A 108066-nucleotide genomic window follows, 5' to 3' on the forward strand; every position below is an offset into this window, starting at 1 on the left:
TTTATATTATATTTAAATTTTCTCCCCCCCACCCCATCATTCACACCCCCCCCCCCCCCCGCGGGGCGGGGGGGCGCCCCCCCCCCCCCCCCCCCCCCCCGCCGTCGCACGCAGTCCGTTCATCGAGAATTCGGGGTGGAATGAAGATACGCGCGCATGCGGAAAGCCATGTCGTCGAGCTCGACGACGGCTCGCAATGGCAGATCTTTCCCGGCGATCTCGCGACCACGCTGAGCTGGAAGCCCGAAACCGATCTGCACCTGGAGCGAAGCGGCGACCAGGTGAGCTCGCATGAGCTGGTGAACGACGCCGATCAAAGCCGCGTGCGGGTGATCGCAGCGGGCGAGACTTGGCCTGATGGCGACGTTAAGAAAGTGTTGAAGGGCGGGTAGGGCGCGCCCGCAACGGGTCGGATATCCCCAATTTTGAGCCTGTCACTTTACGGTCGGTTTGCTTCCGTCTGCGCACAATGCGTGGATGCAGGAATTGTTCGACATCATCCGCGCCAATCCCTGGCCCTTCGGCGCCGGGTTGTTCGTCGTCATCCTGATGATCCTCGCGGAGAACTTTGGGCGCGGTATTCAAGGCGACGGCGCCGTCAGTGACTTCTCGGATTCGGACGGTGGCCAGGGTGGCGGCGGCGGCGACTAGATCCCGCCAGCGGCAAGCGCGATTCGCCTAGTCCTGTAAATCGGCCGCGATGCCTGCGAGCCAGCGGCGAATGCTTGCTTCGGTCCTGGCATCGAGCCCGGCAGCAAGGCGCTTCTCCAACGCAATCACCCGTTCCCGGCACGCTTTCAAAAGCGTCGCGCCGCGCGGCGTCAGCGTCCATTGCTGGATGCGGCCGTGGACCGGATGGGGCGTCATCAGAATCGCACCGTCACGTTCGAGGTTGCGGATGATGACGCCGACGGTCTGGGGCGTCAGGAAGGTAAGGCGGGCAACGTCGGCGCCCGAGAGGCCCGGATAGGCATTGAGCATGGTCAGCACCGCGAATTGCGGTGAGGTGACGCCGAGATCGGCCAGCAACCGCTCCATCGTCAGGCGGACTGCGGCATGGGCCTGGCGCAGCAGATAGCCGAGATAGCCTTGCTCGCCGCGCTTGCCTTCCCCTGGGGCTGGCACGCGCACCGCTGAGGCAGCCGTGGGGGCCTTCCGCCGGAGTTGCGATCTCGTGATGTCGGCCGGCTTGCGCATGATGTAAGGGCTCTTATAATAGCTCAGTGCTCTTACAATACCACGAGGTGAACGGCAATGTCACACGCCCGCAGCGAATACGAGGATTTCAAGAGGATCGCGCCCGACGCGTATGAGCTGGTGCTGGCGCTCGGCCAGGTCGCGGCCAAGGCCGGCCTCGACAAGCAGCTTCTCGAACTGGTCAAGCTGCGGGCATCGCAGATCAACGGTTGCGCCTTCTGCCTGCAGCATCACATCCTGCTTTCGGAGCGGATCGGCGTTCCCGTCGACAAGCTCAATTTGGTCGTGGTCTGGCGCGAGGCGCCGATCTTTTCTGCGCGCGAACGTGCCGCGCTGGCCTGGACCGAGGCGCTGACCTGCCTGCCCGACGGAGTCGGCGAAGACGTGTACGCCGAGGTGAGCCGTGAATTCTCCGAGACGGAGCTGACGTACCTGATCTCGGCGATCGCCTCGATCAACGTCTGGAACCGTTTTGGTGCGGCGTTTCGCTGGACGCCGGCGAAGCGGCCGGTCGCAGCGAATGCGGCGGCATCCTGATTGCAACGAAGGGGAGATCACGAATGACAGCAATGAGTTTTCCCACCGTACCGCGCCCGGCGCCATCGCGCTCGATGGCGATCGCCGTCGTTGGCGGGCTCGCCTGCGCGCTTGTGATCGGCAAAGCGCTGCCGGTGACGATGGACGCCATATCCGGCACACTCTCGCCGCTCTGCGCCACCGCCGCCGAAAGCTCGCCGCTCGACAAGGTCGAGCCGATCGGCTCCTACGCGCTGCCGAACGTGCCGGGCAAGCGCGTCACCATCGTGCGCGTGTTCTACGGCCCCGGCGGGTTCTCGCGGCCGCATCGTCACGCGGGATCCGTCACCGCCTACATCACCAAGGGCGAGATCCGCTCCCAGCTCGGCGGCGGTCCGGTTGAGACGTTCGGCGTCGGCCAGTCCTTCTTCGAGCCGCCCGGCTCGATGCATCTGGTCTCGGCCAATGCCAGCACCACGGAGCCGGCTGAATTGATCGCCGTGTTCGTGGCGGACGAGGGCGCGCAGCTGACGACGCTGCTGGAGTAGCTCGCGCTCGCAATCCGAAGTCGCCGTTGTTCACGTAGGCTGCGATCGCTTCACACGTTTCCATAGCGGTGAAAGACCGTATGCGACGGCGGGTATCGCAACCGCGCCGACAAGGAGCCCAACGACGCCTGAGATGGCTGCCTCGACCGACCATTCGACGATGCCGGCGATGGAGGGCAGGAGGCGCGCGGCAGCCTCGGTCGCGGCATGGACCGTATGGCCGACCATCGGTGGGCCATATTGTTCGATGCCGTGCAGGATGATGCCGCCGCCGACCCAGATCATGGCGGCGGTGCCGATGGTGCTCAGCACCGCCAGGAAGGCAGGCATGCCGCGGACGAGCGCACGTCCAAGCAAGCGGATCGCGCCGCCAATGACCGAGGCGCCGTCATATCGCGCAAGGGCCAGGCCGACATCGTCCGCCTTCACGATCAGGGCGACCACGCCGTAGACACCAACCGTGATGAAAATGGCGACGAGCGCCAGCACGAGTGCCTGGGTCCAGATGCTGCCTGCCGGGACGGCTGCCAGCGTGATCGCCATGATCTCCGCCGATAGGATGAAATCCGTCTTGATGGCGCTTGCGACCTTCTCGTCCTCAAGTGACCGCGCATTCGACGCCGCTGGCTGGCGCTGAGTTTCGTGGTCGTGCGCATGATGCGGCATCACGGCTTCGAGCACCTTCTCGGTGCCCTCATAGCACAGGAAGGCTCCGCCCAGCATGAGCAGCGGCGTAACCGCGGCGGGAAGGAAATAACCAAGCAACAGGGCGATGGGCAGCAGGATCAGCAATTTGTTGCGGAGTGACCCAACCGCAATCTTACCCACGATCGGCAGTTCGCGTTTCGAGGCAAAGCCGATCACGTAGTTCGGCGTGACGGCTGCATCATCGATGACCACGCCAGCCGCCTTTACTCCCGCCTTGGCCGTCTGGCCCGCGACATCGTCGAGCGAGGCTGCCGCCACCTTTGCAATCGCCGCGATATCATCGAGAAGACCAATCAGTCCGGCACTCATCAACACTGTTCCTTCGACCGCCCGGCATGAGGACGAGCAGCGTCAATTCTCCTCGCCGCCCGATCCCTCGCGAAAGTCCGGCTTGAGCACGTCCTCCGGCAGCGCATGCGCCACGGGCTGCGGCGTGCCGGCGATCTCCGGGCCGACCTCGCGGCCGCGGGCGCGGATGAGGCGCTCGTACGCCGAGACCAGCGTGACGTAAGGACTGACCCAGATCCAGCCGTCGCGGGTAAACACTTGCACGTCGAAATGCAGGTGCATCGAGGTGCCGGCGGGATGGTCGAGATAATTCGAGACCATGCCGATCTTCTCGCCCTCCGATACGATGCGGCCATTGAGCAGGCCATCGGCGTTTAGCGCCTGCGGGTTCATATGCATGTAGCGGAAACGGATGTGCTCGGTCCGGCTGTTGATTTGCAGCGTCACGGCCTGGTCCTTGGAAGCGCGTATGACCCTGGCATCGCGCACGGCGACAACGGCGCGCTGCTTGGGATCGCAAGCTTGGCGGCCTTCACCGGGCGGTGGGCACTCGGCCGCGCGGATGTCCTCACCCTGATGGCCATAACCGCCGCTGCATTGCCAGACCTCGAAACTGCGAGATTCGCAGAAATTGTCGCGCCATGGGTAAGCGGTCGTGCTCTCCATCTTGTCGCGCTTGGCATAGGATTGCGAGTGTATGAACGCGGGCGCCTTCTCGAGAGGAAACCGGATCTGTGCGTAGGCCATCACGTCGGGATGGCCGCCCTGCTTGCGATAGCCGGTGTTCGGGATGATGTCGCCGCTCGGCCGGTAGCTGAAGTCCGGGGAACGTACCGCGGGACGATCGAGAATGTTGGAAGCAACGTCTGTCAGCGGCCGCATGCGCTGGCCGCCGGCCACGCGCAGCGCCTTCACGAAGCGTTCGGCGACCGGATAGGCCTCCTTGCAGGCAAGCCGCCGCGGCTTGGCGACGCTGTCGAGGCATTGGATCGACACCACATAGGCGACGCCGAAACGGGTGAAAGCGTAGCGCACATAGCCTTCCCGGATGAACTTGCGCAGGTCCGGGTAGAGCGCCGCGAGCGGTTTGACCGGCTCGCCCTTGCCGCCCGAGGGATCGGCAATGTCATAGACGAGCGCCGAACCCGTGATCTGCACCTCGACCGGCCTTGCGAACACGCGGCCCGGCATGCCGTCGCCGGCGCCAGGCTCGAACGAAAAGGTCGCGCTGTAGCCGGCCGGACCGGCGTCGAACATATCGACGGAATTGAAGTCGGCCTGGTAGCGCGACAGCGCGAGTGTCGCCGGCGCGCCATTGCGCCGTGCTTCGAAATAAGCGGCCGCGTCGAACGGCAGCAGCACGGGTACGGAGCTGCGGGCGATGCCGGTGAAGAATTGCGAGGAGATCGCGTTGAGCTGCACCAGCGCCGGCATCGCGCGCGGATCGTAGCGCGGCACCGAACGACGGGGCGCGAAGATGAAATCGTCCGCGGCCCGGGGATGGGCGTTGATTTCGCTGCGGAGCTGGTCGAGCGCCGCGCGCCAATCGGCGCGCAGGGCCGTGAGCGAGGGGCTGCGGAATTCATCCGCAGCCAGCGGAGAGGCAATGAGGAGCGAAAGCGACGCCAGAAGTTGCGAGACGAAGCGGAAACCTTTCCCAACCACTGTCTCGCCCCCCGGCGGCACCTGTTGCGCTCGCTTTGGCCCCGTCAGTCCTTGGCGCGCTCGGAGTAGGAGCCGTCTTCGGTCATCACGACGATTCGGGTGCCGACGGCGATGTGCGGCGGCACCGTGGTGCGCACGCCGTTCGAGAGCACGGCGGGCTTGTAGGACGAGGAGGCGGTCTGGCCCTTGGTCACGGGCTCGGTCTCGACCACTTCCAGCGTCACGCGCTGCGGCAGGGCGATCGATACCGGATTGGAGCCGTGCAGCGACAGCTTGACCGTCATGCTCTCCTGGAGATAGGCCGCCGCATCGCCGATCACGTCCTTGGACACCTGGACCTGGTCATAGGTCTCCGGGTTCATGAAGTGATAGCCGTCACCATCTTCATACAGGAAGGTGTAGTTGCGCTCTTCGATCGTGGCTTTCTCGACCTGGTCGGTGGTCTTGTAGCGCTCGGAGATCTTTACCCCGTCCGAGATTCGGCGCATTTCGATCTGGCTGACCGGGGTGCCCTTGCCGGGATGGATGTTCTCGGCGGTCACGACGACATATAGCTTGCCGTCTTGCTCGATCACGTTGCCCTTGCGAATAGAACTGGCGATGACTCTCAAAGCTTTATTTCCTGCTTGCTTGGCCCGGCTCGGGCCAGGACGTGGTCAAATTGATGGGGGACCTGGGGCCCCAAATCAGACCGCGGCACCCGTTTCGGGCCGCAACATACTGGTTTTGCCGTTGGATGCCAGCATTTTGCTGGCCTGCGGGACGGCCGGTTAATGGCTGGGGACAAGCCGATGTCGCCGTTCTGGTCCCCCTCGCGGCATGTCGACCGCCGGCCCTTCCTGCAGGCCAGGGGAGCCATCACCGGGGCTCTACGGGGATTTTTCGCCGAGCAGGGCTTCGTCGAGGTCGAAACCTCCGTTCTCGAGGTCTCCCCCGGCAATGAGACCCACCTGCACGCCCCCCGGACGGAGATCATGCGACCCGACGGCAGCCGTGTGAGCCGATATTTGCGGACGTCGCCGGAATTCGCCTGCAAGAAGCTGCTGGCGGCCGGGGAGACCCGGATTTTCGAGTTCGCCCGGGTGTTCCGTGACCGTGAGCGCGGCGACCTCCATTTGCCCGAATTCACCATGCTGGAATGGTACCGGGCAGACGCCCCCTATGACGCCATCATGGCTGACTGCGTCGTCCTCATCGCCCGCGCGGCCCAGGCGACCGGTATCGGCGCCTTCGCCTTCCGCGGCCGGACCGCCGATCCCTTCGCCGAGCCGGAGCTAGTGACGGTGGCCGGCGCCTTCGAGCAGTTTGCGAGGATCGACCTGCTTGCGACCATTTCCGGCGGGGAGGGCGACCGCGCCGGGCTCGCCCGGGCGGCTGCCGGCAAGGTCCGCGTGGCCGAGGACGACACATGGTCCGACATCTTCAGCAAGGTTCTGGTCGAGCATGTCGAGCCGCATCTGGGGCTGGGGCGTTTGACCATTCTGTTCGAATACCCATCTCCAGAGGCGGCACTGGCGCGCGTGAAGGCGGGCGATCCCCGCGTTGCCGAGCGGTTCGAGGTCTATGCCTGCGGTGTCGAACTCGCCAACGGCTTTGGCGAACTGACCGACGCCGAGGAGCAGCGCAAGCGCTTCACGCAATCCATGGCGGAGAAGCAGCGCCGCTACGGCGAAGCCTATCCGCTGGACGAGGACTTTCTGGCCGCGGTCGCGGCGATGCCGGAGGCAAGCGGCGTCGCGCTCGGCTTCGACCGGCTGGTGATGCTGGCGAGCGGCGCGTCGCGAATTGATCAGGTGGTCTGGACGCCGCCTGCAAATGAAACGTTTAGCGAGACATGACGAAGAGCAATCTTGCACGCACATTGCGCGATCCGGCCGAACTTGTGGCCGAGCAGCTGGCGCCCGCCACAGCGCTGCCGGTGCTGGATCGCGTTGCCGCACGCTATGCGGTTGCGATCACGCCTGCGCTGGTCGATCTGATCGACAGGTCCGATCCCGACGATCCCATCGCGCGGCAATTCGTTCCGACTGCCGCGGAGCTGGAGATGCAGCCGGGCGAGAACGCAGATCCGATCGGCGATCATCCACACTCGCCGGTTCCCGGGATCGTGCATCGCTATCCCGACCGCGTGCTGTTCAAGCTCGTCCACGTCTGCGCGGTCTATTGCCGCTTCTGCTTCCGCCGCGAGATGGTTGGCCCCGGCAAGGAGAACGCGCTCTCGGATGGCGCCTATCGCGCGGCGATTGACTACATCCGCTCGCACGGTGATATCTGGGAGGTGATCCTGACCGGGGGCGATCCCCTGATGCTGTCGCCGCGGCGGATGAGCGAGATCATAGCCGATCTGGCCGGCATCGATCACGTGAAGATCATCCGCCTTCACACTCGCGTGCCGGTGGCCGAGCCCGCGCGCATCAGCGACGAGATGGTCGCTGCCCTGAAGGCCGAAGGCGCCACCACCTGGGTAGCGCTGCATGCCAACCATGCGCGCGAACTGACGGGGCCGGCGCGTGCCGCCTGCGCGCGGCTGGTCGATGCCGGGATTCCCATGGTGAGCCAGTCCGTGCTTTTGCGCGGCGTCAATGACAACGCGACCGCCCTGTCGGATTTGATGAGAGCTTTCGTCGAATGCCGGATCAAGCCCTATTATCTGCATCACGGCGATCTCGCGCCCGGCACGGCGCATCTGCGAACGACACTCGCCGAGGGGCAGAATTTGATGCGGCAGCTGCGCGGACGGGTGTCGGGACTGTGTCAGCCCGACTACGTCATCGACATTCCCGGCGGCGCCGGCAAGTCGCCGGTGGGGCCGAATTACGTGTTGCCGATGCAAAATACCGCACCCGATGCGCGTGATGCAGATCAAGAAACGCGCTATCGTATCGTCGATTATTGTGGCGACGTTCACCTCTATCCGCCCGAGACCTGAATGGTCGTGATGGAGATGCTGGCTCGAGGAATGGAGAGGTAAAATGAGAAGCATCATTTTGGCACTGTCGCTTCTGACGGTGTTCGGCAGCGCCGGCTTCGCGCAGACGGGAAGCAAGGGATCGACGTCCTCGGGGCAATCGGCGGGTTCTTTGCCGCCTGCACCCGTGGGCCATCGCCAGCCGCGCGTCGGCGACGTGCCGAACGAGAAGAACCTGAGCGACCCGAACGATCCCCTCAGCAAGGAAAATCAGGCGCTCGACAAGAAGATCAAGAGCATCTGCCGCGGCTGCTAGGCGCCGGAGCAGCGGGCAGGGTGCGACAGCCTCACCCCGCCCGCAATCGTTCGGTCAGGCGGAGCGCTCGTGCAGCCCTGCGCGCTTGGTGTTGCGCCGGATCTCGACCGCGTCAGCGAGCTGCTTGAGCACGGTTGCCGTGGTCGCCCAGTCGATGCATCCGTCCGTGATGCTCTGGCCATAGATGAGCGGCTTTCCCGTCACCACGTCCTGGCGTCCGGCGACGAGATTGCTCTCGACCATCACCCCCATGATGCGGTTCTCGCCACCGGAAATCTGCCCGGCGATGTCGGCCGTCACGAGCGGCTGGTTTTCCGGCTTCTTGCACGAATTGGCGTGGCTCGCATCGACCATCACGAGCGGTGCGACGCTCGCTTTTGCCAGATCGTTGCAGGCCGCTGCGACGCTTGCCGCATCGTAATTCGGAGTGCTGCCGCCGCGCAGGATGATGTGACAATCCTCGTTGCCCGCGGTCGAGGCGATTGCGGAGCGGCCGAGCTTGGTCACCGCCATGAAATGATGCGGATTCGAGGCCGACTTCACCGCGTCCGCCGCGATGCGCACGTTGCCGTCGGTACCGTTCTTGAACCCGACCGGGCAGGACAGCCCCGAGGCCAGCTCGCGATGAATCTGGCTTTCGGTCGTGCGCGCGCCGATCGCGGCCCAGGACACGAGGTCCGCAATGTATTGCGGCGTCGTCATGTCGAGAAATTCGGTGCCGGCGGGCAGGCCGAGATTATTCACCGCCGAGAGCACGTTGCGCGCCAGCCGCAGGCCCTTGTTGATGTCGAAGCTGCCGTCCAGATCGGGATCGTTGATCAGGCCCTTCCAGCCGACCGTGGTGCGCGGCTTCTCGAAATAGACCCGCATCACGATTTCGAGTTGGTCGGCAAGCTCTTCGCGCAAGCTCGCGAGGCGCTCGGCGTATTCGAGCGCAGCCCTGGGATCATGCACCGAGCAGGGGCCGACGACGACCAGAAGCCGGTCGTCCTGGCCATTGAGGATCGCATGGATGGCGTTGCGTGCGGCCATCACCACGCGCGTCGCGGTGAGCGTGCGCGGGACTTCCCGCATCACCTCTTCGGGCGTGCTCAGCTCTTTCAGTTCGCGGATACGAAGATCGTCGGTCGTGCTCAGCACGGCGGGCTCCTGTCATGTTGAGACCCTGCCGGCCAATAAAAAAGCCGCCAGGTCTGGCGGCTTGTTCGGACGTTTGCTGCAATGTTTCAGATTGAGCGCGATCCTCCTGCCGCCAGCGAGCTGTCGTAGCTAAAGTACCAAAAATAGCTGGTGACCAGGGTGATCATGGCCAGTCATATAGCGCGCGATCGGCGGCTTGTCACCCCCCAATGGAGGGTGACGGCCAAGCGGCGCCTCAACTGTTGCTTTTGCGTGCCGCCAGCGCCATGCCGATCAGCGTGGCGCCGCCGAACAGCAGGTTGATGCCGACGAGGATGCCGATCGCCCATTCCGCCGAGCTCGGCAATCCCGTGATCACCATGAACGAGATCGCGATGTCGACGAGGCCCGAGATCAGGAGCCACGACCAGCGGCCGCCCGGCTCGCGGCGATGCTCCAGCGCGTACATGATGGTGGCGACGCCCTCGGCGAGGAAATAGGCGCCGAGCACGATGGTCAGCGTCAGCACGGCCTGCATCGGCCGCGCCAGCAGCAGCATGCCTGCGAGCACGGCAAGCGCGGCCGAGATCAGCGACCACCAGAAGCCCGGCGTGCTGCGCGCCCAATAGGTCGCGATCAATCCGCCGATGCCACTGATCAGGAACATCCAGCCGAGGAAGATCGCAATCGCAAGGCTTGCGAGCGGCGGCAGGATCAGCGCGGCAACGCCGAGCACCGCAAGCAGGATCCCTTCGAACAGGAAGGCCTTCCAATGTGCCTTGACCGTCCGGCTCATGGCGGATTGCAGCCGGGAAAGATCCTCAGGCGATGTCATGGGCAGGCTCCGGATCGAGAGGTGTGTGCTCGATCTAGTCTAGTACGTGCGCACCGCGCTTGCCATCCCGCGGTTCAGCCGCCGCCGTGCGCCGACGAAAAACCTTCGCCGCTGGTGCGGATGCGGTTGCGGCCGAGAACATAGATCGCGGTCGTGACGATCAGAAGTGCGAGGCCGAGCAGGATCGAGACCAGGCCGATCGGGATCAGGGCCAGCGTCAGATTGCGCTCGGGATTGATGAGCCAGTGATGGATCGAGGTCAACACGAAGGCAAGACCGAGAAAGCCGACGCCGCCACCGGCAAGCAGCAGCGCCCACATCCGGCGGAGCTGGCTGAGGCGCTCCCGCGCGACGTCGGTCCGGGGGGCGTGATGGCGCGCGACGCGCCGTACCAGTCGGATGGCGAAGGCGATCGAGCTGAAGCCGATCAGCAGGCTCGCGCCGCCCAACCACATCCGCAGCGTCGGATCGAGATCCGGCATGCGCTGGAGTGTGAGCAGGGGGAAGTCGAAGGCCGAATGCAAGGCGAGCGGGCCTGCGAAGATCAGCAGGCGGCTGGAGAGACGGGCCCAGTCGCGATGATGGCGGTTCGCACCCAGCGCCGTGCCAGCGCGCGCGATGGTTAGATAGGCGCCGGCGATGATGCCGAGCGCGCCGTGGAACGGCACCGTCAGCACGCTGCGCAAGGCGGCCAGCGAACGCCACATCTCGGCATGCTGGACGAGATAGGCGAGGTTCTCGTAGGCGGCGAAGCCGAGGCCGACCGCGGCGCCATAGACCACGCTGTCCATCGGATTGGCGAAGGTCCGCCGCTTGGTCGAGGCGACCAGCACGATGGCGATCACCTTGACCGCTTCCTCCGGCAGCGCGACGCCGAAGATCGAATGCATGGCCAGCGCCGCCCACGGGTTATCCGGGGCCGCGACCATCTTGGCGAAAGGGGCGCGGGCCAAGCCCAGCAGCGAAATGCTGGCCGCGCCGAGCAGGAACGCGGTCCAGACCTGGGCCGGCGGTCCCGGGCGTTCCTCGGCGGCAATGACAAGCCACAGCATCAGCAGCGCCGGGGCGATGGCGGCCGTTCCGATGACGGTGGGTAACGCTTCGATCAGGTACATCGGCGCCGAAAATAGGTTCCCTTGATCCGCTTATCTACATTCCCTGATGCGACCTTGTGTCATGCGCTCGCTGTCGGGTCTCTTAACAAGCGTGACAGCCTGCGTTCATCAAGATGGTCGCCGGGGTGTCGAATATGGAGCGCAATCAATCGCATGACAGAACCACCTCGTCTCCCATGACAACGGTCGCGGGCCCGTCATCGGATCGCGATTGGCAAGTCAGATCAAGGCAATGCGCAGGTTTCTTCGATTCACGATGCACGTGTCGCCGCGGCAAGTCCAGAGCCGGGATTGCCCCGTCCGGGCAACGCATGGCCTGGCGGACCGGCCTAGTCACGCCCGGTCGCGCGGGAGGGCGACGCGGTCCGGCGGGCCCGGACTTGCTCCACCTCCCAGAAGGCGCGGATAAGGCACGTGCCGAGGCAGAGCACGATGAGCAACAGCAGGAAGGCCTGGTCGGCGGCAGGGATGTGAGTCATGGCAATGATAAAGCAACGCCCATGCCATGCGTTCCCGCACGCGTCTGCCGCGGCTTGCGCCATCTGCAACGGCTGCCGATCCCAAACCCGCTTTTGACTGTCTCAATGCGTGGTGAACGGCGGCGGCGCGTCGGGCGCGACGTCGAAGGCGCCGAGATGGAATTCGTCGCCGATGGACGCGTCCGGCTCGGAATGCTGCGCCATCAGCGTGAACGCGGCCTGCGGGTATTGCTTCCAGATATCGAGATCGCCGGCGGTGATGGTGAGCCAGCCGAAGGTGTACATGTAGCGTCCGGGCTCGGTGACCCGGCCGACCCTGTCCCAGGTGATCTTGTCGACTCTGATCTTATCGACTGTGACCTTGTCGACTGCCATTCGGTCCCCCGATCGCAAGTCTGCAGATAATGCCCGGCACGAGGCGCGGACCTTCAAAAGCTTATCTCGAAATAGGGCTGCGATAGGGCGGCGCGGCCGGAGGATCAGGCCGATTGCAGCATGGGTGAGCGGACGATCAGCCGGACGACGTCGTCCCGCGACTGCTTTTCGGCGAATTTGACCGCAAAGCCGTTTTCGAATTTGCGGATCACGCGCCCGACGCAAGCGCCGACCGCAAGCGGAGTTCCCACTGGCGGATCGTATTCGCAGGATATCGCGACACCGGCCGTGGAGACGTCGATGATGAAGCAGGCATGGGTGCTGCCGTCGGCGAGCGTCAGGAAGGTGTGCGCGACCTGCGGAACGAAGCGGGCGTCACGCCGCAGCTCCTGAACGCTGGCGTCCTTCTGCTTCTTCTCGAGCCAGGTCAGCTTTTCCGACATCCAGGCGCGCCGGGCCCGCGTCATCTCGAGCTCCATCAGGAAGCCCAATTTCAGCGTCGCGCTGATGGTGCACTGGAATTCGCCGAAATCCTGGAAGTAGGAGGTCACGCGCTCGCCGACCTTTCCGACCACGGGAACGTCGACCATCATCCGGAACGGCGACACGCGGCTGGTGCGGCAGGCGAAGGTTCGGAGCTTACCCTCGCAATCGTACCAGCGCGGCAACGAGTAGCTGCCGCTCACGGTGACTTGCACGGCACGCTGTCTGAGGAACTCTGCGACGGACATGGGCGCCAATCGTGTTTCGGAGTGTTTCCGTAGTTCCACGGTAGCAAGCAAATTCTAAGCAAATGATACCGGCACTCACGAGCAGGGGTAAATTCTTGGTAAATGCGCGGACCGGGACGGGCGGCATAGCGCCGCAATTATGAGGCACGTGACCTCACGATCGCGTCATCCGAGCAGCGCCAGCAGGGCGAGCACGCCGATGGCCAGGACGAGCTTGATTGTCGCGCAGGCCAGGCTGTCCGGTCTGCTCTCAAGTCCGAACCACGGCAATGCATGCCGCATCGCGCGCGTCGCAAATGCTTCGACGATGGCGAGCAGAAGAGCGATTCCGGCGAGGAAGGACCATGATGCGTCCGGCAGCATCCATGCCGCGAGCCACGCGGGGACGGACGCTTTCATCGATGCCAGCAGCGCGAACCATCCGAACAGGGATACGAAGCCCTTGATGATTTCGGGCCCGACCGTGCCAGGCTCGAGACGGATGCCGATCTTTCCAAGAGCGAGTTCGATGCGCTCGCCATCGCTGAAGAAGAGGAAGGCGCCGAGATAGAGAGGGACGCGCGACTGAAACAGCAGCGCGATGATGCCGAACAGGACGGCGTAGCCGAAAGCGTCACTGACGACGGTCGTGCCGGCCGTATGCAACGGCTCCGACACAGCCGTGGCCCGAGGCCGCGATCTGGCGCGCGCCATGTGTTCCAGCATTCTGGCGCGCCGTTCCGGCGCGTAGGCTGCCGAGCGGTGGATCCATGGCGGCGGCGCCGGCGAGGCGATCCCGGCCTGGTCGTCCGAGGGAGATTTATACTGCGCCATGGGCCTGCATCCGGTTCCAACAGGACATTGGTCGGCGGCGAGGGGCGGGGAGGTTCATGCGGAGCGGCAGATTTCGCCGTGTCATCAACGGCTGGATGATGGCGCTCCCTAGCGCCGTCGCACGAAAATTGAGTGGCTGGAATCAAGTACTTACGTCGACCGAGCGCATATTGGGCCGGACGCAATGTAAGACGAATGGTTGGTCCTCGGCGGCTCCTGTTTTCGGCAGTTTCCACACACCCACGACCAGCAGTAACTCCAGCGCGTTCTGGCAAGCTCACCGGCGCTCTGGCAAGGGAGGGCCGTGGCATCCTGCAAGGAGTTCATCCCGCAGGATGCGGTACTGAGAGCCGGTGACCCCCGCAATCAGCGGCAGACGTAGCTGCCATTGACGAGAACGCGGACACATGCCGTGCCGACCGCGGCCGCACCGACTGCCGCGCCGCCTACGACCGCACGCCTGGTGGTGCGGCGTGCAACGCCGGCTACCGACACGGGTGTCAAGGGGCGTCCGACCCGTGCTTCTGCCCGGCCGAGCGAGAGTGAAAGCCCTTCGTCGGCCGACCAGCCGATTGAGCCGGACACTCCGAGGGCGATCACGGCACCTGCGAGTGATAATTTTGTGAGCAAGCCACGCTTCATGATGGTCTCCGTCCTGTGAGAGTGAATTTCGATCGCTCCACGGTTCGCTGCTCGGACCATTGATCAAGGTCAAGGAATCGCAAGAAAACGATGCAGCTGGTAAGCGCGAGCAACACGCGAAGACGCTTCCTGCAGAATGGGCGGAGCGAGAGCTTCTTCGACTCTTTACTTCTGCACGCAGAGCGGTCTCAGCGTCTCGTCGCTGCTGCGCGCTTTCGCGTATTCCATCAGCGCCGTCCGGGCCGCTTCGCAACGCTCTGCGCTTGAAAACTCTTGTGTCGATATGACGGCGCCATTCGCGACGCCGAGCCAGCTGATGACGACCAGAACATAGGTCATGGTATTCTCCCCCTCAGCCGTCGATCTCCTGAGCGCAGATTAGCGCGAGAGGCGGCTTAATGAGCGCCGCCCATCGCGCCATTATCAGTCTATTGGCACACATACATGATGCCATCACCGCCCTTCACCAGCGAGCCTGGGACGCACCCGATGCCGTTGCGCGCCGCATACTCGGTCCAGCCGCTATAGCCGTAGCTCCATGGCCCGCCGGAGTAATAGGCTCGCACGGCGTACCAGGGCAGGCTCTCGTCAGTGTAGTAGTGTCCACGATAATAGGGAGTGACGTACAACCTCGTCGCCGCCTGCGCCTTGTCGAGCCCCAGCGAAATTCCGTCTTGGTCGTTCCAGCCGATGGCCAACGTCGTTCCGCATACGAGGGCGGCGACGGCAATCTTCCTTGCGCTCGTTGATTTCATGGACCTTCTCCAAAAATGAACTCCAGCGTCACAACACCAACGCAGTACCAGGGCAGCTTTAGATCAAGGGCAAACAAATCGCATCCACTTCGTCTTCGACTTTGCCGGGTCAAGTTCGAATCAAGTTAAGTGAATCTGGATGACGACGTTCTGACGTCCGATCGTGCGAACGCTTCTCGCTGGAATGCGTCATGCAGTCGGCGACAAGCTCCGAGCCGGCATGACGCCTCTTGATCTGCTCTTCATCATCTCTGCCGTTTCGTTCGTGGGCTCGTGTTGCGCCTCGATCAATTTGGTGAACGCGAAGAACAAGCGGGCGGTGATGCCACCTTTCGATCGGTGTTCATCATGAAGCCTATCGGCCGCCAAGCGTGACCAGCTTCTTGCCTCGGCCATCCAGACCGTTTGGTTTGCCGGATCCTGCCTTGCAAGTTTCCGACAAAGTACTGCGCGCGAACTCAGCTCGAATTGACTCATCATCGGCCCTCCCTGCCAGAAGCTCGATGTACGCGGTGAGAATTCTGCGTTGCGTGCAACATCTCCGCAATTGCCCATCCGGTCATTGTACCAAGGGTCATGTCACAGCCACTGACCGAGCCGTGCGATATTGCGCGAGGCGGTGCTGCGAAAATTCAATTCGTTGATCTGGCTCAAGCGCCGCAGCATTTGAACGCGGTGAACATTAGCCTGCTGCAGCCGTGCGTGCGCTTACCAGTGAAGCGCCGCCCATGCATCAGCAAGTGGTCCACCAGGGGCGCGCCGCGGCGGAAGCAACGGCCGCTCGATTTAGGCAGCCATGCCCATGCAGGTTGCATTTCTTCGCCAATCTTGCCGCCGTGGCCCGTTGCTTGCCAGACGAAGATCTGCGGCGGCAATGGCGCCGACAATGCCCATCTCGCGGTATGTGTTCTATGTCGGCGGTACGTTGCTCGCGATGCTCTTCGTTGTGGACGCCCTGGTGCCGGATCGGCCTGCCATCCACGGTGGAGCTGCGCGCTCCGCCCCCATCCGCATCCATTCCGATCGAAAATTGCCCGAGCGGGTCATTCTCGACACTAGCCTGCCGACGATTGTCGCAACCGACATCGCCAAGGCCGAGCTTGGTGCCCTGCCGGGCGCCGACCTCCCACAGATTCGTGTTCGCGAGGCCTTTGCTCAGCTAGTAGCACCCGATGCCGAACGACCGCCAGCGCGTCCGCCGACAAAGGCTGATGTGAAGCCGCAGCGTCAAAACAAAAGTGCGAGGAGGCACATCGAAAAGAAGATCCGGCTCGTCGCGCGGCCGCCGCAGTACGGCTGGTTTGGCAACCAGGTTTGGTGAGCGTCTCCGATGGTCGCATCTTCGGAGTGGGGCGCTCGCCATTGATCCTATCAACGAGTGAACGTCGAGGCATTGCCCATCAAACGTCCTTCAAGATCGGGAGTAACTGACATGAGTGAAACGTCAAGGTTTAAACGAATCGATCGTCGCGGGGCTCTTTCATTGCTCGGATGGGCCGCTGTACTCGGATTGGCCGCATCCGGCACGGTGCTGTTAGCAACAGAAGTGCCGGCTCAGACGATCGGAATGGAGCGACGCCAGGAGAGGCGGGGAGCCCGCCACGAGCGGCGTCAGGAACGGCGCACGGGCCGGACTGAACGCCGCCAGGAAAGGCGTACCGGGCGCACGGAGCGCCGTGAAGAGCGGCGCAACTAGGACGCCGACATGATCTCACCCATCATCGTTCGCCGGCAGATGTCTGCTTGATCGCGATCCGGAAGCTGGCGGATGCCGCAGACCTGGTACATAACATTCGAGGTGCAGAAGCGTGGGACCTTGCCGAAGCGGCGAAGTCCACGGGAGACACGCACGTTCGAGAGCGAAGCCGAGGCGCGGGCTTTCGCGCGAGAGAAGTTCAATGAAGGATTGATCGTGTTTGCTGGCACGCTCAATCCCTTTTTGCCGCGACGGCTGATTCCCTCGAGCGACATTCCGTCCTGGATAGAGCAAGACCAACGCGACGAGATTGCCGGCCACGATGCCAAGCGCGACCCGGAGAAATAACCCGCATGTCTTGGTGCATCATGCCGATGTTGCGTTCGAAATGTCTTGAGTGTTGCCATTTTGGCACGTGGAGTTTGTGCCCTCGCCCGTAGAGTTTCAGCTGGAAGTTGGGGGACGATTGCAGTGCAACAAGCCGCCGTTCGAGCAATTAAAAAGCGGCCGGCAAGGAGAGAGCATGATGAAAAGACTTCTGCTGACAACAATTGGTTTGGTGGCGCTGGCCATGGGACCCGCCATGGCTGCCGATATGGCCGTGAAGGCGCCGCCACCGGCACCGATCATTCCGATCTACAATTGGACGGGGTTCTACATCGGCGGCAACGGTGGCTGGGCGCAGAACCACAACTGCGTCGATTTCCTTGACGCGGCTGGCGTCGCCGTCGCCTCCGGCTGCCGCGATCGATCCGGTGGCGTTATCGGTGGCCAGCTCGGTTATCGCTGGCAGGCCAGCCAGTGGGTGTTTGGTCTGGAGGCTCAGGGCGATTGGGCGGATCTCAGCAACCAGCGCGTCAGCCTGTTCGATCCGACGCTCTCCACGCGCGCCAAAACGAGCGCCATCGGCCTCTTCACCGGCCAGATCGGCTACGCCTGGAATGCGTCACTGTTCTACGTGAAGGGCGGCGCTGCGGTAACAGACAATCGTCTCAGCGTGCTTGATACTGCGACCGGCGCCGAGCTCGCGGCGCAAAGCGCAACCCGCTGGGGTGGTGTCATCGGTGTCGGATTCGAGTATGGCTTCACCCCGAACTGGTCGGTGGGTCTCGAATACGACCATCTGTTCATGGGGCACCGGAATAATTCGTTCACGGTCGCTGATCCGCGACTTGCTGCTTTCGTGAACGACCGGATCACCCAGGACGTGGATATGCTCACCGTGCGCTTCAATTACCGCTTCGGTGGGGCCAACCCGGTCGTCGCGAGGTACTGAGCTCTCCAGAGTCTGACGTCTTCAGGGGGCCGGCAGTCATGTCGGCCCTCATTTTTGTGGTCTTATCGCGCAAGCCAGTCAGCGTCTGCCGGCGCGATCGACCGGACCGCCGCGGTTGGCCGGAGTGCCGGGCCGCACCGCTTCTCGTGCGGCAGCGCGCGCGACGGGACGCACTCCCAGGACCACGCCCGGTCTTGCGACGCAATGCGTGGGGTAGTTCACGTTTTGGCAGTATACGCGACGGCGTTGGCGCTTTCAGGGCTCGCGAAGACGAGCCCGGGCACCAAGAGCGCGTGCTCAGGAGAATCCGACGCAGATCTACCAGCCGGAATAGTAGCTCCGCCTCGCGTAGTAGCCGCCATAACCGCCATAACCGCCATAGCTACCGTAGGCGCTGTAGGCACTGGGCGGACAATTTTCATAGCCGTATCCTCCCCCGTAAGAGGAGTATCCGCCGCCGTAGGAGGGATATGCACCATAGTAGCCGGAACTTGCGATCGCGCCGCCGACCACAGCGCCCGCGATCACTGCACCGGAGCCCCAGCCGCGGTAGCCTCTATATCCGTAACCTCTGTAGCCATATCCGACGCCGCGATATCCCAAACCACGATAGCCCAATCCCGCTCCGCGGTAGCCTCCGCCCCATCCGCCGCGATAACCCCAGCCTCCGTAGCGCACCTTCACCACGTCATTATCGAGCGTGGCTCTCATGGCGCCGACGTTGGTCGGCAAGGGCGCTGCTTCGCTTCCGGCCACAAAAATCATGGTGGTCGCGACACTAAGAATTGCTGCAAATGCTCCTTTGATGAAACTCATTATATCCTCCACTGGTTTAAATCTCGACTGACCGGCGAGAGAAGAATTCCGTCACGCCGGCGGCACGACCGTGCACATGAAATGTTTGCGGTCGTTACCGGCTTGGCCTTGATTTGAATCAACGAGCGAGCTTGGAGGCCGTGAGCGGCTCCGGCCGATCACGGGTCCGCTTGCCCGAGGTGCGGCACCCGATGGATCGTCCTTAGGTCGCAGAGCGCGGCGGGCTTGAAGAACCTGCGAATATCGCGAACATTAATCGCAACGGCTTGATCTGCATCGTCGACAATACCATAGCGGAGAGACCTGATGATCACAGTTCCGGAACTGGTGTCGCAAGCTCTGGGCGCGTTTCTGACGACGGAAACCAAGGACCGGTTCGGCGCCTCCCATGCCGGCCTGACCGAACTGCTTCCGTTTGCAGCCAAGCTCACGATGGAGTGCATCGGCAACAGCGATGCTCTCTATCATAACATCGAGCATACGTTGCTCGTGACCCTTGCCGGGCACGATATCCTAACGGGGCGCGCGCTGCTCCGGCCCACGACGGCAAACGACTATGCGAATTTCATTCTGGCGTGCCTTACCCACGACATCGGATACGTCCGCGGCGTCGTTCAGGGCGATGAGGATGATCTGTTCATCGCGGACGTCACCGGCAGAACGGTTCGTCTGCCGCGAGGATCGTCCGATGCAGCTCTCGCGCCATACCATGTCGATCGGTCGAAACTGTTCGTGCTGGAGCGGCTGGATTCCGTTGAGCTGCTGGATGCCGACCGGGTTTCCCGGGCGATCGAATATACCCGGTTTCCTTACGCGATGTCTTCGAATGACAGCCTCATCGAAGAGGAGGGATTGCTGTTGCGGGCCGCCGATCTCATCGGTCAGCTCGGCGATCCCAACTATCTGAAGAAGTCGAACGCGCTGTTCTACGAGTTCGAGGAGATCGGTCTCAACAAGACGTTGGGCTACGCGACGCCGGCGGATATCGTCTACAAATATCCTCAATTCTATTGGGGCAACGTCGCTCCTCAGATCCAGCAGGCGATACGTTATCTCAATGTGACCTCGCGCGGCCGGCAGTGGATCGCGAGTCTGTACGGCAACGTGTTTCGGGCCGAGCGTGAGCTGAACCTATCCGGACCGCAGCCCTAGAAGAGCGCGCGCTCGTTGATCTGGATCAAGCCAGCTGAGCGAGGGGACTGGCTAACTCGCTTCAGCATGCGCAGCATGAGCTGAAGGCGAGTCCGTGAAAACACTCCGCCAGATATTCTCCGGAGACGAGATCATCCAGCTTTTGATCCGGCTGGGATTGCTGGGGCTGTTGCTCATCTGGGCGCTCCTCCTGGTCCGCCCATTCGTGCCCATATTGGCCTGGAGTGTCGTGCTCGCCGCTGCGCTGAACCCGGTGTTTCGGCGCCTCAGTGACATTCTCGGAGGACGACCGAAGCTTGCAGCGACGATCCTCACGCTCGTCAATCTCGCGGTCGTGATCGGGCCCGCGACGTGGCTGGGCATCGGAGCGGTCGACGGCATCACCGATCTCGCAGCCCAAATGACGGCTGGTGAACTGCATGTTCCATCCCCGCCGCAGTCTCTCAAGCACTGGCCCATCGTCGGGCCTCAACTGTTCGATCTCTGGGACCAGGCGACGACCAATCTCCGGTCGCTCTTGCGCCCAGTGCTGCCCTATCTGAAGCCATTCGCGGCCACCCTGCTTGGCTTTGCCGGCAATGCCGGCGTGGGAACGGTCAAGTTTCTGCTGTCGGTAGCTGTGGCCGGGGTGCTGTTTCCCTATGGACCTCAGCTCGTGGCGGCGGGGCGCGGCTTTCTGTCACGCATCGTGCCGGACCAGAGCGAGCATTTTCTGGACTTGGCGGGCGCCACCATCCGCGCGGTGGCTCAAGGTGTAATCGGTGTCGCGGTCATTCAAGCCTTGCTGGCCGGCATCGGATTCAAGCTGGCCGGCATTGCCAGCGCGGGGCTTCTGGCGTTTGTGGTGCTGTTGCTGTCCATCGTGCAGATCGGCGGTACGATCGTGATCCTGCCAGTCATCATCTGGATATGGACCGACAAGGAATTCTCCATCGCACTGCTGCTGACGTTGTTCCTTGTGGCCGTCGCCGTACTCGACAACGTCCTGAAGCCGCTTGTCATGGGGCGCGGGCTGACCACGCCGGCGCTCGTCATTCTGATCGGAGTGATCGGGGGTACTCTCTTCCACGGCATACTCGGTCTCTTCATCGGACCAATCATTCTATCTGTTGTCTGGGAGCTCACAGTGGCCTGGATCCGGACGGAAGGTGCTGCGCCGGTGCAGCTGGCGGCCAAGCGTTGACCTATATCAACGCCGCCAAGTACAGCGGGCTTTGGATGGATCGACACGACGATAAGGCCGGAGAACGTGGATGGAAATGTCTGTATTGCCCGGTGGCCCGATGTCCGGGTTCGTCGCCTCGGCGGTCGAATACATGGTGGATGCAGGACAACGGAGCATTCTGTTCCTTGATGTGATGCGCCGGCGCGGTGATCAGTATCGAGAGCACGTCGCTCAGACCGCTCCTCACGTCTTGCAATACGCGGCCGAGTTGATCATCGATGGCCGCCAGCTGAACGAACCCGTCAACTACGCGCTTGTCCGCATCATCCCGCCAGCAGGCGTGGAGATTGATCCTGCGCGGCGGCCGTTCATCGTGATCGATCCGCGCGCCGGACACGGGCCGGGCATCGGCGGATTCAAGGCCGACAGCGAGATCGGCGTCGCCATGAAGGCGGGGCACCCCTGCTACTTCGTCGGTTTCCTGCCGGAGCCAATGCCGGGACAGACGATCGAGCGCATCGCTCGCGCCGAAGCCAGGTTCGTCGAGGAGGTCATCAGCCGCCATCCGGACGCCGACGGCAAGCCCTGCGTGATCGGTAATTGCCAGGCCGGCTGGGCAGTCATGATTCTGGCATCTCTGCGGCCTGAACTGTTCGGGCCGCTGATCATTGCCGGTGCACCGCTCGCGTACTGGGCGGGCGTGCATGGCAAGTATCCAATGCGCTATTCGGGCGGCTTGCTGGGCGGAAGCTGGCTGACGGCCCTTGTCAGCGACCTCGGCGCCGGCAAGTTCGACGGCGCCTGGCTGGTGCAGAACTTCGAGGGCCAGAATCCTTCGAACACGCTCTGGACAAAGCAGTATAACGTCTATTCGAAAATCGACACCGAAGCCGAGCGTTACCTCGACTTCGAACGCTGGTGGGGTGGACACGTCAACCTTAACGCCGAGGAGATCCAGTTCATCGTCGATGAGCTCTTTGTCGGCAACAACCTTGCCTCCGGCAACATCAAGATGTCTGACGGCGAGCAGGTCGACTTGCGCAACATCAGGTCGCCCATCGTGGTGTTCTGCTCGAAGGGCGATAACGTCACGCCGCCGCAGCAGGCGTTGGACTGGATCCTCGATTGCTACACCGACGTCGACGACATCAGGGCGTATGGGCAGACGATCGTTTACACAGTTCACGAAAGCGTCGGTCATCTCGGCATCTTCGTCTCCGGGGGCGTCGCCAAGAAGGAGCATGCCGAATTCTCCAGCAATATCGATCTGATCGATGTGCTGCCGCCCGGACTCTATGAGGCGACCTTCGAAGCCAAGGGCGCCGACACCACGCATGCTGATCTCGCAGCCGGACAATGGGTGATGCGCTGCGAGGCCCGGACGCTCGACGACATCCGCGCCATGGGCGGCAATTCGCCCGAGGACGAGCGGCGCTTCGCCGCGGCCAAGCGGGTCTCCGAGCTCAATCTTGCGGCTTATCGCAAATTCGTGCAGCCGTGGATTAGGGGCATGGTTGCGCCGCAGACGGCGGACTTGATGCGCAATCTTCATCCGTTGCGGACGCAGTATGAGGCGTTCAGCAGTCAAAATCCGTGGATGAGCGCGGTGAAGTCAGTCGCGGAAGGAGTGGAAGAGAACCGCAAGCCAGTTTCGAAGGATAATCCGTTCCTGGCGTTCCAGGAGCAGCTCTCCAAGCAGATCGTTCATGTGCTCGACAGCTGGCGCGATTCGCAGGAAGCAATGAGTGAGGCGATCTTCCTCAATATCTACGGCTCGCCTGCGCTCCAGACCGCGCTTGGTGTAGATCCGAAAGCCGAACCCTCGCGCCCGCGCGAGATGCCCGCCGAGCATCGTGCCGTGCTCGATAAGCGGGCCGCTGAACTCAGGTCCTCGATGGAAAAAGGAGGGCTGCGCGAATCGGCGCTTCGTGCCCTGCTGTATGTCGGTTCGGCGAGAGGAATGGTCGACGAGCGGAGCATCGAGGCGTTGCGTCTGGTTCGCCGCGACTACGCCGGAGCGCGATTGACTCTGCCCGAGTTCAAGACGCTGGTGCGCGAACAGTTCTTCATGCTGCTGATCGATCGCGAGGCCGCCTTGGCCGCGATCCCGAAGCTGTTGCCTGACCACGTCGATCAACGCCGCGAGGTCTTCGCCGCGATCAGCGAGGTGCTGTCCGCCAGCGAGGAAATCACGGGCGAGCGCGCAATTCGCCTGCAGCAGATCGCGGCATTGTTTGGCCTTGAGGCTGGTGAACAGCCGGGGAGAGCGTCGAATATCGCCCCTTTCGATGCCAAGGCGAAGGCGTCGTAATACTCGTTGGAAGGACGGCCACATGTCAGCCGATGCCACGCAGACACAGCCCGCGAGCAAGTACGACCGCCTGATCGCCGCGGCGAGGGCGGTGCCGCCGACCCCAACCGTCGTCGTGCATCCCTGCGACGAGACATCGCTGCGCGGCGCCGTCGAGAGCGCACAGGCCGGCATCATTCGGCCGATCCTGGTCGGGCCCGACAAGAAGATCCGGGATACGGCCGCCAGGCACGGTCTTGACGTTGGCGCGTTCGAGATCGTCGATACCGCGCATAGCGAAGCATCGGCCGCTCGGGGTGTCGAGCTGATCCACGCAGGCAAGGGGGAGCTGCTGATGAAGGGCAGCCTGCACACGGACGAGCTGATGCGCGCCGTCACCGCCAAGGCCGGCGGCCTGCGCACCGACCGGCGCATCAGCCATGTCTTCGTCATGGACGTGCCGGCCTATGCCGAAACCATCTTCGTCACGGATGCGGCCATCAACATCTTCCCGGATCTCGATGCCAAACGCGACATCATCCAGAATGCAATCGATCTGTACGTGCAAGCGGGCTTCGGGAAATCGCCGCGCGTCGCGATTCTGTCGGCGGTCGAAATCGTCACTTCCAAGATTCCGTCGACGATCGAGGCTGCGGCACTCTGCAAGATGGCGGACCGGGGCCAGATCACCGGCGGGATACTTGATGGGCCGCTGGCGTTCGACAATGCCATCGACGAAGAGGCGGCGCGGATCAAGGGGATTAAGTCCGAAGTCGCCGGCCGGGCGCAGATCCTGGTGGTTCCCGACCTCGAATCCGGCAATATGCTGGCGAAGAATCTCGCTTATTTCGCCAAGGCTGACGGCGCGGGCGTCGTGCTCGGAGCCCGGGTGCCGGTCGTTCTGACGTCGCGTGCGGATTCGCCGCGCGCACGGATGGCCTCCTGTGCGGTTGCAGCCCTGTATGCCCATGCACGGCGCCAGCATGCTCCCACGATCGCGGCGTGAGCGCCATGGATACCATCCTCGTGGTCAATGCCGGCTCCTCCAGTGTCAAGTTCCGGATCTATTCTATCGAGAACGAAGGAATGCTGCGGCAGCAGCTTAAGGGGCAGATCGACGGCATCGGCAGCCGTCCCCGTTTGCGGGCGAGCGGCACTGAGGGTGATCCGCTCGCCGATCGCGCCTATCCGATCGATGCCGTGCCGGACGTTCCGGCCGCAATGGACATCGCCGGCGCGTGGCTGCGGGACGAGCTTTGTATCCGTCCTATCGCGGTTGGTCACCGCGTCGTTCACGGCGGGCCGGACTACGACCGTCCGATCCAGATCGACCATGGTGTCGTGACCCGGCTGGAACGGTTTGTCGCGCTGGCGCCGCTGCATCAGCCACACAATCTGGCGCCGATCCGCTCGATTCTGGCCAATTTCCCGGAGCTGCTGCAAGTCGCCTGTTTCGACACCGCCTTTCACCGCACGCATAGCGCGGTCGCCGACCATTATGCGATCCCGTATGGGCTTCATGCCGAAGGCGTGCGTCGCTACGGGTTTCACGGCCTCTCGTACGAATACATCGCGAAGACCTTGCCGAAGATCGCGCCGAAGATTGCGAAGGGACGGGTCATCGTCGCTCATCTCGGGAGCGGCGCGTCGATGTGCGCGCTCAGCGGTGGGCGAAGCATCGACAGCACGATGGGCTTCACCGCTCTCGACGGGCTCCCGATGGGAACGCGCCCTGGTCAGATAGATCCGGGCGTCGTGCTCTACCTGATCTCGGAGAAAGGGATGTCGGCATCCAACGTTCAGAATTTTCTTTACCGCGACTGCGGCCTGAAGGGACTGTCCGGCATCAGCAACGACATGCGCGAGCTCGAGGCCAGCGACAATGTCAACGCCAAATTGGCGATCGACTATTTCGTCTACCGATCCGCGCTCAACGCCGGGATGCTCGCAGCAGCATTGCAAGGCCTTGATGCGTTCGTCTTCACGGCTGGCATTGGCGAGAACTCCGCCACCCTCCGTGCACGTATAGCCGAGCAACTGAGATGGCTTGGTGTTACCCTCGATCAGGCGGAAAATTCCCGTCATTCGCGACTGATATCGGGCTCAAACAGCCTGATTCCGGTGTATGTCGTCCCGACGGACGAGGAATTGATGATCGCGCAACATACGCTATCGCTGCTGATGAAACGGCCGACCACCAACGTCAGACAGGAGAGGGCGTCATGATTCCCGTGTTTCCTGATACCAAGATTGCCCTGAAGGGGAAAAAAGGCCTCGTCGTAGGAATCGCCAACGACCAGTCGATCGCATGGGGGTGCGCCAAGGCCTTTCGCGCTCTCGGCGCTGATGTCGCCGTCACCTACCTGAACGAGCGCGCGAAGAAGCACGTCGAGCCTCTTGCGCAGGCACTCGAGGCGTCTATTTTCATGCCCCTCGATGTCATGACGGAGGGGCAGACTGAAGACGTGTTTGCCCGGATCGAGAGGGACTGGGGCCAACTCGATTTCCTGCTGCATTCGATCGCCTTCTCACCGAAGGAAGCCTTGCACGGACGTGTGGTGGACGTCGGCCGCGACGGGTTCCTGAAGACGATGGAGGTCTCCTGCTGGTCGTTCATGCGCATGGCTCATCTGGCCGAGCCGCTGATGAAGAACGGCGGCACCATGTTCACCATGACCTATTATGGCAGCCAGATGGTGGTTGAGAACTACAACGTCATGGGCGTGGCCAAGGCTGCGCTTGAGGCTTCGGTGCGCTACATCGCCGCCGAGCTGGGCCCGAAGGGTATCCGCGTGCACGCCATTTCGCCCGGACCGCTGGCCACGCGCGCCGCCTCGGGCATACCCGAGTTCGACGAGCTGATGGACAAGGCGCAATCGAAGGCACCATCGCGCAGCCTCGTCAGCATCGACGATGTCGGGAACGCCACTGCGTTCCTGGCGCTCGACGGCGCCAAGCTCATCACGGGCAGCGTTCTCTACGTCGACGGCGGTTATCACATTATCGATTGAGGAGAGACCGGCGCGTTGCTCAGCGATAGTGCAGGGCGATCAGTTCGGCGACGCAGGCCGGTCGTTTGCCGCCCTCGATCTCGATAACGAGATGATAATTCACACGCAGGCCGTCGGGAGGCACGTCCTCCGTCTCGGCAACGCTGACGCGGCCGCGCAGCTTCGATCCCGCCTGGACCGGCGAAAGGTACCTGATCCTGTCCGCGCCGTAGTTCAGGGTGTTTACGCAGCCCCTTCAGCCCCATCACCGAGCGGATGAACATCGGCGCAAGCGCCAGCGACAGCAGCCCGTGGGCGATGGTGGTGCCGCCGGGCATTTCTTTCCTCGCGCGCTCCTGATCGACATGGATCCACTGTTCATCGCAGGTCGCTTCCGCAAATCTGTTGATCCGATCCTGCGTGACTTCGATCCAGTCGCTGGCACCGATCTCGGTGCCGACGGCGGATCTAATCTCATTGAAATCGCCGAATATCCGCATGCGCACCACCCGGTCAGATCATCATTTCCGGGACGTGGTCGGGAACGATGAGGTCGGCGTCCGTGACCGCCATGACTTCGCCGATCGTAATGCCGGGCGCGGTCTCGAGCAGCGTTGCCTTGCCCCCGGCAAAGCCGATCACTGCCATGTCGGTGACGACCAGGCTCACGGGCCGCACCGCGGTCAGCGGCAAAGTACATTTCGCGACGATCTTGGACTTGCCCTTTGCCGCGTGCTGCATGGCGACGATGACGCGCTTGGCGCCGCTGACGAGGTCCATTGCGCCGCCCATGCCTGGCACCATCTTGCCCGGAATCGTCCAGTTGGCGAGATGGCCGTGTGCATCGACCTGGAGACCTCCAAGCACGGTCACATCGACATGACCGCCGCGAATCAATCCGAATGACATTGCGCTGTCGAAGGTTGAAGCGCCGGGCAGTGCGCTGATCGGACGTCCGCCGGCGTCCGTCAGCGCCGGATGTGCCAAGCCTTGCTCGGGGATCGGCCCGGTGCCGATCAGGCCGTTTTCTGATTGGAAGAACACCTTCAGGTCGGCTGGAACGTAGTTTGCGACGAGCGTGGGGATGCCGATGCCGAGATTGACGAGGTCGCCGCTCCGGAGCTCCTTGGCCACGCGCCGAGCGATCAGGGTCTGCGGATCCATGACGTCACCCGTTCGTAATGAGGTAGTCGACCAGCGGTGCCGGCGTTATTACGTGATCCGGCGCGATCACGCCGACAGGCACGATGTTCTCGGCCGTGACGATCACCGTATCGGCGGCCATTGCCATGACGGGATTGAAGTTCCGCGAGGTGAGTGCGTAGGCGAGATTTCCGAGGTAGTCGGCCAGGAAGGCGTGCACCAGCGCGAACTGTGCGCGCAGCGCCGTCTCCAGCAGGAACGATTTACCGTCGATTTCGATCTCACGTTTGCCTTCCGCAACCAGCGTGCCGACGCCCGTCGGCGTCAGAACACCGCCCAGGCCGCAACCGCCGGCGCGGATGCGCTCGACCAAGGTTCCCTGAGGGACGAGATCGACGGCGATCGTATTCGTGAGCATCTGCTGCTGCACTTTTGGATTGAGCCCAATGTGGGTTGCGGTCAACCGCGAGACCTGCGCGCCGTCGAACAGCTTGCCGACGCCTCTCCCAGGCATGGCTGCGTCGTTGCAGATCAATGACAGGTCGGTCTTCTTCTGCCGCACAAGCTCGTCAAGCAGGCGCTCCGGTGTCCCCACGCCCATGAATCCGCCGACCATGACGCTGGCGCCCGAGGGGATCATGGAAATGGCTTCTTCGACGGAGAGGGTACGCAAGATGCAGCTCCGGTCAGCGGGTAGGCGACAAAGGCCCTAGCTGAGGATGCTGGGGCTAGGCTGCCGCACACTCTTGATCTGCATCAAGGCGCCGCATCGTTCTCACCGTTGCATGACAGCGCTGATCAACCCAACCAACAGCATAAGCGAGCGGACGGAGCGCGATGGCAGTTCAATTCCTGCTCGGTACCTTGATCAGCGTGATCAACATCATGATTCACGCGCTGGTGACCGTTGCGGCCATCGACATCGCTCGTACTGCCGGATTGAAGCACACGGCGCGGCCCCGGTCGCACCTGATGGCCGTGATGGTCACCACTGCTGTCATTTTGATGGTCGCGCACACTGTCGAGGTTCTCATTTGGGCGCTCGCCTATGCGATAGTCGGCGCGGCGCCTCTGGGCAGCGATCTGCTGTATTTCACCTTCGTGAACTACACCACGCTTGGCTATGGCGACATCACGCCCGCGCCGGGGTGGCGGTTGACGGGACCTATGACAGCGATGAACGGCATCCTGATGTTCGGATGGTCGACTGCGGTCCTGTTTGAGGTTTTGCGCAAGACGGTCGAGCATCTCGCCGCGATTGCGGCACCCAGGTCTAGTTCTGGAGATCGAGGCTAGCGAGTTTCAGCCTGTCCAGCAGCACGATCTGGCGCTGAGTGTTGCCGATGAAGCCGAGGATACCGAGCTCATGCAATCGCGATAGTGCGCGGGAGACGGTTTCCAGCGTTAATCCGAGATAGTCGGCGATATCACGCCGCGACATCGGCAGCGCCATGATTCCGGCGGCCGTCAGCCGCTTGTCCATCTCGATCAGGAAGGCTGCGACCCGCTCCAGCGACGTCTTGCGGCCGAGCAGCAGCATATGGTCTTCCGCATGCTGAAGGTTGCTGGTGGTCATGCTCAGCAGGTTTCGGGCGACCATGGGGTCGCTCTGCGCAACCAGCTCGAGACTTTGGCGCTTGACCAGGCGAACCGTGGTGTCGACGATCGCTTCGGTCGTGAATCTGTGCGCGCCGCCGTTCTCGAGCCCGAAAATATCGCCGGCCAGGTGAAATGCGCCGATTTGGCGCCGGCCGTCGGACAGCAGCTTGTAGCTTCGCACCGCGCCCCTCTTCACCTGATAAACGTATTCCGCAGCCTCCTTTTCGCCGTAGACTTCCGAGCCTTTCTTGTAGGTAAATTCGTTTAAACTGATGATTGGGTTTGAATCGGTGTTTAACCCTAGCTCGCGGAGCGAATGAAGTCGCGAGGAGGCGTCGGCAGCGGTGCGAACGAACATGGCCAACTCCCGAACTGATGGTGACGCGGTATTTCCATCGCTGGGAATAAGGAGCCGCCGAAAATCCGCTTCCCGCGAAGGTTGTTTAGGCCATAAGTGGGGTTTTCAACCATTGTCTGTAGGTGCATTGTACCAAGGTACAGGCATGGCGATGGTGCGCCGGATGAGAACCCGTCAGAGTGTCTGTCAGATGGTGCGGCAATAAGCCGAAAACGGACGCTGCGTTCACGGTTGCGGCATCCCAATTGCGCTGCTTTGCTCAGGTACTGAACGGCGCGTCCGGTCATTCTGCATTTGAAGTACCCTGCGAGGGATATAACTTGCCCGGCTTCGTTTATGTCGTGGACGACGACGCATCCTTTCGGGTGGCGATCCAGCGTCGGCTTAAACTGGCCGGGTATGAAGTTGTGACCTACGCGTCCGCCCAGCAGCTACTGGATGATCCGCCAGGGTCCGACGAACCGGGATGTATCTTGCTCGATGTACAGCTTCCGGGCCTGAGCGGGCCGGAGTTGCAAGCCTCGCTCATCCGATGCCATTCGCAGCTGCCCATCGTCTTTCTGACCGGACATGCGGATACCGCGACGACGGTCCGTGCGATCAAGGCCGGCGCGGAGGATTTTCTGACCAAGCCGGTGTCGTCGGAACAATTGATCGATGCGATTGAGCGGGCAATGGCTCAACAGGAGGCGGCGCGGAGTCAACACAGCAAGCTCGATTCGCTACGTTCTCGCTTGAGGTCTCTATCGCGGCGCGAACGACAGGTGTTCGACCTGATCGTACGCGGTAAAATCAACAAGCAGATCGCCTATGAGCTTGGAACGACCGAACGCACGGTGAAGGCGCACCGCCACCAGGTGATGACAAAGATGCAGGTACTATCGTTTGCCGAACTGGTGTCCGCTGCAGAGCGGCTCGGCCTTCTGGATTCGGCAAAGATGTGATGCAGGCCGGTTTTCGTGGCTTCGTCAGGTCGGTGATCAGACCTGTACGATGGGACAGTATGAAATGTTATTGACATAATTCGGCCTGGACCGCCTACATACCGGCGTCGTTAGCCGTCGGATTAGCGCAGGAACCTTTGCCCCGTAGCGTTGTTGCGACGCAAGTGACAGGTTTCCAATCAGAAAGACGGGCCATTGTTTGCACGTAAGCCGATTTACGTCGTGGATGATGATTTATCAATGCGCCGAAGCTTGGAGCGGCTGCTTCGAAAGCACGGCTTTGACGCGGTTGCTTTTGATTCCGCGGGTGCGTTGCTTCGTCATGGGTGCATCGAAGAGGCGTGCTGCATCGTTCTGGATATCAATCTGAACGGAGAGTCGGGTATCTCACTCCGCCGCAGGCTCGCCAGCGAGGGTGCCACGGTCCCCGTCATCTACATTACCGGCAACGACTGCCAGGCGAATCAGGTTGCCGCGATTCAGTCTGGGTGCGCCGCCTATCTGGCCAAGCCCTTCGCAGCAAGCGCACTCATCGACTCCATCGAACGCGCCTGCACAGAGCATGGCTGATTCTGTACCGCGTGCTCACTCCTCGATGTCCTGCTCCAGGGTTTGTGCGGGCGCGCCGTTGTGAATCGAGCCGAACTGCGCCAGCGGCAGCGAAGTCGTGAGAGACAGAAGGTTGGAGTCGGTGACCTCAAGCACCAGAGCCTTGCCGGCTTCCATGTCGTTGATGAACTTGGGATCCGCCGCGTCGGCTGCAATGCAGGCATTGGTCAGGCACCAAGTGTACGGCAATGACTGGACGTTTGCCCCATCGACCGTCAGCTTGGCAGGCCGCTGCAGATACATGCCGACGGGAACAAACACTTGGAGCCGGGCAGTGCGGTCGCCGTCACGCTCGATCAGGTCGACGCGGACTGCCCTCTGGCCGGTAGCAAACCGGCCCGCGACTGAGGTCCGGCATAGCCCGGGCCTCCCTTCAGGCTTGACGCAGAGCTTTTTCCATTCGCCATAGGTGATGTCTTTGGCTTCCCGGTGCCCGCGAGGTGCGATTTCGGCGGAGTTTGCCTCTGGGGCCGGCTTTGGCGCGGCTGTATTCTGCGCCGAAGCTGGTTCGGCGAGAGCCGCGGCGAACACCATCGACAAGCAGACGAGCGCGCGCCCCGGCGATGGCGTTGAAGTTGCGTCTGCCATGTTCTGCCTCCGGGCGCCGGCCTCCACGGCTATTTCTGCGCGTCGAGGAATTTTTCGAGGAGCGGTGACAACATCGGGATCGTGTCGGGAGAGTCGATGAAGAAATGCCCTTCGTTGCCAAAGGGCGGCATCAGATGATATTCGGCGTTGCCGCCGGCAGCGGTGAAGGCGTCGTGCATGCGCTTCGACAAGGCGGGCCAGAGATCGGCTTTCGCAACGGCACGGCCGGCGTCGTGGAAGTTCGGATTGGTGCTGTTACCGACCTTGGAGAAAAACGGCCCGTAGACACCGTGCTCGGGAATGTCGATGGCGGCTGCTCCATAGCCGGTGCCCACGGGCGCCACCACGAGGTAGCCGCGTTTGGCAAACCACTTGGCGGCGTCACGGAACTCCACCAGCGGGAAGAAGCTGCTACCGACGGGCTTGAACGAGACGCCATGGTTCATGATCGCCAGCGGGAAGGGGCCGTCGCCGACGGGCCGCACCACATAGGCGAGCATCGGCAGCGGTAGCGGCAGAGCCCAGACCTCTTCCTGAATCCGAACATCGTCGTCGGCGCGTCCAGGAGCAAGAAGGCCGGCCAGGATGCCCAAGGCTGCCGCCAGGTAGGTCGCTGTTGAAGCATGGCGGAGATTCACGCGCGCCTCCTTCAACCGGCGAAAGTGCTGGCCACGATGATCGGTCCAAGCACGGTGAGCACAACGTTTCCGACAGCGTAGGGCACCGCGACGCCGAGCACCGGCGTCTGGCTTTCTGCGACATCACAGGCGCCGGTCACGGCGGCGTCGACCGTCATGGCGCCGGCCAGCGCGCCGCAAATGATGACCGGGTTCATGCGGAGTACGCGATGGGCAAACAGGGTCGTCACGATCAACGGCACCAGTGAGACGACCAGGCCCATGCCGACCAGCAGCATGCCGTGTGACTGGATCGCGACCCAGGCCGCGTGGCCATTGCCGAGCCCGATCGCAGCGATGAAGCCGCCAAGGCCGAGGTCGCTCAGCGTCTGCTGCGCCGCAGGCGGCATTGCGCCCATCGTCGGTCGCCGCGACCGCAGCCAGCCGCAGAATAGCCCGGCGATCAGGGCGCCGCCGCCACCTCCCAAGGTCAGGGGCACAGACCCGATCTTGACGCTCGCGAGACCGGCGAGCAGACCTATGGCAATACCTGCGGCAAGGAATGCGATGTCGGTACGGTCTTCAGAGCTCAGGATCTGTCCAACCTGCGAGGCGGCGCGCTCGATGTTGCGGGTGCTGCCGACCAGCGTCATGACGTCACCGACATAGACGCGGGTATCGGCGCTCAGGGGGACCTCGCGTCCCATCCGCGTCAAGGTGCGCAGGAACACGCCGCGCGCAGCGTCGCCAACGCGTTCAGCCACCTCCTTGACTGAGCGGCCATGGAGTTTGCGATTGTCGACGAGGACCTCGACCACGTTGCCGGGAAGCGCCTTCAGGATCTCGTCGGCGTCGATTTCAGTGCCAACAATCGGCTTTGCAGCGACGATGGCGGCGGTGCGGCCTGCGATAACGATGTCGTCGTTCGCTTCAAGAACGGTGTCGCGATGCGGTTCGACGTCAGCGCCCTGGCGCACGATCCGCTCGATCACGCTGCGGCTGCCGATCTGGTCTTCGACGGCGCCGACGGTCCGTCCCGCCGCTGCCGACACCCGGTACGCGCGGGCCTGGAATTTTCGATAGTGAAGATTTTCAGTTTGTGGCGGGTTGCCACCCGAAAGCTCCGCCTCGAGCTTTGCAGCTTCCGCTTTCAGATCGATCCCCATCAATTTCGGCGCGACAAACGGCACGTACAGGAGCGTGAGGATGTAGCCGAGCACGTAGGTGACGGCGTAGCCGGCGGCAATATTGGCGTCTTGCTGCTGCAGCACCTCTTTCGCCAGTCCGAGCTGGGATAGAGCGCCAGATGCGGTGCCGATGACCGACGACTGCGTCAGGGCTCCCGCAGCAAGGCCCGAAGCGGTGCCGGGACCGAGCGCGAATACATGGGCAAATATGAGAACGATGACGAGGCCGGTACCACCAAGCACGAGCGCGAGCGCGACCTGAGCCAGGGTCCGGATGCTCAGCGAGGCAAAGAATTCGGGCCCGGACCGGTAGCCGATCGTGAACACGAACAGGCTGAACAGAACGACCCTGAGCAAGGACGGAAACGTGAAGGTGCCGAGCTGCCCGATGAGGACGGCAACGATGAGCGTGCACGCGGTGGTACCGATCGAAAAACCGTGAATCCGGACGCGGCCAAGAATGGTGCCGAGCGCGACCGACAGCAGCAGAAAGATTTCCGGAGCGGCGGAGATAGTCCATCTGATCGTGCTCATTGCGCGTGCCCTCCAGCGATTTGCGCTAAATCTGGTTCGTCAAACCCGGCGATGCTTGATTCAGATCAACCCCTGCCGGGGTTAAGCCGCTCCCTGTTGAGCCGCAGGATTTGACGTGGGGACATGAGCACGATGGATACCGCCGTTGCTTCGTCGATACGGCGCGACGAAACGGTGCCAGTCGCGCTGTTGCTGGCCTTCGCGGGCGGCTATCTCGACGCCTATACGTGGATCATCCACGGCGTGATGGCCAATGCCCAGACGGCAAATCTCGTGCTGCTTTGGGTCTATGGCTCGATCGGCGACTGGACGAAAGCGCTTCACTTCGTCCCACCGATCGTTGCATTCGCGGTCGGTATAGTCGTCGCGTCATGGCTGCGCCGGGCGGCGCGAGAGCGCGCCAATGCCATCAGCACGTTGATGGAAATCCTCCTGCTGGTCATTATCGCCGTCCTGCACAATCGCTTGCCGGATCTCGCTGGAACACTTGGCATTTCGTTTGTCGCCGCCGTACAGAGCGCCGCTTTCACGAGGGTTGAGGGCGTGCCCTACAGCTCGGTCATGATCACGGGTAACATGCGGCAGGCGATCGAAGGCATGTTCGCTGTGGCCTCCCGGAATGGCTCGCTGCGACCCCCGGGGATTTTCGCTATGTTGTGCATCACGTTCGGGCTCGGCGCCGCCGTTGGCGCCTTCGCGACCAAGCAGATCCCGAATCTGACGCTCGGCGTTCCCGTGATCGCGCTCCTGATCGTGCTGTTGCGTTGCGAAAGTCCAGGCGACGAGGCCAGCCCATGACCTCATCTGACCGCAGATCGCGCTGGACCTTCCTGTTTCCGCCCGCGACTTGGCTGGCGCAATATCACAGTGGCTGGCTGCGTTCGGACGCGATCGCCGGAATCACCCTCGCGGCTTATGCGATCCCCGTGTCACTTGCCTATGCGACGCTGGCGGGCCTGCCGCCCCAGATCGGCATCTACGGCTACATGCTCGGCGGCATCGGCTACGCGCTGCTGGGGTCGTCCCGCCAGCTTGCGGTCGGTCCGACCTCAGCGATCTCGTTGATGATTGCGGCGACGGTCGGCGCGCTGGCCGGCGGAGACGCGGCGAAATACGCCGAGATCGCGAGCCTGGCCGCATGCGCAGTGGCGCTGCTCTGCCTGATCGCATGGTTGTTCAAGCTCAGCGTTCTCGTCCGCCTGGTGAGCGACAGTATCCTAGTCGGCTTCAAGGCCGGCGCGGGACTTACCATCATGATGAGCCAGTTGCCGAGCCTGTTCGGCGTCGCTGGAGGCGGTCACAATTTCTTTGATCGCGCCATTAAGCTCGCAGGCCAGCTCGTCGGCATCAATTGGCTGGTTCTGGCGATCGGAGCCATCGCGCTCTTGTTCCTGCTGGTGGGAGAACGGCGGCTGCCGGGAAAGCCGGTCGGGCTCACGATCATGGTACTCTCGATCATCCTGGCGGCAGTGCTTGGGCTCCCATCCCTCGGGGTGCCGGTCACCGGCAAAATTCCGGAGGGATTGCCGGCGTTTGGATTACCCAGCTTTGGTCTGTTGGAGCCCGACGAGCTCTTCCCCTTGGCCGCAGGGTGCGTGCTGCTGGCCTACATAGAAGGCGTCTCCGCCGCGCGCAGCTTTGCTGCCAAGCATGGCTATGCCCTCGATGTCCGGCAGGAGTTTTTGGGGCTCGGCGCGGCCAACCTCGTCACCGCATTCGGCCACGGTTACCCCGTGGCCGGCGGGCTGTCGCAATCCGCGGTCAACGACAATGCCGGAGCGCGCACGCCGCTGGCGCTGGTGATCTGCTCGGTGACGCTTGCGCTGTGCCTGCTGTTCTTCACGGGGCTGTTGACGAACCTGCCCAAGGCAGTGCTTGCGGCGATCGTGTTTGCCGCTGTCTACAGGCTGGTGGACATCCGCGCGCTGTTGCGGATGTGGCAAGTCAGCCGCATCGACCTTTATGCCGCGGCTATTGCGCTGCTGGCCGTGTTGCTCCTCGGGATATTGCAGGGCGTCCTGCTGGCGGCCATTGCGTCGATCGTCCTGCTGCTGGCGCGGGCCTCACGTCCTAACGTCGCTTTCCTTGGCCGCCTGCAAGGTACCGGCCGTTACTCCGACAATGCGAGACATGAAGGCGTCGAGCCATTGGCCGGCATCATCGCGTTTCGACCCGAAGCCTCGCTGCTCTACATCAATGCTGAAACGATCCTGCAATCGGTGTTGGACGCGTTGCGCGCCTCAGTCGATATCAGGCTGGTGGTCTGCGATCTCTCGGCATCGCCCTACATCGATCTGGCTGGCGCGCGCATGTTGCACGATCTCTATGACGAACTTGCCGACCGGCACGTCGCATTCTGCATCGTCGGCGCGCACGCGCAATTGCGCGATCTGTTGCGGGCTGAAGGGCTGGCGGAAAAGACCGACAGCGCGGCGTGGCTTCGTTCGCTCGACAGCGTACTTGGGGAAAGCGTGATCGGCCAATCTTCTGATCCCAAACCGTAGGATCCGGTCGACTTATTGGCCGGTCGGCTCTGATGCGATCTCACCTTGTCCTCAATTGGTCACGCAGCAGCGCCTTGGACAGCGCCTTGGACGATGTCGTACCGCAAATTAGTCCGGGCCTCCTCAAGGTGCTCGACCCTTGACTTGGATCAATAGACCGAGGTGAGCGGGCATCACGATCCCGGCCACGACGTCACAAAGATCCGGAGAGAGACATGTCCAAGGACGCCAAGCCAGCAGAGAAGCGCATCGATCAGTTCATCTCCGGGCCCGGCGCACGGGCGGATGATTGGCGCGATCTGGTCGAGGCAGCGAAGGCATGGGTGCGCGGCGGTGACCGTGCGAAGTTTGACGCGGCGTTGGCCGATCTCTCCGTCATTGAAGAGTTTCACGGCTATCCCGGGCTGCAACTGATGGCAGCATTGCGGGAAGCGGCGTCGGCCGGGGATGCGGCGGGTTCACTGAGCCTTGCGACGCGCATCATGCAGGCCCTGATGACGAGATCCTTCCGCCAGCATGCCGGCGATTGGGATCCCAAGGACGACGGCAGTGGCGATGCACCCGAGCTTGCGTCCTCCACTTTCGGCTCACATGCAGCCCGCCGGCCCTATTTCGAAACGCTGATCGTCACCGGCCTCTCCTCCGACAAGTGGTCTGCGCTCGGCGCTGAATGGCGCAAGCTGCGACGGCCGGTGGATTCGTTCGTTTATGAGCCGGTGATCGTCGGCAGCCTAGAGGATGCCTTCTGCGCGACGATGCTCAATCCCGACATCGCGGCCGTCGTCATCAACGAAGGGTTCGGGCTGCGTTCGCGTCACGACGCGCCGATCCTGCGGACCATGACAGCCGGCGCGGGCCTCAATGACGAGGCCGATGCATCCGCGCTCCGGCTCGCGCACATCATCAAGCGGGTACGTCCCGAGCTTGATATCTATCTGATGTCGAACCGCGACGTCGAAAAAATGGCCGGAGACCCCGAAGCCAACGTGGTTCGGCGGATATTCTACTCCATCGAAGAGCTCCTCGAACTCCATCTCTCGATCCTCGAAGGCATCCAGGACCGCTTCGACACGCCGTTCTTCGACAATCTCAAGAAATACGCTCAACGCCCAATCGGAACGTTCCATGCGCTGCCGATCGCTCGGGGCAAGTCTGTGTTCAAGTCGGACTGGATCCGCGACATGGGCGAGTTCTACGGTTTGAACCTGTTCCTGGCCGAGAGCAGCGCGACCACCGGCGGCCTCGACAGCTTGTTGGAGCCGACCGGCACCATCAAGAAAGCACAGGACAAGGCGGCGCGAGCGCTCGGCGCGGATCGCGTGTTCTTCGTAACCAACGGCACCTCGACCTCGAACAAGATGGCAGTGCAGGCGCTGCTCGGGCCGGGCGACATCGCGATCGTCGATCGTAACTGTCACAAGTCGCACCACTACGGCATGGTGCTGGCCGGCGCCCAGCCAATCTATGTCGAAGCGTTCCCCATGACCGAGTATTCGATGTACGGCGCGGTGCCGCTGAACACCATTAAGCAGGCGCTGCTGAACGCAAGGGCCGATGGCCGGCTGGACCGCGTCAAGATGCTTGACCTGACGAACTGCACCTTCGACGGCCACATCTACAACACCCGGCGAGTGATGGAGGAATGTCTCGCGATCAAGCCGGATCTGATCTTCCTGTGGGACGAAGCCTGGTTCGGCTTCGCGCGCTTCTCGCCGTTCTTGCGGCGACGGACCGCAATGGGCGCCGCCAACGAGATCGAGGCCTGGATGCATGATCCAAAATCGGTCGCGGCTTACGAGAAGCAGCAGGCCGAGCTCGGCAAGACCCCCTCGGACGAGGTGCTGCTCAAGACTCGTCTGATCCCTGATCCGCGTCAGATCCGCTTGCGCGTTTACCAGACCAACTCGACCCACAAGTCGATGTCGGCGATCCGGCAGGGCTCTATGCTGTCCGTCAAGGACGTCGAGTTCCACACCGTCGAGCAGCAGTTCAAGGAGGCCGTGTTCACGCACGCGTCGACCAGCCCGAACCAGCAGCTCATCGCCAGCCTCGACGTGTCGCGGCGCCAGATGGAGCTCGAGGGCTATGGCCTGGTCGCCAATGCGATCGAAATCGCGTTCGCGATCCGCAAGGCGGTCAACAGCAATCCGCTGATCTCGAGATACTTCCGGATTCTCGGCGCGGACGCGATGGTGCCGGCGCAATATCGCCAGAGCGGCTTCACCGACTATCTCGCAACAGGCATGAACTGGGCGAGCGTCCTGAAGAGCCTAGACGACGACGAATTCTGCCTCGATCCGACCCGCATGACCTTGGTGTGCGGCACCGCCGGTTACGACGGCACACAGTTCAAGGGCATCCTTGCCAATGACTATAATATCCAGATCAACAAGACATCGCGTAACTCGGTGTTGTTCCAGTCGAATATCAACAACACCCGCAGCGACGTCGCCCACCTGGTGAGGGTGCTGGCCGAGATCGCGGGCGAGGTCGACCGCGGGCTGGTTCAGGGCGGCGCCAATGCGAAGAAGACCTTCGAGGCTCGGGTCAAGAGCCTGATGACCGATGTGCCCGATCTGCCGAACTTCTCCCATTTCCACGACAGTTTCCGTGGCGATGCCGGCACCAAGACCAACGAGGGCGACATCCGTAGCGGCTTCTACTCGGCCTATGACGCAGCGGGATGCGAATATATCCGCCTTGCCGATTCCGAGATTGACCGCCGCCTCAAGGCCGGTCCGGACCTCGTCTCGGCGAGTTTCGTGATCCCCTATCCGCCGGGCTTTCCGATCATGGTTCCGGGACAGGTTATCACCCAGGAGACCATCGACTTCATGCGAAAGCTCGATGTGAAGGAAATCCACGGCTACGACGCCAAGGAAGGGCTGAAGCTCGTACGCGCCGAAGCACTGGCGAAAATCGGCCGGCCCAAGCCCGGTGCGACGCCGAAGCTGAAGGCCGCATCATAAGGGGACTAACATGCAGGGATTTTTCTCGTTCCTCCAGCACAATCCGTATTTGTTGCTGTTCTTCGTCGTCGGGCTCGCCGTCTGGATCGGGCGAGCCAGCATCAAAGGATATGGTCTCGGCATGGTTGCCGGCGCCATCGTGGTCGGTGCGGGCTTGTCGGTCTGGGCGTCGGTCTACGGCGTGAAGCTTGAGCTGAACACGTTCGCCAAGAGCCTGTTCTACTATCTCTTCATGTATGGCGTCGGCCTGCGCGTGGGACCGTCCTTCATCAACAGCCTGAAGGGCGATGGCATTAAGTTTTGCATCCTGGCGCTGGTGTCGAGCGTGCTAGGCTTGGCGCTTGTCGTCATTCTTTCGAAGCTCTTCGCGCTGCCGATCGGCGCTGCCGGCGGCATGCTGGCGGGGTCGCAGACCATGTCGGCCGCGATCGGTTCAGCCGAGCAGGCCATCACCTCGGGTGTCGTCAAGCTTCCCGACGGCATGAAGCCTGAGGATGCTTCGGGCATGATCGCGCTATCCTACGGCATCACCTACATCTGGGGCACGGTTGGCATCATCCTGATCTGCAAGTATCTCCCGCGCTGGTGGGGTGTCGACGCCAAGGCGGCAGCCAGGCAGTACGAGCAGGAGTTCGGCGTCAAGGATCTCGAAGGCGGCGGCCTGACCGGCTATCGGCAGTTCGGCCTGCGGGCCTACCGTCTCGAAAATCCGGCCCAGGTCGGTATGAGCATTGCCAAGTTCCGCACCATCAACCCGGAATACCGCATCGTCAACGTGGTGCGAGGCGGCCAGGCGTTGGGAGCCGATCCCGACGTGGTGCTGCAAAAGGGAGACCTCGTCGCGCTCGGTGGCGCGACTGAGCATCTGACCGACAAGATGGGACTGATTGGGCCCGAGGTTGCCGACGCCAAGGCGCTCGGCATTCCCATGGATCAGGCGGACATCCTCGTCACCAACAAGGAGATGGTCGGACGCACCTTCGAATCCTTCCGAGAGACGGCGCTGGCTGGCCAGTTGCAGGTCACCAAGGTCGAGCGCGGCGGCGTGCAGATCCCGGCCGGTCTCAAGACCGAGCTGCAGCGGATGGATATCATCTCCGTTGTCGGCCTCAAATCGGCCGTCAACGAACTCGGCGACATGTGGGGACGCATTGCGCGTACCAACACTTCGACCGATCTGTTGACGCTCGCCGCCGGCATGATCATCGGCTTCCTGATCGGGATGATCGAATTTCCGGCTTTCGGCGCCAAGATCGGCCTCGGCAATGCCGGCGGATTGTTGCTGTCCGGCGTGATCGTCTCGTCGCTGGTTTCCCGGCTGCGCTTCTTCGGCAACACACCGAACGCGGCGCGCAATGTGCTGGAGGATCTCGGCCTCGTGGTCTTCGTGGCCATCGTCGGTATCAATGCGGGCGCCGGACTCTTGGCGCAACTGACGGGGGCGGTTGCCTTGAAGATCTTCGTCGCCGGCTTCATCGCCTGTACGATCCCGCCGTTCGTCGTCTGGGCAATCGGCTTCCACGTCTTCAAGATCAACCCGGCCGTGCTGATGGGCGGCGTTGCCGGTGCGCGGTCGCACTCCGGCCCGTGCCGCGAAGCCGCGGTGGAGATCCAGAGCTCCGTGCCCTGGATTGGGTTCCCGGTCGGCTACGCCGTATCGGGCATTCTGCTCACCGTGTTCGGCTACTTCGCAATGATCCTGGCTCAATAGCTCGGCGTCAAAACCAGAGGAAAGAAAAGTCATGAGAAAAGTCGCTATCTATGCCGCCCTGGTCGCCTCGCTGGCAGGCGTCGCCGGATTCAGCACGCCATCTCGGGCAGAGACCGGTCAGGTTGCCGTTGTCTTCACCAAGGGCGGATTTGTCATCGGCGTCGGTGGGGGCGAGGGCGTTCTGCTGTATCGCGGCCACAAATACCCCTTCACCGTCTCCGGTATGAGCGTCGGCTTCACGATCGGCGCCTCGACCACCAAGCTGGTCGGTCGCGCCCTCAACCTGAGGGGGCCGGAGTCGATCGAAGGCTCCTATGCTGTCGGCGGCGCGGGCGGTGCTATCGCTGCCGGCGCAGGTGCCGTTCAGCTACAAAACGGCAACGGCGTGATTCTGCAGCTTAGTGGGCCGAAGGTCGGTGCGGAGCTGTCAGCCGCTGTGGGGGGCGTGACGATAGCTTTGAAGCGGTAGAGCGGCAGTCGCGCCGCTTCGGCGGTCGCGGCCCTCGGGCTGAATGGCGGCTGCTTTTCTCATGCACGTAAGTCGGGGGAAGCGGCCGCAAATCAGCGCCAGGTCGGGTGCCAACCGGGTTTCGCGAGGCATCGTCCAAGCGGATCACGGCACCCATATCGAGGGAGGACATGCCATGCTTCGTTATCTCCTAGCTCTTGTTGCGGCCGTCGTTCTTCTCACGGCCACGCTCATTCCTGATGACGCCTATGCTCGCCGCGGCGGTGGTGGCGGCTATCGCGGGGGTGGAGGGGGCATGCGCGCCGGAGGTTTTCATGGCGGCGCTGTTCACGCCGGGCGGATCCATGGCGGAGGCGGACGCCATTACGCAGGAGGTCCGCGGCCAAGCCATCCGATCGCTGGTCGTCCGGGTCGCCCCGGTTACCCCGTTGCGGGCCGTCCCGGCCGTCCGGTCGCCGGCTATCCTGGAGGCTATCCGCGATACGGCTATCGAGGCGCGGCTTACGGTGCTGCTGCCGTCGGTGCGGCCGCCGCGGGCGCTTATGGATACTACAATAACAACTGCAACAATGGTTGCTATCAGGACACGTACGGAAACTGGGTCTGCCCCAACCAGTATCCATACTGAGAATGCGCCGCTGGAGGGCTCTATCATACACCGTCAACATTGGCCCCGGACTCAACGATCGGACCGCACCGGCAGTGCGGCCCGACCACTTCGTCAATATCGCTCCGCGACGAAGTTCATTCCGCGCAAGCTGGCCTGGTCATTGTAGCGTCCCTTGTCGGACCGCTTCGGCAGCTTCACCTTGTCTTTCCTGATCCGCTTGTGCGGGATAGCCTTCAGGATGTGCGCGATGCAGTTCAGCCGTGCGCGCCGCTTGTCGTCGGAGCGAATGATGTACCAGGGCGCATGCTTGGTGCTGGTCTTCTTGAGCATCTCGTCGCGCGCTCGCGAATAATCATACCAGCGCCGAAAGGATTCCACGTCCATCGGACTGAGCTTCCATTGCCGCACCGGATCGTCGATGCGAGCTTTGAAGCGTTGCTCCTGCTCATCCATCCCGACCTCGAGCCAGATCTTGATCAGGATGATGCCGCCGTCGATAGCGTACTTCTCCACTTGTGGACAGAGCGAAAGGAAGCGATCGTGCTCGGCTGGCGAGCAGAAGCCCATGACGTATTCGACGCCGGCGCGGTTGTACCAGCTGCGGTCGAAGATCACGATCTCGCCGCCGGCCGGAAACTGCTCCATGTACCGCTGAAAGAATAGCTGCGACTTCTCGCGATCCGACGGCGCCGGCAGCGCCACCACCCGGAACACGCGCGGACTGACCTTCTCTGTGATCGCCTTGATCGTGCCGCCCTTGCCGGCGGCGTCGCGGCCTTCGAAAAGCACGATGACGCGAAGCTTGTTTTCCCTCACATAGTCCTGGAGGTGGCAAAGCTCGACCTGAAGCTTTTCGAGCTCCTTCTCGTAATCCTTGCGCTTCATTCGCTCTGCAGCCTCGGCCTTTGCCATGCTTCGCGTTCCATTGCCTCGAGTCGGCCAAACCGTGATCAGTCGCCCCAGGAGATGGTGACGCCGATGTCGCCGGGCACGCCGTCCGGGAAGTCGATGACCTGATAGCCGATGCGATAGCCGCGCGGCTTGAGGTATTCGGTCCAGAGCTCGAAGATCTCCTTTGGAATTCCCGTCAGCGTTTTCTCCCAGCCAGCCTCCATCTGGTTGATCGCGCGGCCCTTGTCGGTGCACAGCGTATTCGGGAAGCGATAGACCTGCACTTCGGTCAGGCCGTTGCGAACCGCGCGCTGGATGATGGTCGAGGCGAGCTTGATCTTCTCCTCCTCGGATTTGCCGGACGGTTTGCTCAGCCGTTCGATCAGGGCGCGCTTCTCGGCTTCGGCCGCGGCGGCGAGGCGCACGTATTCTTCGGCCTTTTTGGCCTCCTCGAGCGCGGCTTCCTTGCGGATTTGCAGTGCGTTGGGAATGAGCTCATCGATGCCGGGCATGATTGTGCGTTCCTGGCTTGCTGTGGGATCGGAGTCAGGGCTAGGCTAGGTTTCGCGCCGTTCGGACCTTTGATTCATATCAAGCAATTTTCTCACCTGCGCGGCCAGGGTAACTGAGCGGCGCGCAGAGCGCCCTGATCCCTTCTGTGGAGGCGACCATTGAGCGAGCAACTTCATCCGATGGCCCCGCATCATCTGCCGTTCTATCTCGCGCCGGGAAGCGGGACGGATGTGCTGATGGTGGTGATGGGGATCTTCCTGGTCGGCAGCGTGCTCTGGGTTGGTACGCTATATTGGAAGCTGCACAGCCTGCCGGAACGAATGGCCCACAAGTCGCAGAAGCTTCAGTTCGAGATAGTGGCCGTGCTGGGCATCATCTCGCTCTTTACGCACATGCACATTTTCTGGGTGGCTGGCCTTCTGCTCGCGATGATCGACTTGCCAGATTTCGGCACGCCGCTGCGGAGTATCGCAGGCTCGGTTGAGAGGATCGCCGACGCCGCGCCCGGCGAGGGTCGCGAGCCCGAACTGCCCAGCTTGCCGTCGGTCGAGAAGCCGATCGTCAAGGGGAAGGAGCACAGCCATGTTTGAGCTCATGTTCTGCTCCATCTTGACCATCCTGCCGGACTATCTCTACCGCCGTTATGCCCAAGGCAAACGGTTCGGCAAGGAAATCACCTTCTTTTCCATTTGGTACGAGTTGCGATGGGGCATCACCGGTTGCTTGATGCTCACGGTGTCGCTGATCACCATGATCTTCTACTTTCACCCGTCCACTACTTCGGCGGCGCTCTATTTTCGGACGGTCCCGATCCTGCCTGAAGGCTCCGGCCGCGTCGCGGAAGTCAATGTCGGCTACAGCGAGGCGGTGAAGAAAGGCGATGTGCTGTTCAGGCTGGACAGTTCGAAGCAGAAGGCCGCTTTGGAGACGGCCACGCGCAAGATCGCCGAGGTCGACGCCGCGATGACAAGCGCCGAAAACGACGTGGTCAAGGCCGAAGCGCAGATCCAGGAAGCCAAGGCCAGCCTTCAGCAGGCCAAGGACGAGCTGGACGTCAAGACGGAGCTGCAGCGCCGCAATCCCGGTATCGTCCCGCAACGCGATATCGAGAAACTACAGGTCGTGGTCAACCAGCGGCAGGCTGGTGTGGACTCGGCCACCGCGTCCAAGACGTCGGCGATGTTGCGGCTTTCAACGCTGTTGCCGGCTGAAAAAGCGAGCGGCCAGGCGGCGTTGGCTGAAGCGCAGGTCGATCTCGACAAGACCTTCGTTCGCGCCGGCGTCGACGGTCGGGTCGAGCAGTTCCTCGTTCGGACGGGCGATCTCGTTGCCCAGATCATGCGACCAGCCGGCGTGTTGATACCGGCGGATGCCGGCAGGGGTAGGCTGCAGGCCGGGTTTGGACAGATTGAAGCGGGGGTAGTGAAGGTAGGGATGGTCGCAGAAGCGACCTGCATTTCCAAGCCATGGGTGATCATTCCGCTCCTTGTCACCGATGTGCAGGATTACATCGCCGCCGGCCAGGTCCAGGCTGGCCAGGAATTGATCGAAGCTCAGAATGCACGTAAGCCGGGTTCAATACTCGCCTTCCTGGAGCCGCTGTACAAGGGCGGCCTCGACGGCGTGACGCCGGGAAGCAGTTGCATCGTCAATGCCTATACCAGCAATCACGAAGAGATCTCCGCGAAGGAGACGGGCACAGGTCGGGCAATTGCCTTGCACGTCGTCGATGGTGTCGGCCTCGTGCACGCCATGCTCTTGCGAATTCAGGCGCTCTTGCTGCCGATCAAGACGCTGGTGCTCAGCGGGCACTGAACGGGTCCGCTCTTGGCCTGAATCGCACCGGTTGAGCAATACGCCGCAGCTGAGCCGGGCGGTGCGGCAATGAGCCCGTGCGGCCACCGGACGTTCGATCCATTGTGAGCGCCATATGGTCCCTGCGAAAATGCCGATCTGGCTTCGTTCCCTCATTGTCATCAGCGCTGTTGTGCTCGTGCTAGGGGCCGGCCTGGTCGGCTACCGCTGGTACTCTCGCCCGACGACGCTGACCATCGCGGTCGGATCGCTGGATGGCGAAGCCACACGGCTGGTATCGGCGTTGGCAAGCCGGCTTGCCGCCGTGAACGCCCCGGTCCGGCTCAAGCTGGTCGAAACCACCAACGCGGTTGATGCTGCCGAGCAGTTTGCGGCGGAAAAGGTCGAGCTTGCTGTCGTCCGCGGCGACGTCGGCGACCTATCGCAGGCGCAGGCCATCGTGGTTCTCGCCCATGCCGTTGTCCTCTTGGTTGCGCCGCCGGGCTCGGCAATTACCGATATCGCCGGGTTGAAACGCGCCAGTGTCGGCGTGATCGGCGGCGAGATAAATCGCAACATCGTCAACGTGCTCAACGACGAATACGGCTTGGCTCGGGCCAACGTGACATTTCGAAATCTCCAGCCGGCAGACGCGCGGCGGGCACTCGATGCCAAGGAGGTCCGGGCGATTCTGATCGTCATTCCCCTTGCCGAAAAATATCTGGCGCTGTTGCGTGGTCTCTTTCTACAGTCCCCGAAGACCGCGCCGGTCCTCCTTCCCGTCGAGGCGGCCGGTGCCATCGCGGAAAAGCAGCGCGCCTACGAAAGTTTCGATGTCCCAAAGGGAACGTTGCGTGGCTCGCCTCCCGTTCCGAGCGACGATCTGACCACATTGCGGGTCTCCTTCTATGTGGTCGCGCACAAGCAGCTTGGTGCTGAAGTAGCCGGCAGCTTGGCCGACGCACTGATGAAGGCACGCAGGGATCTGCTGGGGGAATTGCCGATACTTTCTCAAATGACCGCGCCGAGCACGGATACGGACGCGTTTCTCCCGGTCCATCCCGGCGCTGCGGCGTTCTACAACGGCACGCAGCAGAGTTTTCTGGACGAATGGGGAAACATCATCTTCCTCGCGCCCATGATTTTCGGCGGCCTTATCTCGGTGTTGGCGGCGGCCTGGAAATTCCTTCGGGTAGGTGATCCCTCGAAGGACGAGCGGGGGCTGGACCTGCTGTATGCGTTGGGTGTGCGGATACGCAGGACCGAGGCAGCAGCCGAACTGTCCGATATCGAGGCCGAAATCGACCGGGTTCTCCAGGCTCAGCGCGCCAAAGCCGCGGCAGGAGACGAGAATGCGCTCGATGTCACGACCCTGAATGTCGCCGCGCATCGCCTTCAGAGCCTGATTCACGACCGTCGGATCCTGCTGTCCGCGCACGGACATGAGCAAGCGCTCGGTCAGCCAGTTGACCGAACCTGACGGTGATCACTCCAGATCAAGTCGAATCACGGCCGAACCCAAGCTCAGCTACCTTGATCTTGATCAAACCCTCCGGCCGCCAACCCCGTTTCCTTCAGAAATCGCGTCATGCGAAGGGTGCGGGACATTCGGGGATAGCGGACGGGCAATGAAGCGCCGTGAGTTCATGGCCTTGGTCGGGACTGCAGCTGCTGTTCCGGTCTTCGCGCGCGCCCAGGACGGGGCACCGCGGCCGATGCCGTCGGTCGGCGTGCTGACTGGCAATTTGGTGGGCGATGGCGGCGCTCAGATGCGTGTCAATGCCTTTCAGCAGGGTCTCGCCGATCTCGGCTGGATCGCCAATCAGAACTACCGGCTCGATGTGCGCTGGCCGGGCTCCAATCCGACATGGCAGGAACATGCAGCTCGCGAACTTGTTGCCGCGAGACCCGACGTGCTGTTTGCCACCAGCACGGCGACGACACGGGCGCTGCGGGCTGCAACGCAGGTCATTCCGATCATCTTTGTCGGGCTCTCGGATCCGGTCGGGACAGGCCTCGTCGTCGATCTGGCAAGGCCGACCAGCAATCTTACCGGCTTCTCGCTTTACGAGCATGCCATGAGCGGGAAATGGCTGAGCCTGTTGAAGGACATGGTGCCCAGCATGAGCAGTGCGATGCTTCTGTACAATCCCGAGACCGCGCCATATGCGCCCCTTTATCTTCAGGCCGCACACCAGGTGGAAAGTCGCCTGCGCATGACGGTTACCGGCGCCTCCGTCCGCAGCGGCTCCGAGATCGCGGGGGTCATCGAGGCGGCGGCGCGGAATGGTAGCGGGCTCGTCGTGCTGCCGGATGGCGGTTTCTTCAGTACTCAGAGCGCCATGGCAATCCCGTTGCTGGCCCAGCGCCGCGTACCGGCGATCTTCGCCGTCCGCTTCTATGCTGTGAATGGCGGGCTGATGTCTTATGGCGCCGACCTGACGCAACAGTTTCGCGACGGCGCTGGCTATGTCGCTCGCATCCTTCGCGGCGCCGAGGTCCGCAGTCTTCCGGTGCAATTCGCCACAAGGTTTGATCTCGTTATCAACGTGAGAGCCGTCCACGCGCTTGGGCTGGCGATCCCGGAACGATTGCTGATGGAGGCTGAGCTGATTGACTAGCTTGCTCGGGCGTCGCGGGGGATGAGGCAGCGTTTCGTTGATCTCGATCAACAAACGCCAGCTCTCGGGTCTGATGATCGCCGGAACATGTGTATGGAGGATCTGATGTTTTGCTGCGGCAGGACCTTGATGGCGCTTGCGCTCGTGATCGCGATTCCGCTGGCGGCGGTGGCGCAGACCGCAGATAAGGCGCCGGCCTCCAGCCCGCAGCAGGAAAATCCCCCCGCTCAAGCCGCAGAGCTTCTGAAACCGGAGCAGCTCGAAGCTCTGGTCGCGCCGATTGCGCTCTATCCCGACGAACTGCTTGCCAACGTGCTGGCGGCTTCCACCTATCCTCTGGAAGTCGTTCAGGCCGATCGCTGGCTGAAAGAGCGCAAGACTCTGAAGGGTGATGCCCTGAAGACTGAAGTCGAGAAGCAGCCGTGGGATGACAGCATCAAGGCGCTGGCCTCGACTGCTGAGGTCCTGGCCATGATGAGCGACAAGCTCGACTGGACCAAGGCGCTGGGCGACGCCGTGCTCGCGCAGCAACCGGATGTGATGGATGCGGTCCAGCGTCTGCGGACCAAGGCCTTCGACAATAAGAAGCTGGTGACCACCAAGCAGCAGAAGGTGAGCGTCAAGACCGAGGAAAGCAGGCAGGTGGTCGTGATCGAGCCGGCGGTTCCCGATACGATGTACGTGCCGTACTACGAGCCTGCGACAGTCTACGGAGCGTGGCCCTACACCGAATATCCGCCGTATTACTTTGGCTATCCCTCCTACATCGGCGCAGGTGTCGTCGCGGCTGGTCTTGCATTCGGCACGGCCTGGGCCATCGGTCGCTGGGGCAATTATTGGGGCGGCGGCTGCAACTGGGGCAACCGCAACGTCTATATCAATCACCGGACCGCGAATATCGGAAATGGCTGGCAGCACAATCCCTCGCATCGCCAAGGGGTACGCTACAACAACGCCAACGTTCAGCAGCGCTTCGGCAATAGCAATCTGAAGGCCGGCGCCGCCGACCGGATGGATTTCCGCGGCCGCGACGGACAGCAGAAGCCGGGACAGGATCGGCCAGGTGCGGGAGATCGCGCAGGAGATCGTGCCGGCGACCGCGCAGGTGATCGAGGCGGTGACCGACAAGGCGCGGGGGATCGTGCCAAGGCGGGGGGCGATCGTGCGAAAGGTGGTGGCGATCGCGCGGCCAAGGGTGGTGGTGCCAAGAATGCCGGCGCAAAAAGTGCCAGCCCTAAAGCGGGCGGTACCAAGGGCGGCGGTGGCGCCAAGGCCGCGAACCGCGGTGGTGGCGGCGCCCTGAACGTGTCGTCGGGCCGCTCGGCGGCTGCAGCATCGGCCCGTGGCCAGGCGAGCATGGCGAGCATGGGACCGCGCGGTGGCGGCGGCGGAGGCGGAGGTGCGAGCTTCGCCGGCCGAGGCGGCGGCGGAGGCTTCCAGGGTGGAGGTGGCGGAGGCCGCGGTGGTGGTGGTGGCGGCGGCGGACGGCGTTCCGATATCGCGCTGAAGCATCATGTCGTTCTGCTCGGCCATCTCGCAAGCGGCCTTGGTTATTACCGCTTCAGCTATATCGGCAGCGACAAGGCCTATGTCGGCGTCATTGCGCAGGAAGTCGAGGACGTGAAGCCGGTAGCCGTCACCCGCGGAGCCGACGGCTATCTCAGGGTCTATTACGAAAAGCTCGGTCTGAAATTCCGTACCTATCGCGATTGGCTCGAGAGCGGCGCGCGGATTCCTGCGGGGGTGACGCCATGATGGGTTTGAAGTCGCTTCTTGGTGCGGCGTTGCCGGCCATCATGGCGCTGGCGCTCCTGAATTCGCCGTCCCTGGCGCAGCAGTCCTATCGGACACCGGAGGATGCGGCAGCGGCGCTCGCTGCCGCCGTCAAGAGCGGGCCGGACCGGGCCATCCTGAAGGTCCTCGGCAGCGCTGCCGAGGACATCGTCTCGTCCGGTGATGAGGTCGCCGACGTCGACATCCGGAAACGCTTCATCTCGATGTATGACGCCAAGCATTCGGTCAAGACAGAGGGTAACAAGAAGGCGATGCTGATGTTGGGTCCGGACGACTTCCCGTTCCCGATCCCGCTCGTCAACACCAAGACCGGCTGGGAATTCGATGCCGCCGAAGGCCGCATCGAAGTGCTGTATCGCCGCATCGGCCGCAATGAGCTCGACGCGATCCAGACCAGTCTTGCCTTTGTCGATGCCGAGAACGACTACGCTGACAAGGATCGCGGCGAGGGGGCCGGCGTGTACGCACAGCGCATCGCCAGCAGCGCGGGCAAGAAGGACGGGTTGTTCTGGCGCGACGACAGCGACCAGAGCCCACTCGGCGCACTGGTAGCGCAGGCTTCGGCTGAAGGGTACCAGGCCGGGGATGGCCCGGAGCCCTATCACGGCTACTATTTCCGCATCCTGAAAGGGCAGGGCTCGAACGCGCCAGGCGGCGCGCTCAACTACGTCGTCAAAGGCAAGATGATCGGAGGTTTTGCGCTGGTCGCCTGGCCCGCCGAGTACGGCAATTCCGGCGTCATGACCTTCCTGGTCAATCATGCGGGCGTTGTCTACCAGAAGGATCTCGGGCCTCGGACCAAGGTCCTCGCTGCCCGCATGACCGCATTCGATCCGGACCAGACCTGGAAGAAGGTCGATAGTGCAAAACCCTGAGCGACGCACGCAGATCTTGCGCCGGCTTCTTTGTCGTCTGGCATCCTGGTGTCGGTCGGCGGCGGGGCCGCCCTGATCGGCGGCATCAATGGTGCCCAGTTGCGTAACGATAAGGGCGTCACGATGGTGCTGCAGGGGCCAAAGGGCGGGTAGGAATTTGCCGCCAACCTCGGCACGATCATGATCTCGATGAAGCGAGCGAAAGGCGGAACGATGGTGACGGCCTCGTACCGCTATTGCGCAGAAGACTGAGCGGAGATTGGCATCTCCAACTCGAAAACGGAGCCCCTGACGTCCGACTTGACTAGCCTCAGCCTTCCTCCGCACTTTGCGACCAGGTTAGAGGAGATGGCCAGTCCCAACCCCATACCGCCTTGCTTCGTCGTGAAGAAAGGGTCGAAGATGCGCTCTTGATGACGCGGTGTGATGCCAGTGCCTGAGTCCTCGACCGACAAATGGACGGTTGTGCTACCATCGAGGGCGGTTTTCAGACGGAGCTGCCGTTGATCGGCGGGGACAGAACTCATTGCGTCAATCGCGTTCTTGCAGAGGTTCAGGACAATCTGCTGAAGCTCAGTGCCGTCCAGGGCGACTGGAGGTATGTTGCCCTGAAGCTCCGTCGCTACTGATACACCATTGGCCAGGAGATCGTGCTTCAAAAGTCTCAGCGTAAGCTCGGCGATATCCTCGACGTTTGCCGAAGCGCCGCCGTGTGCCGTTTTGATTGTCATCTCTCGAATGCTCGAAATGATATCAGCGGCCCGGCCGCCGTCAGCTTCGATGTCACAGAGGATGTTCTCGAGTTCCTCCAGTTCAGGGGAGACAGCCCGCAAGTGGCTCAGGCCCGTCGCAGCATTGAGCGAGATGGCCCCCAACGGCGATCTCAGCTCGTGGGCGATCGCGCCAGTGACCGCGTCGATGCTGAGAAGCCGGTTCGCTCGTTCGCGCCGCTGCAGGGCGATGACGCTGGCAAGGCGGGAATAGATAAACATCGTTTCGATGAGCAATACGGTCAGCAACATGCAACTGCCGACCAGAACGAAACCGCGTGCTGCGTACCAACCGATGGTGAACCGAACCGAGCTGCCGATGATTGCTACCAAAAAGTTCGGCAAGTAGGCGAGCAAAGTCACCATCAGCCAAAGGTCAAGAATGGTGCGCATGCGCGCAAACAAAACGGTTAGAGCAGTCACATTCCATATCAAAAGTATCAGGTTGACCTGATTGCCAAGCGGCGTCTGATGCCTGACGTCGTTCACATAGAAGCTGGGGAGAAGCTCGGCTTTCGCGGTCACTAGCCACGCCAGACCTGCTATCGCGATGGCGATACAGCTGATGGCAAATGCGATGCTCGCTCGTGCAGGTCTGCCTGGTCTGCCGACAGTCGAATGATCCTTCGTGAACCCGTAGACCAGGATCGCCGCGGGAAAGGCTGTGTGCCAAAACACGTACAGCCAAGCGGGGCTGTTCAGTCCATCCCCGATGACACCAGCGGGAGCGTAGCCGTTGGGAAAGGCGAGCGTTTGCAAAAATGCAAACGATCCGCTGAAAACATATCCACTTGCCAGTGCGAGAAGTGCCCGCTGAGGCTGGATCGCAAATTGCGCAAACAGCAGGGCTGCCGTGATGAACTCGGCCAGGCCCAGAGCGGTCTGTAACACCGGAACAAAGCCATTGATCTGGCCCAGCTGGATTGTCGCGAACGGCGCGATACTCGCTGCAGCGACAATGAGCAAGACGGCGACCCCCACCGCCCAGGCCTTTTGGCGAGGGCTTGCAGGCATGTTGGCGATGATCAATGGGAATTCTTGCTCATCGTCGTGAGCTGGCCCGGCGGCCGTGTTGGCGCGCCGCTGTACGGCTTGCGGAATACCCGGCCCTGATGCCGCCGCACCGCCCACAAGTCCCATGAACTTGCGCTGGCTCATGCCGTCTCCGAGTACCCACCGGAGGATAGTTTACGCGTCCTGACCTCGTTGGATAGTCCGGAAGAGCGGCAAATGCCTCGGCGATCTTTCCGGTTCGGCCGCTGTCGGATCGACATCGGACATGCCAGTCGGAAGACTGACGCACTGAAGGCCGAGGCTGCCGCTTGTTGCGAGCGCCGTGGACGCCGATCAGGAGGCAGAGCGCACATTCGAGCTTGAGGACAAGCTCAGGGTTGCCGAACGAACCATTGCCGATCTGCGTACCGAGCGCGACAGGGCCAACGAATTGGTGTCGAACATGGTGGAGCACGTCGGCGATGCCGACGCCACGATCGAGCGGTGGATTGAGGCATTATAGGTCGGCTTCGCCTCGGCTGTCTTCCGATCGGCAAGACCGCGCCAGTAAGCCTCCAGCGTCTCGTCATTCGGGCCGCGACCCTGCTGGCCTTGGTACCCGTGCGGTCGGTGGCGAATTGATCTTGATGCTCAGTTTGACGTTGCCGCGCGGTCCTGCGAGCGTCACGGGAGCTTCAATCATTTCAGATAAGTGGCTGAATTAGCGGGGGATTTAAGCGCCGATGATGGCGCTCCCTAGCGGAATCGAACCGCTCTCTCCACCGTGAAAGGGTGGCGTCCTAACCGATAGACGAAGGGAGCAAACCCAGGGCCCCGCCGCTTATCGCGGCACGGCCGCTGGCCGCCCGAGTCATGCCCGGCGGCTGCAGCGGGCGAACCTATAATGGCCTTTGGCGCCCTGGGCAAGCCGTTCGGGAACGGTCTTTTGACACCGGTGGATAGCATCCCACCCCAGGATCAGTCGGGGCGAATTCAACGGTTTCTTAGGTTCCCTGGGCTAGCGCTGGACTGGGAGAATTTGAGCAGATGCCACCGCCCAAGAAGCGCGCAGCCCGCAAGTCGCTGTCGCGGCATGCCTGGATCACGCTCGAGGGCGGATTCGCGGCACGGCAATGCCTGGTCCAGGACATCTCCGCCACGGGCGCCAAGATCACACTGGACGAGGATGCGAGCCAGCTCCCGGGCGTGATCCGGATGGCGTTCGCGCGCGATGCGCGGACCGGGCGGAGCTGCCAGGTGGTGTGGCGCCGTGGCAAATCGGCCGGCATCAAGTTCATCTGAACCGGGGCCAAGCGACCCCCGATGGCGCGCGGCGCCTGTCCGGGCTAGAACGGCCCGCATGCGTGCGCCGCTCCTTATCCTGATCTCGTTGCTGACCATGTCCGCGGCCGCGGCGGAAGCCTTGCGTCTGCCGCCTGCGGGGCGCCCACAGGCCGGCAAGGCCTTGCCGCTGAAGGGGGCCGGCGGAAGCGCGAAAGCGGGCTCCTGCGCCGCCTATGGCCGCGGCTTCGATATGGTCGAGAGCACCGGCACCTGCGTCAAGATCGGCGGTTCGATCAGCGTCGAGACCGCGGTCGGGCGCTGACGTCGATGCCGCCGGACATCATGCGGCCCGAGATCGTCGTCCCGTTCGTGATGTATTGCGCGCTGCTGTGGTGGGTCGGCCGCGGCCTGAGCTGGACCGCGCGGCTCGCCACCGCGGCCGTCACCCTTGTGCTCATCGTCTGCGTGCTTTTGTTCGAGCGCGGCTGGCCTTAACAAAAAACGCGAAAACAACCCCATGCACAGTAGCCGCCACCTCCCGGCGGCGCGCGCGAGAATGCCGATTCATCGTGCTCTCAACGGAGTTTAAGCCGCGTCACCGCTCACGACATCGGCGGCGCCACAAATTGCGCAAAACCGGGCCGTTTGCCGAGCTCGGCGAGCCAGCGCGTCAAATGCGGCTGCGCGGGCCGGGCGATGCCCTCGACGCCGAGCCAGCGCCGCGCATAGGCGCCGATCGCGATGTCGGCGAGGGTGAACGCATCGCCGTCCATGAACGGGCGCGTGGAGAGCAGGCGGTCGGCGATGGCCCAGACCTCGGCGGCGGCATCGGCATCCTTCTGCAGCTGGATCATGTCCCGCTCGGCGGGCGGCGTGCGCACGAGGCCCCAGAACACCGGGCGGTCGACCGGCTGCACCATCGACAGCGTCCAGTCGAGCCAGCGGTCGACGCTAGCGCGGAGCTTCGGCGCCTCGGGATAGATTTGCGTGCCGCGCCCGTGCGCGAGGCAGAGATAGCGCATGATTGAATTGGATTCCCACAGCGTGAAGTCGCCCTCGACCAGCGTCGGGATTCGCGCATTGGGGTTCATCGCGAGATAGTCGGCCTCGCGGGTCTTGCCAAACGCCATCCCGGCGTCGATGCGCTCGTAAGCCAGGCCAAGCTCGGCAAGGCACCACAGCACTTTCTGCACGTTGACCGAATTGGCGCGGCCCCAGATCGTCAGCTTTTGCTCCGGCACGTCATCCTCCCCAGGCGTTTTTTAACTTGTAGCCCGGATGGAGCGAAGCGCAATCCGGGGTGCTTCGGCAGCGTCAGTCTCGGATGACGCGTGCGCTCCATGCAGGCTGCAAGCCCGGGTGATAGCGGAATTCACTGCGGCAAGCGACGCGCGATTGCACCGATCCTCTCATGCAAAAAGGTCGGCATGCAAAAAGCCCCGCCCGAGGCGGAGCTTTCATTGCAAGGTCAAGCTGGTCAGGCGATCAGCGGCCGAAGAACAGCCACAGCAGAATGATCACCGGGATCGGCACACCCAACATCCACAACAAAATTCCGCGTCCCATCGCGTTCTCCTCCAATTGCATTGTCGAAGAAAGAACGCGTGGGACAGGAGCTGGTTCCCGCAAAAAGGCTCTACCAATGGCCGATGTTGGGCATCGACGACCACGGCTCCTGCGGCGGCTTCGGCTCGCCCTTCTGCAAGATCTCGATCGAGTGCAGATCCGGCGAACGGACGAAGGCCATGTTGCCGTCGCGCGGGGGACGGTTGATGGTGACGCCGGCCTTCATCAGCTTCTCGCAAGTGGCGTAGATGTCGTCGACCTCATAGGCGAGGTGGCCGAAGAAGCGGTCCTCGCCATATTTTTCCTCGTCCCAATTCCAGGTGAGCTCGACCAGCGGCGCGCCGCGCGACTGCGGCTGCTTCTTGAGCGCCTCGAGATCGTCCGACGAGCACAGGAACACCAGCGTGAAGCGCCCCTTGTCGTTCTCGATCCGCCGCACCTCCTTCAGTCCCAGCGCATCCTGGTAAAACTTCAGCGCGACGTCGAGATTGCGCACGCGCAGCATGGTGTGGAGGTATCGCATGGTTGTTGCTCCCTTGAACGAATGGGGGGTTTTTGGTTTGGGCCGGGACGGCGGGGTAGGAGATAGCAGGAAAGTGGGAGGAGGGGCAGGGGGCGGCACGTGTGCGTGAGGGCGGAACGGCTGGTGAAGGAAACCCGCCAAGCGTTAACCAAAGCCGAAAGGGCGCCGGGGTGGCGATAGCGCATGAACCTGCTGCGCGGTCACGTCTTCTAGGGTGGAGCATAGGGCGTTTCCGTGATCGTTCATAGAAGTAAAAATTCGCTAATAGGAAGCTGCGCTATGTTCCGTTTCTTCAATTCCAAGAACCGGTTCATTATCGTCCAAGTTCGCGCCGCGATTTCAACCGTCGTTGCGCCTGGTATGTGAGTTGAATCCCCGTGTCTGGGAGCGCTCGATGTGTCGGTAATCAGCTTGAGATAGTCCAGCGACAGATGCAGGCTATTGCGCATGTCTTCCCAACTTTTTTTGGTGCTTGCACCAGGCGAGGCGAGATGGTGACGGATGCCCTCGACGACGCGCGCGCAGTTGACCGAAGATTCATGCGGTACAGTATTGGCTTCTATGAGCTGTCTGAGAATGCGAAAGATGCGCCAGTCCGACAGGACAAGTGTCAGTATCTTATGAAAAGCGTTCTGTTCGATGGAGGTTGCGGGGCTCATACTGAACGCAGTGCATAGCGCGGCTAGCTGGGGATCATGAGGCACGAACGGCGTCGTTACCCCTTCGGGATTGGTATAGGAATCGATTATTACCGAAAGGCCATAGCCGGTGGAAAAGCAGGTGAGGTCTACTGTCGCGCGGACCAAATCGAAAGCCCGCATGTAGATCCGTACTAAATCAATTTCCTGATCGTATTTATCGAGTGTGCACTCAACGGCGACGGCGCCCTGATTGATGGAGATTTTGAAAGCAATTTGCGTTCCGCGTTCAGAATCCAGCCAATCAATAGCTGGGTGATCGTTGATTGTGATTTGTATGACCTCGGGCAGAATCTTCCCGGCGAACTTTATGATTGGCATCGCAGGCCTCAGGTTGAAACGCTTTTTAATATCACCTTTTCCGTGTACATAATAGAATCGTGGAGTGAGCGAGACACGGTAATCTCGGCGACGGGGCATTCCCGCGGATGACCTGTGGCAGCAAAAGGGAAGAACCGTCAGTTTCCGACGGCTTACAAACTAAGGCGATCAAGCGCGTCGAGTGAGGCGCAGCCTCCTTGACGCAGGTGGGAGACACCTTATGCCAAAGTTGTTTGAGGTATTTGGGCCATATCCTGTTAATCGCGACGCGGTGTTTGACAGCAAATGGCAACGAGAAGCATGGGAGCTGGTAGACGATGAAGTCGGATCTGGCCTATCCAGCGCCATAGGGATTTATGTGTATTCCTTGCACAATCGCGGTAGCTACAAACCGATGTACGTCGGAGTGACAACTAAGCAAATTTTTCGGAAGGAGGTATTTAACCAACGCAATCTGCGTATGATTTCGCAGCTGAATTCGAAAAATAATTGGCAGAAGGGAACGCTCTATCTGCACTTCCTGGCGAAAAGGAAGGAAAAACACAAAAGGCTTTGCGAGGCCCAACAGAGATTGGTTGATCGCACTCGAAGCGCTCATGATTTTCATCTGTCGAAGGAAGAATCCCGATCTTCTAAACAAGAAGCACACTGTTTGGCTCGACGGCGTTGGGATTTCTGGTGTTACCGCTGCTGATTCTGTCAAGGGGAAGCCGTCAAAGGCTATCGGCTCGCTTAGGAACGTGATGGACTGGTGAGCAAGCCGAGCACTGGAGAGAACTGATACTTCGGCCAGCTCAGTGCTTGGCCCAAAGGCGATTTGCGTCTAGGTCCGATCTACCCGAATGAGCCCGCCGTCAAACGAACCCTACCCGGGGCGTGGCCGAGCGGGGCACAGGAACCGGCATAAAGCCACCTCTTCTCCGAGGGTGGTGAATTGCGATTCGCCGTCAAATCGTGCGTGGTCAAGCGAAATCAGCATTTTTGCCCTTTCCCCTCAACCACAATGTTTCATCGGGGGATAGGACTCTCAACCTTGCACTTCGGCGAATCCGAGGATGATAGATGGTCTCCGTCTAAAAAACGGAGTGATTCGCATGAAGCAATTGCTGAAACGCTGGTGGGACGGGAAGTATGTGCCGCTGCGCAATGACCCCGACGGTTTCGTATTCATTCTGCAAGGGGACTACGAAAGGCATTGGACTTCTTTGGCCGCGCACGTCGTGGCCGACTTCTGGCTGAAGTACTGGCAGTGGTGCATGGGTTTCGGCCTCGCCGTCATCGGACTTATCCTCAAGCACTGAGACGTAAATGGCAGAAAAGCCAAGCCCGTTAGTGGTGGCTCTAACTAGGGCCTTGATACCTCCTCCTCCAGGCGAGGAGGAAAAGCGTGAGGTCTACGAACAGGCTGGGCGTGCCGTGATCGAACTATCGAACGCGGAAAACCTTCTAGCCGTCATCTTCTGCATCGTGAGCGGTCCGGTGCCGGTCGAGGCCGCGAAGGAAATGTTTGCCTCTCAAGGGAGCTTCGACAGGAAGTCAAAGCTCGTGGACTTTATGATCCAACACGCCGATAGACGAAAGGAAATCGCTCTTTGGAAAGAGGTGTACAAGGAACTGAACACGCATCGGGGCGTCCGCAATCTCGTCGCACATCAACGCATGATTGTTAGCTATAACCCTGATACGCCGGAAGCAGACGTTGCTCTTACGCCACTGTTTCACTCCCGGAAGGGAAGGCGACTTCGAGCCGCCGATATCAAGTCGACGGCTGACGAACTGAAAGATGTAAACGCGAAACTATGGAAGCTTATAGGCGAGCTTAGCAACGCTCCATAATATTGGCGCGGCTTTGAGTGCAGCGGCGCATCATGCGCTAACCGGGTCGTCAGAACGGTGACGCAAACCGCAGAATGTGGCCACCTCACTCACGGGTAGACAGGGTTGTTTAGCCGTTGCCAGATGAACTCCTCGCTGAGATGACGCGACTAACCGCCATGACCAATATTCTAGGCGAGCTTCTGTTTGCACTGATCCGCTCGATTGTTGCTGGATGGGCGTATGCGCTCTGGGTGAAACTGGCGACATGGCTCGAGCCGAAGATCCAACGGCGTTGGGTGAAAATTGCCGTAGGAGGTCTCCTCGGCCTGGCAGCCTTTTTTATGATTCCGATACTGATGGGGCTGTTGGGCCTTTGAAGACAATGAAATCCGTTCTCGTCCTCGCACTGGCAATCGGGGCGCTCGTCTCGACGGTGCTGCTCGTCATGGAGCAGCTCACCGATTACTCCATCGCTTTGATGGCATGGGAGATGCCGGGCATATCTGCAGCTTACCTATTCTGGGGAGCTGTCGGCAGTTCCGTTTTCCTGGGCGTCGCCATCACCTGGGCCGTGAATGCAATCGTTTACGGGGCAGTCGCCTTCGTCGTTCTTACGGTCGCCAAGCTGGCAATCCGCGGCCTACCGGAGTGATCCGGCAATGACCGTGATGCCGGATGTTCGCCCATCCGACGGGAATAACGGTGACGCGCCGTTGGCTGCGTGATCGCGGTGCTCTTCGCCAGCATCGATGCCTTAAGATCCGCACCAAACCCCGCCACGTTCATTCCAAGTGAGTACAATCTGGGCGGGAAACTTATTCAAGGAACGGTTGCGCGGATGCGATAGAATAACTGTTGGATGCGCCGGCGATGAGACATGCATCTGAGGCGGATTGATTGCTGTGCCCTACATCAAAGGCACGGCCACAGGAGCGCTCGCTAGCGCTTTGCTTCCTGCTTGCCACGCCTGATTTCCTCGGCTTCGTCCACGAGCTTCAAGGCGGCGCCGTCGTAGCTCAGCTTCAGCCCACGGCCGACGGTCCATGTCCATCCCTCCCGGGCGTCCCGGGTTGGCTGGGCGTTGAACTGGTCGGATATCGATTTGACTGCAGCGTCTTTGGAAGCAGCGTCCTGGGGACCCGGATTGCTCAGCTCCGCATTGACGCGCCAGATGGGATGTTTGGGGTCCGGATTCCTGGGGTCAACGTCGTCGGCAAAGATCGTGATCTTGGCGCCGTCGACTACGCATTCAAGGACGTGAGAATCGCGAAGCTGACGGCAGCGGTAGCGCCGTTGCGTGACGACCTTGTTGGTCTCGTCGAATGTCATGCCGGGCGAAAAGCCGAGGATATCGGACTTCTGCACGAGTGCCAGAGACGCAGGCTTCAGAAAGCCGGGCTGTACCGCCACGAGAACGGCAGCAGCAACAACGATCAACCCGGCGATAACAATGGCAATCTTCATCAGCCCCTCACAAGAAACGTGCGACCATACAACAGCCGCAGCGTTCTACCAGCCACGGCGCTGCATGGTTCGAGACGCCCGCTTTGGCGGGCTCCTCACCATGAGGGTCTGATATCTCGCCCGCAAAACTAACCTCATCCTGAGGGCTCGACGCAGGCGCGCACGTATCCTCCGATCATGAACGTGAAAAACCGCCCCTGACATGACCAGAGGCGGCTTTCGCCAAGCGGCGTTTTCGAAACGCGATTAGCGACCGGTGCCGGGCTTCGTCGTCTTCGGCGGCTTGCCGTCTTCGATCCGGCCTTCGTTGCGCAAATCGCGACCTTCCTGGGCCTTCTTCTGGCTCTCGGGGGACTTGCCGTGTTCGTTCATCTCTTCTTTGATGAACCCGGCGCCTTCCTTCACTTTACCTTCAACGCTCATGACGATCTCCTTGCTGGAGATGGGGCAACTCGCGGCGAGACCTGGCCGTTCCGGCACGCGCGGGATTGTGAGGAGTGCAATGCGACAGGTTCCAAAAAGACCCGCATCATGAAATGGCCGTGCCGCTTGTGGAAGCGGCGCGGCTGGGAAGCGAGCCGTACAGGAAGCCGGCTTACTTCATGTTGCTGCGGGTCCTGGTGCCGCCCTGGTCGCTGCCGGGGCCGGAGCCGCCCTGGCCGGAGGCGTCGGGCTTCACCATTCCGCCCTTGCTCATGCCGTCATGGCTCATGCCGGTCGTGCCCTTGGTCATCGTGCCCTTGTCCGTGTTGGTCATGCCGGGCTTCTGCATGTTGTCGGACTGTGGGGCAGGGCCGGTCTGGTTCTGCGCAAAGGCAGCCCCGCACATGAGGCCGAGGGCGGCGGTCGCAACGACGAGCTTCTTCATCTCAAACTCCTGGTTGGTTGTGTGGGCCAACGGGAGCGCGGAAGCCGTGTTCCTAAAACAGGGCGTTCCGGAGTGCAAAAAATCTCGTCTGCAACGAGGGTACTTTCGGTTCTGATGGAATCAGAACCGCTCCAGATTGTTATGACGCGTTTTCTTCGCGCGAACCGGTATCGACTTCGCTGAAAACGCTCTAAGCCGCAATGCGCTGGTCGGCCGGGCCCGTTAGGTGCTTGAGCACTTCCGCATGCTCCAGGTCAGGAACCGCGATCGCCGTGTGGCTGTAGCTCGCATGGGTTCGTGATTTTGCAATCTGGTCCAGGATCTCGCCGCCCTTGATGACGTGGAGGCCCATGCCCTCTCCGGACGGGAAGATCGCGAGCACCACGTCATAGGCCGTGATGACGGCCCGAAGCGCCTCGGCCTTGTCTTCGGCAATTTCGACGAACACGCGAACATCGGCTGCGAGTTCACGCAGCTCGTTAAAATCCAGCACTGTGGGGTACTCCAACGCAACGATACTGACAGGAGCTTGGAGGCGTTAGGTTACCGAAGTCTCAACGGCGCATGCCCGATCACAGGTTTCTCGACCAGGCGTCCCTCGCGAGGCCGATAAGACGAGCGGGCGTTGCCGCCTGCTCGACAAACGCCGGCACGGGAAGAGCATCTGGAGCGGGGAAGGACTAAGCGCGCCTCGTACCCATTTGGGCGGTCACACAATGCGCGCGTGACTTATGCGCGTTTTACTTGGCATATCCCTGGGAGCGGAGCCACGCGATCTTGCGGTCGCCGTTGATCCAGTCGTCGGCGTCTGCCTTGCTGGTGAAGCCCTTGATCTCGCGCTGTTCGCTGTCCGGGTAATCCGCCAGGATTTTCCAGTCGTTGTCTGCAATGCGGACGGTTTTGAAGGTCACTTTTGTTTTTGCCATGCTGCATTATGCAGGAGATGGCCGGAAAAGAGAACCTGCCTTGTGACGGTCACCCGCGTGGCCCCGGCGCAGACCTCGGGGCCCAGCCGGATCGGCAATGCGCGGCAGGGCTCCCGGCAAACGCGAAAGCCCCGCCTGGGGGAAGCGGGGCTCTCTGATGGGGTGAAGTTTGGGGACTTCAAAGAGTTAGACGCCTCCGGGAGAAAATGGTTCAACGCGAAAACGGCGCAAGCTGCGGCATCTTTGCCGGGGCGTGCGGCCCTCCGCAGAACCCCCTGCTTGCGTTTTGGCCGTCGATGGGTTCTAAGCCCCGTCACTTCATGAAAGTTGGCATGAATCAGAAGCGCGTTGCGCGGTCGGACCGCGTCCTGAGCAAAGCCTGCTCGCGCGCACAGAAGGAAATTCAGACATGGCGAAGATGACCAAGACTCAGTTGATCGATGCAATTGCCGAGGGCACGCAGCTGTCGAAGAACGACGTGAAGTCGGTCATCGAGTATATGGCGACGGTTGGCTACAAAGAGCTCAACGAGTCCGGCGAATTCGTCATTCCCGGCTTCGTGAAGATGTCGGTGGTGAACAAGCCGGCGACTGAAGCCCGCATGGGCGTCAATCCCTTCACCAAGGAGCCGATGCAGTTCGCCGCGAAGCCGGCGAGCAAGTCGGTGAAGGCCTCTCCTCTGAAGGTGGCCAAGGACTCCGTCTAAGGGCTCGCCAAGGGCTCGCGTTTTCGTTGTGGACTCTCCTTTTTGCGGAGTGCTGCCGCGGAGTGCTGCAATGACTGCTTGCTTGTGCTGAACCAATAAGGAACTCTCTTAGGGAACTCTCGGGCGTCGTCAGGCTTTGCTTCCGAAAGGGAGAAATCACATGACTGGTCTCAGCGAAGAAGAGATTCGAAATCGGGCTTATCACCTCTGGAAGGAGGCCGGCGAGCCCGCGGGCACGATGGACACCTTCTGGTACGAGGCCGAAAAGGAGCTTCTCGCCGAGCGGACCAAGCAAGGCGAAGTCCCACCCGGGATGACCGACAATCTGCCGGTCTGACTTTGCTGGTCTAACAGGCGGACAGAGGCGAGCGTCGACAGTTCTCAAAGCAGCCACCCGGCGTAACACCCGGGGTGGCTGCTTTGCTGTTCGGGCCACCGCTCTCAAAGAAAAACCCCGGGCTTGGGGACCGGGGCTCTTCAAGCTGGCCGGCCGCGTCGCGACATGCCGCCAGCACCACTGAATTCGACCTGACAACGCGGGCCGGGAAAATTCGTTCCGGCCGCTAGTCCGGCGACACGGACACGTCGATGATCGCCGGCGTATCGACCTGGCGCTCGCGCCAGACGACGAGATCGCATTTGGGATTGAGCCACTGATATTCGGAGCCGCGCGCCTTCAGGTGCGCGAGCGCTGCATCATGTGCGGCGGTCTGATCCGGCGCTTCGACCATGATCTCCACGGTCTCCTCGATCTGACGCACCACTTCGACGGCGTAGTATTTTCTGGACACGGTCCCTCGCTCCGGAATGACTAACGGGGAGGGCGATGGCGCGTTCCCCAAAAGAAAAACCCCGCGCTTTCGCACGGGGCCTTCTTAGCTGGCTGCGATGGGATTTCAGCGCCGCGCCGCCCGCCGCGTTCTCGAACTTAAGGTTGAAAACCCAAAAAGCAACCGCGCCGGCGTGCGGAAGGCTCAAGGCGATCTGCCCGGCGAATTTCGCGAGGAGGGGCTGGACTTTGTGTTCTTCATTTGTTCTAGTGAAGCATCTCTTTGGCGGCGACCATTTGGTTGGAGGTGCCCATGACTGTCGAGAAACAACGCGAAGTGATCAGGCTCTGGAATCAACTCAGGAAGCTCGAAGGTCCGGCCGCGGAAGAACTCCGCATCCAGATCCTCGAATGCTTTTCGGAGAAGGACCTGTCGGGGAAGGAGACGGTGAAGCAAGCGGCGTGATGAGCGTCGCACTACGTGGATGATAACAGGCAATCGCGCCGGCCTTCACCGATCGTTAGGAATCGTTTTGTGCTGATTTCTCGACTCCGATTCGTTCCTTGCGAACGAAATGGAGTCGGATGCAGAACAAGCCGTGGCTTCTGTGTCGATGCGGGACGCGCCCTTCCTGACCAAGCCGGCGTGATGCTTCGCACAGTCCCGTCCGCGTGTCCTCGCTACGAGATGAGGCGAGGGAGACGCGACATGGATGCGTGCTGGTTGCTCGAGATGTTTGCCGAGATCGCAAAAGTGTTTTGGTACGACCGGCACCCGCGCTTGCGCAAAGGCAGGCCGTCGGTTCCGCAGGTGCCACCGCGATGGAAATCCGAAGACGCGATGTGAGCGCGCGATCGTTGGCGATGATGCGATCGTTTGCGCACAAACGAAGTGTTAAGACTTGCTTCGCGCCGATTTCTGCGATTCCGATTCGTTCTTCGAGAACGAAAGGCAGGTGAAGCTGGAACAAAGCCGGACGGCGGATCGCCAGAAGCTTCGGCTTCGAGCTTGAAGCGGCTCGCCGAGTTCTGGAGACGCTTCGCCAACTCCTAACGGAAGCTTGCCGCGAAGCCGATAACCCTATTCGGTTAGGTTAAAAGCGCAATCGCGTTGCGCTTGCCGCTGCTTGGGATAGGTGTCTGGCGAAGACGCGATCCGACTTTGCCAACAAGCGACTTTGACCAACAAGCAATTTTGCCAAGAACGAATTCATGACACCTTTTTCAGAACCGAGTTTTTATCAGGGCGACCGCCACACCTACCGGCGCGTCGCCATCGTCGGCACGCTTTTTTGTCTGGCATTCGTAGTGATCAGTATCTCGCTGCGGCCACAGCTCGAGGACACGCGTGTCGCGGTCAAGGCCGACCGGCTGATGCGCACGGCCGGCCAGACACCGCACGCGAATTAGCGGTCGTCGCCGGAGATCTGATGGTCGGCGGAATTGCTTGGGCACGCGGTGCCCTGTGAGGCGAGCGCCACGAAGCCGGCATAGCCGGACAGGTTGAGCAGAACTTCGAGCCAAACGGGCATGTCGGCCTCTTTTCTCCTTGAAGGCTACGCCACGTGCGCGCGAAGCGCATGTTCCCGGACAAGAACAACGGCACCTCAAAGCGGGGTGGTGGGGTCGAGCCGCCGGCCGAGGGCGCCTACGGACTCGCTCGACGGCTGTTCCTTGAGGAACTCCGCAATGGCCCGCGCCAGTTCGCCGTCGCTCATCGGCGTCGGCGGCGGGCGCAGCGTGCCGACACCGAAACTGCGGACGATCTCGTCGTAATGCTGATCGCCGGATCTGGGAACGAGCCTGCGGATACGGGCCAGCAATTTGGATATCGGCACTTCATCCTCCTAGACGCTCCCCGCTGGCAGCAATGGTGGTGCGTTGCCAATTTGCTGTCGTAAAACTGAAAACCCCGCCAGCATTGGCGATGCTGACGGGGTCTTCGTGCTGTTGCCTCAACCCGACGGCGGAGGCTTCCGCACTTGAACAAACAATTCGCGGAACGCGCGCCTGTTCCATGCGTGGCCGGATTTATTCCGAGCTCGGTTCCACAGGCTTGCGCGCAACCATCGCAACGCGCCGGCGTTGTCTGTGCGAGATACGAAGGAGGACATTTATGATCAGGAAGACACTGGCAGTTCTGGCTACCGTTGCGGCCGTCGGCGTGACTGCGGTCGCGGCGCCTGCGCCCGCTGAGGCGCGCGGCCGCGGCATCGGTCCGGGCCTCGCATTCGGCCTTGCGGCCGGCGCCATCACCGCGGGCGCTGTCGCCGCATCCCATCCTTATGGCTACGGCTACGGCCCGGGGTATGGCTACTATGGCCGCCCGGCCTACGCTTACGGCCCTGGTCCGTACGCCTATTACGGCGATGGACCGTACTACCGCCGCCACCATTATTACCGTCACTGGTAACGGCTGAACAAACGAAAGAGCCCGGAGCAACGCTCCGGGCTCTTTTCATGCCTGGTGATCTGGTGTCGTTACGGCCAGAGCGAGGGCCGTTCCACCTTGCGCGCGTTGTCGAGCGTCGACACGAAATACTCGTCACGCTCGCGTTTGAATTTTTCCTGGGTGGCACGGAAGGCGGCGACACGGGCGGCGATCTCTTCGCGTTCGCGGATTTTACGCTGTTCGTCCTCGGTCATTTCAAATCCCCTCTGCACGTGAGTATGTGTCCTACTGAACCCAAGCACTGCCGCCGCAATCACATTGAGTCGCATCAACACATGCATTGGCGCTTCTGATTGGGGCGTCAATGGGGAGGAGGCATTGCAGGATTGTGATAAGCGAGGGTCGGAAAAAATTGCCGACCGCGTCTTGCGCGGCAGTGGATAACAGCGTCAATAATCTTGTCGCTTGCACATGTTGCAGCTAGCGCAAAAACAAATCAGCAAAACCGATCAGCCAAGCCAATCGGCAAAGCAAAACGGGAGGCCGCGTTGATTGCATCGGATCTTCGCAGCGGCGTCGAGCGTCTCGGCGACATGATCGCCGAAGCCAAACGGATCGTGCCGTTCACCGGCGCCGGCATCTCGACAGAGTGCGGCATCCCCGACTTCCGCTCGCCGGGCGGAATTTGGACGCGCAACCGCCCGATCCCATTCGACGAGTTCGTCGCCAGCCGGGAGGCGCGCGACGAATCCTGGCGCCGGCGCTTCGCGATGGAGGAGGTCTTTGCGGCGGCGAGGCCCGGTCGCGGCCATCGCGCGCTCGCCTCGCTCTACCGCGCCGGCAAGGTTCCCGCGATCATCACCCAGAACATCGACAATCTGCACCAGGCCTCAGGCGTCGCGAGCGATCACGTGATCGAACTTCACGGCAACACCACGTATGCGCGCTGCATCGGATGCGGTCAGGCCTATCCGCTCGACTGGGTGAAGCGCCGCATCGACGAGGAGGGCGCCGCGCCCAACTGTACCGTGTGCGACGAGCCGGTGAAGACCGCCACGATCTCCTTCGGCCAGATGATGCCCGAGGACGAAATGCAGCGCGCGACCGCGCTGTCGCAAGCCTGCGACCTCTTCATCGCGATCGGTTCCTCGCTGGTGGTATGGCCGGCCGCCGGCTTTCCGATGATGGCGAAGGAATCGGGTGCGCGCCTGGTGATCGTCAATCGCGAGCCTACCGACCAGGACGACATCGCCGACCTCGTGATCCGCCACGACATCGGCGAAACGCTCGGGCCCTTTGTCGGTAATTGAGGCAGCAATTTGATTCGCGGCTGTGCAAGCTGTTCATAGGTTCCGGCGAATCTCTTTTTTGTCTATGCCTCGCAACCGGGAGTGTTATCTTTTGAGTCGAAAGATTCGCGTCGCGTCGAGTTGAGAAGATTCTCTAAAGACGCGTGATTCGGCGCCGCCATTCAGGCGGGTTGCATGGCATGTGTGGGGTCCGGGGTTATGGGGTCGTCGGACGGATTTGAGTCCAAGAAGGTCGGAGTTCCCGCGGTGGGCGAACACGGCGGGGGCGGCCGCGACAGCGCACTCAGTCCCTTCACCGGACTCGGTGAGAGCAGCGCCAACCTCGTCGAGGTTCACGGCGTCATCAAATGGTTCGATGCCTCAAAGGGCTACGGCTTCATCGTTCCCGACAATGGTTGGCCCGACGTGCTCCTGCACGTTACCGTGCTTAGGCGCGACGGCTTCCAGACCGCCTACGAGGGCGCCCGCATCGTCGTCGAGTGCATCCAGCGCGCCAAGGGGTACCAGGCGTTCCGCGTGGTCTCGATGGACGAGTCGACTGCGATCCATCCGGCGCAGATGCTGCCGCCGCGCACCCATGTCACGGTGACAGCGACCAGCGGGCTGGAGCGGGCTCAGGTCAAGTGGTTCAACCGGCTGCGCGGTTTCGGCTTTCTGACATGCGGCGAGGGCACCCCCGACATCTTCGTGCACATGGAGACGCTGCGCCGCTTCGGCATGACCGAGTTGCGGCCCGGTCAGTATGTCCTGGTCCGCTTCGGGCCCGGCTCCAAGGGTATGATGGCGGCCGAGATCCATCCCGAGACGGGATCACCGGTCTCGTCCCACTGATCCAATTCCCGCAATCGTGAGCAGAGGCGCGCTGGCTGGCCGGCGCGCCTCTGGCTTTTCCGGCGACCGCCACGTAAGGACTGGTCCAGTCCCACGCCTCGAGAGCCATCCATGAATTTCGATCGAAAGGCCGTCTTCGCCGTTGCGAAGGGCTGGCTTGCCGCCATCCTCGTCGTCGCCGGCTGTGCCGTCGCGAGCGCGCCGGTCCGCGCCGCCAGCTTCCAGCCGCTCGAGATCGTCACCAAAAACGGCGTGCAGGTGTTCTCGGTCGAGATCGCGACCACCGAGGAGGAGAAGCAGACCGGCCTGATGTACCGCAAGGAACTGGCGGACGGCAAAGGCATGCTGTTCGACTTCAATCCCGAGCAGGAGGTGTCGATGTGGATGAAGAACACCTACGTCTCGCTCGACATGATCTTCATTCGCGCCGACGGCCGAATCCTGCGCATCGCCGAAAATACCGAGCCGATGTCGACAAAGATCATCTCATCCAGGGGGCCCGCACGGGCTGTTCTGGAGGTGGTGGCAGGCACGGCACAAAAATATGGCATCCGCGCCGGCGATCGCGTCGGCCACCCGCTGTTCGGCAGCAAGTAGGCGGGAAGGGGAGCTATTGCCCCCGTCCTGGCGCTCTTTTGGGAAAGCTTGCTGGTGCCTTTGGAAGGCTTGCTGGCGCTTTGGGAAGCGTGTATCGACGGGGCTCGCCGGACATTCGGGGTATAGCGCAGCCTGGTAGCGCGGCAGTTTTGGGTACTGCAGGTCGTTGGTTCGAATCCAGCTGCCCCGACCAGTCCCGAGGTGGGCCAGACCCGCGCCTCAGAACAGCAACCGTTCGACGAGGCGCCAGGCGATCCCGGCCAAGCCGACAAGGCGCGTTCAGTGCCGATGCCTGGAGCTGCCAAAGCTTCCCAACCCTCGGCGCTCATTCCCTGCGCAACGCGACTTCCGCGCGATTTTTCAAGGCATTGGGGCGGATCGGGCGGCGCGGAATTCCTGAAACTTTGTCGAACCTTTAGGCGTCGCCCCAGACACATAGGTGTTGGGGGATTTCAGCGCCCAATGCCTAACGGACGCCGCCAAGCGATGATATTCCGCTTGCGCGGCGTTACGCTTTTCCAACCATCAGTTCGTCGCGTACCAGCCGAACGGAAACGGCAGGAACGGCCAGGCCAGCTGATTGTCGTTGGCGACCTTCCGCGGCTCTTGCTCCGGCGCCTTCGCAGGCAGAGCAGGCGGCGTCGATCGTAGCGCCAAGCGCAGACATGCACATTGCAAATTCATCGTAGTGGCCCCCGCCCATCAATCGTTTTCAAAAATTCGCGTCAGTCTGGAAATAACCGCGCGTCCTCAAAACGACGCGCTCATTCTCAAATCGCACACAGTCTAGGAAAATCGGCGACCGCTTTCAACCGGTCTTGCCACGCGCTCACAGGAAGTAAGGTTGACCGGTTAGGTTAAGGGCGAGCGGTTGTTGCGGCGGCCTTCGTGCCTGTTATCAGATCGGTCCGGCTTGCGATGGGCTGCCTGAAATCGTGCTCACACGACATCACAGTTCGTCGCAGCGCTCGTATCTTGTGAGTTCTGCATCATGTCTTTCGATCGCAACGTCCGAACCATCGGTCCGCAGGCGAGCTGGACCGAGATCTGGCACCTCTGGACGGTGTTCGTGCCGCGCCGCTCGATCAACGGACAGCTCGTTTACGGCAAGGTCTGGCGCCGCCACGACGGTCGCGACTGGATCTACAAGAAGTTTACCGAGTACGACGGCGAAGTGGCGGCCTAGCAGGCCGCGCCCGTTAACCCGAATGCCTCTCGCCCGCGGCCGATCCCGGCGTCTGCACACGCGGCAGCGGCAATTTGAAGTGACGCTTCGCGTAGGCGACGATTTCGTTATCGGAGGGATGATCGGCCGCTTCCACCGCGGCAATCCGCGTGGCGATGTCGGGCGCGTGTGCGCGAATGTGGCTGGCAAGCTCCGTCTTTCCACTCGCCGGACCGATGATCAGGATTTCGCCGGCATCGGCGAGGGCTTTGGTCACGTCGGCAAGGAACGCCTTGTCCGGCGCGGCATGGCCGCTGCCAATCGCGTTGGCCTTGTGATGAAGATGACGCGTCGCCAACTGCGGATGCAGTGTGATTTCGTCCGAGCCGCTCAGACCGAGATGGAAGATCCGGGCCTGGGAATGGTCGATCCATACCACGGCGTGAAAATGAGAGGGCATGTGCTTGGGCCTTGTCCGAGGGGAGGGCGCCGACATCGCTGCGGCGGGTGCGTCGCGGCGACATTAGGCCGGCGGGGCGCCGCCCTGGTTGAGGCAGGTCAATCCGATCCCGGACAAGCCGAAACAGTCCAGCGGACTGAACGGAGCCTGGAGGACCAGGCAACCGGCTCAGCCTGCTTTTGCGGCCGCAGGCTTGGGCGGCGGCGGCTTCAGCGGCTTGTCCTGCTTCTTCGACCAGGAGATGTAATAGGCCACCGTCGTCATGATCGCGATGCCGGCGACGCTGACGAAGATCTGCGCGAACAGCGAGCCCGAGCTCATCGACAGCTCGAAATGACCGACGAAGGACAGGAACACGCCGACGCAGAACACGGCGAGCGACTGCTGGCCGCACACGATGATGGGGTCGAACCCTTTCCATTCCAGGCCCGGCCAGTCCTTCGGCACGAAGCGGATCACCAGGATCACGATCACGACGAAGTGGATGAAGCGGTAGGGCGCAAGATTGGTCTTGTCATTCGGATTGAACGCCGAGAACAGCCATTCCGGGAACATACCGCCGAGGGTCGGGAAGCGGCCGGCCATGGTCATGACCAGCGCGAACAGCATGTAGCCGAGACAGAGCCACAGCGTGACCGGCGCGTTGATCAACGTCATCGAGCGCCGCGCGCCGCCCATGGCGCACCAGGCGCCGAACACGAACAGCACCTGCCAGCAATACGGGTTGAAGTACCACTGTCCGGCCGGATAGGCGTTCAGGTTCAAGCCGAAATGGCGCGCGGTCAGCCACAGCACGATGGACAATGCCATCGTCAGGTCCGGCTTGCGCAGCATGAACCAGAGCACCGGCGGAAACAGCCCCATCAGCACGATGTAGAGTGGCAGCACGTCGAGATTGAGCGGCTTGAAGCGCAGGAACAGGCCCTGGCGCAGCGTCTCGGTGGCGTTGTCGACCAGGCCCGCGACGTTGAACTCGTTGATCATCTCGGAATCGCCGAAGCGCAGCGCCAGATAGCTGATCGAGGCGATGTAGATCACGAACAGGATGATGTGGGCGACGTAGAGCTGCCAGACCCGCTTGGTCAGCCTCGTGGCGCCGACCAGGAAGCCGCGCTCGAGCATCATCCGGGCATAGACGAAGGAGGCGGTGTAGCCGGAGATGAAAACGAACAGATCGGCGGCGTCGGAAAAGCCGTAGTTGCGGGTGGTGATCCAGTTCACCACGTTGTCGGGGATATGGTCGAGGAAGATCGCCCAGTTCGCGATGCCGCGAAACAGGTCGAGCCTGAGGTCACGGCCCTTCTCGGGAAGCGTGGCGTTGATGTTCAGGAAGGACATGCGACGGGAGCTTTCGGAGGGGACGGATAGGTGGGCGTCAACGAAGCAGGGCCGCCGGGCGAGATCCCGGCGCGGAAGGCGGGTACGCAATTGTCACGATGCAGCATAGTGATTATACCGGTCGGCGAGGCATCCCGGGGGCCGGAATCACCGATTAGTTCCCAAAAGGTGTCTCTATACTATGCCCGCGGTTTCCACCAACTGCTACCGTGACGCATCGAAATCGAACGAAAAGACGAGAAGAGGGCCGGACGATCCATGACCGCACGCATTTTCAAGCCCGCCAAGAACGCGATGCAATCCGGCCGGTCGAAGACCAAGGAATGGCAGCTCGACTACGAGCCCGAGCAGCCGCGCGCGGTCGAGCCGCTGATGGGCTGGACCTCGTCCGGCGACATGAAGCAGCAGATCACGCTGCACTTCCACAGCAAGGAAGAGGCGGTCGCCTATTGCGAGCGCAAGGGCATCGCCTACCAGGTGATCGAGCCGAAGGAATCGGTGCGCCGTCCGGTCGCCTATGCGGACAATTTCTCGTTCCGCCGCGGCGAACCCTGGACGCATTGAGGACGGGCCACGCTCCGTGACTCGCGTCATGCCCGGGCTTGCCGTCTTCGCTGAAGCTTCGCCGGCCCAACACTGAATGCCCGGCGAAGCCTTGGCGGAGCCGGGTCCCGGGCATCCTTGTTTTAGCCCCCGCGTAAGAGCCCGCGGCTGGCGGGAATAAGCTCGGCCAACCATGCGCATTCTTCCCATAGTCCTGCCCTTGGCAGCCAATCCGCTCCGTGCTTCGCTGCCTCGCATAAGTCGAGCATGACGAGGTGGGCTATGGCGGGGCGTGACCAGCTCGACGGCGTCGATCTGAAAATACTCTCCGAATTGCAGCAGGACGGGCGGGTTCGCAACAACGAGCTGGCGCTGCGCGTCGGGGTGTCCGGGCCCAACTGCGTGAGGCGGCTGAAATCGCTGTTCAGCCGCGGCGTGATCCGGGCGGTGCGCGCCGTCATCGACGAGCGGCTGCTCGGCTACGAGGTGGTGTCGTTCGCCTCGATCCAGCTCGGCAGCCAGGCCCAGCCGGTGCTGGCGGCGTTCGAGAGCTCGGTCGCGGCGATCCCCCGTATCCAGCAGTGCTGGCGGATTTCGGGCGACACCGACTATCTTCTCAAATGCGTTGCGCCGAGCGTCGAGAGCATGCGCCAGCAGCTCCTGCATTTCGCCGCGATGCCGAACGTGAAGAACGTCCGCAGCTTCCCGGTGCTGGGCGTGGCAAAGGACGTTCCGCTGCCGTTGCAGGAGATCGCGGCGGCAGGATAGTTCGGCGGCGAAGGCTCCCAAACGTGGCTCGCGCAACGACATCCAAAAATCCGAAGGCGCCGGAGTGATTCCCTTACCCGGATACAAGTTCGGATGAGGCGGATAAAAAGATAAGTAACTCACCTAACTGTGAGCGCTGGCCTTCCAGCCGAAGCAGACGCAGTCGCGCACCAAGCTTCGCCCGGGTGGGCAGGCAAACTCGAACTGACCGAGACCGGTTTCGAAATGAATCAGCGTGAGAGCCCCCGCGTCAGCGATACCTGCCGCGAAACTCGCGCGGTGAGGTGCCGGCCCAGGTGCGGAAGGCGCGGGAAAAGCTCTTCTCGTTGCGGAAGCCGGCGACCTCCGCGATCCGCTTGATCGGGCTACGACCGCGCATCAGCTCCTGCTTGGCAAGCTCGAATTTTGCCTCTTCCTTGAGATCGCGAAGCGAGGTCGCTTCATCGCGCAGGCGCCGATGCATGGTGCGGGTGGAGAGTGCCAGCTCGCGCGCGACATCCTCGGCTCCGAGACTGCGTCCGCGCGCATTGCGGAGCACGCGGCGAACGCGCTCGACCAGCAGCCGGTCGCGCCGATAGGGTAGCACTGTCAGCCGCAGCGCGCCCTTGAGCATGTTGTCGAGGTCCGCCGCGCTCCGGGTGAGCGGCAGCGACAGATAATGCTTGTCGAAGGTGATGGAAGCACGGTCCGCATCGAAGCGGATGTTTCGGCAAAAGATGGTCGGATAGACCGAGACGTGGCCGGGCTCGGGGTGTGGAAATTCCGCGGTGCGGAGCGCGATCCTGGAATCCACAGCCCAGCAGGAAAAGCCGAGAACATAGCGGAGCAGGGTGACCAGGCAGAATTCGCGTAAAGGTCCGAGGTCGGCCAGTTCGCGGATGGACACGACCGCGGTCTCCTTGCCGACCTCGAGATCGAGCAGCACGTCTTCTGTAAGCAGACGATGGTGCCGACACCAGCGCTTGAGCGCGACCTCCAGCGTCGGGGCGGTGATTGAGGCGCGGCACAGCATGCCGTAGGTGCCGAAGGGCAGCCGCCGCGAGAACCAGCCGAGCGCCTCGTCATCCAGTTCGCGCATGGCGTGGCCCGCCAGCGCCTCGAACTGGCCGGCCGTGACCCGCCCATCCGGAGAATTGACAAGGTCTGGCGTTACCTGACCCCGGCTCAGCGCCTCGGTCGGATCGCGGCCGTAGCGTTCGTAAGCGGCAACGACGCCGCGGACGAAGGCGGCAGGGGTCACGGCACGGCGCGGGATCGCGGTTGCGACTTGAAAAGGCATCGGAAACCCTCTGGGAAAATCCTCGCCAAGTTTGGCGGAAAATGCAACCTTTTCGACGGCAGAAGGGCCCCGTTGCCGCTAGGTTCGGTCCCCAAAATACGGAGGAATCGCCTTGAATATCCCGAGCATCGATTTCGATCTGGGCGAAGACATCAGCATGCTGCGCGACACGCTGCGCGCCTTCGTGGAGGCGGAGATCGCCCCGCGTGCCGCCGATATCGAGAGAGCCAATCTATTCCCGGCGGACCTGTGGAAGCGCCTCGGCGACCTCGGCCTGCTCGGCATGACCGCGCCGGAGCAATATGGCGGCTCCAACATGGGTTATCTCGCCCATATCGTCGCGATGGAGGAGATTTCGCGCGGCTCGGCCGCGGTCGGGCTCTCCTACGGCGCCCACTCAAATCTCTGCGTCAACCAGATCCGCCGCAACGGCAATGATGCGCAGCGCGAGCGCTATCTGCCAAAGCTGATCTCCGGCGAATATGTCGGCGCGCTCGCGATGTCCGAGCCCGGCGCCGGCTCAGACGTCGTCTCGATGAAACTGCGCGCCGACAAGCGCGGCGACCGTTATGTGCTCAACGGCTCGAAGATGTGGATCACCAATGGCGGCGATGCCGACGTGCTGGTGGTCTATGCCAAGACCGATCCGGAAGCGGGTCCACGCGGCATGACCGCCTTCCTGGTCGAGAAGGGGACGAAGGGCTTCAGCCACGGCCAGCATCTCGACAAGCTCGGCATGCGCGGCTCCAACACGTATCCGCTGTTCTTCGACGAATGCGAAGTGCCGGAGGAGAACGTGCTTGGCAAGGTGGGCGAGGGCGTCAAGGTGCTGATGTCCGGGCTCGACTATGAGCGCACGGTGCTCTCGGGCGGCCCACTCGGGATCATGGCGGCCTGCATGGACGCGGTGGTGCCCTACATGCACGAGCGCAAGCAGTTCGGGCAGCCGATCGGCGACTTCCAGCTCATGCAGGGCAAGCTCGCCGACATGTATGCGACCTGGCAGGCCACGCGTGCCTATGTCTATGCGGTGGGGCGTGCCTGCGACCGCGCCGATCACGCGCGCAGCTTGCGCAAGGACGCCGCCGCTGCAATCCTCTATTCCGCCGAGAAGGCGACCTGGATGGCGGGCGAGGCGATCCAGGCGTTGGGCGGGGTCGGCTACACATCCGAATTTCCGGTCGGACGTCTGTGGCGCGATGCCAAGCTCTATGAGATCGGCGCCGGCACCTCGGAGGTCCGGCGCATGCTGATCGGGCGCGAATTGATGGCCGAGACGGCTTAAAACCTTCACGCAATTGGAATCAACATGCCGCTCCATTCCAGCATCGATACGTCTTCATCGGACTTTGCCCGCAATTCCGAGGCCATGCGCACTCTCGTCGCGGATTTGCGCGAAAAGCTGAGCCAGGTCGCCGGCGGCGGCGGCGAGGTCTCGCGCAACCGCCATACCTCGCGCGGCAAGATGCTGGCGCGCGAGCGCGTCGACCTGCTGGTCGATCCCGGCACCTCGTTCATGGAGCTGTCGCCGCTCGCGGCCTATGGCCTCTATGGCGGCGACGTGCATTCGGCGAGCGTCGTCACCGGGGTCGGGCGCATCTCGGGCCGCGAATGCGTGATCGTCGCCAACGACGCCACCATCAAGGGTGGCACTTATTATCCCATAACCGTGAAGAAGCATCTGCGTGCGCAGGACGTGGCGCGGCAGAACAATCTTCCCTGCGTCTACATGGTCGATTCCGGCGGCGCCTTCCTGCCGCTGCAGGACGAGATCTTTCCGGACGAGCGGCACTTTGGCCGCATCTTCTACAACCAGGCCCAGATGTCGTCGCAAGGCATCCCGCAAATCGCCATCGTGATGGGCTCCTGCACCGCCGGCGGCGCCTATGTCCCCGCGATGTCGGACGAGAGCATCATCGTGCGCAATCAAGGGACCATCTTCCTCGGCGGGCCGCCGCTGGTGAAGGCGGCGACGGGCGAGGTGGTGACCGCCGAGGAGCTCGGTGGCGCCGACGTGCATTCGCGGCAATCGGGGGTGACCGATCATTACGCCCAGAACGACGCGCATGCGATCGGCATCGCCCGCCGCATCGTCGGTACGCTGAAGCCATCGGTACGGCCAAACCTCAACATGCATCCGCCGCGTGATCCCTTGTTTGCGGCGGAAGAGATCTACGGCGTGGTGCCCGTCGACGGGCGCAAGCCGTTCGATGTGCGCGACATCATCGCGCGCGTCGTCGACGGTTCCGAGTTCGACGAGTTCAAGAAGCTCTACGGCACGACGCTGGTGTGCGGCTTCGCCCACATCTGGGGTTTTCCGGTCGGCATCATCGCCAACAACGGCATTCTGTTCAGCGAAAGTTCGCTGAAGGGTGCGCATTTCATCGAATTGTGCTGCCAGCGCGGCATTCCGCTGGTGTTCCTGCAGAACATCACGGGCTTCATGGTCGGCAAGAAATACGAAGCCGGCGGCATCGCCCGCGACGGCGCCAAGCTGGTAACGGCGGTCGCGACGGCCTCCGTGCCGAAATTCACTGTGGTGATCGGCGGCTCCTACGGCGCCGGTAATTATGGCATGTGCGGCCGCGCCTACTCACCGCGCTTCCTGTGGATGTGGCCGAACGCGCGCATCTCGGTGATGGGCGGCGAGCAGGCCTCGATGGTGCTGAGCCAGGTCCGGCGCGACAATATCGAGGCGAAGGGCGATAGCTGGTCGAAAGAAGACGAAGATACATTCCGCGAGCCGATCCGCGCGCAATATGAGAGCCAGGGGCATCCATATTATGCGACCGCGCGGCTGTGGGACGACGGCGTGATCGACCCAGCCGACACAAGGCTGGTGCTCGGCCTTGGCCTCTCGGCGGCGTCGAATGCGCCGATCGAGCCGACGAAATTCGGCCTGTTCAGGATGTGATGCGATGGACCGCTCAAAGCTCTACCGCCGTTTTCGCACGCTCCTGATCGCCAACCGCGGCGAGATCGCCTGCCGCGTGATCCGCACCGCGCGCGCCATGGGTCTGCGCACGGTCGCGGTCTATTCCGAGGCCGACCGCGACGCGATGCATGTCGCGCTCGCCGACGAGGCCGTGCTGCTCGGGCCCGCTCGCGCCCGCGACAGCTATCTCAATGTCGAGCGGCTGATCGAGGCCGCGCGCAAGACGGGCGCAGAGGCGATCCATCCCGGCTACGGCTTCCTGTCGGAGAACGCCGAATTCGCCCAGGCGTGTTTCGACGCGGGCCTGGTCTTCGTCGGCCCGACGGCCGGGATGATGACGGCGATGGGCTCGAAGTCCGGCTCCAAAGCGCTGATGGAGAAGGCCGGCGTACCGCTGGTGCCCGGCTATCACGGCGAGGCCCAGGACGATGCGACGCTGGCGAAGGCGGCAGAGAAGGTTGGTTTCCCAATTCTGGTGAAGGCGTCCGCCGGCGGCGGCGGCCGTGGTATGCGCATCGTTCGCTCCGCGGATGAACTCGCGCCTGCGATCGTCAGCGCGAAGCGCGAGGCCAAGGCCGCGTTCGGCGACGACCGCATGCTGATCGAAAAATATGTCGACAACCCTAGGCATATCGAGGTGCAGGTGATCGGCGACAGCCACGGCAATCTGCTGTCGCTGTTCGAGCGCGAATGCACGCTGCAGCGCCGCCACCAGAAGGTGATCGAGGAGGCGCCGTCGCCGACGCTCAATGCGGCCCAGCGCGAGACGGTCTGTGCCGCCGCGCGAAAGGCGGCCGGAGCCGTCAACTATGTCGGCGCCGGCACCATCGAGTTCGTCTCCGACGGCAAGGACGTGTTTTTCATCGAGATGAACACCCGCCTCCAGGTCGAGCATCCCGTGACCGAGCTGATCACCGGGATCGATCTCGTCGAGTGGCAGCTCCGCGTCGCCTTCGGCGAGGCGTTGCCGCTGAAGCAGGACGAGATCAAGCTTCACGGCCACGCGGTTGAGGCGCGCGTCTACGCGGAAAACCCGACCAAGAACTTCATGCCGTCGGTGGGCAAGATATCAACCTGGCGTCTGCCCGCTGAAACGGGGGGGCTGCGCATCGACTCTGGTTATCGGGAGGGCGATACGGTCTCGCCTTACTACGATGCGATGCTAGCTAAGATGATCGCCTGGGCGCCGACGCGGGATGTCGCGATCGAGCGGCTGAACCGCGGGCTGGAACAGTCCGACGTCCGCGGCATCGTCAGCAATATCCCGTTCCTGTCGGCGCTGATGACGCATCCGAAGGTGAGGGCGAACGCGATCGACACCGGCTTCATCGAACGCGAGCTGGCGGTTCTGACGCAGGCCTCGCCGCCGCCGGGCGAGCTCGAGCTCTGCGCCGCGGTGGCTGCGATCGTCGATGATGAGCGGCAGGCCGCGCAAGGCGAGGCGAGCTCGCCCTGGCAGACGTTTGGCTGGATGCCGGTCGGCCGCCGCCAGCGCGGCTTTGCTTTCCGCGTTGGCCACGGACCCGAGCAGAAGGTCGCTCTAAACTACGGCAGCGGCCCGTCGACGCTGATGATCGGCGAACGCGAGCTGGCGTTTGCGATTGTGCCGAGAGATGGCGGGTTCGATCTCACGCTCGACGGCGTCAAATCGTCGGTCGCGGCCGTGATCGACGGTCATGAGCTGTATTTGCGTACGCGCAACGGCCGCTTCGATCTGCACTGGATCGATCCGTTCGGCGGCGAGACCGAGGAGCAGGCCGGCGCGGACAAGATCGCGGCGCCTTTGCCGGGCACGGTCGTCGCCGTGCTGGCGGAGGAGGGCGCCAAGCTCGAGAAGGGCGCGCCGATCCTCACCCTGGAAGTGATGAAGATGGAGCAGACGCTGCGCGCGCCCTATGCCGGCGTGCTGAAGTCGATCAAATGCAAGGTCGGCGACATCGTTCAGGAGGGCGTCGAGCTCGCCGTGGTCGAGCCTTCCGGAGAATAAGATGAGCGATCAGGTCCGCATCATCGAAATGGGGCCGCGGGACGGCCTCCAGAACGAGAAGACGGCGGTCAGCGTCGAGGCCCGCATCGCCTTCATCGAGGCGCTGGTCGCGGCCGGCCTCAATACAGTCGAAGTCGGTGCCTTCGTCTCGCCCAAGGCGATCCCGCAGATGGCGAGCTCGGATGCTGTGCTGCGCGGCGTCAGCCATTTGACCGGTGCCGAATTCCACGTGCTGGTGCCGAACGAGAAGGGCTATGACGCCGCGCGCGCGGCCGGAGCGAAGATCGTCTCGGTGTTCGCCGCGGCCTCCGAGGGCTTTTCGCGGGCCAACATCAATTGCACGGTCGCGGAGTCCATCGAACGATTCAAGCCGGTGCTGACGCGCGCCAAGGCCGATGGTGTCAAGGTCCGCGGCTATATCTCCTGCGTGCTGGGCTGCCCCTTCGACGGCGAGATCAAGCCGAAAGCCGTCGCCGATCTCGCCACCACGCTGTGGGAGCTCGGCTGCTACGAGATCTCGCTCGGCGACACCATCGGGGTCGGCACGCCGGCCAAAGCCAAGGAGATGCTGCGCGCGGTCAGCGCCAACATCCCTCCCGCCAATCTCGCGATGCATTTCCACGACACCTACGGTCAGGCGCTCGCCAATCTCTATGCGGGGATGGAGGAAGGCGTCCGCGTCATCGACGCCGCCGCCGGCGGCCTCGGCGGTTGTCCCTATGCGCCGGGCGCGACCGGCAATGTCGCGACCGAGGACGTCGTCTATATGCTCGAGGGCATGGGGATCAGGACGGGCGTCAATATGGACCGACTGCTGGCGGCGACCAACGAGATGAGCGGTGTGCTGCGCAAGTCGCCGGTGAGCCGCGTGGCGTCCGCGCTGAACGCGAAGAAGAGGCGCGCCAGTTCCTAGTTCTCCACGTCGGTCGCAATGACGGGGAGAGAGCGTCACCTGCTCCCGTCCGGCCCCATCACCAGGTCCGGCAGCGCGGTCGAGATCCCCGGCACGAAGCACAGCAGCAGCACCGCGACCATCATCAGCAGCACGAACGGCAGCGTGCCCCAGATCACCTCGCGCAGGGGAATGTCGGGCGCGACGTTGCGGATGACGAAGATGTTGAGGCCGACGGGCGGATGGATCAGTCCCATTTCCATCACGATGGTCATGACGACGCCGAACCAGATGATGTCGAAGTTCGCCGCGCGGAGCGGCGGCAGGATGATCGGCGCGGTCATGAGAATAATCGAGACCGGCGGCAGGAAGAAGCCGAGCACGACGACCATGACGAGGATCGCGAACAAGAGGCCCCAGCGCGGCAGATGCATCGCGACGACGGATTCGGCAGCCGATTGCGAGATGTGCAGGTAGCTCATCACGTAGGAGTAGAGCAGTGACATGCCGATGATCATCATCAGCATGGTCGATTCCCGGATCGTCGATTTCAGGATCGGGGCGAGGTCGCTTGGCCGCCACACGCTGTAGATCGCCGCGATCAATGCCAGCGCCAAGAGGCCGCCGAGGCCGGCGGTCTCCGACGGCGTGGCGTAGCCGCCATAGAGCGCGATCATGACGCCGGTGAGCAGCAGCACGAAGGGGATCACGCGCGGCAGCACGCTGAAGCGTTCCGCGAGCGTGTACTCGTCGCGGGCGAGGATCGCAGCTTCCGGGCCGCCGTTCTTGTAGATCGCTTCGGCCGCGGCATATTCCTGGCGGAAGCGGATCACGGCGTAGATTCCGAACAGCGAGACCAGCAGCAGGCCGGGTCCGATGCCGGCGAGGAATAGCCGTCCCAGCGATTTTTCGGCAGCGACCGCAAACAGGATCATGGTGATCGACGGCGGCAGCAGGATGCCGAGCGTGCCGCCGGCGGCGATGATCCCCGCGGCAAAGCCGCCGGAATAGCCGCGTTTACGCATCTCGGGGATGCCGGCCGAGCCGATTGCCGAGCAGGTCGCGGGCGAGGAGCCCGCCATCGCCGCAAACAGCGCGCAGGCGAATACGTTGGCGACGCCGAGGCCGCCAGGGACGCGGTGCAGCCAGGCGTGCAGGGCCGAGTAGAGATCCTGGCCGGCGCGCGACTTGCCGATCGCGGCGCCCTTCAGGATGAAGAGCGGGATCGACAGCAGCGTGATCGAGGCCATTTCCTCGTAGACGTTCTGCGTCACCGTATCGAGAGAGGCGGCGGGCATGTAGATGCCCATGAACACCACCGCGACCGCGCCGAGCGCGAACGCGATCGGCATGCCCGAAAACATCACGACCAGCGTCGCGATTCCGTACGCGAGGCCGATACCGAAAACGCTCATGAACGCCTGGCTCCAGCGAAAGGCAGCGCAAGCTGCACGAGGATCTGGACGCAGAGCAGACTCATGCCGAACGCCATCAGCGAATAGGGGATGGCCAGCGGCGGCGACCACATCGAGTTCGAGACCTGGCCGTCGACATAGGCTTCATGCGCCAGCGTCCAGGACTTCCAGGTGAAGAAAGCGCAGAACAGAAACGTCACGGCATCGACCAGCCAGAGCCTGATCCGGTTCGCCAGCGGCGAGAGCAGGCCGACGAAGGCCTCGATGCCGATGTGACCGCGGTTCTGCTGTACGTAGGCGGCGGTCATGAAGGTGGCGCCGACCAGCAGGAACACCGCCGCCTCGTCCTGCCAGTAATTGGCGGCCTTGAACAAGGCGCGGCTGAGCACGCTGTAGCTCAGGATGGCGCAGGCGGCGATCAGCGCGATCGCGGCGAACACGACGATGATGTTGTTGAGGATGGCGAGACCGCGATCGATCGCCGCCGCAAGGCCGGTCCTTGCGGCAGCGTTGGCCTTGGCGTCACGATCCGGAAGCGGACCGTGGCTCATGCCGCGACGTCGGTCGCGAGCTTGAGCAGGTTGGCCGAGGTCGCGGTCTTGGCGCCGTAGTCCTTCCACGCGGTGTCGCGGGCGATGTCACGCCACTTGCCGACGGTCGCGGCATCGAGCGCCGAGACCTTGGCGCCGGCCTTCTCGTAGACCTTGGCGACCTCGATGTCGTCGTCCTGCGCGCCCTTGCGGCCGAAGGCTTCGAGCTCGGTGCCGACCGCGAGCAGGATGTCCTGCTGGTTCTTCGGCAGCTTGTCGAAGATCGCCTTCGACATCATCAGCGGCTCGAGCATGAACCAGTAGGACGCGCCTGCGCCCGAGGTCAGCGATTTCGCGACCTCTTCGAGGCGGAACGAGATCAGGCTGGTTGAGGAGGTGATGCCGGCATCACAGGCGCCCGTCTGCATCGCTGCATAGATTTCGTTCGAGGGCACCGACAGCACCGAGGCGCCGGCGGTCTGCAGCACCATGTCCATCTCGCGCGAGCCGCCGCGCACCTTGAGACCCTTGGCATCTTCGGGGGCCACGATCGGCTTGGAGCGGCTGGCGACGCCGCCGGCCTGCCACACCCAGCTGAGCAGGATGATGCCCTTGTCGGCGAGGAAGTCGGTCAGCGCCTTGCCGACCGGCTCCTTCTTCCAGCGCATGCCCTGGTCGTAGGTGGTGACGAGGCCCGGCATCAGGCCGATATTGGTTTCCGGCAACTCGCCGCCGGCGTAGGGCATCGGATAGAGGCTGATGTCGAGCGCGCCCTTGCGCATCGCGGAGAACTGCGCGTTGGTCTTGATCAGCGAGGAGTTCGGATAGATCTCGGCCACGATGTCGCCGTTGCTGCGCTTGGCGACTTCGGCGGCGAACATGCGGCAGAGCCGGTCGCGGAAATCGCCCTTGTCGACGGTGCCGCCCGGGAATTGGTGCGAGATCTTCAGGGTGGTCGCGGCATGCGCGGTGCCGGTACCGAAACGGAGAATGGCGGGTGCGGCGACAGCGGTCGCAATCAGGTGGCGGCGCGTAAGCATGGTGTGATCCCTTTGGACGTTTCTTTGAACGGTTCTTGTTTGCTGTGACTTTGGGTGGGCCTTCGAGACCGTGCTGAGGCCTATCCTAGCCGGTCTTTCAGACAATGTTCTCTAGTCTGATAGTTCGAGACCGAATGCCGCGGCAAGTGTCGGCTATGCTGCGTTGCACACTGCCGATTTCCCGTATCCGCCGAACAAGGGACGGCGGCGGGCGCGCAGAAATTTATCGGCGGCCGCGTAACAACGCCCCGTGGCAATCCGTCGAGATCAGATAGCGGCGTCCGTCGCTGACAAACATCATCTCGAAGGGAAGACCAGTCATGACCATTCGTACCCGCATCGCGCTCGGCGTTTCAGCGGCCATTCTCTCGCTCGGCCTCGCGCTGTCGCCGGCTGCCTTTGCCCAGGACAAGATGGGCAAGGATGACGGCATGATGAAAAAGGACACGATGTCCAAGGACGGCATGAAGAAGGACACCATGTCCAAGGACGACGGCATGAAGAAGGACACGATGTCGAAGGACGGGATGAAGAAGGACGACGGGATGATGAAGAAGCACTGATCTTCCATCGTCGAGGCAGCGCTTGCGACAGGCAGGCGCGCGCCAAAAATCCGGGGGCGGTCACGTAGACCGCCCCCAGAATATTGTTTCATTCCAAATTCAATTGAACGTGACTTGCGAGCGTTAGACTTGCGAACGCTACTTGCGCTTCGCCTTGCGGGCGGCGTAACGGGCGTCTCGCTTGGCCTTTTGCTCGGCTTCGGCTTCGGCCGCCTTCGCGACGGATTCTTCGGCTTCGCGGGCGATCCGCGCGGCCTCGAGCGCGGCAGCCTCTTCTTGAAGGCGCTTCTGCTCGGCCTTTTCCGTCTCGCGCGCAGCCTTTGCCTCGGCGCGCTTGGCCGCAAGGGCCTCGCGCTCCGCACGCTTCGCCACAACCGCGGGATCATCCGGCCCCGGCTGCGACTTGAATTTGTTCAAAAGGTTTTTGCGTGCTTCCTGTGCCGCCTTTTGTCGGTCGGAGAAGCCTGGTTCCCTAAATCCACTCATCGGCGAACCTTGTCATCCTCGCTTTCGATCCTACATCACTGCCTGTTGGTACGTCGGCTGGGCATAGCGGGCGCCGCGCGACGCAGATGCGTGTACATCGGCGCGCGCCGTGATGCCACCTATAATCGCAGCCGATCAGGTAGACGAAAATCGCCGCCCCCGACGATCTCTCGTAGCCCCGAAAAACTGCCGAATTGTGATGTCCCTCATACGGGGGGCACCAGGGCGGTGCCTAGCGTCCGCCCCGGTATGAGACGCGGAGCACGGGTATGACGATCTCAAGACTGAGCCTGAAGGCGCTCGCAATCGCTGTCGCGGTGGCAGCCCTGGCCGGTGCCACGCTGCTGCTCGCCGGGCCGCAGCCGATCGAAAGTGCCGTCCTGGGCACAGATTGGGAATGCACCCAGACCGCGTTTGTGCTCACGACCTGCTCACCGCGGGTCCAGCAGGCGATCCCGGCGGTCGAGACCTCGCGCAAGGATGCGATCCGGCCGACCCGGGGCTAACCCGGAGAAGCCGGGCGGGATGTGACGCCACGCCGCAGAGGTGATAAAGCCCGCTCGCCCCCGTGATCGGTCAACCATGTCCAAGTCCGAAGCCAAGCCCCAAGCTGAGTCCCGAGCCGAGTCCGAACCTGAGCCCGAACCGGGCGCGGAGCCTAAATCCCCTCCAAAACCTCAATCCGGTGACAACCGCCGCGGCGCCATCGCCGGCTTGATCATCGCGATCGTGATCCTCGGCGTCGGCTGGTGGCTCGCCCGTGATCTCACCTCCGCGAGCAAGATGCAGGACTGCCTGATGTCAGGGCGAAGCAACTGCAATGTGATCGAGCCGGCCCGCTAGAAGCACTCGTGCGCTGCCCGCGCCGACGAAAAAATGTCGTGATCTTAATCATTTGTAACGGGACTTGGCCGACCAAAGCAGGTCAGTCATGTCAGCCGGCATCAGCTCAGCGCGAGCCGAATCGTCTATCGCGCCAGGCATCACGGCCATTGACGGCAATCGAGAAAGTAGGGGCAAGCACGCATGAGTGCGTCCAGTCGCATCAAGATCATCATTCCCTTGGTTTCGGCGATGTCATTGCTCGCCGTCCCGGCGCAGGCTCAGGACGCCAGACCACCGAAAGACGCCGCCCAGCCATCGGCCGGGCCAGGCGCCGGCGCGCCGCCTCAGAACATGCGAAAGGGGCCGCCGCCGCAGCAGGCTGCCCGGCCCGCGCCACAGCCGGGCGGCCAGCCCCACGCCGGCGGTCCTGGTCATGCAGGTCCAGGTCCAAATCCCGCTCTCGCGGGTCCTGCGCCGCGCAATGCCGGCGGTCCGCCGCCCGGACGCAATTATGCCAGGGGTCCCGCGCCGGCGCGCGATTGGGGCGGACACGCCTATCGCGGCCATCTTGCCTGGGATGGCGGACGCTGGCGCCACGAAGTCCACAACGGCCGCTCCGGCTGGTGGTGGGATGTGGGCGGCGCGCGGTATTACTATCCGCAGCGGATGGAGGGACCCCCGGCCTACATCTCGGAGGATTATTACGACGACGTGCCCGTGGCCTATGCCCCGCCCGTCGCCTACGAACCGCCGCCGCCTCCGCCGCCGGCCGATCCCGGTGCGAGCGCGCTCGGCGGCGCTATCGTCGGCGGCCTGCTGGGCGGCCTGATATCGGGCAACGCCTCGGGTGCGGCCGCAGGCGCTGTGATCGGCGGTGCCACCGGGGCGATAGCCGGCGCGACGGCTGCTTCGCGCCCCGGCTACTATCTGGCCCAGGGCAATTGCTACTACCGCTATCCGAGCGGCCAGTATGTGCAGGCCGATCCCCGGGCGTGTTACTGAGCACTCCAGGCGAGAGCTGAAGCGAAGAGGCGGGCGAAAAGTCCGCCTCTTTTCGTTTTTGCGTTGGCCTTCGGCTGGCCGGGAATTGATTCAACGGCGATCGCCCCGCGCGTCAGGACACCAGCCAGCTGAAGAACGCGATCGCGGCCCAGACCAGGCCTGCGATCCAGGCCAGCATCACGATGCCGATGGTCGCAAGATAAGCTATGCCGAGCGGGTCGGATCTTTCGCGTCGCGTCGGGACGGCAATTTCGGCTGCGGCTTCTTGCGTCATGACGGGAATATCTCCCAAGCCTTCTCGCTCTCTGGGAGCGCTGAGGACTGTTTAGCGGAGACGCCGGGCGCCGGCTGTGACGCACTTCACAGATCGGTACGCATGAAGCCCACAATCGGGGCCGGGCGTTCGCCAGATGCGTGAGCTGGATCTGGTCGCAAATCCGTGTCGGGAGGCATTAACCCCGCAATCATACGGACGAAATTGCCACGCGCTTGTCCAGATCGTCCGGCTAGAATTGGCTTCATGTGTACCAAGTACGATCCACAGCATGAAGCCGAGGCGGCGATGAAGCGCGCCGTGGCGGCCGATGGCCCCGATCGGCAACGTCTCATCGAGCTGGCCCTGGCCTGGCATCAACTCGCCCGCGACCGGCGCGAAGAGCGGACGGACTGAGCTCTCAGTCTTACGACAATACCCGTATTCACAGAAAAACCCCGTGCTCGGGGGGACGAGCACGGGGTTCTCGAGAGCCGATCGGGGCTGGCAAATCGGCACCACTTGACAGCGAACGCGCTGATCGCAGGCTCGTTCCGCACTCCTCGATTCTTTTCGCGCAAGCTCAATGAAGGGCGGTCAGGCGAGGGCCGTCGTGCCGATGGAACGTCGGTTCCCCGCCGGCGTTGAGCTGCTATGACCGATCCCGAGTTGCGCGCAGAGTCCTTCGAGATTGCCTGGAAATATCTCGACCAATCCGGCCAGCTTACCGGCGAGCGCAGGGACGCGGCGCGATTCATCCTGAACAGGATCGACCGCATGATGCGGGGTGGCGAAAGGCGCCGATTGCTGCTGTCCAACGCTGCGATCGACGCCTACCGCTTGCGGCCCGTGCTCGTGACGCTCGACGCCTGACGCGAGCCGCCGAAACGAGACGTTAAGACTCGTCCGGACGACGATCTTCCGATCGCGATTCGTTTCGGGGAACGAAGCGGAGCAAGACCGTGAACAAACAAAAAGCTCCCGAAGGTCATCGTGTCATGCAGCTTCTGACTTCGGCACCGCGTCGGCATTGACCGAAAGCTTCACGACATCGCCTTCGACGGCACCCACATATTTCGTATCGATGTAATGATGATGGTCCTTGTGACCTTCCGGGCTGTCCTTCCGCGTCAGCTTGATGCGGTTGCCCTCGACGCGGTCGACAGTGCCGACAGGTGCGCCGTCCTTGCCGATGATCTTCATGTGCTCTCTGATCTCGCTCATGATGTTCTCCCTGTGAAGTGTCAACGGCGAGGACCGGTCTTCGTTGCAAGGATGAGCGCGGCCGATTGTTTGGAGCCAATGCGTTCGCCGAACGTTGAAGGGCAGTCGCAATTGCCAAGACCATCCTCATCAAGATTCGCATGGAGACCACCGAGGCCTATCTCGAACGAAAGCACAGGGAAATCGGGCTGCTGAACGATTGCCTGAGGAGCCCGCTGCATTTGGCTCGGCCGCAATCGGTCGACGAGGTCGTGGACTCCAAGTTTCAGCTCGCCGCCGCGCTACGCGCGGAGCATGCGCTGCAGGACTGGAAGGCAACGGAGACCGCCTGGTCGCACGCGGCGTCTCCCACCAGCGGTCCGTTCGCGTTCAGCTACGATTATCAGCGCGCTGACCTCAAGGTGCGCGGTCCCTCGTTTTATGACCTCGAGCGGTGCTGCGCGAGCGAGGCGATCTATACCGCGTCCGGCATGGCCGCGATCGCCGCGCTGCTGCTCGCGTCCGCACGGATCATCGGCAAGGCAGACGTCGTGGTGCTGCCGGGCACCTACGGCGAGACACTGGAGCTGATCGAGAGCCTCGTTCCCGATTTGCGGCTTGTCACCGCCAGAATCCCGCTGGACGAAGCGTTTGCTGAGGCAGCCTCGCCACGGCTTCTCCTGCTGGATTCATGCGCTCCTGCCGGGGCGTTCGAGGCGGCTTTGCGTTGCGACGGTTCGGGGCTCGACCTGTTGATTTTCGACACGACATGTTTCGCCGGCAGATCGGGGCGCATCCGGCGCGTTCTGAGATGGGCCGCGCAATGGGACATTCCCGTCGTGTTGGTGCGAAGCCACAACAAGCTGGATTCGCTCGGGGTGGAATACGGCCGGCTCGGCTCTGCCGTGTTCGTGCATTGGGGCCGGAAGGATCTCAAGGCAGGCCAGTTGCTGTCCGAAAGCCTGGCGGGGGAAACCCGCAATGCCGTCCGGCTTCTGGGTGGCGCGGCGTTGCCGGCGCACTTCCCGCCATTCGTGGGCTCAGAGGTCTATTGGGCCCTGACGAAAAGGCGCGTCGCGGCGATCCTGCGCAACGGTCGCCACACGGCGCGATATTTCGCCTCCGAACTCGCTTCGCTCTCGGCCGAGCTGCATTTCACCCACGGCCTCTATGTCACGCTTCGCGGCAGGCGCGCCCTCGATGAGGCGACCGCGCGGCAGGCCGCCGAAGACATGAGCCGCGACCTGAGCGCCAAAGGCTTCCCCATTCGCCACGCCGGCAGTTTTGGTTTCGATTTCGCGGCGACCGAGTGGTTTCACGACGCGACGACTGATCGGTACAGCGTCCGGGTGGCGGTGCCGGATCTGCCGACCGAGTCATGGAAGGATCTCGCGGCGGCGATTGCCGGGTGGTGGAGGCGACATCAGGGCGACACTGAAGGGTGAGTACGGTGCAAGGCCATGACAGAGCGACCGAAAGCGTTTCCTTACAGGGAATGCACGTGGCATGTGTCAGACGAACAGTCCCAGCAATGGCTTGCGGTGCTTGAAAAGACGGGTGCAGCCAACGTCCGAGCGCGCCTAGCCCAGACCGACGCGGCATCCGCAGGAGCGATTGCGATCGGAACCGCGCCCGTCATGACGATCGGGTTCGCCCAGGAATGGGTGAACTGGAAAGATAATCAAAAATCCGAGGCGGATATCGAACGGCACGAGCGGCAGATCTGGTGGACTCGGACCGCGGCAATCGCCGCATCGGTCGCCGCCTTGAGCGCACTGTTCGGCTGGATTTGGACGATCTTCATCCGGGGGAATAATGGCCTGTAACAAACATGATTGCTACGTTGCGCACACATCCGCGAGACGAGAGCGGCGACAAACTGCGCTGTTTCAATCGATCGCCAGGCATTCTTCCAGGGCCGGCTTCTGGTGGCCGCGACGCGTCCATGCCTGAACGGCGAAGGCGAGTTGATGCTGGCTGGCCGCCGCGTCCGCGATGGAAGCCCGCGCCGTCGCGATGGGCTTAGCGATGACGCCGGAGTTCACGATTCCCGCGTCAACTGCCAGGAACGATATTGCCACAATCGCTACCGCAGATGCGATAGCCATTCTCGTCAAGTCGGATAGTGGCATCGAAGTCCTTATCGGGCGCACGTCGCTCGGCGGTTAGATAGGGCTCGTTTGCCCGGATCAAAGCCCGGACTGAGGCGACCCACGCGTTCGTGAAGGACGGTGGATTCTGCAGGCGCGCATCGTAGACTGGACCCACGATCAACGCTTGAGACTGAAATGGCGATCCCGGCAGGAATCGAACCTGCAACCCTCAGAGTAGAAATCTGATGCTCTATCCAGTTGAGCTACGGGACCGTCTTGAGCCGCCCTGGTTGGGGGGCCGGCTGTTCATCTACCATGCCATTATGAAAAATATCGTCTTTCGCCAAGCCTGAACCGAACCGTTTTCCTCGGAGCCGCGACAAAGCGGAACGGTGGGGTGTCAGGGTGCCGGGTTGAGCGGCAGCGGACTGGACGATGGATCACATCGCCGGGAACGCTGGAAAGCTTCCGGGACACGGCCGCCGGACGACTGGTCGGGTATTGCTGCGCCATCAGGACGGCGTGCGCGGCAATAGCTTGATCGGTCTCCTCTGGGCCTGCCTTGTCATGGCGAATGCGACGATTTGCACCTTTGGTTCCATCGCCTTGAGTCCGTCACCTTTCCGCGCATTTCATGCGACAAGCGGCGTTCGTCCGCGATTTCCGGGAGTCCATCCATGATCGGTCTTGTTCGCGCCGTCGCACTCTGCGCCACGCTGGCGTTCGGCCTTAGCGTAGCGCAGGCCGCCGACAAAGCCTTCAAGCGCGACGATCTCGCCGATTCCGCGATCAAGCTGGAGGCGCAGATCAAGGGCGAGGCGGGGCCGGTCGCCAAGTCCGGCGCAAGCTTGCGCACCGACGCCGATGCTGCCTTCCGGCGCAACGACTACCGCACCGGCCTGTCGGTGCTCGGCCAGATCGCGGCGACCACGCCGGAGGACGCCGGCAACTGGCTGCGCTTGGCGAAAGTCATCTTCCAGATATCGCCCAAGAGTTCGAGCGAGCAAACGTTCCTGCTGGAGCGCGCCTCGACTGCCGCCTACATCGCCTACCAGCGCGCCGGGAATGCGGGCGAAGAGGCCGACGCGCTCGCGGTGCTCGGCAAGTCGCTGTCCGAACGCAAGCTGTGGCGGCCGGCGCTGGATGCGCTGCGGCTGTCTCTCGACATGCGCGAGGTCGCCGACGTCCGCGGCCAATATGAGAAGATGCGCGACGAGCACGGTTTTCGACTGCTCGACTACACCGTGGACTCGGACTCCGCCAGTCCACGCGCCTGCTTCCAGTTCTCGGAGGAGCTGGCAAAACACACCGATTTCGCGCCGTACCTCGCGCTGGCGGGCCAGGACAAGCCGGCTTTGTCGGCCGAGGGCAAGCAGCTCTGCGTCGATGGGCTGAAGCACGGCGAGCGCTACAACATCAATCTGCGCGCCGGCCTGCCGTCCACCGTGAAGGAAGGCCTGCCGAAATCGGCCGAGTTCAACGTCTATGTGCGCGACCGCAAGCCATTCGTGCGCTTCACCAGTCGCGCCTATGTGCTGCCGAGGACGGGCCAGCGCGGCATTCCCGTCGTCAGCGTCAACACGCCAGCCGTCAACATCAACGTGTTCCGGATCGGCGACCGCAACCTGATCAACACGGTGGTCGACAGCGATTTCCAGAAGACGCTGTCGAAATACCAGCTCAGCGATCTCGGCGGCGAGCGCGGCGTCAAAGTCTGGACCGGCGAGCTTGCGACCGCGATGATGTTGAACCAGGACGTCACCACGGCATTCCCGGTCGACCAGGCGCTCGGCGAACTCCAGCCCGGCGTCTATGTCATGACGGCCGCGGCCAAGGGGCCGGGCTCGGACGACGACTACCAGCTTGCCACCCAATGGTTCATCGTCTCCGATCTCGGCGTCACGGCCTATTCCGGCAATGACGGCATCCATGTCTTCGTGAATTCGCTGGCCTCGACCGATCCGGTCGGCAAGGCCGAGGTGCGGCTGGTCGCGCGCAACAACGAGATTTTGGCCACCCGCAAGACCGATGAGAGCGGCCATTTGCTGTTTGAGGCGGGGCTTGCGCGCGGCGAGGGCGGCCTGTCGCCGGCGATGCTCACCGTGGCCGGCGAGAAGGCCGACTATGCCTTCCTCAGCCTCAAATCCTCCGCCTTCGACCTGTCGGACCGTGGCGTTTCGGGCAGGGCCGTGCCTGCGGGCGCCGATGCCTTCGTCTATGCCGAGCGCGGCGTCTACCGCTCCAGCGAGACCGTCTATCTGACCGCTCTGTTGCGCGACGGGCAGGGCAATGCCGTCACCGGCGGGCCGATGACGCTGGTGATCGAGCGCCCCGATGGCGTCGAATACCGCCGCGCCGTGCTGGCCGACCAGGGCGCCGGCGGGCGCACCTTGTCCGTGCCTCTCAACTCGGCCGTCCCGACCGGAACCTGGCGGGTGCGCGCCTTCACCGATCCGAAGGGCTCTTCGGTCGGCGAGACCACTTTCATGGTCGAGGACTACGTCCCTGATCGGATCGAATTCGACTTGTCCGCCAAGGACAAGCTGATCAAAGCTAACGCTCCAGTGGAGCTTAAGGCGGACGGCCATTTCCTCTATGGCGCGCCGGCCTCGGGGCTGGCGCTCGAAGGCGACATGCTGGTCGCGCCCGCGTCCGAGCGACCGGGTTTCGCCGGTTACCAGTTCGGCGTCGCCGACGAGGAGACCACCTCGAACGAGCGCACGCCGCTGGAAAACCTGCCGGAAGCTGACGCCAATGGCGTTGCGACCTTCCCGGTCACGCTCGACAAGCAGCCGGCCTCGACGCGGCCGCAGGAGGCGCAAATCTTCGTCCGCATGGTCGAGACTGGCGGCCGCGCCGTTGAGCGTAAGATCGTGCTGCCGGTCGCGCCTGCTGCCGCCATGATCGGTATCAAGCCGCTGTTCGGCGACAAGAACGTCGCCGAGGGTGACAAGGCCGAGTTCGATGTCGTGTTCGTCTCGCCCGAGGGTGAGAGGCTTCGCCGCGACGGCCTGCGCTACGAGCTCCTGAAGATGGAGTCGCGCTACCAATGGTATCGCCAGAGCAATTACTGGGAGTACGAGCCGGTCAAATCGACCTCGCGCGTCTCTGACGGCGACGTGACCGTCGCCGCGGACAAGCCGTCGCGGATTTCGTTGACCCCAAAGCCCGGCCGCTACCGGTTGGACGTGAAGTCGAACGACGCCGACGGACCCGTGACCTCGGTACAGTTCGACGTCGGCTGGTATTCCGACGGCAGCGCCGACACGCCGGACCTCCTGGAGACCTCGATCGACAAGCCGCAATACGCCTCGGGCGACACCATGACCGTGTCGGTCAACATCCGCAGCGCCGGCAAGCTGACCGTCAACGTGCTCGGCGATCGCCTGCTGACGACGCAGACCATCGACGTCAAGGAAGGCACCGCGCAGGTGAAGCTCCCGGTCGGCAAGGACTGGGGCACCGGCGCCTATGTGGTGGCGACGCTGCGCCGGCCGCTCGATGCGGCCGCACAACGCATGCCAGGGCGGGCGATCGGACTGAAATGGTTCGGCATCGACAAGCAGACCCGCACGCTCCAGGTGAAGCTGACGCCGCCGGCACTGATCCGGCCGAATGCGATGTTGAAGATCCCGGTCAAGCTGGACGGGCTCAATCCCGGCGAAGACGCCAAGATCGTGATCGCCGCGGTCGACGTCGGCATCCTCAACCTCACCAACTACAAGCCGCCGGCACCGGACGACTATTATCTCGGCCAGCGCCGCCTGAGCGCGGAGATCCGCGATCTCTATGGGCAACTGATCGACGGCATGTCCGGCACGCGCGGGCAGATCAAGTCCGGCGGCGACGCCGGTGCCGCCGAGCTCCAGGGCTCGCCGCCCGCGCAAAAGCCGCTCGCGCTCTATTCGGGCATCGTCACCGTTGCCGCCGACGGCACAGCGGAAGTGAGCTTCGACATTCCGGAGTTCGCCGGCACCGCGCGCGTCATGGCGGTGGCGTGGACCGCGACCAAGCTCGGCCGCGCCAACACCGACGTCGTGATCCGCGATCCCGTGGTCCTGACCACAACCCTGCCGCGCTTCCTGCTCAATGGGGACCACGGCACGGTCAATCTCGAGATCGACAATGTCGAGGGCCAGGCCGGCGATTACGTCATCAATGTGAAGACGGGCGGGCCGGTGAAGATGTCCGGCAATCCCGCGACCACGGTCAAGCTCGCCGCCAAGCAGCGCAATTCGTTCACGCTCGCCATCGACGCGACGGCGGCGGGGCAGGCGACGCTCGACGTCGACATCAGGGGGCCGAACGGCCTGGCGCTGGCGCGCCATTATGCGCTCGACGTCAAGGCGGCGACGCAAGTCCTGGCGCGACGCTCGATCCGGACGCTCGCGAAGGGTGAGAGCCTGACGTTGACCTCGGATATGTTCGCCGATCTCGTGCCGGGCACCGGTAGCGTCTCGGTCTCGGCCAGCCTGTCGACTGCGCTCGATGCGGCGACGATCCTCAAAGCGCTCGACCGCTATCCCTATGGCTGCTCGGAGCAGATCACCAGCCGCGCCATGCCGCTGCTCTATGTCAACGATCTCGCGGCCGGCGCGCATCTGGCCATGGACACCGAGGTCGACCAGCGCATCCGCGACGCCATCGAGCGGCTCTTGGCGCGCCAGGGCTCGAACGGCTCGTTCGGCCTGTGGTCGGCAGGCGGTGACGACGCCTGGCTCGACGCGTATGTGACGGACTTCCTGACCCGCGCCCGCGAAAAGGGATTTGTGGTGCCGGATGTGCTGTTCAAGACCGCGCTGGATCGTATCCGCAACTCCGTCGTCAACGCCAACGAGCCGGAGAAGGACGGCGGCCGCGATCTTGCTTACGGCCTCTACGTGCTCGCGCGGAACGGCGCGGCGCCGATCGGCGACCTCCGCTATCTCGCCGACACCAAGCTCTCTAACCTCGCAACTCCCATCGCGAAGTCGCAGCTCGCGGCCGCGCTCGCGCTGGTCGGTGACCGCAACCGCGCGGAGCGGGTCTACGGCGCAGCGCTCGACAGTCTTGCGCCAAAACCCGTGCTGGAGTTCGGCCGCACCGACTACGGTTCGCAGCTCCGCGATGCCGCAGCGCTGGTGTCGCTTGCCAGCGAAGGCAATGCGCCGAAGGCGACGCTGACGCAGGCGGTGTCGCGGGTCGAGACCGCGCGCGGGCTGACGCCCTACACCTCCACGCAGGAGAATGCCTGGCTGGTGCTGGCGGCGCGCGCGCTCGCCAAGGAGAACCTGTCGATGGAGGTCGACGGCCAGCCGGTCAAGACCGCGCTGTACCGCAGCTACAAGGCCGCGACCCTGGAGGGCAAGCCGTTGAAGATCACCAACACCGGCGATGCGCCGGTGCAGGCGGTGGTCTCGGTGTCGGGCTCGCCGGTGACGCCGGAGCCCGCGGCATCGAACGGCTTCAAGATCGAGCGCAGTTTCTTCACGCTCGACGGCAAGCCCGCCGATATCGGCAAGGTCAAGCAGAACGACCGGTTCGCCGTGGTGCTGAAGATCACCGAGGCCAAGCCCGAATACGGCCACATCATGGTGTCCGACTATCTGCCGGCCGGCCTGGAGATCGACAATCCAAAACTGGTGTCGTCGGGCGACAGCGGCACGCTGGGCTGGATCGAGGATGGCGAAGAGCCTGAGGATACCGAGTTCCGCGACGACCGCTTCACGGCGGCCGTCGACCGGGCCTCGGATTCCAAGGCGGTCTTCACGGTGGCCTATGTCGTGCGTGTGGTCTCGCCCGGCAAATACGTGCTGCCGCAGGCCTATGTCGAGGACATGTACAATCCCTCGCGCTACGGCCGCACCGGGACGGGCACGGTTGAGGTGCGGGCGGCGAAGTGAGTAGTCATGGGATGAGCGACAAGGAGCCACATGCTCCGCCGTCATGCCCGGGCAAAAGCGCGAAGCGCGTCTTCGCTCAGATGTCCCGGGCATCCACGGACTTTGGTGCGAGAGGCAAGAACGTGGATGGCCGGGACAAGCCGGGCCATGACGGAGCAAGGGGCGGGGGCCTGCATGTCCTCCGCGCGCTCGCACTCTCGCTCATCCTCGCTATCGTCGGCTTCGTCGCCTGGGTTTACTCCCTCGGTCCGCTGCCTTTCGACGAAGCCCGCCAGGTCTCCACCACCGTCGTCGATCGCAACGGCAAGCTGCTGCGCGCCTATGCGATGGCGGATGGACGCTGGCGGCTGCCGGTCGAGACAAAAACGAACGTCGATCCGACCTATCTGAAGCTGCTGCTCGCCTATGAGGACCAGCGCTTTTACGCACACGACGGCATCGACCCGCTGGCGCTGGGGCGCGCCGCGTTTCAGATTGGGACGCGCGGCCACATTGTCTCGGGCGGCTCGACCATCTCGATGCAGCTCGCGCGGCTGATGGAGCCGCGGCGGCAGCGCTCGCTCTATGCAAAGTTGCGGCAGATCGTGCGTGCGATCGAGATCGAGCGCAGCTTGAGCAAGGAGCAGATCCTCGATCTCTATCTGGCGCTCGCGCCTTACGGAGGCAACCTCGAAGGCATTCGCGCCGCCTCGATCGCCTATCTCGGCAAGGAGCCGAAGCGGTTGTCGCTGGCTGAAGCCGCGTTGCTGGTCGCGCTGCCGCAATCCCCGGAGACCCGCAGGCTCGATCGCCATCCCGATGCGGCGCGCAAAGCGCGTGATCGCGTGCTCGACCGCATGGTCGAGGAGCAACAGATCAGCCTCGATGATGCCAAGCAGGCCAAAGCCGTTCCCGTGCCGAAACTGCGCAAGCCGATGCCGATCCTGGCGCCGCACGCCTCCGATGCGGCGCTTGCGACGGTCAAGGACGCGCCCGTCATCAAGCTGACGCTCGATGCCAACCTGCAGAAGGTGCTGGAGCCGCTGGCGCGCGACCGTGCCATTGCGCTGGGACCGAACATCTCGGTCGGCATCATCGTCGTCGACAACGAGAGCGGCGACGTGCTCGCGCGCGTCGGCTCGGCGGATTATTTCGACGAGCGCCGGGCAGGGCAGGTCGACATGACCCGCGCGGTCCGCTCGCCGGGCTCGACACTGAAACCGTTCATCTACGGGCTCGCCTTCGAGGACGGCTTCGTTCACCCCGACAGTCTGATCGACGATCGGCCCGTGCGCTTCGGCTCCTACGCGCCGGAAAATTTCGACATGACGTTCCAGGGCACGGTGCCGGTGAAGAAGGCGCTGCAGCTGTCGCTGAACGTGCCCGCGATCGTCCTGCTCGACCGCGTCGGCGCGAGCCGGCTGGCCTCGCGCCTGCGCCAGGCTGGTGGCAATCTGGTGCTGCCCAAGGACGAGGCGCCCGGACTTGCCATGGGCCTTGGCGGCGTCGGCGTGACGCTGCAGGACCTCGCCCAGCTCTATGCGGGCTTCGCCCGGCTCGGCACCACCATGCCGTTGCGCGAGATCATGAGCGACAGGGACGACCGCGAGCCGCTGCGGCTGCTCGATCAGGTCGCGGCCTGGCAGGTCGGCAATGTGCTGCTCGGCACCCCGCCGCCGGAGAACGCGGCCCACAACCGCATCGCCTTCAAGACCGGCACCTCCTATGGCTACCGCGACGCCTGGTCGATAGGCTTTGACGGGCGCATGACTATCGGCGTCTGGGTCGGCCGGCCCGATGGCGCGCCGGTTCCGGGCCTGATCGGGCGTGTCGCCGCCGCGCCGATCCTGTTCGACGCCTTCGCCCGCACCGGCAAGACGCTCCTGCCGTTGCCGAAGCCGCCGAAAGGAACTCTCGTTGCCAGCAACGCCAAGCTGCCATTGCCCTTGAGGCGGTTCCGCCCGGTCGGGGATCTGGTGCGGACCGGGGGCGAGCAGGCTCTGCACATTCAGTTTCCGCTGAACGGCTCGCGGATCGACGTCGATCGCTCAGGTGGCGAAGGGGGCGCAGCCATGCCGGTCAAAGTCGCCGGCGGCGTCCTGCCCATGACGGTCATGGTTAACGGAACGGCGCAGGGTGAGATCGACGGACGACGCCAGCGGCTGATCGATCCGCCCGGTCCCGGCTTTGCGCGGCTGACCGTCATCGACGCCACGGGCGCCGCGGACACAGTTGTCATTCGAATTCAATGACCCTGCCTCAAGCGGTTGTGGCGATGGCGGTTTCAGCGTAAGCGGAACCGATGGCCGAGACCTACCCAACACCCCGTTTTGGAGCTCCCCGCGAGCCGAAATCCCCGGTGAATCCGGGCAGCCGGCTCGTGTCCATGTTCGACATCGCCACGGCCAACCACGTCCGCGCGGTCGCCTTCCTGCTGCTGTGCGCGCTGCTGCTATTCCTGCCGGGCTTCTTCACGATTCCGCCGGTCGATCGCGACGAGGCGCGCTTTGCGCAGGCGACCAAGCAGATGGTCGAGAGCGGCGATTATGTCGACATCCGCTTCCAGGAAGACGTCCGCTACAAGAAGCCGGTCGGCATCTACTGGCTGCAATCGGCCGCGGTCGAGACGGCATCGGCGCTCGGTCTGCCGCGGGCCGAACTGCGCATCTGGGTCTACCGGCTCCCGTCGCTGATCGGCGCGATCGGCGCAGTGCTCATGACCTATTGGACGGCGCTCGGCTTCGTCACGCGGCGCGCCGCGGTGCTTGCGGCACTTCTGATGTGCGCCTCCGTGCTGCTCGGCGTCGAGGCGCGGCTTGCCAAGACCGACGCCATGCTGCTGTTCTGCGTGGTCGCCGCGATGGGCGCGATGGCACGGGCCTATCTGTCGTGGCAGCGCGCCGAGGACGAGACGCATCCGCCCTGGAGCTGGCCCGCGATTTTCTGGACGGCTCTCGCTGTCGGCATCCTGATCAAGGGCCCTTTGATCCTGATGTTCGCAGGCCTGACCATCGTCGCGCTCGCGATCCAGGACCGCGATGCCTCCTGGCTATGGAAGCTGCGCCCGCTCTGGGGCCTGATGTGGATGCTGGTGCTGGTGCTGCCCTGGTTCGTCGCGATCTTCTGGCGCGCGGGCGATGCGTTCTTCGCCGATTCCGTCGGCGGCGACATGCTGAGCAAGTTGGGCGCTCAGGAATCCCACGGCGCACCGCCCGGACTATATCTCGCGCTGTTCTGGATCACGTTCTGGCCCGGCGCGCCGCTCGCGGCGATGGCAGCGCCCGCGGTCTGGCGCGCGCGGCGTGAGCCCGGCGCGCAATTCCTGTTGGCTTGGCTGGTCCCGTCCTGGATCGTGTTCGAGGTGGTGCTGACCAAGCTGCCGCATTACGTGCTGCCGCTGTACCCTGCGATCGCGATCCTCACCGCGGGCGCGCTCGAGCGGCGGGTGCTGTCCTGGTCCTGGCTGATGCGCGGCTCGGCCTGGTGGTTCGCGATCCCCGTTGGCGGCTCGATCATCGCGGTGGTCGGCGCGGTGATGCTGACGCGGCAGCCTGCTTTCGTGGCCTGGCCGTTCATCGCGGCCTCGCTGATTTTTGGCCTGTTCGCCTGGTGGCTTCACGACAACAATCACGCTGAGCGCTCGCTGCTCAACGCGCTGGTCGCAGCCCTGATGCTTGCGGTGACGGTCTACGGCATCGTGCTGCCGTCGCTGACGCCGCTGTTTCCGAGCATCGAGATCGCACGCGCGCTTCGCAACGTCACCTGCGTCGGCCCGAAGGCGGCCGCGGCCGGCTATCACGAGCCGAGCCTCGTCTTCCTGACGGGTACGCAGACAGTGCTCACCGACGGTTCGGGTGCCGCGGATTTCCTGCGGCAAGGGAGCTGCCGTTTCGCGCTGATCGAGCAGCGTTCGGAGCGTGGCTTCGTGCAGCGCGCCGAGGCGATCGGGCTGCGCTACAAGGTTGGTACCCGCATCGACGGCTACAATTTCTCGCAAGGGCGCGCGATCTCGATCTCGATCTTCCGCTCGGAAGGCACTGAGTAGGATGTCGGCACCATCCGACTTCGCGCCGCGCGCGAGCTATCCCGCGCAATTGCTCACGTTGTCGGGGCGCGCCCTGGCACAGCTCGTGCGCTCGCCCTCGCATTCGCGCCGCGCCGAGGCCGCGCGAAAGCTGGCGCGGCATTCGCTGTGGCTCAGTGCGGCAGGTGCAGCCCTGGTCATCGCGCTGATGGTCGCGTTCGACCTGACCGAGATCCAGCTGATGCCGGCGCGTGGCACGCCCGGTCTGTGGCCGATCCGCATCCTCACCGATTTCGGCAAGGACGAGTATGTGCTCTCGGTGCTCGGGGGCGCTCTGGTAGTGCTGGCGCTGGTTGCGGCGGGACTGCACGGCACAAGCCGCGCGTTGCTGCTCGGCCTCGGCACGCGGCTGCAGTTCATGTTTCTGTCTGTTGCCGTGCCCGTATTCGTCGCCGAGATCCTGAAATATCTCATCGGCCGAGGACGTCCGTTCGTCGGCGGCAAGGCCAATCCCTTTAACTTCATCCCGTTCGAGGGGACCGGGGCCTATGCCAGCCTGCCGTCGGGTCATGCGGTGACGGCGTTCGCGCTGGCGTTTGCGGTCTCGGCGCTGTGGCCGCGCCTGCGCGTGTTCATGTTCACTTACGCGATCGTGATCCTGCTGACGCGCCTGGTGCTGCTTGCGCACCACCCGAGTGACGTGGTGGCCGGCGCCCTGGTCGGCATCGTCGGAGCCATGGCGGTGCGCTACTGGTTCGCGGCCCGCAAGCTCGGCTTTGCCATCCGTGCCGACGGCATCATTGTGCCTCTTGCAGGGGCGGTCTCGGGCCGCCTCAAAAGGGTTGCCCACGGGGCATCCGCCCCATAAAAGCGGCTGCCTGCCGGGACCGCCGGTTCCCGAGCCAAGCCCATTCCAACCACGAGCTTCGATTTGTCGTCCCAGCCTTCGGTTTTCCAGCCCTCGGTTTCCATCGTCGTTCCCGTGCGCAACGAAGCCGACAACATCGTGCCGCTGATCGAGGAGATCGGCGCGGCGCTCGACGGCCGCTGGGCCTATGAGATCATCTACGTCAATGACGGTTCGACCGACGCGACCGGCGAACGGCTCGGCGCGGTCATGAAGCAGCGGGACAATCTGCGCCAGCTGCGCCATGCCAAATCAGGCGGCCAATCCGCGGCCGTGCGCAGCGGCGTGCGTGCGGCACGCGGCGCGATCGTGGCGACGCTCGACGGCGACGGCCAGAACAATCCGGCTTTCCTGCCGGACTTGATTTCGGCCGTCGAGAACGGAAGCAAGGTCGGACTTGCGGCCGGACAACGCGTCGGCCGCAAGGATACCGGCTTCAAGAAATTCCAGTCGCGCGTGGCCAACGGCGTCCGCAACGCGATCCTGAAGGACGGTACGCGCGACACCGGCTGCGGTCTGAAGGCGTTCCGGCGCGAGGTATTCCTGATGATGCCCTATTTCGACGGGCTGCATCGCTTCCTGCCGGCACTGGTGCGCCGCGAGGGCTACGAGATCGCCTATGTCGACGTGATCGACCGGCCGCGCCGCTCCGGCGTCTCAAACTACGGTTTCTTCGACCGGCTGTGGATCGGCATCATGGATCTCGTCGGCGTGTGGTGGCTGATCCGCCGCAAGAAGCCGACGCCGGATGTGACTGAGGTGACGGCATGATCATCCAATACGGTCAGGCGCTGAGCAATTATTTCTACGACGTCTTCGTCGCCAAGTTCGACTTCTGGCTCGCGTTCGGCCTCGTCGCGCAGCTGTTCTTCACGGCACGCTTCCTGGTGCAGTGGATCGCGAGCGAGCGCGCCGGCAACAGCGTCGTGCCGATGGCGTTCTGGTTCTGCTCGATGGGCGGCGGGCTGATGACGCTGGTCTACGGCGTCGTCAAGCGCGAGCCTGTCATCATCCTCGGCCAGGCGCTCGCGACCATCATCTATATCCGCAACATCATGCTGATCGTGAAGAACCGTGGCCGCGCGTCAAAGACGCTGGAGCGCTGATCCAAGGCGACTAGCGCGGCAGCGCTGACGCCGCGCCTGTTGCGGGCAGGGCGGCGGTCTCCGCTTCGTGCCTGCGATGGGGCTCGCCGGCTGCGTCGAGCACGGGATAGGCGACGGAGCAGATATGCGAGTGGATGCGGCGCAGATCGCGCAGTACGTCCAGATGCAGCGACGTGGTTTCGATGGTCTCGGGGCGGCCCTCGCGCAGGCGATCGAGGTGGCGCTCGACGGCGGAAAGCTCCGTGTTGCGCAGCGCCGTCTTCTCGACCAGCAGCTTGCGCGCCTCGTTGGCGTCGCCCGACATGAAGACACCGAAGGCGATGCGCAGCGAATCCATCGTGCGCTTGTGGAAGGCGGCGAGCTCCTCGGCGCCCTCGGGCGAGAACTGGAAGCGGCGCTTGATCTTCTTGGTCGCGAGCTCGCTCAGACTCTTGTCGATGATGTCGCCTATATGTTCCAGATTGATGGCGAAGGAGATGATCTCCATGGCGCGCCGGCCCTCGCTCTCGTCGAGGCTGCCCCGCATGAGTTTGGTCACGTAGAGCTTTATGGCTTCGTCGAGGCCGTCGACGATGTTGTCCATCTTCGAGACCTGGTCGACCAGCGCACGGTCGCCGCTCATCATCGCCGCCATCACCTTGCGCAGCATGATTTCGACGAGGTCGCCCATGCGCAGGGTTTCGCGGCCGGCATCGGCCAGCGCCAGCGACGGCGATTCCAGCGCGGTCTCGTCGAGATAGCGCGGCCGGGCCGGACCGGCCTCCTGAACACGATCGGGCAGGAGCCGGGTCAACAGGCGCGACATGGTGTCGAGCAGGCCGATGAAGATAACGGCGGTGCCGACGTTGAATGCGATATGAAACGCCGCCGTCATCCTGGCCAGATCAGGCTGCCAGGCGTGCATGTGTTCGGCGATCGGGCCCAGGAAGGGCAGAACCAGGGCGATCCCGATCAAGCGGTTGACGAGATTGCCGACCGGCAGGCGATAGCTGGCGGGATCGTCACGCTTGGCGCCTTCGAATACGGGATTGATGGCGCTGCCGAGATTGGCGCCAAGCACCAGTGCGAGCGCCGCGTAAGGCGAGATGAACTGCGAATAGGCCAGCGACATGATCAGCAGCACACTGGCGACGCTCGAATGCACCGCCCAGGTGACGAGCGCTGCGATCACGATGCACAGAACGGGATCGCCCGTGATGGAGGACATCATGACTCGGACGCCCGGTGCGTTCTCGGCCGGCGCCAGCGTGTCGAGCAGGATGTGCAGCGACAGCAGCATTAGTCCGAGGCCGATCAAGACGCGGCCGACATCCTTGATCCGCGAGCGTGGACCCACGCGGAAGGCGACCAGTCCGAGCACGAACAGGACCGGCGCAACGGCGGCGATGTTGAACGACAGCACCTGCACGATCAACGTCGTGCCGACATTGGCGCCGAGCATGATGGCGAGCGCGGTGACCAGGCTGAGCAGGCCCTCGGCTGCGAATGAGCTCGTGAGCAGCGCGGTTGCGGTGCTGCTCTGGAGCAGTGCCGTCAGCCCGAGACCGGCGGCGAACGCGTTGAAGCGGTTTCCAAGCGCCTTGCCGAGCAGCCGTCGCAGGTCCGGGCCAAAGGCACGCAGAATCCCGCTGTGGACCATGTGCAGGCCCCACAGCAACAGCGCCACGCCGCCCATCAGATCGAGCAGTACCAACGTTCCCATGCTCCGTGTCCGGATTGGAGTCGATTGGTGAGGCTAGCGCCAAATGCTTGAGGTTCAAACCATTTGTTGGCGCAGCCGCGTCAACGTTTGCAGCGGCCACGCGTTCCTGCGGCGCGCGTTGGCGCGTCCGCAGGCGCGGTGCCTTGCGAGTAGGCTCACATTGCTGCCTTGAGGGCAGCGAAGCCGCGATCGAGGTCGGCCTTGAGGTCGTCGACGCTTTCGAGCCCGATATGCAGACGCAGCGTCGGGCCGCCCGGCGCCCACTTGGTCGCGGTGCGATAGCCGTCGCAGTCGAAAGGAATCGCAAGGCTCTCGAAGCCACCCCAGGAGAAGCCCATGCCGAACAGTTTGAGCGTGTCGAGCATGGTGTCGACCGCCTTCTGCGGCGCCGGCTTCAAGACGATGCTGAATAGGCCCGACGCGCCCGTGAAGTCGCGCTTCCAGATCGCATGACCCGGATCGGTCTCGAGCCCCGGATGCAGCACGCGCGCGACCTCGGGCCGGCCGGCGAGCCAGAGCGCCATGTCGAGGCCAGAACGATGATGCTGCGCGAGGCGCACCGACAGCGTGCGCAGGCCGCGCAGCGCGAGGAAGACGTCATCGGGACCGGCGCAGACGCCGAGCAGGCGGATACCTTCGGCGATCTGCGGCCAGGCCTTGGCATTGGCCGAGATGGTGCCGAACATGATGTCGGAATGGCCGCCGATATATTTGGTAGCGGCCTGCATGCTGATGTCGACGCCCTGTTCGAGCGAGCGGTGATAGAGCGGCGTCGCCCAGGTGTTGTCGTCGATGACGAGCGCGCCGCGCGCATGCGCGACCTCGGCAATGGCGCGGATGTCGGGCATCTCGAACGACTGCGAGCCGGGCGCCTCGACCAGTACGGCGCTCGTGTTGGGCCTGAACAGCTTGTCGATGCCGGCGCCGATCATCGGATCGAAGTAGGTGGTCTCGACGCCGTAGCGGGTGAGCATGCCGTTGCAGAAATTGCGCGAGGGCCGATAGACGTTGTCGCAGACCAGGATGTGGTCGCCGGCCTTCAGCACCGAGAGCAGGGTGGTGGAGATCGCCGACAGCCCCGACGGTACGATCCCGACGCCGGCGCATTGCGGCCCCTCGAGCGCCATCAGGGTCTCCTGGAAGGCCTTGGTGGTGGGGGAACCGTGGCGGCCATAGGTGAACTCGCCGCGATGGGCGTGCAGGGCCTCGGCGGTCGGATAGAGCACGGTCGAGCCGTGGAAGACGGGCGGGTTGACGAACCCCTTCTGCGCCTTGGTGTCGCGGCCGGAGGTGACCAGCCGGGTCTCGGCGTGCTGCTCGGAGGGGTCTGAGGAATCCATGCGTCTGCTTTCAAAAGCGCGTTTCCATCAGGCGCGCTGCGCCCGCGGGCTGGCCGAAAGGCCGCTGTCGTTAATAACAGAACACAGAAGAGTCCCGTCAACCCCTTGACCCGGCACGCCAGTCGTTCTGTTATCGCAGGTGCTATTCAGTCGCCGCATGTTGAGGGGCCTGCCGCGACCTTCGATCCATCGCTTGACCGGACCATGCGCCACAGCCGTAACGGCGGGCGCTTTCGGCGGGGATTAAGGTAGGGCCTCCCGGGATCGGCGGGTGATCGGCAAGGTTTTCCAGCATGACTCTTGCAAGGCTGGTCTTGATACGGCTAGCCCCGGCAGAGACGATCGCAAAGACAACGTTCCTGACCTTGAGACGACTTTGAAAGGCCCAAAGCCCATGAAACGCATAACCCTGGCTCTCACTCTCGCTCTCGCCGCCGGCCTGACTGCCCAAGCCGCCGATGCGCAAACGCTCAAGACCGTCAAGGACCGGGGCATGCTGTCCTGCGGTGTCAGTCAGGGCCTGCCCGGCTTCTCCTCGCCGGACGACAAGGGCAACTGGACCGGGCTTGACGTCGACGTCTGCCGCGCGATCGCCGGGGCGATCTTCAACGATCCGACCAAGGTCAAGTTCGTGCCGCTCTCCGCCAAGGACCGCTTCACGGCGCTGCAATCCGGCGAAGTCGACGTGCTGTCGCGCAACACCACCTGGACCATCTCGCGCGACACCTCGCTCGGCGCCAACTTCACCGGGGTGACCTATTATGACGGGCAGGGCTTCATGGTGAAGAAGTCGCTCAAGGTGAATTCGGCGCTCGAGCTCAACAGCGCCTCGGTCTGCGTCCAGACCGGCACCACCACCGAGCAAAATCTCGCCGACTACTTCAAGGCCAACAACATGAAGTACGAGGTAATCGCGTTCGGCACCAACGACGAAACGGTCAAGGCCTACGAGGCCGGGCGCTGCGACGTCTTCACCACCGACCAGTCGGGTCTGTACGCCAACCGCCTGAAGCTTGCCAATCCCGGCGATCACATGGTGCTCCCGGAAATCATCTCGAAGGAGCCGCTCGGACCGATGGTGCGCCACGGCGACGACCAATGGTTCGACATCGTGAAATGGACGCTGTTTGCCCTGATCACCACCGAAGAGCTCGGCGTGACCGCGAAGAACGTCGACGAGAAGACGAAACAGGAAAATCCGGAGCTGAAGCGCGTCCTCGGCACCGACGGCAATTTCGGTGAACAGCTCGGCCTGAGCAAGGACTGGGTGGTGCGCATCGTGAAGGCCGTCGGCAATTACGGCGAAGTGTTCGACCGCAACGTCGGCGCGGGCTCGCCGCTCGGCATCAGTCGCGGTCTCAACAATCTCTGGAACAAGGGCGGTCTCCAATACGCGCCGCCGATCCGCTGACCCCGCCTGACCCGCGCTCGCGGCGATGAGCATCGAGGCCCGCAAACCCCCGCCCCAGATCGCGCTGAAGATCAGGCGCGTTCTGGGTGGCAAGACAGGCTGGAACGGCATCGCCGTCCAGTTTGCCTTCGCGGCGATCCTGGGCTGGATTGCCTATGAAATCGTCTCCAACGCCCGCGCCAACCTCGAGAACCAGCACATTGCCGCCGGCTTCGGCTTCCTCGCGAACAACGCCGGTTTTGACGTCAATCAGACGCTGATCTCTTATACCGGCTCGGACACGTTCCTGCGCGTGTTTCTGGTCGGGCTCCTCAACACGCTCGTGGTCTCGGTGGTGGGCATCGTCTTTGCCACCGTGATCGGCTTCATTGTCGCGCTGTGCCGGCTGTCACCCAACTGGCTGCTCGCGCGCATTGGCGAAATCTATGTCGAGATCATCCGCAACCTGCCGGTGCTGTTCCAGATCCTGTTCTGGTACTTGGCGGTGCTTGCGGCCTTACCCAATCCACGACAGAGCATTTCGCTGCTCGGCATCGCCTTCGTCAGCAATCGCGGTCTCGTCATTCCCCGCCCGATCGGCGAGAGCGGCTTCGAGGCGTTCCTTGCGGTGCTGGCGTTCGGCATCGTGGCTTCGGTCGCATTGCGCATCCATGCGCGCCAGGCGCTGTTCCAGCGGGGTCACATGATCCGGATCTGGCCCTATGTGCTGGGCCTGCTGTTCGGACTGCCGCTTGTCACCATGCTGGTAGCGGGTCTGCCCTTCAGATTCGAGCTGCCGCAGCTCAAGGGCTTCAATTTCGCCGGTGGGTCGCGGATAATCCCGGAGTTCGTGGCGCTGACGTTGGCCTTGTCGACCTATACGGCTGCCTTCATCGCCGAGATCGTGCGCGCGGGCATCCTCTCCGTCCATAGCGGGCAGATGGAGGCGGGGGCGTCACTGGGCCTGAGCCGCGGCACCACGCTCCGCCTGGTGGTCGTGCCGCAGGCGATGCGCGTCATCGTTCCGCCACTGACCAATCAGTACCTCAATCTCACCAAGAATTCGTCGCTGGCCGTGGCGATCGGCTATCCTGACCTCGTATCCGTGTTCGCCGGCACGTCGCTGAGCCAGACCGGGCAGGCCATCGAGATCATCGCCATGACGATGGGCGTTTATCTCCTGATCTCGCTGATCACCAGCGCCGTCATGAGCGTCTACGGTTGGCGCATCAGCCGGAGTCTCGGCGCATGAGCGATATCACCTCGTCCAGCTTCGTCCGCCAGGATCTTCTCGATGAGCGTCCCGCGCCGGTGAAGACCACGGGCTTCATCGGCCTGGTGCGGACGCGCCTGTTCAACTCGCCGACCAACATCCTGCTCACGATCGTTGGCGCCTTGCTGCTGTGGTTCACCATCATTCCTTCCGTCAGATTCCTGATGGTCGATGCAGTCTGGACCGGCAAGGATCGCACGGCCTGTCTCGCCGAGAACGCCGGCTTTGCGGTCGGCGCCTGCTGGCCCTACATCCAGGCCAAGCTGCCGCAGCTGATCTACGGCTTCTACCCGGAAGCCGAACGCTGGCGGGTCAACCTCACGCTCGTCCTGTCAGTGGTCCTGTTGGTGCCATTGCTGATTCCACGGCTGCCGTCGAAAGGCTTGAACGCAGGCCTGTTCTTCTTTGCGTTTCCAGTGGTTGCATTCTTCCTGCTGCATGGCGGCGGCATCAAGGGATTTGGCCTGAGCTGGACCGCTGACCTGCTGCAATTGTTCGACGACAGCATCATCGGCGCCGGGCAGGCTCTGCTAAGTCTCGGCAAGACGTCCGCTGCCGCACCGCTGTTGTGGGCCGTCGGCAATGTCATCGTGCTCGTGGGGACCGCGATTTACTGGCTGATCTTTCCGCTGACCTGGCTGCGTGACCAGCTGCAGGGGACGGGCCAGTCGGTCTGGGCCGATTTCGTCATCACCGCCGCGGTCGTCTCGCTGATCGCCTTCGTTCTCGGCGGCGGCCTCCGCACCGGCGGGCGGGCCCTGACGTCCAGCATCGCCACCTTCGTCGCCATCGCAATTGTGATCAAGCTGATGGGGCTCGATCACGGCGGACTGCCGATCGTGCAGACGAACCTTTGGGGCGGACTTCTGGTGACGCTGGTGGTCTCCGTTACCGGCATCGTCACCTCGCTGCCGATCGGCATTGCGCTGGCGCTTGGCCGCCGCTCGACCATTCCGCTGATCCGGATCTTCTCGATCGCCTTCATCGAGTTCTGGCGCGGCGTGCCGCTGATCACCGTGCTGTTCTTCGCCACCTACATGCTGCCGCTGTTTCTGCCGGGCAATTTCACGGTCGACGGGTTGGTGCGTGCGCTGATTGGAATCTCGTTGTTCACGGGCGCCTATC

The 108066-nt window shown here is 63.0% G+C and carries 120 protein-coding genes, 3 tRNA genes and 1 pseudogene (1 of these 124 running past the window's edge); 73 read left to right on the forward strand and 51 right to left on the reverse strand.

From position 1 onward, the window contains the following. Window positions 1-140 precede the first annotated feature (140 nt). Window positions 141-392: a hypothetical protein gene (locus AC0L2J_RS05660; RefSeq protein WP_473387750.1), complete on the forward strand. Its 252-nt coding sequence runs from the start codon at window positions 141-143 to the stop codon at window positions 390-392. Window positions 393-486: 94 nt separating this feature from the next. After that, entirely contained in the window at window positions 487-651 is a 165-nt protein-coding gene (locus AC0L2J_RS05665; RefSeq protein WP_167552226.1) for a hypothetical protein, read from the forward strand. Between the two features lie 27 nt (window positions 652-678). On the opposite strand, the gene AC0L2J_RS05670 is transcribed toward AC0L2J_RS05665, so the two are convergent. Then, the gene (locus AC0L2J_RS05670) at window positions 679-1197 is read right to left on the reverse strand and encodes a MarR family winged helix-turn-helix transcriptional regulator (RefSeq protein ID WP_371449355.1); all 519 of its coding nucleotides are present in this window, start codon (window positions 1195-1197) and stop codon (window positions 679-681) included. Between the two features lie 57 nt (window positions 1198-1254). On the opposite strand from AC0L2J_RS05670, the gene AC0L2J_RS05675 reads away from it, so the two are divergent. Next, complete coding sequence (locus tag AC0L2J_RS05675; RefSeq protein WP_473387752.1) at window positions 1255-1734, forward strand: carboxymuconolactone decarboxylase family protein; 480 nt, start codon at window positions 1255-1257, stop codon at window positions 1732-1734. Window positions 1735-1757: 23 nt separating this feature from the next. Beyond that, on the forward strand, window positions 1758-2261 hold the full coding sequence (locus AC0L2J_RS05680) for a cupin domain-containing protein (RefSeq protein WP_473387755.1): 504 nt from the start codon (window positions 1758-1760) through the stop codon (window positions 2259-2261). Between the two features lie 30 nt (window positions 2262-2291). Here the strand turns inward: AC0L2J_RS05680 and AC0L2J_RS05685 are convergent, their stop codons facing one another. The 3 genes from AC0L2J_RS05685 to efp are packed head-to-tail and all read right to left on the reverse strand — an operon-like array spanning window position 2292 to window position 5533. After that, window positions 2292-3278, reverse strand: a complete 987-nt coding sequence (locus tag AC0L2J_RS05685; RefSeq protein ID WP_473387758.1) for a DUF808 domain-containing protein — start codon at window positions 3276-3278, stop codon at window positions 2292-2294. 42 nt (window positions 3279-3320) lie between these two features. Further along, entirely contained in the window at window positions 3321-4943 is a 1623-nt protein-coding gene (locus AC0L2J_RS05690; RefSeq protein WP_473387760.1) for a M23 family metallopeptidase, read from the reverse strand. Window positions 4944-4966: 23 nt separating this feature from the next. Beyond that, window positions 4967-5533: an elongation factor P gene (gene efp, locus AC0L2J_RS05695; RefSeq protein ID WP_007609944.1), complete on the reverse strand. Its 567-nt coding sequence runs from the start codon at window positions 5531-5533 to the stop codon at window positions 4967-4969. 162 nt (window positions 5534-5695) lie between these two features. Here efp and epmA point away from each other — a divergent pair, with 162 nt between their 5' ends. The 3 genes from epmA to AC0L2J_RS05710 are packed head-to-tail and all read left to right on the forward strand — an operon-like array spanning window position 5696 to window position 8146. Beyond that, complete coding sequence (gene epmA, locus AC0L2J_RS05700; RefSeq protein WP_473387762.1) at window positions 5696-6760, forward strand: EF-P lysine aminoacylase EpmA; 1065 nt, start codon at window positions 5696-5698, stop codon at window positions 6758-6760. Further along, complete coding sequence (locus AC0L2J_RS05705) at window positions 6757-7851, forward strand: lysine-2,3-aminomutase-like protein (RefSeq protein ID WP_473387764.1); 1095 nt, start codon at window positions 6757-6759, stop codon at window positions 7849-7851. The genes epmA and AC0L2J_RS05705 overlap by 4 nt, the downstream gene beginning before the upstream one ends. A gap of 43 nt (window positions 7852-7894) precedes the next feature. Further along, a complete protein-coding gene (locus AC0L2J_RS05710) occupies window positions 7895-8146 on the forward strand; it encodes a hypothetical protein (RefSeq protein WP_007609951.1) in 252 nt (83 codons plus the stop codon). Between the two features lie 54 nt (window positions 8147-8200). Here the strand turns inward: AC0L2J_RS05710 and AC0L2J_RS05715 are convergent, their stop codons facing one another. From AC0L2J_RS05715 to AC0L2J_RS05755, 9 genes are all read right to left on the reverse strand, one after another. Beyond that, entirely contained in the window at window positions 8201-9286 is a 1086-nt protein-coding gene (locus AC0L2J_RS05715) for a 3-deoxy-7-phosphoheptulonate synthase (RefSeq protein WP_473387767.1), read from the reverse strand. Between the two features lie 235 nt (window positions 9287-9521). After that, window positions 9522-10100 carry an HdeD family acid-resistance protein gene (locus AC0L2J_RS05720; RefSeq protein WP_007609955.1) on the reverse strand — a complete coding sequence of 193 codons (579 nt, stop codon included), beginning with the start codon at window positions 10098-10100 and terminating at the stop codon, window positions 9522-9524. Between the two features lie 74 nt (window positions 10101-10174). Then, window positions 10175-11215 carry a PrsW family glutamic-type intramembrane protease gene (locus tag AC0L2J_RS05725; RefSeq protein WP_007609961.1) on the reverse strand — a complete coding sequence of 347 codons (1041 nt, stop codon included), beginning with the start codon at window positions 11213-11215 and terminating at the stop codon, window positions 10175-10177. Between the two features lie 581 nt (window positions 11216-11796). Continuing rightward, window positions 11797-12069, reverse strand: coding sequence for a hypothetical protein (locus AC0L2J_RS05730; RefSeq protein ID WP_473387770.1), 273 nt, complete (start codon window positions 12067-12069; stop codon window positions 11797-11799). A gap of 104 nt (window positions 12070-12173) precedes the next feature. After that, window positions 12174-12800, reverse strand: coding sequence for a pilus assembly protein PilZ (locus tag AC0L2J_RS05735; protein ID WP_007609965.1), 627 nt, complete (start codon window positions 12798-12800; stop codon window positions 12174-12176). 165 nt (window positions 12801-12965) lie between these two features. After that, window positions 12966-13613, reverse strand: a complete 648-nt coding sequence (locus tag AC0L2J_RS05740) for a hypothetical protein (RefSeq protein ID WP_473387773.1) — start codon at window positions 13611-13613, stop codon at window positions 12966-12968. 366 nt (window positions 13614-13979) lie between these two features. Then, on the reverse strand, window positions 13980-14255 hold the full coding sequence (locus AC0L2J_RS05745) for a hypothetical protein (protein WP_007609967.1): 276 nt from the start codon (window positions 14253-14255) through the stop codon (window positions 13980-13982). Window positions 14256-14420: 165 nt separating this feature from the next. Continuing rightward, the gene (locus AC0L2J_RS05750) at window positions 14421-14594 is read right to left on the reverse strand and encodes a hypothetical protein (RefSeq protein ID WP_007609968.1); all 174 of its coding nucleotides are present in this window, start codon (window positions 14592-14594) and stop codon (window positions 14421-14423) included. Window positions 14595-14683: 89 nt separating this feature from the next. Then, on the reverse strand, window positions 14684-15010 hold the full coding sequence (locus tag AC0L2J_RS05755) for a hypothetical protein (RefSeq protein WP_473387775.1): 327 nt from the start codon (window positions 15008-15010) through the stop codon (window positions 14684-14686). Between the two features lie 886 nt (window positions 15011-15896). Here AC0L2J_RS05755 and AC0L2J_RS05760 point away from each other — a divergent pair. The 3 genes from AC0L2J_RS05760 to AC0L2J_RS05770 all read left to right on the forward strand — a co-directional run bounded on the left by AC0L2J_RS05760 (window position 15897) and on the right by AC0L2J_RS05770 (window position 17982). Beyond that, window positions 15897-16331, forward strand: coding sequence for a hypothetical protein (locus tag AC0L2J_RS05760; RefSeq protein WP_035974997.1), 435 nt, complete (start codon window positions 15897-15899; stop codon window positions 16329-16331). A 447-nt stretch (window positions 16332-16778) separates the two neighbouring features. Further along, window positions 16779-17054 (forward strand): hypothetical protein, encoded by a 276-nt coding sequence (locus tag AC0L2J_RS05765; RefSeq protein ID WP_473387777.1) that lies wholly within the window; start codon window positions 16779-16781, stop codon window positions 17052-17054. A gap of 175 nt (window positions 17055-17229) precedes the next feature. After that, window positions 17230-17982, forward strand: coding sequence for an outer membrane protein (locus AC0L2J_RS05770; protein ID WP_007609979.1), 753 nt, complete (start codon window positions 17230-17232; stop codon window positions 17980-17982). A gap of 318 nt (window positions 17983-18300) precedes the next feature. Here AC0L2J_RS05770 and AC0L2J_RS05775 read toward each other — a convergent pair whose 3' ends face one another. Then, on the reverse strand, window positions 18301-18798 hold the full coding sequence (locus tag AC0L2J_RS05775; RefSeq protein ID WP_473250095.1) for a hypothetical protein: 498 nt from the start codon (window positions 18796-18798) through the stop codon (window positions 18301-18303). A 306-nt stretch (window positions 18799-19104) separates the two neighbouring features. Between AC0L2J_RS05775 and AC0L2J_RS05780 the strand changes: the two genes are divergently transcribed. The 6 genes from AC0L2J_RS05780 (at window position 19105) to fabI (ending at window position 26416) form a co-directional block, all read left to right on the forward strand. Beyond that, window positions 19105-19950 carry a hypothetical protein gene (locus AC0L2J_RS05780; RefSeq protein WP_007609981.1) on the forward strand — a complete coding sequence of 282 codons (846 nt, stop codon included), beginning with the start codon at window positions 19105-19107 and terminating at the stop codon, window positions 19948-19950. Window positions 19951-20044: 94 nt separating this feature from the next. Then, window positions 20045-21133 (forward strand): AI-2E family transporter, encoded by a 1089-nt coding sequence (locus AC0L2J_RS05785; RefSeq protein ID WP_473387778.1) that lies wholly within the window; start codon window positions 20045-20047, stop codon window positions 21131-21133. Window positions 21134-21203: 70 nt separating this feature from the next. Further along, complete coding sequence (locus tag AC0L2J_RS05790; protein ID WP_473387781.1) at window positions 21204-23426, forward strand: DUF3141 domain-containing protein; 2223 nt, start codon at window positions 21204-21206, stop codon at window positions 23424-23426. Window positions 23427-23448: 22 nt separating this feature from the next. Then, entirely contained in the window at window positions 23449-24411 is a 963-nt protein-coding gene (locus tag AC0L2J_RS05795; RefSeq protein WP_007609988.1) for a phosphate acetyltransferase, read from the forward strand. A gap of 5 nt (window positions 24412-24416) precedes the next feature. Beyond that, the gene (locus AC0L2J_RS05800; protein ID WP_473387783.1) at window positions 24417-25631 is read left to right on the forward strand and encodes an acetate/propionate family kinase; all 1215 of its coding nucleotides are present in this window, start codon (window positions 24417-24419) and stop codon (window positions 25629-25631) included. Further along, window positions 25628-26416 (forward strand): enoyl-ACP reductase FabI, encoded by a 789-nt coding sequence (gene fabI / locus AC0L2J_RS05805; protein WP_473387785.1) that lies wholly within the window; start codon window positions 25628-25630, stop codon window positions 26414-26416. Before AC0L2J_RS05800 ends, fabI begins: the two co-directional genes overlap by 4 nt. Before the next feature lie 19 nt (window positions 26417-26435). Here the strand turns inward: fabI and AC0L2J_RS05810 are convergent. The 3 genes and pseudogenes from AC0L2J_RS05810 to AC0L2J_RS05820 all read right to left on the reverse strand — a co-directional run bounded on the left by AC0L2J_RS05810 (window position 26436) and on the right by AC0L2J_RS05820 (window position 28211). Continuing rightward, a pseudogene (locus AC0L2J_RS05810) lies at window positions 26436-26895 on the reverse strand (MaoC family dehydratase). Between the two features lie 13 nt (window positions 26896-26908). Beyond that, entirely contained in the window at window positions 26909-27559 is a 651-nt protein-coding gene (locus tag AC0L2J_RS05815) for a 3-oxoacid CoA-transferase subunit B (protein ID WP_007609995.1), read from the reverse strand. Between the two features lie 4 nt (window positions 27560-27563). After that, window positions 27564-28211, reverse strand: coding sequence for a CoA transferase subunit A (locus tag AC0L2J_RS05820; protein ID WP_007609996.1), 648 nt, complete (start codon window positions 28209-28211; stop codon window positions 27564-27566). 164 nt (window positions 28212-28375) lie between these two features. On the opposite strand from AC0L2J_RS05820, the gene AC0L2J_RS05825 reads away from it, so the two are divergent. Then, window positions 28376-28834 (forward strand): potassium channel family protein, encoded by a 459-nt coding sequence (locus AC0L2J_RS05825; RefSeq protein WP_473387787.1) that lies wholly within the window; start codon window positions 28376-28378, stop codon window positions 28832-28834. On the opposite strand, the gene AC0L2J_RS05830 is transcribed toward AC0L2J_RS05825, so the two are convergent. Beyond that, complete coding sequence (locus tag AC0L2J_RS05830; protein ID WP_063994253.1) at window positions 28812-29495, reverse strand: helix-turn-helix domain-containing protein; 684 nt, start codon at window positions 29493-29495, stop codon at window positions 28812-28814. The genes AC0L2J_RS05825 and AC0L2J_RS05830 overlap by 23 nt on opposite strands. Before the next feature lie 320 nt (window positions 29496-29815). On the opposite strand from AC0L2J_RS05830, the gene AC0L2J_RS05835 reads away from it, so the two are divergent. Together AC0L2J_RS05835 and AC0L2J_RS05840 are read left to right on the forward strand one after the other, a co-directional pair. Further along, window positions 29816-30439 carry a response regulator transcription factor gene (locus AC0L2J_RS05835; protein WP_007610003.1) on the forward strand — a complete coding sequence of 208 codons (624 nt, stop codon included), beginning with the start codon at window positions 29816-29818 and terminating at the stop codon, window positions 30437-30439. Between the two features lie 195 nt (window positions 30440-30634). Next, window positions 30635-31009 (forward strand): response regulator, encoded by a 375-nt coding sequence (locus tag AC0L2J_RS05840; RefSeq protein ID WP_007610006.1) that lies wholly within the window; start codon window positions 30635-30637, stop codon window positions 31007-31009. A 15-nt stretch (window positions 31010-31024) separates the two neighbouring features. On the opposite strand, the gene AC0L2J_RS05845 is transcribed toward AC0L2J_RS05840, so the two are convergent. From AC0L2J_RS05845 to aspT, 3 genes are read right to left on the reverse strand one after another with little or no spacing between them, the layout of a single operon-like run. Continuing rightward, window positions 31025-31636 (reverse strand): invasion associated locus B family protein, encoded by a 612-nt coding sequence (locus tag AC0L2J_RS05845; RefSeq protein WP_473387789.1) that lies wholly within the window; start codon window positions 31634-31636, stop codon window positions 31025-31027. Between the two features lie 29 nt (window positions 31637-31665). Continuing rightward, a complete protein-coding gene (locus AC0L2J_RS05850; RefSeq protein ID WP_473387792.1) occupies window positions 31666-32229 on the reverse strand; it encodes an alpha/beta hydrolase family protein in 564 nt (187 codons plus the stop codon). 56 nt (window positions 32230-32285) lie between these two features. Next, a complete protein-coding gene (gene aspT / locus AC0L2J_RS05855; protein ID WP_473387795.1) occupies window positions 32286-33974 on the reverse strand; it encodes an aspartate-alanine antiporter in 1689 nt (562 codons plus the stop codon). A gap of 123 nt (window positions 33975-34097) precedes the next feature. On the opposite strand from aspT, the gene AC0L2J_RS05860 reads away from it, so the two are divergent. The 5 genes from AC0L2J_RS05860 to AC0L2J_RS05880 all read left to right on the forward strand — a co-directional run bounded on the left by AC0L2J_RS05860 (window position 34098) and on the right by AC0L2J_RS05880 (window position 41627). Then, complete coding sequence (locus tag AC0L2J_RS05860) at window positions 34098-34772, forward strand: YoaK family protein (RefSeq protein ID WP_473387796.1); 675 nt, start codon at window positions 34098-34100, stop codon at window positions 34770-34772. Next, window positions 34769-36478 (forward strand): SulP family inorganic anion transporter, encoded by a 1710-nt coding sequence (locus AC0L2J_RS05865; RefSeq protein WP_473387799.1) that lies wholly within the window; start codon window positions 34769-34771, stop codon window positions 36476-36478. The genes AC0L2J_RS05860 and AC0L2J_RS05865 overlap by 4 nt, the downstream gene beginning before the upstream one ends. A 215-nt stretch (window positions 36479-36693) precedes the next feature. Further along, window positions 36694-39447: a decarboxylase gene (locus AC0L2J_RS05870; RefSeq protein ID WP_007610036.1), complete on the forward strand. Its 2754-nt coding sequence runs from the start codon at window positions 36694-36696 to the stop codon at window positions 39445-39447. 10 nt (window positions 39448-39457) lie between these two features. Beyond that, window positions 39458-41158, forward strand: coding sequence for an aspartate:alanine exchanger family transporter (locus AC0L2J_RS05875; RefSeq protein ID WP_007610038.1), 1701 nt, complete (start codon window positions 39458-39460; stop codon window positions 41156-41158). 31 nt (window positions 41159-41189) lie between these two features. After that, complete coding sequence (locus tag AC0L2J_RS05880) at window positions 41190-41627, forward strand: hypothetical protein (protein ID WP_007610039.1); 438 nt, start codon at window positions 41190-41192, stop codon at window positions 41625-41627. A gap of 190 nt (window positions 41628-41817) precedes the next feature. Here AC0L2J_RS05880 and AC0L2J_RS05885 read toward each other — a convergent pair whose 3' ends face one another. Then, the gene (locus tag AC0L2J_RS05885) at window positions 41818-41991 is read right to left on the reverse strand and encodes a hypothetical protein (RefSeq protein ID WP_198287833.1); all 174 of its coding nucleotides are present in this window, start codon (window positions 41989-41991) and stop codon (window positions 41818-41820) included. On the opposite strand from AC0L2J_RS05885, the gene AC0L2J_RS05890 reads away from it, so the two are divergent. After that, window positions 41923-42255, forward strand: a complete 333-nt coding sequence (locus tag AC0L2J_RS05890; RefSeq protein ID WP_473387900.1) for a hypothetical protein — start codon at window positions 41923-41925, stop codon at window positions 42253-42255. The genes AC0L2J_RS05885 and AC0L2J_RS05890 overlap by 69 nt on opposite strands. Window positions 42256-42348: 93 nt before the next feature. Here the strand turns inward: AC0L2J_RS05890 and ppk2 are convergent, their stop codons facing one another. Then, window positions 42349-43149 carry a polyphosphate kinase 2 gene (gene ppk2 / locus AC0L2J_RS05895; RefSeq protein ID WP_007610041.1) on the reverse strand — a complete coding sequence of 267 codons (801 nt, stop codon included), beginning with the start codon at window positions 43147-43149 and terminating at the stop codon, window positions 42349-42351. A gap of 38 nt (window positions 43150-43187) precedes the next feature. Next, on the reverse strand, window positions 43188-43640 hold the full coding sequence (locus AC0L2J_RS05900; RefSeq protein WP_007610042.1) for a hypothetical protein: 453 nt from the start codon (window positions 43638-43640) through the stop codon (window positions 43188-43190). A 180-nt stretch (window positions 43641-43820) separates the two neighbouring features. On the opposite strand from AC0L2J_RS05900, the gene AC0L2J_RS05905 reads away from it, so the two are divergent. From AC0L2J_RS05905 to AC0L2J_RS05930, 6 genes are all read left to right on the forward strand, one after another. Further along, window positions 43821-44231: a hypothetical protein gene (locus tag AC0L2J_RS05905; RefSeq protein WP_007610043.1), complete on the forward strand. Its 411-nt coding sequence runs from the start codon at window positions 43821-43823 to the stop codon at window positions 44229-44231. Beyond that, on the forward strand, window positions 44224-45456 hold the full coding sequence (locus AC0L2J_RS05910; RefSeq protein ID WP_007610044.1) for an HlyD family secretion protein: 1233 nt from the start codon (window positions 44224-44226) through the stop codon (window positions 45454-45456). The genes AC0L2J_RS05905 and AC0L2J_RS05910 overlap by 8 nt, the downstream gene beginning before the upstream one ends. 115 nt (window positions 45457-45571) lie before the next feature. Further along, window positions 45572-46915 carry a TAXI family TRAP transporter solute-binding subunit gene (locus tag AC0L2J_RS05915; RefSeq protein ID WP_007610046.1) on the forward strand — a complete coding sequence of 448 codons (1344 nt, stop codon included), beginning with the start codon at window positions 45572-45574 and terminating at the stop codon, window positions 46913-46915. Then, window positions 46878-48056 carry an ABC transporter substrate-binding protein gene (locus tag AC0L2J_RS05920; RefSeq protein ID WP_473250776.1) on the forward strand — a complete coding sequence of 393 codons (1179 nt, stop codon included), beginning with the start codon at window positions 46878-46880 and terminating at the stop codon, window positions 48054-48056. Before AC0L2J_RS05915 ends, AC0L2J_RS05920 begins: the two co-directional genes overlap by 38 nt. Before the next feature lie 105 nt (window positions 48057-48161). After that, complete coding sequence (locus AC0L2J_RS05925) at window positions 48162-49811, forward strand: DUF3300 domain-containing protein (RefSeq protein ID WP_473387902.1); 1650 nt, start codon at window positions 48162-48164, stop codon at window positions 49809-49811. Further along, window positions 49808-50725 (forward strand): DUF2950 domain-containing protein, encoded by a 918-nt coding sequence (locus AC0L2J_RS05930; RefSeq protein ID WP_473387803.1) that lies wholly within the window; start codon window positions 49808-49810, stop codon window positions 50723-50725. Before AC0L2J_RS05925 ends, AC0L2J_RS05930 begins: the two co-directional genes overlap by 4 nt. Before the next feature lie 233 nt (window positions 50726-50958). Here the strand turns inward: AC0L2J_RS05930 and AC0L2J_RS05935 are convergent, their stop codons facing one another. Continuing rightward, window positions 50959-52653 (reverse strand): MASE4 domain-containing protein, encoded by a 1695-nt coding sequence (locus tag AC0L2J_RS05935; protein WP_007610058.1) that lies wholly within the window; start codon window positions 52651-52653, stop codon window positions 50959-50961. Window positions 52654-52831: 178 nt separating this feature from the next. On the opposite strand from AC0L2J_RS05935, the gene AC0L2J_RS05940 reads away from it, so the two are divergent. Further along, on the forward strand, window positions 52832-53011 hold the full coding sequence (locus AC0L2J_RS05940) for a hypothetical protein (protein ID WP_063994261.1): 180 nt from the start codon (window positions 52832-52834) through the stop codon (window positions 53009-53011). A gap of 224 nt (window positions 53012-53235) precedes the next feature. Here AC0L2J_RS05940 and AC0L2J_RS05945 read toward each other — a convergent pair. Then, a tRNA-Glu gene (locus AC0L2J_RS05945) sits at window positions 53236-53310 on the reverse strand. A gap of 225 nt (window positions 53311-53535) precedes the next feature. On the opposite strand from AC0L2J_RS05945, the gene AC0L2J_RS05950 reads away from it, so the two are divergent. Genes AC0L2J_RS05950 through AC0L2J_RS05960 form a run of 3 tightly spaced genes read left to right on the forward strand, consistent with a single transcriptional unit; the run spans window position 53536 to window position 54267 of the window. Continuing rightward, a complete protein-coding gene (locus AC0L2J_RS05950; protein ID WP_473387804.1) occupies window positions 53536-53790 on the forward strand; it encodes a PilZ domain-containing protein in 255 nt (84 codons plus the stop codon). Between the two features lie 58 nt (window positions 53791-53848). Then, window positions 53849-54094 carry a hypothetical protein gene (locus tag AC0L2J_RS05955; RefSeq protein WP_473387806.1) on the forward strand — a complete coding sequence of 82 codons (246 nt, stop codon included), beginning with the start codon at window positions 53849-53851 and terminating at the stop codon, window positions 54092-54094. A 5-nt stretch (window positions 54095-54099) separates the two neighbouring features. Then, window positions 54100-54267 (forward strand): hypothetical protein, encoded by a 168-nt coding sequence (locus tag AC0L2J_RS05960; protein ID WP_473387807.1) that lies wholly within the window; start codon window positions 54100-54102, stop codon window positions 54265-54267. Between the two features lie 107 nt (window positions 54268-54374). Here the strand turns inward: AC0L2J_RS05960 and AC0L2J_RS05965 are convergent, their stop codons facing one another. From AC0L2J_RS05965 to AC0L2J_RS05975, 3 genes are all read right to left on the reverse strand, one after another. Beyond that, a complete protein-coding gene (locus tag AC0L2J_RS05965; RefSeq protein ID WP_473387808.1) occupies window positions 54375-55013 on the reverse strand; it encodes a glutathione S-transferase family protein in 639 nt (212 codons plus the stop codon). Between the two features lie 395 nt (window positions 55014-55408). Next, window positions 55409-55861, reverse strand: a complete 453-nt coding sequence (locus tag AC0L2J_RS05970) for a VOC family protein (protein ID WP_473387810.1) — start codon at window positions 55859-55861, stop codon at window positions 55409-55411. Between the two features lie 242 nt (window positions 55862-56103). Further along, a complete protein-coding gene (locus AC0L2J_RS05975; protein ID WP_473387812.1) occupies window positions 56104-56880 on the reverse strand; it encodes a DUF8168 domain-containing protein in 777 nt (258 codons plus the stop codon). Between the two features lie 220 nt (window positions 56881-57100). On the opposite strand from AC0L2J_RS05975, the gene AC0L2J_RS05980 reads away from it, so the two are divergent. The 5 genes from AC0L2J_RS05980 (at window position 57101) to AC0L2J_RS06000 (ending at window position 59350) form a co-directional block, all read left to right on the forward strand. Further along, window positions 57101-57574, forward strand: coding sequence for a hypothetical protein (locus tag AC0L2J_RS05980; RefSeq protein ID WP_473387814.1), 474 nt, complete (start codon window positions 57101-57103; stop codon window positions 57572-57574). Window positions 57575-57974: 400 nt separating this feature from the next. Next, window positions 57975-58181 carry a hypothetical protein gene (locus AC0L2J_RS05985; RefSeq protein ID WP_473387816.1) on the forward strand — a complete coding sequence of 69 codons (207 nt, stop codon included), beginning with the start codon at window positions 57975-57977 and terminating at the stop codon, window positions 58179-58181. Between the two features lie 7 nt (window positions 58182-58188). Beyond that, on the forward strand, window positions 58189-58716 hold the full coding sequence (locus AC0L2J_RS05990) for a hypothetical protein (RefSeq protein WP_473387819.1): 528 nt from the start codon (window positions 58189-58191) through the stop codon (window positions 58714-58716). A 158-nt stretch (window positions 58717-58874) separates the two neighbouring features. Beyond that, window positions 58875-59075 (forward strand): hypothetical protein, encoded by a 201-nt coding sequence (locus tag AC0L2J_RS05995; RefSeq protein ID WP_473387822.1) that lies wholly within the window; start codon window positions 58875-58877, stop codon window positions 59073-59075. Window positions 59076-59080: 5 nt separating this feature from the next. Continuing rightward, window positions 59081-59350, forward strand: a complete 270-nt coding sequence (locus AC0L2J_RS06000; protein ID WP_473387825.1) for a hypothetical protein — start codon at window positions 59081-59083, stop codon at window positions 59348-59350. A 287-nt stretch (window positions 59351-59637) separates the two neighbouring features. Here AC0L2J_RS06000 and AC0L2J_RS06005 read toward each other — a convergent pair whose 3' ends face one another. The 5 genes from AC0L2J_RS06005 to AC0L2J_RS06025 all read right to left on the reverse strand — a co-directional run bounded on the left by AC0L2J_RS06005 (window position 59638) and on the right by AC0L2J_RS06025 (window position 61941). Next, on the reverse strand, window positions 59638-60162 hold the full coding sequence (locus AC0L2J_RS06005; RefSeq protein WP_063994335.1) for a hypothetical protein: 525 nt from the start codon (window positions 60160-60162) through the stop codon (window positions 59638-59640). 246 nt (window positions 60163-60408) lie between these two features. Then, complete coding sequence (locus AC0L2J_RS06010) at window positions 60409-60585, reverse strand: hypothetical protein (protein WP_167552266.1); 177 nt, start codon at window positions 60583-60585, stop codon at window positions 60409-60411. 172 nt (window positions 60586-60757) lie between these two features. Further along, entirely contained in the window at window positions 60758-61030 is a 273-nt protein-coding gene (locus AC0L2J_RS06015; RefSeq protein ID WP_007610125.1) for a hypothetical protein, read from the reverse strand. 190 nt (window positions 61031-61220) lie between these two features. Beyond that, window positions 61221-61523, reverse strand: coding sequence for a hypothetical protein (locus tag AC0L2J_RS06020; protein WP_007610128.1), 303 nt, complete (start codon window positions 61521-61523; stop codon window positions 61221-61223). Between the two features lie 247 nt (window positions 61524-61770). Then, window positions 61771-61941, reverse strand: coding sequence for a hypothetical protein (locus tag AC0L2J_RS06025; RefSeq protein ID WP_231170940.1), 171 nt, complete (start codon window positions 61939-61941; stop codon window positions 61771-61773). Between the two features lie 424 nt (window positions 61942-62365). Between AC0L2J_RS06025 and AC0L2J_RS06030 the strand changes: the two genes are divergently transcribed. Together AC0L2J_RS06030 and AC0L2J_RS06035 are read left to right on the forward strand one after the other, a co-directional pair. Beyond that, window positions 62366-62662: an HU family DNA-binding protein gene (locus AC0L2J_RS06030; protein ID WP_007591377.1), complete on the forward strand. Its 297-nt coding sequence runs from the start codon at window positions 62366-62368 to the stop codon at window positions 62660-62662. Window positions 62663-62822: 160 nt separating this feature from the next. Beyond that, the gene (locus AC0L2J_RS06035) at window positions 62823-62999 is read left to right on the forward strand and encodes a DUF2934 domain-containing protein (RefSeq protein WP_007610132.1); all 177 of its coding nucleotides are present in this window, start codon (window positions 62823-62825) and stop codon (window positions 62997-62999) included. Window positions 63000-63225: 226 nt separating this feature from the next. Here the strand turns inward: AC0L2J_RS06035 and AC0L2J_RS06040 are convergent, their stop codons facing one another. Beyond that, window positions 63226-63453, reverse strand: coding sequence for a hypothetical protein (locus tag AC0L2J_RS06040; RefSeq protein WP_473387829.1), 228 nt, complete (start codon window positions 63451-63453; stop codon window positions 63226-63228). A 291-nt stretch (window positions 63454-63744) separates the two neighbouring features. Here AC0L2J_RS06040 and AC0L2J_RS06045 point away from each other — a divergent pair, with 291 nt between their 5' ends. Together AC0L2J_RS06045 and AC0L2J_RS06050 are read left to right on the forward strand one after the other, a co-directional pair. Continuing rightward, window positions 63745-63897 (forward strand): hypothetical protein, encoded by a 153-nt coding sequence (locus tag AC0L2J_RS06045; protein ID WP_007610141.1) that lies wholly within the window; start codon window positions 63745-63747, stop codon window positions 63895-63897. A 746-nt stretch (window positions 63898-64643) separates the two neighbouring features. Next, window positions 64644-64841 carry a hypothetical protein gene (locus AC0L2J_RS06050; protein WP_473387832.1) on the forward strand — a complete coding sequence of 66 codons (198 nt, stop codon included), beginning with the start codon at window positions 64644-64646 and terminating at the stop codon, window positions 64839-64841. Here AC0L2J_RS06050 and AC0L2J_RS06055 read toward each other — a convergent pair. After that, window positions 64838-64963, reverse strand: a complete 126-nt coding sequence (locus AC0L2J_RS06055; protein ID WP_473250784.1) for a hypothetical protein — start codon at window positions 64961-64963, stop codon at window positions 64838-64840. The genes AC0L2J_RS06050 and AC0L2J_RS06055 overlap by 4 nt on opposite strands. Before the next feature lie 75 nt (window positions 64964-65038). Further along, on the reverse strand, window positions 65039-65269 hold the full coding sequence (locus AC0L2J_RS06060) for a hypothetical protein (RefSeq protein WP_007610151.1): 231 nt from the start codon (window positions 65267-65269) through the stop codon (window positions 65039-65041). Window positions 65270-65547: 278 nt separating this feature from the next. Between AC0L2J_RS06060 and AC0L2J_RS06065 the strand changes: the two genes are divergently transcribed. After that, window positions 65548-65844: a hypothetical protein gene (locus AC0L2J_RS06065; RefSeq protein ID WP_007610152.1), complete on the forward strand. Its 297-nt coding sequence runs from the start codon at window positions 65548-65550 to the stop codon at window positions 65842-65844. A gap of 68 nt (window positions 65845-65912) precedes the next feature. Here AC0L2J_RS06065 and AC0L2J_RS06070 read toward each other — a convergent pair whose 3' ends face one another. Next, complete coding sequence (locus AC0L2J_RS06070) at window positions 65913-66077, reverse strand: hypothetical protein (protein WP_007610153.1); 165 nt, start codon at window positions 66075-66077, stop codon at window positions 65913-65915. A 294-nt stretch (window positions 66078-66371) separates the two neighbouring features. Here AC0L2J_RS06070 and AC0L2J_RS06075 point away from each other — a divergent pair, with 294 nt between their 5' ends. The 5 genes from AC0L2J_RS06075 (at window position 66372) to AC0L2J_RS06095 (ending at window position 69747) form a co-directional block, all read left to right on the forward strand. Further along, a complete protein-coding gene (locus tag AC0L2J_RS06075; RefSeq protein ID WP_007610154.1) occupies window positions 66372-67133 on the forward strand; it encodes an SIR2 family NAD-dependent protein deacylase in 762 nt (253 codons plus the stop codon). A gap of 198 nt (window positions 67134-67331) precedes the next feature. Beyond that, window positions 67332-67964 (forward strand): cold-shock protein, encoded by a 633-nt coding sequence (locus AC0L2J_RS06080; RefSeq protein WP_018457757.1) that lies wholly within the window; start codon window positions 67332-67334, stop codon window positions 67962-67964. A gap of 111 nt (window positions 67965-68075) precedes the next feature. After that, window positions 68076-68561, forward strand: coding sequence for a DUF192 domain-containing protein (locus AC0L2J_RS06085; RefSeq protein WP_007610156.1), 486 nt, complete (start codon window positions 68076-68078; stop codon window positions 68559-68561). A 116-nt stretch (window positions 68562-68677) separates the two neighbouring features. After that, a tRNA-Pro gene (locus tag AC0L2J_RS06090) sits at window positions 68678-68754 on the forward strand. A 798-nt stretch (window positions 68755-69552) separates the two neighbouring features. After that, on the forward strand, window positions 69553-69747 hold the full coding sequence (locus AC0L2J_RS06095) for a hypothetical protein (RefSeq protein ID WP_007610164.1): 195 nt from the start codon (window positions 69553-69555) through the stop codon (window positions 69745-69747). A gap of 13 nt (window positions 69748-69760) precedes the next feature. On the opposite strand, the gene AC0L2J_RS06100 is transcribed toward AC0L2J_RS06095, so the two are convergent. Both AC0L2J_RS06100 and AC0L2J_RS06105 read right to left on the reverse strand, forming a co-directional pair. Continuing rightward, a complete protein-coding gene (locus AC0L2J_RS06100) occupies window positions 69761-70186 on the reverse strand; it encodes a translational machinery protein (protein WP_473250787.1) in 426 nt (141 codons plus the stop codon). 168 nt (window positions 70187-70354) lie between these two features. Then, entirely contained in the window at window positions 70355-71524 is a 1170-nt protein-coding gene (locus tag AC0L2J_RS06105) for an OpgC domain-containing protein (protein ID WP_007610166.1), read from the reverse strand. A gap of 258 nt (window positions 71525-71782) precedes the next feature. Here AC0L2J_RS06105 and AC0L2J_RS06110 point away from each other — a divergent pair, with 258 nt between their 5' ends. Both AC0L2J_RS06110 and AC0L2J_RS06115 read left to right on the forward strand, forming a co-directional pair. Beyond that, entirely contained in the window at window positions 71783-72088 is a 306-nt protein-coding gene (locus tag AC0L2J_RS06110; RefSeq protein WP_007591346.1) for an ETC complex I subunit, read from the forward strand. A gap of 261 nt (window positions 72089-72349) precedes the next feature. Then, entirely contained in the window at window positions 72350-72835 is a 486-nt protein-coding gene (locus AC0L2J_RS06115; RefSeq protein WP_473387836.1) for an Lrp/AsnC family transcriptional regulator, read from the forward strand. Between the two features lie 250 nt (window positions 72836-73085). On the opposite strand, the gene AC0L2J_RS06120 is transcribed toward AC0L2J_RS06115, so the two are convergent. Further along, entirely contained in the window at window positions 73086-74114 is a 1029-nt protein-coding gene (locus tag AC0L2J_RS06120; protein WP_007610168.1) for an AraC family transcriptional regulator, read from the reverse strand. A 157-nt stretch (window positions 74115-74271) separates the two neighbouring features. Between AC0L2J_RS06120 and AC0L2J_RS06125 the strand changes: the two genes are divergently transcribed. Genes AC0L2J_RS06125 through AC0L2J_RS06140 form a run of 4 tightly spaced genes read left to right on the forward strand, consistent with a single transcriptional unit; the run spans window position 74272 to window position 79949 of the window. Beyond that, window positions 74272-75399, forward strand: coding sequence for an isovaleryl-CoA dehydrogenase (locus tag AC0L2J_RS06125; protein WP_473250818.1), 1128 nt, complete (start codon window positions 74272-74274; stop codon window positions 75397-75399). 24 nt (window positions 75400-75423) lie between these two features. Further along, on the forward strand, window positions 75424-77028 hold the full coding sequence (locus AC0L2J_RS06130; protein WP_473387838.1) for a carboxyl transferase domain-containing protein: 1605 nt from the start codon (window positions 75424-75426) through the stop codon (window positions 77026-77028). A 4-nt stretch (window positions 77029-77032) separates the two neighbouring features. Further along, a complete protein-coding gene (locus AC0L2J_RS06135) occupies window positions 77033-79036 on the forward strand; it encodes an acetyl/propionyl/methylcrotonyl-CoA carboxylase subunit alpha (RefSeq protein ID WP_473387840.1) in 2004 nt (667 codons plus the stop codon). 1 nt (window position 79037) lies between these two features. Further along, the gene (locus tag AC0L2J_RS06140; RefSeq protein ID WP_473387842.1) at window positions 79038-79949 is read left to right on the forward strand and encodes a hydroxymethylglutaryl-CoA lyase; all 912 of its coding nucleotides are present in this window, start codon (window positions 79038-79040) and stop codon (window positions 79947-79949) included. 35 nt (window positions 79950-79984) lie between these two features. On the opposite strand, the gene AC0L2J_RS06145 is transcribed toward AC0L2J_RS06140, so the two are convergent. Genes AC0L2J_RS06145 through AC0L2J_RS06155 form a run of 3 tightly spaced genes read right to left on the reverse strand, consistent with a single transcriptional unit; the run spans window position 79985 to window position 82913 of the window. After that, on the reverse strand, window positions 79985-81343 hold the full coding sequence (locus AC0L2J_RS06145) for a TRAP transporter large permease (RefSeq protein ID WP_063994346.1): 1359 nt from the start codon (window positions 81341-81343) through the stop codon (window positions 79985-79987). Next, window positions 81340-81894, reverse strand: coding sequence for a TRAP transporter small permease (locus tag AC0L2J_RS06150; RefSeq protein ID WP_473387844.1), 555 nt, complete (start codon window positions 81892-81894; stop codon window positions 81340-81342). The genes AC0L2J_RS06145 and AC0L2J_RS06150 overlap by 4 nt, the downstream gene beginning before the upstream one ends. Further along, window positions 81891-82913, reverse strand: a complete 1023-nt coding sequence (locus AC0L2J_RS06155) for a TRAP transporter substrate-binding protein (protein WP_473387847.1) — start codon at window positions 82911-82913, stop codon at window positions 81891-81893. Before AC0L2J_RS06155 ends, AC0L2J_RS06150 begins: the two co-directional genes overlap by 4 nt. A gap of 320 nt (window positions 82914-83233) precedes the next feature. Between AC0L2J_RS06155 and AC0L2J_RS06160 the strand changes: the two genes are divergently transcribed. After that, complete coding sequence (locus AC0L2J_RS06160; RefSeq protein WP_007610178.1) at window positions 83234-83476, forward strand: pentapeptide MXKDX repeat protein; 243 nt, start codon at window positions 83234-83236, stop codon at window positions 83474-83476. A 138-nt stretch (window positions 83477-83614) separates the two neighbouring features. Here the strand turns inward: AC0L2J_RS06160 and AC0L2J_RS06165 are convergent, their stop codons facing one another. After that, a complete protein-coding gene (locus AC0L2J_RS06165) occupies window positions 83615-83962 on the reverse strand; it encodes a DUF6481 family protein (protein WP_473387848.1) in 348 nt (115 codons plus the stop codon). Between the two features lie 269 nt (window positions 83963-84231). Here AC0L2J_RS06165 and AC0L2J_RS06170 point away from each other — a divergent pair, with 269 nt between their 5' ends. The 3 genes from AC0L2J_RS06170 (at window position 84232) to AC0L2J_RS06180 (ending at window position 85789) form a co-directional block, all read left to right on the forward strand. After that, window positions 84232-84468, forward strand: a complete 237-nt coding sequence (locus tag AC0L2J_RS06170; protein WP_473387850.1) for a hypothetical protein — start codon at window positions 84232-84234, stop codon at window positions 84466-84468. A gap of 76 nt (window positions 84469-84544) precedes the next feature. After that, window positions 84545-84805 carry a membrane protein gene (locus tag AC0L2J_RS06175; protein ID WP_473387852.1) on the forward strand — a complete coding sequence of 87 codons (261 nt, stop codon included), beginning with the start codon at window positions 84545-84547 and terminating at the stop codon, window positions 84803-84805. A gap of 183 nt (window positions 84806-84988) precedes the next feature. After that, window positions 84989-85789: a hypothetical protein gene (locus AC0L2J_RS06180; RefSeq protein ID WP_007610184.1), complete on the forward strand. Its 801-nt coding sequence runs from the start codon at window positions 84989-84991 to the stop codon at window positions 85787-85789. Between the two features lie 112 nt (window positions 85790-85901). On the opposite strand, the gene AC0L2J_RS06185 is transcribed toward AC0L2J_RS06180, so the two are convergent. Then, window positions 85902-86063 (reverse strand): hypothetical protein, encoded by a 162-nt coding sequence (locus AC0L2J_RS06185; protein WP_007610185.1) that lies wholly within the window; start codon window positions 86061-86063, stop codon window positions 85902-85904. A 246-nt stretch (window positions 86064-86309) separates the two neighbouring features. Here AC0L2J_RS06185 and AC0L2J_RS06190 point away from each other — a divergent pair, with 246 nt between their 5' ends. Together AC0L2J_RS06190 and AC0L2J_RS06195 are read left to right on the forward strand one after the other, a co-directional pair. Beyond that, window positions 86310-86459: a hypothetical protein gene (locus tag AC0L2J_RS06190; protein ID WP_167552267.1), complete on the forward strand. Its 150-nt coding sequence runs from the start codon at window positions 86310-86312 to the stop codon at window positions 86457-86459. A 237-nt stretch (window positions 86460-86696) separates the two neighbouring features. After that, window positions 86697-86915 carry a hypothetical protein gene (locus AC0L2J_RS06195; protein ID WP_027517818.1) on the forward strand — a complete coding sequence of 73 codons (219 nt, stop codon included), beginning with the start codon at window positions 86697-86699 and terminating at the stop codon, window positions 86913-86915. A 123-nt stretch (window positions 86916-87038) separates the two neighbouring features. Here the strand turns inward: AC0L2J_RS06195 and AC0L2J_RS06200 are convergent, their stop codons facing one another. Continuing rightward, the gene (locus tag AC0L2J_RS06200) at window positions 87039-87266 is read right to left on the reverse strand and encodes a DUF2171 domain-containing protein (RefSeq protein WP_063994351.1); all 228 of its coding nucleotides are present in this window, start codon (window positions 87264-87266) and stop codon (window positions 87039-87041) included. 140 nt (window positions 87267-87406) lie between these two features. Between AC0L2J_RS06200 and AC0L2J_RS06205 the strand changes: the two genes are divergently transcribed. Continuing rightward, entirely contained in the window at window positions 87407-88690 is a 1284-nt protein-coding gene (locus tag AC0L2J_RS06205; protein WP_473387855.1) for a hypothetical protein, read from the forward strand. A gap of 63 nt (window positions 88691-88753) precedes the next feature. Further along, entirely contained in the window at window positions 88754-89071 is a 318-nt protein-coding gene (locus AC0L2J_RS06210) for a hypothetical protein (RefSeq protein ID WP_473387857.1), read from the forward strand. A gap of 63 nt (window positions 89072-89134) precedes the next feature. Here AC0L2J_RS06210 and AC0L2J_RS06215 read toward each other — a convergent pair whose 3' ends face one another. After that, window positions 89135-89377: a hypothetical protein gene (locus AC0L2J_RS06215; protein WP_007610195.1), complete on the reverse strand. Its 243-nt coding sequence runs from the start codon at window positions 89375-89377 to the stop codon at window positions 89135-89137. A gap of 157 nt (window positions 89378-89534) precedes the next feature. Further along, window positions 89535-89611 (reverse strand) — tRNA-Arg (locus tag AC0L2J_RS06220). A gap of 404 nt (window positions 89612-90015) precedes the next feature. Here AC0L2J_RS06220 and AC0L2J_RS06225 point away from each other — a divergent pair. The 6 genes from AC0L2J_RS06225 (at window position 90016) to AC0L2J_RS06250 (ending at window position 101236) form a co-directional block, all read left to right on the forward strand. Next, the gene (locus AC0L2J_RS06225; protein WP_473387860.1) at window positions 90016-95220 is read left to right on the forward strand and encodes an alpha-2-macroglobulin family protein; all 5205 of its coding nucleotides are present in this window, start codon (window positions 90016-90018) and stop codon (window positions 95218-95220) included. A gap of 122 nt (window positions 95221-95342) precedes the next feature. Beyond that, window positions 95343-97451 carry a penicillin-binding protein 1C gene (pbpC, locus tag AC0L2J_RS06230; RefSeq protein WP_473387862.1) on the forward strand — a complete coding sequence of 703 codons (2109 nt, stop codon included), beginning with the start codon at window positions 95343-95345 and terminating at the stop codon, window positions 97449-97451. A gap of 50 nt (window positions 97452-97501) precedes the next feature. After that, window positions 97502-99244 carry an ArnT family glycosyltransferase gene (locus AC0L2J_RS06235; RefSeq protein ID WP_473387864.1) on the forward strand — a complete coding sequence of 581 codons (1743 nt, stop codon included), beginning with the start codon at window positions 97502-97504 and terminating at the stop codon, window positions 99242-99244. 1 nt (window position 99245) lies between these two features. After that, window positions 99246-100091, forward strand: a complete 846-nt coding sequence (locus AC0L2J_RS06240; protein ID WP_473387866.1) for a phosphatase PAP2 family protein — start codon at window positions 99246-99248, stop codon at window positions 100089-100091. Window positions 100092-100154: 63 nt separating this feature from the next. After that, window positions 100155-100901, forward strand: a complete 747-nt coding sequence (locus AC0L2J_RS06245; RefSeq protein ID WP_007610202.1) for a glycosyltransferase family 2 protein — start codon at window positions 100155-100157, stop codon at window positions 100899-100901. Next, entirely contained in the window at window positions 100898-101236 is a 339-nt protein-coding gene (locus tag AC0L2J_RS06250; protein WP_007591223.1) for a lipid-A-disaccharide synthase N-terminal domain-containing protein, read from the forward strand. Before AC0L2J_RS06245 ends, AC0L2J_RS06250 begins: the two co-directional genes overlap by 4 nt. 10 nt (window positions 101237-101246) lie before the next feature. On the opposite strand, the gene AC0L2J_RS06255 is transcribed toward AC0L2J_RS06250, so the two are convergent. Further along, a complete protein-coding gene (locus AC0L2J_RS06255) occupies window positions 101247-102938 on the reverse strand; it encodes a Na/Pi cotransporter family protein (protein ID WP_473387868.1) in 1692 nt (563 codons plus the stop codon). 155 nt (window positions 102939-103093) lie between these two features. Beyond that, window positions 103094-104278 carry a cystathionine beta-lyase gene (metC, locus tag AC0L2J_RS06260; protein WP_473387869.1) on the reverse strand — a complete coding sequence of 395 codons (1185 nt, stop codon included), beginning with the start codon at window positions 104276-104278 and terminating at the stop codon, window positions 103094-103096. Between the two features lie 394 nt (window positions 104279-104672). On the opposite strand from metC, the gene AC0L2J_RS06265 reads away from it, so the two are divergent. The 3 genes in view from AC0L2J_RS06265 to AC0L2J_RS06275 are tightly spaced (at most 25 nt apart) and all read left to right on the forward strand, a layout consistent with a single transcriptional unit that may run on beyond the window. Beyond that, window positions 104673-105689 (forward strand): amino acid ABC transporter substrate-binding protein, encoded by a 1017-nt coding sequence (locus tag AC0L2J_RS06265; RefSeq protein WP_007610210.1) that lies wholly within the window; start codon window positions 104673-104675, stop codon window positions 105687-105689. Between the two features lie 25 nt (window positions 105690-105714). Then, window positions 105715-106920 (forward strand): amino acid ABC transporter permease, encoded by a 1206-nt coding sequence (locus tag AC0L2J_RS06270; protein WP_473387871.1) that lies wholly within the window; start codon window positions 105715-105717, stop codon window positions 106918-106920. Beyond that, a protein-coding gene (locus AC0L2J_RS06275; RefSeq protein WP_473250808.1) for an amino acid ABC transporter permease crosses the window boundary here: on the forward strand, window positions 106917-108066 show its 5' portion. 371 nt of this gene lie beyond the right edge of the window; the window shows 1150 of its 1521 coding nt (coding positions 1-1150); its start codon is at window positions 106917-106919; its stop codon lies beyond the right edge, outside the window. The genes AC0L2J_RS06270 and AC0L2J_RS06275 overlap by 4 nt, the downstream gene beginning before the upstream one ends.

It is taken from the genome of Bradyrhizobium sp. MV1.5, from assembly GCF_055807615.1.

What these genes read in the sequence shown, in the direction of transcription:
- AC0L2J_RS05660 (WP_473387750.1), top strand. Translation starts at nt 141, where the DNA reads ATGAAGATACGCGCGCATGCGGAAAGCCATGTCGTCGAGCTCGACGAC.
- AC0L2J_RS05670 (WP_371449355.1), bottom strand. Translation starts at nt 1,197, where the DNA reads ATGCGCAAGCCGGCCGACATCACGAGATCGCAACTCCGGCGGAAGGCC.
- AC0L2J_RS05675 (WP_473387752.1), top strand. Translation starts at nt 1,255, where the DNA reads ATGTCACACGCCCGCAGCGAATACGAGGATTTCAAGAGGATCGCGCCC.
- AC0L2J_RS05680 (WP_473387755.1), top strand. Translation starts at nt 1,758, where the DNA reads ATGACAGCAATGAGTTTTCCCACCGTACCGCGCCCGGCGCCATCGCGC.
- AC0L2J_RS05685 (WP_473387758.1), bottom strand. Translation starts at nt 3,278, where the DNA reads ATGAGTGCCGGACTGATTGGTCTTCTCGATGATATCGCGGCGATTGCA.
- epmA (WP_473387762.1), top strand. Translation starts at nt 5,696, where the DNA reads ATGGCTGGGGACAAGCCGATGTCGCCGTTCTGGTCCCCCTCGCGGCAT.
- AC0L2J_RS05705 (WP_473387764.1), top strand. Translation starts at nt 6,757, where the DNA reads ATGACGAAGAGCAATCTTGCACGCACATTGCGCGATCCGGCCGAACTT.
- AC0L2J_RS05710 (WP_007609951.1), top strand. Translation starts at nt 7,895, where the DNA reads ATGAGAAGCATCATTTTGGCACTGTCGCTTCTGACGGTGTTCGGCAGC.
- AC0L2J_RS05720 (WP_007609955.1), bottom strand. Translation starts at nt 10,100, where the DNA reads ATGACATCGCCTGAGGATCTTTCCCGGCTGCAATCCGCCATGAGCCGG.
- AC0L2J_RS05725 (WP_007609961.1), bottom strand. Translation starts at nt 11,215, where the DNA reads ATGTACCTGATCGAAGCGTTACCCACCGTCATCGGAACGGCCGCCATC.
- AC0L2J_RS05730 (WP_473387770.1), bottom strand. Translation starts at nt 12,069, where the DNA reads ATGGCAGTCGACAAGGTCACAGTCGATAAGATCAGAGTCGACAAGATC.
- AC0L2J_RS05735 (WP_007609965.1), bottom strand. Translation starts at nt 12,800, where the DNA reads ATGTCCGTCGCAGAGTTCCTCAGACAGCGTGCCGTGCAAGTCACCGTG.
- AC0L2J_RS05740 (WP_473387773.1), bottom strand. Translation starts at nt 13,613, where the DNA reads ATGGCGCAGTATAAATCTCCCTCGGACGACCAGGCCGGGATCGCCTCG.
- AC0L2J_RS05745 (WP_007609967.1), bottom strand. Translation starts at nt 14,255, where the DNA reads ATGAAGCGTGGCTTGCTCACAAAATTATCACTCGCAGGTGCCGTGATC.
- AC0L2J_RS05750 (WP_007609968.1), bottom strand. Translation starts at nt 14,594, where the DNA reads ATGACCTATGTTCTGGTCGTCATCAGCTGGCTCGGCGTCGCGAATGGC.
- AC0L2J_RS05755 (WP_473387775.1), bottom strand. Translation starts at nt 15,010, where the DNA reads ATGAAATCAACGAGCGCAAGGAAGATTGCCGTCGCCGCCCTCGTATGC.
- AC0L2J_RS05760 (WP_035974997.1), top strand. Translation starts at nt 15,897, where the DNA reads ATGCCCATCTCGCGGTATGTGTTCTATGTCGGCGGTACGTTGCTCGCG.
- AC0L2J_RS05765 (WP_473387777.1), top strand. Translation starts at nt 16,779, where the DNA reads ATGCCGCAGACCTGGTACATAACATTCGAGGTGCAGAAGCGTGGGACC.
- AC0L2J_RS05770 (WP_007609979.1), top strand. Translation starts at nt 17,230, where the DNA reads ATGATGAAAAGACTTCTGCTGACAACAATTGGTTTGGTGGCGCTGGCC.
- AC0L2J_RS05775 (WP_473250095.1), bottom strand. Translation starts at nt 18,798, where the DNA reads ATGAGTTTCATCAAAGGAGCATTTGCAGCAATTCTTAGTGTCGCGACC.
- AC0L2J_RS05780 (WP_007609981.1), top strand. Translation starts at nt 19,105, where the DNA reads ATGATCACAGTTCCGGAACTGGTGTCGCAAGCTCTGGGCGCGTTTCTG.
- AC0L2J_RS05790 (WP_473387781.1), top strand. Translation starts at nt 21,204, where the DNA reads ATGGAAATGTCTGTATTGCCCGGTGGCCCGATGTCCGGGTTCGTCGCC.
- AC0L2J_RS05795 (WP_007609988.1), top strand. Translation starts at nt 23,449, where the DNA reads ATGTCAGCCGATGCCACGCAGACACAGCCCGCGAGCAAGTACGACCGC.
- AC0L2J_RS05800 (WP_473387783.1), top strand. Translation starts at nt 24,417, where the DNA reads ATGGATACCATCCTCGTGGTCAATGCCGGCTCCTCCAGTGTCAAGTTC.
- fabI (WP_473387785.1), top strand. Translation starts at nt 25,628, where the DNA reads ATGATTCCCGTGTTTCCTGATACCAAGATTGCCCTGAAGGGGAAAAAA.
- AC0L2J_RS05815 (WP_007609995.1), bottom strand. Translation starts at nt 27,559, where the DNA reads ATGGATCCGCAGACCCTGATCGCTCGGCGCGTGGCCAAGGAGCTCCGG.
- AC0L2J_RS05825 (WP_473387787.1), top strand. Translation starts at nt 28,376, where the DNA reads ATGGCAGTTCAATTCCTGCTCGGTACCTTGATCAGCGTGATCAACATC.
- AC0L2J_RS05830 (WP_063994253.1), bottom strand. Translation starts at nt 29,495, where the DNA reads ATGTTCGTTCGCACCGCTGCCGACGCCTCCTCGCGACTTCATTCGCTC.
- AC0L2J_RS05845 (WP_473387789.1), bottom strand. Translation starts at nt 31,636, where the DNA reads ATGGCAGACGCAACTTCAACGCCATCGCCGGGGCGCGCGCTCGTCTGC.
- aspT (WP_473387795.1), bottom strand. Translation starts at nt 33,974, where the DNA reads ATGAGCACGATCAGATGGACTATCTCCGCCGCTCCGGAAATCTTTCTG.
- AC0L2J_RS05860 (WP_473387796.1), top strand. Translation starts at nt 34,098, where the DNA reads ATGAGCACGATGGATACCGCCGTTGCTTCGTCGATACGGCGCGACGAA.
- AC0L2J_RS05865 (WP_473387799.1), top strand. Translation starts at nt 34,769, where the DNA reads ATGACCTCATCTGACCGCAGATCGCGCTGGACCTTCCTGTTTCCGCCC.
- AC0L2J_RS05870 (WP_007610036.1), top strand. Translation starts at nt 36,694, where the DNA reads ATGTCCAAGGACGCCAAGCCAGCAGAGAAGCGCATCGATCAGTTCATC.
- AC0L2J_RS05875 (WP_007610038.1), top strand. Translation starts at nt 39,458, where the DNA reads ATGCAGGGATTTTTCTCGTTCCTCCAGCACAATCCGTATTTGTTGCTG.
- AC0L2J_RS05880 (WP_007610039.1), top strand. Translation starts at nt 41,190, where the DNA reads ATGAGAAAAGTCGCTATCTATGCCGCCCTGGTCGCCTCGCTGGCAGGC.
- AC0L2J_RS05890 (WP_473387900.1), top strand. Translation starts at nt 41,923, where the DNA reads ATGCGCGCCGGAGGTTTTCATGGCGGCGCTGTTCACGCCGGGCGGATC.
- AC0L2J_RS05885 (WP_198287833.1), bottom strand. Translation starts at nt 41,991, where the DNA reads ATGGCGTCCGCCTCCGCCATGGATCCGCCCGGCGTGAACAGCGCCGCC.
- ppk2 (WP_007610041.1), bottom strand. Translation starts at nt 43,149, where the DNA reads ATGGCAAAGGCCGAGGCTGCAGAGCGAATGAAGCGCAAGGATTACGAG.
- AC0L2J_RS05900 (WP_007610042.1), bottom strand. Translation starts at nt 43,640, where the DNA reads ATGCCCGGCATCGATGAGCTCATTCCCAACGCACTGCAAATCCGCAAG.
- AC0L2J_RS05905 (WP_007610043.1), top strand. Translation starts at nt 43,821, where the DNA reads ATGGCCCCGCATCATCTGCCGTTCTATCTCGCGCCGGGAAGCGGGACG.
- AC0L2J_RS05910 (WP_007610044.1), top strand. Translation starts at nt 44,224, where the DNA reads ATGTTTGAGCTCATGTTCTGCTCCATCTTGACCATCCTGCCGGACTAT.
- AC0L2J_RS05915 (WP_007610046.1), top strand. Translation starts at nt 45,572, where the DNA reads ATGGTCCCTGCGAAAATGCCGATCTGGCTTCGTTCCCTCATTGTCATC.
- AC0L2J_RS05920 (WP_473250776.1), top strand. Translation starts at nt 46,878, where the DNA reads ATGAGCAAGCGCTCGGTCAGCCAGTTGACCGAACCTGACGGTGATCAC.
- AC0L2J_RS05925 (WP_473387902.1), top strand. Translation starts at nt 48,162, where the DNA reads ATGTTTTGCTGCGGCAGGACCTTGATGGCGCTTGCGCTCGTGATCGCG.
- AC0L2J_RS05930 (WP_473387803.1), top strand. Translation starts at nt 49,808, where the DNA reads ATGATGGGTTTGAAGTCGCTTCTTGGTGCGGCGTTGCCGGCCATCATG.
- AC0L2J_RS05935 (WP_007610058.1), bottom strand. Translation starts at nt 52,653, where the DNA reads ATGAGCCAGCGCAAGTTCATGGGACTTGTGGGCGGTGCGGCGGCATCA.
- AC0L2J_RS05950 (WP_473387804.1), top strand. Translation starts at nt 53,536, where the DNA reads ATGCCACCGCCCAAGAAGCGCGCAGCCCGCAAGTCGCTGTCGCGGCAT.
- AC0L2J_RS05955 (WP_473387806.1), top strand. Translation starts at nt 53,849, where the DNA reads ATGCGTGCGCCGCTCCTTATCCTGATCTCGTTGCTGACCATGTCCGCG.
- AC0L2J_RS05960 (WP_473387807.1), top strand. Translation starts at nt 54,100, where the DNA reads ATGCCGCCGGACATCATGCGGCCCGAGATCGTCGTCCCGTTCGTGATG.
- AC0L2J_RS05970 (WP_473387810.1), bottom strand. Translation starts at nt 55,861, where the DNA reads ATGCGATACCTCCACACCATGCTGCGCGTGCGCAATCTCGACGTCGCG.
- AC0L2J_RS05975 (WP_473387812.1), bottom strand. Translation starts at nt 56,880, where the DNA reads ATGCCAATCATAAAGTTCGCCGGGAAGATTCTGCCCGAGGTCATACAA.
- AC0L2J_RS05980 (WP_473387814.1), top strand. Translation starts at nt 57,101, where the DNA reads ATGCCAAAGTTGTTTGAGGTATTTGGGCCATATCCTGTTAATCGCGAC.
- AC0L2J_RS05985 (WP_473387816.1), top strand. Translation starts at nt 57,975, where the DNA reads ATGAAGCAATTGCTGAAACGCTGGTGGGACGGGAAGTATGTGCCGCTG.
- AC0L2J_RS05990 (WP_473387819.1), top strand. Translation starts at nt 58,189, where the DNA reads ATGGCAGAAAAGCCAAGCCCGTTAGTGGTGGCTCTAACTAGGGCCTTG.
- AC0L2J_RS05995 (WP_473387822.1), top strand. Translation starts at nt 58,875, where the DNA reads ATGACCAATATTCTAGGCGAGCTTCTGTTTGCACTGATCCGCTCGATT.
- AC0L2J_RS06000 (WP_473387825.1), top strand. Translation starts at nt 59,081, where the DNA reads ATGAAATCCGTTCTCGTCCTCGCACTGGCAATCGGGGCGCTCGTCTCG.
- AC0L2J_RS06005 (WP_063994335.1), bottom strand. Translation starts at nt 60,162, where the DNA reads ATGAAGATTGCCATTGTTATCGCCGGGTTGATCGTTGTTGCTGCTGCC.
- AC0L2J_RS06010 (WP_167552266.1), bottom strand. Translation starts at nt 60,585, where the DNA reads ATGAGCGTTGAAGGTAAAGTGAAGGAAGGCGCCGGGTTCATCAAAGAA.
- AC0L2J_RS06015 (WP_007610125.1), bottom strand. Translation starts at nt 61,030, where the DNA reads ATGAAGAAGCTCGTCGTTGCGACCGCCGCCCTCGGCCTCATGTGCGGG.
- AC0L2J_RS06030 (WP_007591377.1), top strand. Translation starts at nt 62,366, where the DNA reads ATGGCGAAGATGACCAAGACTCAGTTGATCGATGCAATTGCCGAGGGC.
- AC0L2J_RS06035 (WP_007610132.1), top strand. Translation starts at nt 62,823, where the DNA reads ATGACTGGTCTCAGCGAAGAAGAGATTCGAAATCGGGCTTATCACCTC.
- AC0L2J_RS06045 (WP_007610141.1), top strand. Translation starts at nt 63,745, where the DNA reads ATGACTGTCGAGAAACAACGCGAAGTGATCAGGCTCTGGAATCAACTC.
- AC0L2J_RS06050 (WP_473387832.1), top strand. Translation starts at nt 64,644, where the DNA reads ATGACACCTTTTTCAGAACCGAGTTTTTATCAGGGCGACCGCCACACC.
- AC0L2J_RS06055 (WP_473250784.1), bottom strand. Translation starts at nt 64,963, where the DNA reads ATGCCCGTTTGGCTCGAAGTTCTGCTCAACCTGTCCGGCTATGCCGGC.
- AC0L2J_RS06065 (WP_007610152.1), top strand. Translation starts at nt 65,548, where the DNA reads ATGATCAGGAAGACACTGGCAGTTCTGGCTACCGTTGCGGCCGTCGGC.
- AC0L2J_RS06070 (WP_007610153.1), bottom strand. Translation starts at nt 66,077, where the DNA reads ATGACCGAGGACGAACAGCGTAAAATCCGCGAACGCGAAGAGATCGCC.
- AC0L2J_RS06080 (WP_018457757.1), top strand. Translation starts at nt 67,332, where the DNA reads ATGGGGTCGTCGGACGGATTTGAGTCCAAGAAGGTCGGAGTTCCCGCG.
- AC0L2J_RS06085 (WP_007610156.1), top strand. Translation starts at nt 68,076, where the DNA reads ATGAATTTCGATCGAAAGGCCGTCTTCGCCGTTGCGAAGGGCTGGCTT.
- AC0L2J_RS06095 (WP_007610164.1), top strand. Translation starts at nt 69,553, where the DNA reads ATGTCTTTCGATCGCAACGTCCGAACCATCGGTCCGCAGGCGAGCTGG.
- AC0L2J_RS06100 (WP_473250787.1), bottom strand. Translation starts at nt 70,186, where the DNA reads ATGCCCTCTCATTTTCACGCCGTGGTATGGATCGACCATTCCCAGGCC.
- AC0L2J_RS06105 (WP_007610166.1), bottom strand. Translation starts at nt 71,524, where the DNA reads ATGTCCTTCCTGAACATCAACGCCACGCTTCCCGAGAAGGGCCGTGAC.
- AC0L2J_RS06110 (WP_007591346.1), top strand. Translation starts at nt 71,783, where the DNA reads ATGACCGCACGCATTTTCAAGCCCGCCAAGAACGCGATGCAATCCGGC.
- AC0L2J_RS06115 (WP_473387836.1), top strand. Translation starts at nt 72,350, where the DNA reads ATGGCGGGGCGTGACCAGCTCGACGGCGTCGATCTGAAAATACTCTCC.
- AC0L2J_RS06120 (WP_007610168.1), bottom strand. Translation starts at nt 74,114, where the DNA reads ATGCCTTTTCAAGTCGCAACCGCGATCCCGCGCCGTGCCGTGACCCCT.
- AC0L2J_RS06125 (WP_473250818.1), top strand. Translation starts at nt 74,272, where the DNA reads ATGCTGCGCGACACGCTGCGCGCCTTCGTGGAGGCGGAGATCGCCCCG.
- AC0L2J_RS06130 (WP_473387838.1), top strand. Translation starts at nt 75,424, where the DNA reads ATGCCGCTCCATTCCAGCATCGATACGTCTTCATCGGACTTTGCCCGC.
- AC0L2J_RS06135 (WP_473387840.1), top strand. Translation starts at nt 77,033, where the DNA reads ATGGACCGCTCAAAGCTCTACCGCCGTTTTCGCACGCTCCTGATCGCC.
- AC0L2J_RS06140 (WP_473387842.1), top strand. Translation starts at nt 79,038, where the DNA reads ATGAGCGATCAGGTCCGCATCATCGAAATGGGGCCGCGGGACGGCCTC.
- AC0L2J_RS06145 (WP_063994346.1), bottom strand. Translation starts at nt 81,343, where the DNA reads ATGAGCGTTTTCGGTATCGGCCTCGCGTACGGAATCGCGACGCTGGTC.
- AC0L2J_RS06150 (WP_473387844.1), bottom strand. Translation starts at nt 81,894, where the DNA reads ATGAGCCACGGTCCGCTTCCGGATCGTGACGCCAAGGCCAACGCTGCC.
- AC0L2J_RS06155 (WP_473387847.1), bottom strand. Translation starts at nt 82,913, where the DNA reads ATGCTTACGCGCCGCCACCTGATTGCGACCGCTGTCGCCGCACCCGCC.
- AC0L2J_RS06160 (WP_007610178.1), top strand. Translation starts at nt 83,234, where the DNA reads ATGACCATTCGTACCCGCATCGCGCTCGGCGTTTCAGCGGCCATTCTC.
- AC0L2J_RS06165 (WP_473387848.1), bottom strand. Translation starts at nt 83,962, where the DNA reads ATGAGTGGATTTAGGGAACCAGGCTTCTCCGACCGACAAAAGGCGGCA.
- AC0L2J_RS06170 (WP_473387850.1), top strand. Translation starts at nt 84,232, where the DNA reads ATGACGATCTCAAGACTGAGCCTGAAGGCGCTCGCAATCGCTGTCGCG.
- AC0L2J_RS06175 (WP_473387852.1), top strand. Translation starts at nt 84,545, where the DNA reads ATGTCCAAGTCCGAAGCCAAGCCCCAAGCTGAGTCCCGAGCCGAGTCC.
- AC0L2J_RS06180 (WP_007610184.1), top strand. Translation starts at nt 84,989, where the DNA reads ATGAGTGCGTCCAGTCGCATCAAGATCATCATTCCCTTGGTTTCGGCG.
- AC0L2J_RS06185 (WP_007610185.1), bottom strand. Translation starts at nt 86,063, where the DNA reads ATGACGCAAGAAGCCGCAGCCGAAATTGCCGTCCCGACGCGACGCGAA.
- AC0L2J_RS06190 (WP_167552267.1), top strand. Translation starts at nt 86,310, where the DNA reads ATGTGTACCAAGTACGATCCACAGCATGAAGCCGAGGCGGCGATGAAG.
- AC0L2J_RS06195 (WP_027517818.1), top strand. Translation starts at nt 86,697, where the DNA reads ATGACCGATCCCGAGTTGCGCGCAGAGTCCTTCGAGATTGCCTGGAAA.
- AC0L2J_RS06200 (WP_063994351.1), bottom strand. Translation starts at nt 87,266, where the DNA reads ATGAGCGAGATCAGAGAGCACATGAAGATCATCGGCAAGGACGGCGCA.
- AC0L2J_RS06205 (WP_473387855.1), top strand. Translation starts at nt 87,407, where the DNA reads ATGGAGACCACCGAGGCCTATCTCGAACGAAAGCACAGGGAAATCGGG.
- AC0L2J_RS06215 (WP_007610195.1), bottom strand. Translation starts at nt 89,377, where the DNA reads ATGCCACTATCCGACTTGACGAGAATGGCTATCGCATCTGCGGTAGCG.
- AC0L2J_RS06225 (WP_473387860.1), top strand. Translation starts at nt 90,016, where the DNA reads ATGATCGGTCTTGTTCGCGCCGTCGCACTCTGCGCCACGCTGGCGTTC.
- AC0L2J_RS06235 (WP_473387864.1), top strand. Translation starts at nt 97,502, where the DNA reads ATGGCCGAGACCTACCCAACACCCCGTTTTGGAGCTCCCCGCGAGCCG.
- AC0L2J_RS06240 (WP_473387866.1), top strand. Translation starts at nt 99,246, where the DNA reads ATGTCGGCACCATCCGACTTCGCGCCGCGCGCGAGCTATCCCGCGCAA.
- AC0L2J_RS06250 (WP_007591223.1), top strand. Translation starts at nt 100,898, where the DNA reads ATGATCATCCAATACGGTCAGGCGCTGAGCAATTATTTCTACGACGTC.
- AC0L2J_RS06255 (WP_473387868.1), bottom strand. Translation starts at nt 102,938, where the DNA reads ATGGGAACGTTGGTACTGCTCGATCTGATGGGCGGCGTGGCGCTGTTG.
- metC (WP_473387869.1), bottom strand. Translation starts at nt 104,278, where the DNA reads ATGGATTCCTCAGACCCCTCCGAGCAGCACGCCGAGACCCGGCTGGTC.
- AC0L2J_RS06265 (WP_007610210.1), top strand. Translation starts at nt 104,673, where the DNA reads ATGAAACGCATAACCCTGGCTCTCACTCTCGCTCTCGCCGCCGGCCTG.
- AC0L2J_RS06270 (WP_473387871.1), top strand. Translation starts at nt 105,715, where the DNA reads ATGAGCATCGAGGCCCGCAAACCCCCGCCCCAGATCGCGCTGAAGATC.